The following is a 114,260-nucleotide window of genomic DNA, read 5'->3' on the forward strand; positions in this document are numbered from 1 at the left end:
CCATGGGGCGGGTCGGGCGGGTGAAAGGGACACGAGAACTGGTCCTCGCTGATGTCCCCTACATAATTCCCTACCGTGTTATCGGCGAGGAGATCGAGATACTCACCGTGATGCATGCGGCCCAACGATGGCCGCGCCAGTTGTAGACACCACCGCTGGCCTTGTGCCTCAAGGCTTGAAACGCCGGCGGCAATCGTCTATATCAACTTCAAATTCTTGGTCGGTATGACGAAGAGTGGGTCCACCCGGTCCCGCTCTTTTTTGTTACCTGCCGGCCGGAAGCAAAAAGCGACAGGGATCTGATGACTGCAGCGGCAAGCGAGGCCGACGACCGTATCATCCGCGAAAGCGGTATCGATGCGCGCATTGCGCTGATCGTGCAGCCGGTGCTCAAGGCCATCGGCTTCCGGCTCGTGCGGGTGCAGTTGACTGGCCAGAACGGGCTGACGCTGCAGATCATGGCCGAACGCGAGGACGGCACCATGACCGTCGAGGATTGCGAAGAGGTCAGCCGCGCCGTGTCGCCGGCGCTCGATGTCGATGATCCAATCGAAAAGGCATATCATCTGGAAGTTTCCTCGCCAGGCATCGACCGGCCGCTGGTGCGCAAGTCGGATTTCACCGCCTGGACCGGCCATCTGGTCAAGCTGGAGACATCGGTGCTTGTCGGCGACCGCAAACGCTTCAAGGGCAAGATCGCCGAGGCGGATGCCGATGGCATCCTGATCGAGCGCGACAAGGCGGCCTATGGCGAAGAGCCGACGGTGCGCGTGCCCTATGACGCGATCGCCGAGGCCCGGCTGGTGCTGACCGACGATCTCATCCGCGATGCCCTGTCGAAGGACAACCGGGCGCGCAAGGATGCCAGGAAGCGCCGTGGCGAGGCGGAAGACTCCGCCGACGGCGAGGAAAACGAAACCGAACAGGAAAGTTGATTGAGTAGCCGGGCCGTATGCCCGGCGCGAAATCGGGAGAAAGACAATGGTTGTAAGCGCCAACAGGCTTGAACTGCTGCAGATCGCCGACGCGGTCGCGCGTGAAAAGTCGATCGACAAGCAGATCGTCATCGCCGCCATGGCCGATGCGATCCAAAAGGCAGCGCGCTCTCGTTACGGCCAGGAGACCAACATCCGCGCCGACATCAACCCGAACACCGGCGAGATGAAGCTGCAGCGGCTGATGGAAGTGGTCGAGAAGGTCGAGGACTACGCGACGCAGATCGCGCTTTCCACGGCGCGCGAGCGCAACCCCGACGCCCAGATCGGCGACTTCATCGCCGAGCAGCTGCCGCCCATGGATTTCGGCCGCATCGCCGCGCAGTCGGCCAAGCAGGTCATCGTGCAGAAGGTGCGTGAGGCCGAGCGCGATCGCCAGTATGACGAGTACAAGGATCGCATCGGCGAGATCGTCAACGGCACCGTCAAGCGCGTCGAGTACGGCAATGTCATCGTCGATCTCGGCCGAGGCGAGGCGATCATCCGCCGCGACGAGCTGATCCCGCGCGAGAACTACAAGTATGGCGACCGCGTGCGGGCCTATGTCTATGACGTGCGCCGCGAGCAGCGCGGCCCGCAGATCTTCCTGTCGCGCACCCATCCGCAGTTCATGGCCAAGCTGTTCACCATGGAAGTGCCGGAAATCTACGACGGCATCATCGAGATCAAATCGGTCGCCCGCGATCCGGGCTCGCGCGCCAAGATCGCGGTCATCTCGCGCGATTCCTCGATCGATCCGGTCGGCGCCTGCGTCGGCATGCGCGGCAGCCGCGTCCAGGCCGTGGTCGGCGAATTGCAGGGCGAGAAGATCGATATAATTCCGTGGTCGCCATCGGCCGCGTCCTTCATCGTCAACGCGCTGCAGCCGGCCGAGGTCGCCAAGGTGGTGCTCGACGAGGATGCCGAGCGCATCGAGGTGGTGGTACCGGACGACCAGCTGTCGCTGGCCATCGGCCGCCGCGGCCAGAACGTGCGCCTTGCCTCGCAGCTCACCGGCTGGGATATCGACATCCTGACCGAGCAGGAAGAAAGCGAGCGTCGCCAGAAGGAATTCGTCGAGCGTTCGGCGCTCTTCATGGAAGCGCTCGACGTCGACGAGATGGTCGGCCAGGTGCTTGCCTCCGAAGGCTTCACCAGCGTCGAGGAAGTCGCTTATGTCGACTCTGGCGAAATTTCCTCGATCGATGGCTTCGACGAGGACACCGCTTCGGAAATCCAGACCCGCGCCCGCGAATATCTGGAGAAGATCGAGGCCGAGCACGACGAAAAGCGCAAGGCCCTGGGCGTGAAGGACGAGCTGCGCGACATTCCCGGCATCACCACCGCCATGATGGTGACGCTCGGCGAGGACGGCGTGAAGACGGTCGAGGACTTCGCCGGCTATGCCGCCGACGATCTGATCGGCTGGAAGGAGCGCAAGGACGGCGAGACCAAGGTCTATCCGGGCGTGCTCGCCAGCCACGGCGTCTCGCGCGCGGAGGCGGAGCAGATGGTGCTCGCCGCCCGCAAGCAGGCCGGCTGGATCACCGAGGAAGAACTCGCTGCCGAAGAGGCAGCGGCCGACGAAACCGTCGGTGCGTGAGGTGACCACCAATAGCAAAGCCCGTGAACGAGATGAACGATCGCACTTGCATCGTTACGCGCAGGCAGGCCGAAGCGGATGAACTGATCCGCTTCGTCGTCGGCCCGGATTCGGTCGTCGTTCCGGACATCAAGAGAAATCTGCCCGGCCGCGGTTGCTGGGTTACTGCCGATCGCCTACATATCGAGAAGGCAGCGGCCAAGAACCTGTTTGCCCGTGCCTTCAAGGCGCAGGTGACCGTTCCGGCCGATCTCGGCGGCATGGTCGACGGGCTGCTCTCCAGATCCGCTCTGGGCATGCTTGGCCTTGCTCGCAAGGCTGGCGCCGTCGTCCTTGGCGCCGCCAAGGTCGAAGGCGCCGTGCGCGACGGGCTGGCGCTTCTGGTGCTACATGCGACCGAGGCTTCGGACGACGGTGTCCGCAAGATCAGTCAGGCGCGGCGGGCAACCGTCCATCTCGGCGGACCGGCCATCCTTGCCTACAAACTTTTCCCCGAAGCCGAGTTGAGCTTGGCATTGGGGGGTACAAATGTGATACATGCTGCCGTTCTCGCGCAGGACGCGGGACAGGCGGTTGAGAAGCGCGTAGTTGCGCTCGACCGATATCGGGGCGGTACCCCGAACGATCTGGCAATGCTTGCGGCCGTTGCTGACGAAGATGATGCCGCAGAGGATATGGAATGAGCGATACGAAATCGGGCGACGACAAGACGTTGAGCGTGACGCCGAAGAAGACCTTGACGCTGAAGCGCCCCGGCCTCGAGCAGGGCACCGTGCGCCAGAATTTCTCGCATGGCCGCACCAAGTCGGTCGTGGTCGAGACCAAGAAGCGCAAGTTCTCGCTGCCCGGCGACAAGCCGGAACCGGTGGCTGCGTCCGTCTTCACGCCGAAGCCCGCCGTTGCCGCCGCGCCTGTCGTGCAGGAAGCGCCGAAGGCGCCGCCTCCGCCGCCGGAGCGTTCCGGCATGGTCCTGAACGAGCTCTCGCGCGGCGAGATGGAAGCGCGCCGCAAGGCGCTGGAAGGCTCCAAGGCCCGCGAGGCCGAGGATCGCTTGCGCGCTCAGGAAGATGCCAAGCGCCGCGCCGAGGAAGAGGAACGCCGCAAGCGCGAGCGCGACGAATCCGCGCGCCGTCAGGCCGAGGAGGAGGCACGCCTGCAGACTGAGGCCGAGGCCCGCCGGCGCGCCGAGGAAGAGGCTCGCCGCCGCGCGCCGCTGGCTGCGGATGTCGCCACCGCTGACGACGAGGAGGAGGCCAAGCCGAGGCGTACCGGTGCCGGTGCCGCGAGTGCGCCGCCGCGCCGTCTTGCGACGCCGGAAGTGGCAAGGCCTGCCAAGCCGACAAAGGGCGAGGAAGATCGCCGCCGCGGCAAGCTGACGCTGAACTCGGCGCTGTCGGATGACGACGCACGCGCCCGTTCGCTATCGTCGATGCGTCGCCGCCAGGAAAAATTCAAACGCGCGCTTCACAATGAGCCGCGCGAGAAAGTCATGCGCGAAGTGATCCTGCCCGAAACCATCACCATCCAGGAACTGGCGCAACGCATGTCCGAGCGCGCCGTGGACGTGGTCAAGTTCTTCATGAAGCAGGGCCAGATCCTGAAGCCGGGCGACGTCATCGACGCCGACACGGCCGAACTGGTCGCCTCCGAATTCGGTCACACGGTCCGCCGCGTCGCCGAGTCCGACATCGAGGAAGGCCTGTTCAACATTGCCGACCGCCCGGAAGACCTTGTCTCGCGTCCGCCGGTCGTGACGATCATGGGCCATGTCGACCACGGCAAGACCTCGCTGCTCGATGCCATCCGCAACGCCAATGTCGTTTCCGGCGAGGCCGGCGGCATCACCCAGCATATCGGTGCCTACCAGATCGAGAAGAATGGTCAGAAGATCACCTTCATCGACACGCCCGGCCACGCGGCCTTCACGGCCATGCGCGCCCGTGGCGCGCAGGTTACCGACATCGCGGTGCTGGTGGTGGCGGCCGACGACAGCGTGATGCCGCAGACGATCGAATCGATCAATCACGCCAAGGCGGCCGGCGTGCCGATCATCGTGGCCATCAACAAGATCGACAAGCGCGATGCCGACCCGCAGAAGGTGCGGACCGAACTGCTGCGCCACGAAGTGTTCGTGGAATCGATGGGCGGTGAGGTGTTGGACGTCGAGGTTTCGGCGACCAAGGGCATCAATCTCGACAAGCTCTTGGAAGCGATCCTGCTGCAGTCCGAAGTCCTCGACCTCAAGGCCAATCCCGACCGCACCGCCGAAGGCGCGGTCATCGAGGCGCAGCTGGACAAGGGACGCGGTCCCGTCGCCACGGTGCTGGTGCAGACCGGCACGCTGATGCCGGGCGACATCATCGTCGCCGGCAACGAGTGGGGCCGTGTGCGCGCGCTCGTCAACGATCGCGGCGAGCATGTGCCGGAAGCGCCGCCGGCAATGCCGGTCGAGGTGCTTGGCCTCCAGGGCACGCCGCAGGCGGGCGACCGCTTCGCCGTCGTCAACAACGAGGCGCGCGCCCGTGAGATCACCGAATACCGCCAGCGCCTGGCGCGCGACAAGGCAGTGGCCAAGCATGCCGGCCAGCGCGGCTCGCTCGAGCAGATGATGTCGCAGCTGCAGACGAGCGGATTGAAGGAATTCCCGCTGGTCATCAAGGGCGACGTGCAGGGTTCGATCGAGGCGATCAATGCCGCGCTTGAAAAGCTCGGCAATGACGAGGTGCGCGCGCGCATCGTCCATGCCGGCGCCGGCGGCATCACCGAAAGCGATGTCTCGCTCGCCGAGACGTCCGGAGCGGCGATCATCGGCTTCAACGTCCGCGCCAACGCGCAGGCGCGTGCTGCCGCGGCCGCGGCCGGCATCGAGATCCGCTACTACTCGATCATCTACAACCTCGTCGATGACGTGAAGGCAGCGCTTTCCGGCATGCTTTCGCCGGAGCGGCGCGAGACCTTCATCGGCAATGCCGAGATCCTCGAGATCTTCGACATCTCCAAGGTCGGCAAGATCGCCGGCTGCCGTGTCACCGAAGGCAAGGTCGAGCGTGGCGCGGGTGTTCGCCTGATCCGCGACAACGTCGTGATCCACGAAGGCACGCTGAAGACGCTGAAGCGCTTCAAGGACGAGGTTGCGGAAGTGCCGGGCGGCCAGGAATGCGGCATGGCCTTCCAGAACTACGAGGACATGCGTGTCGGCGACGTCATCGAGTGCTTCCGCGTCGAGATGGTAACCAGAACGCTCTAATTCGGGTATACTTGCCGAATAATAACGGGCGGCGGCCGAAAGGCTGCCGCCCAGTTCCCTCATGCATGTTGAAACATGTGGCGCGGTCCCATCCCGCGCTTCACGATTTCAGGACCAGAGAAAATGCCCCGTTCGACACCGTCAGGCCCCTCCCAGCGCATGCTGCGCGTCGGCGAGCAGGTACGTCACGCCCTGTCCGAAACCTTGCAGCGCGGCGAGATCATCGATCCGGTGATCGAGAACAGCGTCGTCTCGGTGTCCGAGGTGCGCATGTCGCCCGATCTCAAGATCGCCACCGCCTTCGTCTCGCCGCTTGGCGCAGGCGACGACGGCGCCGTGATCGAGGCGCTCAACAGGCACGCGAAATTCATCCGCGGCCGCGTCTCCGGCGCGCTCAGGCAGATGAAGTACATGCCGGAGTTTCGCTTTAGGCTCGACACTTCCTTCGACAATTTCGCGAAGATCAATGAACTGCTGAAATCGCCCGAAGTCGCGCGCGATCTCGGTGACGACAAGAACAACGACAAGGACGAGGAATAGGTGGCGCGTCGCGGCAAGAAGAAGGGGCGGCCGGTCTCCGGTTGGGTGGTGCTGGACAAGCCGGTCGGCATGGGCTCGACCGAGGCGGTTTCCAAGATCAAATGGCTGTTTCAGGCCGAGAAGGCCGGCCATGCCGGCACGCTCGATCCGCTGGCTTCCGGCATGCTACCGATCGCGCTCGGCGAGGCGACCAAGACCGTTCCCTATGTGCAGGACGGCGCCAAAGTCTACCGCTTTACCGTCGCGTGGGGCGAAGAGCGCTCGACCGACGACCTCGAAGGCCCGGTGACCAGCAATTCCGACCGTCGGCCGGACGAGGCGGAGGTGAGGGCGCTGCTGCCGAAATACACCGGCGTCATCATGCAGACGCCGCCGCAATTCTCGGCCATCAAGATCGCCGGCGAACGCGCCTATGACCTTGCCCGTGAAGGCGAGACGGTCGAGATACCCGCGCGGGAAATTGAAATCGGCCGTTTGGATATTGTCGAGCACGGCACCGACAAAACCGTTTTCGAGGTCGAATGCGGCAAGGGCACCTATGTGCGCTCGCTGGCCCGCGACATGGGCCGCGATCTCGGCTGCTTCGGCCACGTCGCCGAATTGCGCCGCGTCGAGGTCGAGCCGTTCACGCCGGATGATTTCGTCACTATCGCCGAGCTGGAAGCGGCCCGCTTTGGCGAAAAGGATGACGACAAATCCGATGAAATGGACGCCCCGGTCGATTTCAGCGCCATCGATGCGCTGCTTGTCGAAACAGCGGCGGCGCTCGACTGCCTGCCGCAGGTTGCGGTCAGCGACGACGCAGCGACGAAGATCCGCCTCGGCAATCCCGTCATCATTCGCGGCCGCGATGCCCCGGTCGAGGCCGAGGAGGCTTGCGCAACCGCGCGCGGCAAGCTCGTCGCCATCGGCGCCATCGAGCAGGGCATGTTCAAGCCCAAGCGGGTCTTTGTCGGGTAATCCGGTCTAAGTATTTGTATTTACGCAATTCCGGACGGGAAACCGCTGCGCACTTTGCTGGAATTGCTCTAATCTAGGCCGAATGCTGAGTCCCGAGGATATCTCATGGCCAAGGCTGATGCAGGCAAGAAGCGGGAACCGCTGAAAACCCGCCGGCCGCCGGTCGGGGCGTCGCCAGGCACGCTTATCGCCGATCCGGCGGCGCGGCGCAGCGAGCTGCGGCTGACGCTGATCTCGCCCGAGAAATACAAAACAATCGACAATGCCTCGATCGACGATCTCAACGCGCATTGCGAGAAATGGCCTGTCGTCTGGCTGGATTGCACCGGGCTTGCCAATATCCCGCTGATCGAGGAGATCGGCCGCATCTTCAGCCTGCATCCGCTGGCGCTGGAGGACGTCGTCAACACCGGACAGCGGCCCAAGGTGGATTTCTTCGAGGATCATGCTTTCGTCGTCATGCGCATGATCGACGATGTCACCTCGCATCGCTACGAGCAGATCGCGTTGTTCTTCGGCGGCAATTTCGTCGTTACGTTCCAGGAGCGCGAAGGCGATCCGTTCGATCCGGTGCGCAAGCGCATTGCGGCCGCGATGCCCAACCGCCTGCGCTCGCGCGGTGCCGACTATCTTGCCTATGCGCTGATCGATGCCATTGTCGACAGCTATTTCCCACCGATCGAGGCGGCGAGCGAATTGGTCGACGGCATCGAGGACGAGATGCTGAATAAGCCGCACAAGCACCAGATGCGGCAGCTGCATGAATTGCGGCGTGACGCCAACGTGCTCAAAGGCGTGCTGTGGCCGATGCGCGACACGCTGGCGACGCTGATCCGCAATGAAGTGGCCTTCGTGAAGGCGGAGACCAAGATCTTCTTCAACGATACGCTCGACCATTCGCTGCGTCTGATCGAGCTGGTCGAGAACCAGCGCGACATGCTCACCGGCCTGATCGAGATGCACGTCTCGTTGACCCAGGCCCGCACCAACGACGTCATCTCCTATCTGACGATCGTCTCGGTGATCTTCATGCCGCTGACCTTCCTGGTCGGCGTCTGGGGGATGAATTTCGATCCGCAAAGCTCGCCCTGGAACATGCCGGAGCTGAAAGCCTATTACGGTTATCCGGTGGCAATTCTGTTCATGGCGCTTGTCGCCGCCGGACTGATCTTCTTCTTCAAATGGAAGAAGTGGCTATAGCCGCTGAACCCTTTGTTTTCGTGGCAAGACCTGCGACAAGCCGGCTTGACATTTGGGCTGGTGTTTATTCCGGAATTGGACTATATGCGCCGCAGCTTCGCGCCCTGACGCGTCGCTTGCACTGGCCCCTGCTGGACGACATCCCGGCTGTGGGCGTCCCGTTTCCTCCAACAGATAAGGAAAAGCACGATGTCGATTACTGCCGACCGCAAGAAGGAATTGATGACCGAATTCGCAACCGCCAAGGGCGACACCGGATCTCCGGAAGTCCAGGTTGCCATTCTTTCCGAGCGCATCAAGAACCTGACCGAGCACTTCAAGGACCACAAGAAGGATAACCATTCCCGCCGTGGCCTGCTTGCTCTGGTCTCCCAGCGCCGCAGCCTGCTTGACTACCTCAAGCGCAAGGATGACGGGCGCTATCAGACGCTGATCGACAAGCTCGGTCTGCGTCGCTGACGAATTGACCGGCGGGTCTTCCTCGGAGGGCCCGCCGGTCGCGCATTGGCGCATCGGTCGATCCGGTGCGATAATGCCGGAGCGCGACGCGCTCTAGAAATTCGCATTCGCGCAGGGCGCGTTCCGGAAACAGCGGTTTCCGGCGTCATGCGCAAAAGCCGGCCGATCGGTCGGCCAAAACGGTTCCGGACGCGCAGAGGGCCATTCGGAACCGCCCCATGGACGGTCATGGGGCAGGATTGCAGGATGCTCGCTCGGCTTATGAGCCGGACCTACGAGCCTCCCGTTGTCTTGCCCGTGGCTGCCCGAAGGAAGCCAGGAAAGGGAGAACCCGTGACCGTTAGGACGGCGCGGCCCTTTCCGCATATGAAGGACAAGACATGTTCAATCAACACAAAGTGGAAATCGAATGGGGCGGCCGTCCGCTCATCCTGGAAACAGGCAAGATCGCGCGCCAGGCTGACGGCGCGGTGCTCGCCACCTATGGCGAGACCGTCGTTCTCGCCACCGTCGTTTCGATGAAGGAGCCGAAGCCCGGCCTCGATTTCTTCCCGCTTACCGTCAACTACCAGGAAAAGACCTACGCCGCCGGCAAGATCCCGGGCGGCTACTTCAAGCGTGAGGGCCGCCCGAGCGAAAAGGAAACGCTGGTTTCCCGCCTGATCGACCGCCCGATCCGCCCGCTTTTCGCCGACGGCTATAAGAACGACACCCAGATCGTCGTCACCGTCGTCCAGCATGACCTCGAGAACGATCCCGATATTCTGTCGATCGTCGCCACCTCCGCTGCTCTCACGCTTTCCGGTGTGCCGTTCATGGGCCCGATCGGCGGCGCCCGCGTCGGCTACATCAACGGCGAATATGTGCTCAACCCGCATATCGACGAAATGCAGGAATCCAAGCTCGACCTCGTCGTCGCCGGCACCGGCGACGCCGTGCTCATGGTCGAATCCGAGGCCAAGGAACTCTCCGAGGAACTGATGCTCGGTGCCGTCGTGTTCGGCCACAAGAGCTTCCAGCCTGTGATCGACGCGATCATCAAGCTGGCCGAGGTCGCCGCCAAGGAGCCGCGCGACTTCACCGCGCCGGATTACTCCGCGCTTGAAGCCGAGATGCTGAAGATCGTCGGCGACGAACTTCGCGAGGCCTATAAGATCACCGACAAGCAGAAGCGCTATGCCGCCGTCGACGCCGTCAAGTCGAAGGTCAAGGCCGCGTTTGCGCCGGCCGAAGGCGAAGAGGCGAAATACACCTCCGAGCAGATCGGCTCGGTGTTCAAGGAACTCCAGGCCAAGGTCGTGCGCTGGAACATTCTCGACACCGGCTCGCGCATTGACGGCCGCGACCTGAAGACGGTCCGCAAGATCGTCTCCGAAGTCGGCGTCCTGGCGCGCACCCATGGTTCGGCGCTGTTCACGCGCGGCGAAACCCAGGCGCTGGTCGTCGCCACGCTCGGCACCGGCGAGGACGAGCAGTATGTCGATTCGCTGACCGGCATGTACAAGGAGAAGTTCCTCCTTCACTACAACTTCCCGCCCTATTCCGTCGGCGAGACGGGCCGCATGGGTTCGCCGGGCCGCCGCGAGATCGGCCACGGCAAGCTCGCCTGGCGCGCCATCCGGCCGATGCTGCCGAGCGCGGACCAGTTCCCCTACACGCTGCGCGTCGTTTCGGAGATCACCGAGTCCAACGGCTCGTCCTCGATGGCGACCGTCTGCGGCACCTCGCTGGCGCTGATGGATGCCGGCGTGCCGCTGGCAAAGCCGGTCGCCGGCATTGCCATGGGCCTGATCAAGGAAGGCGAGCGCTTTGCGGTGCTCTCCGACATCCTCGGTGACGAGGACCACCTCGGCGACATGGACTTCAAGGTCGCCGGCACCGCCAACGGCGTCACCTCGCTGCAGATGGACATCAAGATCGATGGCATCACCGAGGAGATCATGGGCATCGCGCTTGCCCAGGCCAAGGACGGCCGCCTGCATATCCTCGGCGAGATGGCGCATGCGCTGTCCGGCGCCCGCGCCGAGCTCGGCGAATTCGCGCCGCGCATCGAGGTCATGCATATCCCGACCGACAAGATCCGCGACGTCATCGGTTCCGGCGGCAAGGTGATTCGCGAGATCGTCGAGAAGACCGGCGCCAAGATCAACATCGAGGACGACGGCACGGTCAAGATCGCTTCGGCGAACGCCAAGGAGATCGAGGCGGCGAAGAAGTGGATCCACACCATCGTCGCCGAGCCGGAAGTCGGCGAGATCTATGAAGGCACCGTCGTCAAGACGGCCGACTTCGGCGCGTTCGTCAATTTCTTCGGCCCGCGCGACGGTCTCGTCCATATCTCGCAGCTCGCCAATGAGCGCGTCGCCAAGACCTCGGACGTCGTCAAGGAAGGCGACAAGGTTTGGGTCAAGTTGATGGGCTTCGACGAGCGCGGCAAGGTCCGCCTGTCGATGAAGGTCGTCGACCAGGCGACCGGCAAGGAAATCGTCCAGGACAAGAAGAAGTCGGACGGCGAGGAAGACGCCGCCTGATCGGTTTGACCGGATAATTTAGACGGGCGCGCCGCGAGGTCGCGCCCGTTTTGTTTCAGGGCAGTTCCAGGAAAGCGGCAACCGTTTCCGTCCGGAATTGCGTCGGCCAAAGGTCCTACGGAGCAGGTGAATGGCCGCGGAGCCGCTGAAGACGCTGTTCTACCCGTTCGAGGCCGAGGCGCTGCCTCTGCCGCGAAAGGATGCCCGTGTCCTGTTTCTCGGCGCCGAGCCCGGCTTCCGCTTGCCTGCCGGCTTCGAGGCGGCGCTGCACCTCGTGCAAGGCTTTCGGCCACATTTTCGAACGCTGCAGGCGTCCGGCTACGCGGTCACGCCGCGCGCCGAGGATACCGGCTTCGACCTGGCGTTGGTGCTTGCTGGCCGTCATCGCGGCCAGAACGAGCAGCGCGTTGCCGAGGCGATAGAACGCGTCCAGCCGGGCGGGCTGGTTGTCGTTGCCGGCGGCAAGGAGGACGGCATCGACAGCCTGCGCAAACGGATCAACGCCCTGGTGCCACTCGAAGGCCATTTGCCGAAACATCACGGCGTTGCCTTCTGGTTCAAGCGAGCCGGCGCGGAGACGGCCGCGACGCTGCGCGCCGGCAACCCCGATTTGATCATCGAAGGCGGTTTCAAGACCAGGCCTGGCATGTTCTCCTTCGATCGGATCGATGCCGGTTCGAAACTGCTGGCCGCGAACCTGCCTGACGATCTCAAAGGCAATGTCGCTGATTTCTGCGCCGGCTGGGGTTATCTGGCGGTGGAAGTCCTGCAGCGCCCGCAAGGCCTCACCGCAGTCGATCTCTACGAAGCGGATTTTGAGGCCCTGGAAGCAGCCAGGTTGAACGTCCAGGGCGGCGCCATCGAGCCGCGTTTCTTCTGGACCGATCTGCTCACCGAGGCGGTCGAACGGCGCTACGACGCGATCGTCATGAACCCACCCTTTCACCGCGGCCGCGCGTCCGAGCCGGAGATCGGTTCCGGCATGATCCGCGCCGCGTCGAAGGCGTTGAAACCGGGCGGCCGCCTGTTCATGGTCGCCAACCGCCAGCTTCCTTACGAACAGGCGCTCTCGGCGGCCTTCGCCAGCCATGCCGAGATCGCCCGCGACGGCATGTTCAAGGTGTTTTCGGCGCGCCGCTGAAGCAATCAAGGAAAAGCGTGCAGCGGGGTGGATTCGGCGCCTTCGCCGTACCTTGGATCCACAATTGCGGCGGGAAGAATACTTGTTCTATTGCAGGCTGACGATGCGGGCCGGCTCGTGCGTGCCGAAGGCGGACCGCGCTTCGCCAAGCTCGACCTTGAGCGGCGCCGGCCGGCCGAACAGATAGCCCTGCACAACCTCGCAGCCGGCCGCTCGGAGCAGGGTGGCCTGGTTTTCGGTCTCTACGCCTTCGGCGATGATGCCCACGCCCAGCGCCCGTGACAGGCCGACAATGGTCGACACGATCGCGCCGGAGCTGGAATCGGTGTCGATGCGGCTGACGAAGGAACGGTCGATCTTCAGCTTGCCGAAGGAGAAATCGATCAGGTAGCTCAAATTGGAATAGCCCGTGCCGAAATCGTCGACGGCCACAGAGATACCCATCTCGGCAAGCTGTTCCAGGATGGCTGCGGCGCGGTCGCGGTCCTGCATCATCGCCGTCTCGGTGACCTCGAGTTCCAGCCGCGAGGGCTTGATGCCGGTCGATTCCATCACCTCCCGCACGATGCCGACGAAATCCCTGGTCATGAACTGGACAGGCGAGATGTTGACGGCGACGAAGCATTCCTCCGGCAGGTACCGGGCGTCGCTGCAAGCCTTGCGCAGCACCCACTCGCCGATCGGATTGATCATGCCGGTTTCCTCGGCGATCGGAATGAATTCCATCGGCGGGATCATGCCGCGCTCCGGGTGCTTCCAGCGGATCAGCGCCTCATAACCGACGATGCGGCCGCTCGGCAGGTCGAGCTGCGGCTGGTAGTGAAGACTGAAGTCGCCTCGATCGAAAGCGGTCTTCAGCTCCGACTCGATCCATTGCCGATAGTCCGCAACGCGGCCCATGTCGGCGTTGAAGACAGACCAGTTGCCGATGCCGCTGGCGCGCGCGTTCTGCAGCGCCAGGTTCGAGCGGCGCAGGACCAGGACCGGGTCGACGCCGTCCTTTGGCATCGCCACGATGCCGACCGACAGGCTGACCGACTGCAGATGCGTCTGCAGCTGATAGGGCTCCATCATCTCGTTGATGAGCTTCTCGATCAGCCGCTCGATCGAGCCCCTGATCTGGCGGTCCGGCAAAAGCACCGCAAATTCGCCGGCGCCGATACGGCCGATCACCGCATCCTCCGGCATATTCTCCGTCAGCCTGCTGGTGAAGGCGCAGATCAGTTCGTCGCCCTGGCTGTAGCCGATGGCGTCGTTGATGTGCTTGAAGCGGTCGATATCGATGTCGATCAAGAATACCGGCTCGCCGGTTCGGATCGTCCCAGAGGCGGCCTCGGCTATCTTGCCGACCATGGCCTGGCGCGACAAAAGGCCGGTCAGCTTGTCGAAATGGGTTTCCTTGAAGACATAGGCTGCCGATTCGTCGACCCCGGCAAAGAACGAGAGTGCTGCTCCGCCGGCGGCAAGGGCGCAGAGAGCGGCAATGACGCCCGCCATCGTTTCGGCCGGCATGCCGGCCATGCCGTCGCCGAAGCCGAACCTCAGCCCCCACAGTCCAAGGATGAAACTGCCCATGCCCGAGCTGGCGATTGTGATCAGCCGGAACAGCGGAGTCCGTTTGGGATTGCTGACTGCAGGCATGCATTGTCCCCAGATTGCGGGGCCTTATAGCGGATATCTCCTTAAAATGAGTTTCCGCCGATGCATCCAATTTTACTGGAGCGCAACTGTCGCCGCCGCGAACTATTCCCGCGTGCCGTCGTTCTGCTTCAATTCCTCCAGTGCCGGCATCGAAACGATATGATAGCCGGAATCGACATAGTGGATTTCACCGGTGACGCCCGACGACAGATCGGAAAGCAGGTAAAGCGCCGAGCCGCCGACTTCGTCGATGGTCACGGTGCGCCGCAAAGGCGAATTGCGCTGCTGGTAGGAGAACATGTGGCGGGCATCGGACACGCCGGAGCCGGCCAGCGTCCGCACCGGCCCGGCCGAGATGCCGTTCACCCTGATGCCGCGCGGGCCGTAGTCGTTGGCCAGGTAGCGCACGCTGGCTTCCAGCCCGGCTTTGGCGACGCCCATGACGTTGTAGTTCGGCATCACCCTGACCGAGCCGGCATAGGTGAGCGTGATCATCGAGCCGCCATTGCCCATCAAGGCGGCGGCGTTGCGGGCGATCTCGGTGAAGGAATAGCAGGAGATCACCATGGTGCGCACGAAGTTGTCGCGGCTGGTGTCGGCATAAAGGCCCTTCAGCTCGTTCTTGTCGGAAAAGCCGATGGCGTGCACCACGAAATCCAGCCCGCCCCAGGCCTTGCCGAGGGTCTCGAAGGTCGCGCTGACCGAGGCGCTGTCCTCGACATCGCAAGGCACGATCAGCGAGGCTCCCACTTTCTCGGCCAGCGGCTTGACCCGCCGCCCGAAGGCGTCGCCCTGATAGGTGAAAGCGAGCTCGGCCCCATGTTCCGACAGCTTCTTGGCGATGCCCCAGGCAATCGAATGGTCGTTGGCAACCCCCATGACAAGCCCGCGCTTGCCCTTCATCAACCCTTCCATGTCTGGCAATCCTTATGAAAAACGCTGGTCTTATGCGGAATAGCGCTGGAAAATCAGCGTTGCGTTGGTGCCGCCGAAACCGAAGGAGTTGGACAGGACGGTGTCGATCCTGGCGTCGTCGATACGCTTGCGCACGATCGGCATGCCCTCGAATTCCGGATCGAGCTCCTCGATATGGGCGCTCTCGCCGATGAAACCGCCCTGCATCATCAGGATCGAATAGATCGATTCCTGCACGCCGGCTGCGCCCAGCGAATGGCCGGTGAGCGATTTGGTCGAGGTGATGTAAGGCATCTTGTCGCCGAACACCTCGCGGATGGCGCCCATTTCCTTGGAATCGCCGACCGGCGTCGAGGTGCCGTGGGTGTTGATGTAGTCAACCGGCGAAGACACCGTGGCAAGCGCCTGGCGCATGCAGCGGATCGCGCCTTCCCCCGAAGGTGCGACCATGTCGTAGCCGTCGGAAGTCGCGCCGTAGCCGACGACCTCGGCGTAGATCTTGGCGCCGCGCGCCTTGGCGTGCTCCAGTTCCTCCAGCACCAGCACGCCGGCGCCGCCGGCGATGACGAAACCGTCGCGGTTGACGTCATAGGCGCGCGAAGCGGCCGACGCATTGTCGTTGAACTTCGATGACATGGCGCCCATGGCGTCGAACAGGTCAGACATGGTCCAGTCGAGATCCTCGTGGCCGCCGGCAAACATCACGTCCTGCTTGCCCCACTGGATGAGCTCATAGGCATTGCCTATGCAATGCGCGGAGGTCGAGCAGGCCGACGAGATCGAATAATTGACGCCGTGGATCTTGAACCATGTGGCCAAGGTGGCCGACGCCGTCGACGACATGGCTTTCGGCACGGCGAACGGGCCGATACGCTTGGGGCTGTTGTTCTTGATCGTGGTTTCGGCCGCTTCGACGATGGTGCGGGTCGAGGGCCCACCGGAACCCATCACGATGCCGGTCCGCTCATTGGTGATGTCGCCTTCGCTTAAGCCGGCATCGGCGATCGCCTGGTCCATGGCGACGTGATTCCAGGCGGCGCCCTGGCTCAGGAAGCGCATGGCGCGGCGGTCGATCATCGGGGTGGGATCGAGCGTCGGCGCGCCCCAGACCTGGCAGCGGAAGCCGTGTTCGGCAAAGGAATTGGAAAAGCTGATGCCTGATTTGGCATCGTAAAGCGAGCTCTGCACCTCATTGGCATTGTTGCCGATCGACGACACAATGCCGAGCCCTGTCACTACGACCCGTCTCATTCGCAACTCCTTCCCGCGTATTCGGGCGAAAGACCTAACCGGCTTCGCCCTTGATCATACGCAAACAAACTGACGCGGCATCCGTTGGCTACGCGGGCGCCGTGGCGGAAAACGGTCAGGCGGCCGGCTGCTTGGACAGGCCGACCTTCAGATCCGTAGCCGCATATATGGGTTCGCCATCCGCCTTGAGCCACCCATCGGCGATGCCGAGGACCAGGCGACCGCGCATCACGCGCTTGAAGTCGATGCCGTATTCGACCTTCTTCACCGACGGCGTCACCATGCCCTTGAACTTCACCTCGCCCGTCGAAAGCGCCATGCCTTTGCCCGGTTCGCCCAGCCAGCCGAGATAGAAGCCGGTCAACTGCCACATGGCGTCGAGGCCGAGGCAGCCCGGCATGATCGGGTTGCCGATGAAGTGGCAGGCGAAGAACCACAGGTCCGGCTTGATGTCGAACTCGGCGCGGATGAAGCCCTTGTCGAAAGCGCCGCCGGTCTCGCTGATCTCGGTGATGCGGTCGAACATCAGCATCGGCGGGTAGGGCAACTGGGCATTGCCCGGGCCGAACAGCTCGCCGCGGGCGCAGGCAAGCAGTTCCTCGTAATCGTAGCTGGACTTTTGATCCGCCATCAAATTTCTGTCCCCGTGTTCTTTAGCGGGCGGCAGGGCGCCCTTCTCGTTGGTTTCCTAACACACTCTGTTTGCGGCCGGAAACCGGCGTTTGCGCTTAACCCGTGCGCCTGCCCGGGTCAATGCGCGCTATTGATCGCATTCGGACTACAGAATATATGTCGGCTGATGTCCGGTTTTGGCTTTTGACGTCTTTTGCCATTCTGGACCTGTTGATGGGCTGGGCAGCAAGCTTCGACGCGAAGAGATGGATTCGGGCTACCGGAAGGAAAATGTCGCTGTGGACAAGCGGGTTCGCGAAGCCGGCCTGAGGCCGACGCGCCAGCGCATTGCGCTGGCCGACCTGCTTTTCGCCAAGGGTGACCGACACCTTTCGGCCGAGGAACTGCACGAAGAGGCGATCGCCGCCGGCGTGCCGGTTTCGCTGGCGACGGTCTATAACGCGCTCCACCAGTTCACCCAGGCCGGACTGCTGCGCATCCTGGCGGTCGAAGGTTCGAAAACCTATTTCGACACCAACACCTCCGACCACCATCACTTCTACGTCGAGGGCGAGAACCGGATTTTCGATATCGAAAGCGGACCGGTGACCGTCTCCAACCTGCCGGCGCCTCCGGAAGGCATGGAGATCGCCAATGTCGACATCGTCGTGAGGCTTCGCCCGAAGCGCGGCAACTGATCCGTGGTGACGCGGCCCGTCGATTTGATTGTCCGGTTTGAATGGATCACCGTCGCCGCGTTGGCTATCGTTTGCTATGCAATCTCCGGCTTTTCCTGGTGGCTGTTTGCGCTGCTCATCCTTGCGCCGGACCTGTCGATGCTGGGCTATCTCGCCGGGCCAAGCGCCGGCGCCGTCACCTACAACGCCTTGCATATCCTGATTGCCCCGCTCGTGCTTCTGCTTGCGGGCGCGTTGCTCGCCGGCCCGATCACGACCGCCGTGGCGCTGATATGGATCGCGCACATCGCCATCGACCGTGCCCTCGGCTACGGCCTCAAGCTGCCCACCGGTTTTCAGGATACGCATCTCGGCCGCATCGGCCGCCAGCAGGACGGTGTGTCCAGTTAGGCTGTGTTGAGATTCAGGTCAGGCCAAGTCGAGAATGGCGGTTTTCGAGAACCGGAGCGGAGCGTACTTAAAGTACGTGAGCACCGGAAGCGCAGAAAGCCGGCATTCGCAGACCGGCCTCACCTGAATATCGACACAGCCTAGTTCTTGACCTTCTCGCCGGGATAGGCGCCCCACACCTGCGACTGCGCCATCCAGCCGGTATGGCCGTCGAAGGTCATCTCGCACCATTGACCGTCGCATTTCTTGATCGAGCCGATCACGCCCGGCTCGATGATGGCGATGACACCCGCATCCTTGTCGGGCTCGTCGAGAAGGTTGATTCGCCCGCCCTTGCCGCGCTGCCAAGGCGCAACGATCGCGGTGCGGCGGCCGGAAAGCAGCGACTGGTTGATCCAGCCTTCCGATCCGTCGGCATCGCGCACGCGGCGCCAGGTGTCGAATTCCTGGATGACCTCCATCGGCAGGCCGGCCTTCAGATACATCCAATTGACGGAATAATTGGCGCCGGGGCCGACACGTGAATTGACCCGGGCCGGCTTCAGGCTGACGAAGCGCGGCAGCGGCAGGCCGCTCGGCCCAAGCGTTATGGTTTGGGCCGGCGCGGCCGCGCCTTGCGCCAAAGCCTGCGGCGCGCAAAGCAGGGCGCCAAGAATGGCTGCACTGAAGGCCAGGCGAAGCGACGCGAAACCAGACACTTTCGTTCCTTTCGGCGCCGGTCCATGCGGATGAGCGCCCCTTTTTCTTTGTCTTCGGCGGCACCGCTTGTTACAGGAGTGGACTGATGCCGCGACTGGCTGCAAGTTTCGCCGGTCTTGGTTAAAGAGGTCTCAACGAGATCGGTTTCGAGGGCATGATCCCGAAAAGTGGGAACCGGTTTTCGGAAAAGATCATGCTCCAACAAAGAGTAGGATCAGGATGACGATTCGACGAACGTCATCCTGATCGAAGAAGCTTCGGGGATAAAATGGCAGGCAAAAAACGGCCCCTCGTCGTCATCACGCGCAAGCTGCCCGATCCAGTCGAAACGCGTATGCGCGAGCTGTTCGACGCAAGGCTGAATGTCGAGGACCGGCCGATGACGCAGCCGGAGCTGGTCGCGGCGGTCAAGGAAGCCGATGTGCTGGTCCCCACCATCACCGATCATATCGACGCCGCGCTGATCGCCCAGGCCGGCGAAAACCTCAAGCTGATCGCGAATTTCGGCAACGGCGTCGACAAGATCGATGTCGCGGCCGCCGCCAAGAAAGGCATCACTGTCACCAACACGCCCAATGTGCTCACCGAAGACACCGCCGACATGACTATGGCGCTGATGCTCGCGGTGCCGCGCAGGCTCGCCGAAGGCGCCAATGTGCTGACGGGCGAGAAGAAATGGGCCGGCTGGTCGCCGACCTGGATGCTCGGCCGGCGCATCTGGGGCAAACGTCTCGGCATCCTCGGCATGGGCCGCATCGGCACGGCGGTCGCCAGGCGGGCCAAGGCCTTCGGCCTGTCGATCCACTATCACAACCGGCACCGCGTGCTGCCGGCGGTCGAGGAGGAACTGGAGGCGACCTACTGGGAAAGCCTCGACCAGATGCTGGCCCGCATGGACATCATCTCGGTCAACTGCCCGTCGACGCCGGCGACGTTCCACCTTTTGTCCGGCCGTCGGCTCTCGCTGATGCAGCCTTCGGCCTACCTCGTCAACACCGCGCGCGGCGATATCATCGACGAGGAATCGCTGATCAAGCTCATCCATGACGGCAAGATCGCCGGCGCCGGCCTCGACGTCTACGAGCATGAGCCGGCGCTGAACAGCAAGCTGTTGAAGCTCGCCGCCAAGGGCAAGGTGGTGCTGTTGCCGCATATGGGCTCGGCCACGCTCGAGGGCCGCATCGACATGGGCGAGAAGGTGATCATCAACATCCGCGCCTTCTTCGATGGCCACCGTCCGCCGGATCGTGTCCTGCCGCTCAGGACCTGAAAAAGCTTTAGACGGCGGCGGTCACTGCGCCGTCCGAAGCGACCGTGACGGCGGCTCCGCGGTAGCTGTCGAACGCGCCGCGTTCGAGCCTCACCGCCATCGGCGTTTCCCAGCCCATTTCCCGGGCTACGATCAGGCCGAGCAGCAGGATGGCGTCCGGCTCGTGCAGCACCAGGGCGGCCGGTGCGCGGCCGTTGTGGACGAGCTCCATCAGCACCGCCGAAGCGGATGACGAGCCGATCGTGCCCGGCAGGAACAGAACCCGGCCGGCGATGACTTCGCCATGTTGCGGGTGGCGAACGTCGGCGATACGCCCGGTCCTGAGGTCGACGCCGCCCCAGAAGCTGATCGGCGCCGTCAGCACCAGCGCGTCGCCTTCGCCCGCCTTGCCTGGCACCAGGATTTCGGCCCTCGCGCTCATGCCGCGATATCCGTGAAGACCGGCTTGCCGAGGACCGCGCTTTCGACGCAGTCGGCGAGCGAGGCGTAGAGCACCGCATAGCCGGTGTTGCCCGGCGCGTAATGCGCGAACTTGCCCGAATTGGTCATCAAAACGCCGCCGGCAAGGTCCGGCATGATCGGCGTCACCACCACGCAGGTGTCGGCGACGATAATGACGCCGCTGGCTTCAAGCCGCTTCCGCCGGCCGTTCTGCTCCAGCAGGGCAAGCGCATGGCGGCCGGTGCAGGCGTAGATCGGCACCGCGAGCCGCCGTCCGGCGATCAGCCGCTCCAGGTAGTCGAACTCCGCGTGCGACAGATGCGGGCTGCCGATCGCCACCGCATCGATGGTCTTGGTCGCGGCCGCGGTCGACAGGCCGGCACGGGCCGTCGCCACCATGGCGGGCGTCACGCGGCTCACCGCTTCCGGCTCTGGCCCGGCCAGAATGGCTTCGGCGTCTGGAGCCTCGGGCGTCACGCCGGCAATGTGGAACAGGCCGACCGCGCCGGACGATGCGGCCGCCGCGCCGAAGGCTTTCAGCGCGTCTTCGCCGGGATTATCCGTCACGCCGGTAACGACGGCGATGGCGTTGCCTACCTCGCGGCCATAGAGGCTGCCCAGCACCGGCCAGGCGATCTCCGAGGCAAGGAAGGACGGCGACAGGCCCGAGACATCGAAAATGAGCCGCGCTCGGCGGTTCTCCGTCCGATGCAGGCCGTAGTCAGGCGCTCTGGCAGTGATGGCGCAGGCAATGTCCAGGAAATCGCCATAGCGGTTGGTGCGCGCGCCCAGCACCGAATTGCAAAAGACGACCGCGTTGGACTCCCCCCAGGCAACGTCGCTGCCGAGCGCGGGCCTGTGTCCGGCCTGGTAGGGGGCGCAGGTCCAGCTCTGCTCGCAGCCCAGCTTGCGATAGGCCTCCATCATCCGCCGTGCCATGCCGCGCTGCGGCTCCTCGAGGCGGATGCGCGAGCAACCCATCAGGTCGAGCGCCCCGACATTGAGCGTCGAGCGCACCGCGACCTTCGCACCGCCTTCGACCAGCCGCTCGGCAAATAACGTGCCGGAATCGCCGTGGTAAAGCGCGCCGTCGATATGGGTGGAGGCGATCGGGATGAGCCGAGGCGCGCCGAGCAGCCGGGCGCTTTCGGCAACGATGCGCATCGCCATGCCCGCGCCGTCCCGGCCGGCGGCGATCGCCTGTTCTTCCGGGCTGAGGACCAGGCTCAAGACAGCACCTTGCGCATGGTGATGGAGGTCGGCCTGTCATAGCCCGCATGCGCCGTGCGCTCGGTCTCGCGGAAGCCGAGCTGGGTGAAGGCTGCATGGTTTGCGGTCAGTTCGATACGGGTCTGAAGCTCGATGGCGTCCATGCCGCGCTTGCGGGCAAGATCCTCCACCGCCCGGATCAGCCGGGTTCCGATGCCTTGGCCCTGCAGCCGTGGCTCGACCGCGAGCTTGCCGACATAGAAATCCCGCGCCCGTTCCTGAGCGAAGACGCAGCCGACGATGCGGCCGTTCTCGACGGCCAGAAACCCCGTCTCCCGCTTCGCCTTCGCGGCAAGCGCCTCGGGGGTTAAAAGATGCGCCGATGACGGCGGATCGATCACCCCGTCCATATAGGCGAAGGCGCGCCGGATCAGCGCGAGCAGGTCGTCCCACCGATCGAAATCCGCTGGAAGGCCGGTTATGGAGACGCCGACGTTCTGGTCCATGCGCTCAGACGGCCTTGTAGCGGATGGTGTCGAAGCGGGCCGTGAGCCCGTCATAGAGCAGCAGCCGGCCTATCAGCGGCTCGCCTATGCCGGTAATCAGCTTGATCGCTTCCATCGCCTCCAGCGTGCCGATGACGCCCGTCAGCGCGCCGAGGATGCCGGCAACGGCGCAGGACGGCACCAGCCCTTCGGGCGGCGCTTCCGGAAACAGGTCGCGATAGCTGGGATTGCGCTTGCCGTCGGCGCCAGCCTCGAACGGCTTCAGTACCGTCACCGAGCCGTCGAAGCGCCCGACGGCCGCCGTGACGAGGGGTTTCTTCTCGTCCGCGCAGGCATCGGCGACCGCGTAGCGCGTTTCGAAATTATCGGAGCCGTCGACGACGATATCGTAGCGGGCGACGAGGGCAGGGGCATTCTCCTCCGTCAACCTCAGGCGATGCGATTCCACCGTGACGTTGGAGTTGATGCGCATGATCGCTTCCCGCGCGCTGTCGGTCTTGGCCATGCCGACCCTGTCGCTGCCATGGATCACCTGCCGTTGCAGGTTGGACAAGGAGACGGTGTCGTCATCGACGATGCCGAGTGTGCCGACGCCGGCGGCGGCAAGATATTCGAGCACCGGCGCGCCGAGCCCGCCGGCACCGATCACCAGCACCCGTGCCCGTTTCAGCTTCTGCTGGCCCGGCCCGCCGATCTCCGGCAGCACGATGTGGCGGGCATAGCGTTCGAGCTCTTCGTCGGTGAGGGCGGCGTCGGTCATGGCTGGACCATATCGCCGTGGCGAGGCCTTGTCAGTAAGCGCAAGGCGCGGCCTTGTCGCATATACGCAGGTGCAGAACTCGCTTCAAAGGTCAGCCGGTCGGCTCGACGTTGCCGTGATCGACGGTCAGGAACAGCGCCCGGCCGGCGAGGCTGGAGAATAAGGCGGCATCGGTGCCGGTCATGAAGGCCTGGCAGTTCAGCTCTTCCAGGATGGAGAACAGCGCCGCGCGCCGGCCAGCGTCGAGATGCGCGGCGATCTCGTCCAGCAGAAGGATCGGCGTCAGTCCCGACATCTCGCCGGTCAGCCTGGCATGCGACAGCACGATGCCGACCAGCAGCGCCTTCTGCTCGCCGGTCGAGCAAAGCTCGGCCGGCATCGACTTCGGCCGGTGCCGCACCACGAGATCGGAACGATGCGGGCCGTCCAGCGTGCGGCCGGCGGCGCGATCGCGCTCGCGGCCATTGGCAAGCGTGCGGCGGAAGCGCTCCTCGACATCGACGGCCGGCGCGACGGCGACCTCGCTCTCCAGGTCGCCGGCAAGACTGATGTCGGCCTGCGGAAACGGCCCGCTGCCGGGCAATCTGTCGATCATGGCGGAAAGCAGCCGCACCAGCTCGGCCCGCGCAGCGGCGATCGCCACCCCGGTCTCGGCCATCTGCGTCTCGATCGCGTCGAACCAGGCGCCGTCCCGGGAGCCTTCGGTAAGCAATCGGTTACGGCCACGCATGGCTTTCTCATAGTCGAGCGCGCGCTGGCCATGGCCAGGATCAATCGCCAGCACCAGCCGGTCGAGGAAGCGGCGGCGGTCCGCCGCCGGCCCTGGAAACAGCCCGTCCATCGCCGGCGTCAGCCACACGACCCGCAGCCATTCCAGCATATCCTCGGCCGATCGCGCCGGCGCGCCGTTGATCCGCACCTTCCTGCCGCCTTCGCCGGCGGCGTCTCCGCCGGAAATTCCGGTTCCGATCTCGACCTGGCCTTCCGGCCCCTCGATGCGCGCATGCAAGGCGAAGCCGCCATCGCCGCCTTCGCGCGCCACATCGCCATAGGGCGCGCGGCGCAGGCCGCGGCCCGGCGTCAGCAACGAGATCGCTTCCAGGAGATTGGTCTTGCCGGCGCCATTGTCGCCTGACAGCACCACCGCGCCGGGCGCGAGCTCGAGCGACAGCGTCGCGTAATTGCGGAAATTCGTAAGTGTAAGCTTACTTACGTGGCTTTGCTGCCGAAGCTGTTTCGCATCCGCGGTCACGGCGACATATAGGCCTGTCCCGCACCTAGACCCGCATCGGCATCAGCACGTAGAGCGCGGTCTCGTCGGCCATGTCGTGGATCAGCGTCGGCGAGCCGGCATCGGCCAGCATGAATTTCGCCTCCGTGCCGGTGAGCTGGGCCGCGACGTCGAGCAGATATTTGGCGTTGAAGCCGATCTCGATCGGGTCCGAAGAATAGTCGGCCGCCAGTTCCTCGGTGGCGCTGCCCGAATCCGGATTGTTGACCGCGAGCGTCACCTGGCCGTCATTGATCGAAAGCTTCACCGCCCGGCCGCGTTCGGAGGAAATGGTCGAAACGCGGTCTACTGCCGCAGCGAAGCTCTGCCGGTCGATGATCAGCTTCTTGTCGTTGCCGGTCGGAATGACGCGCTGATAGTCGGGGAAGGTGCCGTCGATCAGCTTCGAGGTCAAAACGACGCTGCCGATGGTGAAGCGGATCTTGGTGTCCGACAGCTCCGTGGTCACCGCCACGTCGGGATCGTCGACCAGCTTCTGCAGCTCGCTCACCGTCTTGCGCGGAATGATGATGCCGGGCATGCCTTCGGAGCCTGCCGGCGCGTCGATCTCGGCCCGCGCCAGGCGATGCCCGTCGGTCGCCACCGAGCGCAGCTTCAATTTGCCGCCGACCTCATGCGTGTGCAGGAAGATGCCATTGAGATAATAGCGCGTCTCTTCGGTGGAGATGGCGAACTGCGTCTTGTCGATCAGCCCTTTGAGCGCCGCCGATTCCAGCCGGAAGATATGCGAGAACGAGCCGGCAGAAAGCTCCGGGAAGTCGGATTGCGGCAGGCACTGCAGGCGGAAGCTCGAACGGCCGGAGGTGACGGTCATCGCATTGCCGTCCTCGTCCGTCTTCAGCATCACCTCCGCGCCGTCGGAAAGCTTGCGCACGATGTCGTAGAGCAGATGCGCCGGCACCGTCGTCGCGCCGCCGCGCTCGACTTTGGCGGGCGTTGCCTCCGTCACTTCGAGGTCGAGGTCGGTCGCCTTCATCTCGAGGCTGGCGCCCTCGGCGCTGAGCAGCACGTTGGACAGGATCGGTATGGTGTTGCGCCGCTCGACCACGCGGTGGACGTGGTTGAGGGACTTCAAGAGATTTGACCGTTCCAGGATAACACGCATGACGAAACAGGCTCGCTTCAAGAATGAACAGGTCACCGGCAGGCGGCATCCCGTGAAAGCTCTGAAAGGCTTCCAGAATCTCCGTAAGCTGACAGTAAAAAGCCTGCAAACGCAAGCCCGCGGCGCCGGTTCCGACCGGCGGCGCGGGCTTTCTGGGGATAAAGCCGGCGAAGCGTGCCGCCGGCTATTTCTGCGCTCCTTCAGGCCTGGTCGTTGATCAGCCTTCTGAGCAGTTCCAGTTCCTGCGCCAGCGTGTTGTCCCCGCCCGAAAGGTCCTCGATCTTGCGCACGGCATGCAGCACGGTCGTGTGGTCGCGGCCGCCGAACCGCCGCCCGATCTCCGGCAATGAGCGCGGTGTCATCACTTTCGACAGATACATCGCCACTTGCCGCGGCTTGACGATCGTGCGCGTGCGCCGATTGGACAGAAGCTCGGTCTTCGACACGTTGTAGTGGCGCGCCACGATGCGCTGGATGTCCTCGATGCGCACCCGCTTCGGCTCGCCGGAGCGGTAGATGTGACCGAGGATCTCGTCGATGCGGTCGATGGTGATCTGCGGCTCGAAGGACTGGCGGAACAGAAGCTGGTTGAAGGCGCCTTCGAGCTCGCGCCCGCTGCCGGTCACCGTGCGCGCGACATGCTCCAGGATCTCGTCCGAGATGTCGAGCGAGGTGTCATCGGTCTTGGTGCTGGCGCGGCGCAGTTTCAGCATGCCGAGCCGCATGGCGAAATCCGGCGCCGACATTTCCAGCGCCACGCCGCCATTGAGGCGCGAACGCACGCGCGGCTCCAGCGATTCCAGTTCCGAGGGCGGCCGGTCGGCCGCGACCACCACCTGCTTGGCGCTGTCGAGCAGCATATTGATGAGGTGGCAGAATTCGTGCTGGATCGACTTGCCCTGCAAGAACTGCATGTCGTCGATGATCAAGAGATCGATATCGCGCAGCTGCTCCTTCAGCGTCAGCGCGTTGTTGTCGCGGATCGCGGTGGCGAAGCGCCACATGAAATATTCCGCCGTCAGGTAGACGACGCGCGACTTCGGGTTTTGCCGCAGCGATTCCGCGGCGATCGCTTGCAGGAGGTGCGTCTTGCCGAGCCCGACGGTCGCGTGCAGGAAAAGCGGGTTGAAACGCACCGCGCTCGACTGCGATTCCGCCACCGCCCTGGCCGCTGCGAAGGCCACCCTGTTCGACGGCCCTTCGATGAAGGAGGAGAATGTGTAACGCGGGTCAAGCGGCGACCCCAGCACATTGTGGCGGAACTCCGGTTCCGCTGACACGCCCTGGCGGGGCGCCGGCGCCCGTTGCTCCACACGCCCGGCGCTCGCGGTGCCGTTGGCAAGCGCGGTATGCGTCTGCTTGGTCATCTTGCGCGCCGGCGCGATCTCGGGCTCGACAGGATTGCGCCCCTGGCGCGTTGCAGTGCGCACGACGATCTCGATCTTGAGGACGTCCGCATCCTCATGCCGCCATAGCTCGGCGATAAGCTCGAGATAGTGGCCATTGATCCAGGACCGCAGGAAGGCTGTAGGCACGGAGATGCGAACGACGCCGCGGGAAGCCTCGGCGACCTTCATGCGACCGAACCAGCTCGAATAGACCTCGGCTCCAAGACGCGCCTTCAACTGGGCCTTTACCCGTTCGAACTTCTGTTCCGCGTCGCTGGATACCGCCACGTCGCCCCCTCCGACAAAAGTTGCTGGAAATGGGAGCTCGCCCGCTATCTCCCTTTCAATGCCGCTCTGCATGATCAAAGTCCCTTTGTCTTCTCGTACCCTTTTTCCGCCGGGGATGCGCCTCCTGCATCCTTGGTCCGGCGACCCTCATTCAGCCGCGATGCCATTGCCGCCGCCGGCAATGATCGTCGCAACTCGCGCAAGGGACCAGCTGCCGGCTCCGCACGCCGGCCACCGACAAAGACAAGTCAATACCTCACCCTCCGGCGAAAACGCCGGCGAGACATCGACTGCCATGTACAATTACGCCAGTCCCCTACCCGCACCGAAGAGACAAACCAAGCCGTACGCGGAATTGCTCCACGTCATGAATTCCGCCATTTTGTGCTGGCCGATTCAGGCTGGGTCAGGGGCTAGAGCCCGTCCCTTCGATGGATGGACATTACCGAAATCGCTGTGGATAGGGCAAGGCCACATCTAACGGTTTTTTAACGAATCTGGTTACCGGACGGGGCTCAAAATCGGGAGCTGCGCCGGCACGTTTTGACAAAGCCATTGTGATTCAAACCCTTTTCCGGCGAATATGAAAAAGGCCGCCCGAAACGAAATATTCTGAAATAATTGTCTTGACAGCTACTTCTCCCCCGCCGCTCGACCTTGAGCTGAACAAGCTGTGGACGACCGGCTGTAAGCCTATGAAAAGACTGCGGATTTTTTGCCAGGCAAATTTAGGCAGTTGCCGCGGAGAGGGCGTTCCGCTGTCAGCGGCGTTGAATATGCCGGCAAAACATTACTGGCGTTGGAATCACGTCCCGAGCGTTGCTCACGAGCAATTTTTTTAAGTACTTGCCGGCAAACGAAAAAAACCCGGTCTATGCGACCGGGTTCAACATCGATGGAGTAAGGAATAGTCGGTCAGGCCGACAGCGTCTTGACCCGCTGGGCCAGCCGCGAAACCTTGCGGGAAGCCGTGTTCTTGTGAACGACACCCTTGGTGGCGGCGCGCATCAATTCCGGCTCCGCCGCCTTGAAGGCTGCCACCGCCGCGGCCTTGTCGCCGGCGGCCAGCGCCTCTTCGACCTGGCGCACATAGGTGCGGACACGCGAGCGACGGTTCTTGTTGATCGCCGCGCGGCGGGCGATCTTGCGCGTTGCCTTTTTGGCCGAAGACGTGTTGGCCATGATGCCTCTCTTCCGATCTGGTGGGCGCCAGCGGGTGCCGCAGGGCGCAAAAAACAAACGGGCAGCCACAGGCCGCCTCGGTTGGTGCGGCTTATAGTTCAGCTTTTCCGGCGCGTCAACGCCACTTGGCGGTCTTTTTGGAGACTGAAAGCGCATCACGTCGTGACCCGCCTTCAGTCATTGGGCAAGGTGCCCTAGAGCCGGATGATTTCAGGTCGAGTCGACCTGAAATCATCCGGCTCTAAATCAAAGAGAGAGCATGATGTCGTCCGAAAACCGCTCCACACTTTTCGGCATCATGCTCTAGCGGTTGGTGAAATTCGGCTTCCGCTTCTCCACAAACGCGGCCATGCCTTCCTTCTGATCGTCGAGCGCGAACAGCGAATGGAACAGGCGGCGCTCGAAGCGCAGCCCTTCGGCGAGCGTCGTCTCGTAGGCGCGGTTGACCGCCTCCTTGGTCATCATGACCGACGGCAGCGAGAACTCGGCGATCTTGGCCGCCGCCTTCAGCGCCTCCTCGGCGAGCTCGGCGACCGGCACCACCCGCGAGACCAGTCCGCTGCGCTCGGCTTCGGCAGCGTCCATCATCCGCCCGGTCAGGCACATGTCCATTGCCTTCGACTTGCCGACGAATCGGGTCAGCCGCTGCGAGCCGCCCATGCCCGGCATGACGCCGAGCGTGATTTCGGGCTGGCCGAACTTGGCGTTGTCGCCGGCGATGATGAAATCGCACATCATGGCCAATTCGCAGCCGCCGCCGAGCGCATAGCCCGCGACCGCCGCGATGATGGGCTTGCGCGTGCGCGTGAATTCCTCCCAGCCGACGAAGAAGTCCTGCGTGTAGGCGTCGGCGAAGGACATCGCCTGCATTTCCTTGATGTCGGCGCCGGCGGCAAACGCCTTTTCCGAGCCTGTAAGCACCATCGCGCCGATCTCGGGATCGGCATCGAACGCGCGCGCGGCCGCCACGACCTCCGCAAGGACCTGCGAATTCAGCGCATTGAGTGCCTTGGGCCGGTTCAGCGTGATCAGCCCGACCTTGCCGCGTGCTTCCACGATAATGGTTTCATAGGCCATGGTTCGCTTCCTTCCGCGGCAGTGGGATGATCGATACGTTCCTAGCTTACCGCTGACAGGCCCGGCAATAGAAGGTCGAGCGGCCGCTTTGCACGATGCGCTCGATGTGGCCGCGGCAGTCCGGCTTCGGGCATGGCTCTCCCTCGCGATCGTAGACCGCGAAGGAATGCTGGAAATAGCCGAGCGACCCGTCGGCCTGGACATAGTCGCGCAGCGAGGAGCCGCCGGCGGCGATCGCATCGGCGATGACCGAGCGGATCGCTTCGGCAAGGCGCGCGCTTTGCTCTTTCGCCTTCTTGGCCGACCCGGCGATGGTGCCGGCTTCGCGCAGCGGCGAGAGGCCGGCGCGCCACAAGGCCTCAGCCACGTATATATTGCCGAGTCCGGCGATCAGCCGCTGGTCGAGCAGGGCTGCCTTGAGCGGCGATCTGCGACCCTTCAACAGCGAGGCGAGCAGGGGACCGTCGAGCGCGTTGCCAGTTGGCTCGATGCCGAGCCCCGCCAGCATCGGATGCGTGTCCGGCGCTCCTTCGGCAAACAGCATGAAGCCGAAGCGGCGCGGGTCGTTGAAGATGACGCGGGAGCGCTCGTCCCTCGGAGAGATGACGTCGAACACGACATGGTCGTGCTCCACGCTTTTCGAGCGCTCGTGGTGGAAGGCGCCGGGGACGTCGCTGCTTTCCGCGGCTTCGATCCGGAACGACCCCGACATGCCGAGATGGCAGATGAGAACCGGACCGTTTTCGATATGCATCGTTAGGTATTTGGCGCGCCGGCCAAGCGCCGTCACGGTCTTGCCGGCAAGCCGTTCCGAAAAGCGTTCGGGGAAAGGAAAGCGAAGGTCGGCCCTGCGCGCCTTGACCTCGACGAGCCGCGCCCCTTCCAGGACCGGCTGCAGACCGCGCCGGACGGTCTCGACTTCGGGCAGCTCAGGCATGGCCGCCTATCATCGCAAGGAACGATGTTCCGTGGCGACCGGCAGCCAGGCCGAGGTGGTCCGCGACGGTCTCGCCGATATCGGCGAAGGTCGGCCTGAGCCCGATGTCGCCGCCCCTCAGTCCCGGCCCGATACCGATCACCGGAATGCGTTCGCGCGTATGGTCGGTGCCGCGCCAGGTCGGATCGTTGCCATGATCGGCCGTGAGGATGAGCAGGTCGCCAGGCCTTATCCGCGACAGCGCCTCCGGCAGTCGGCGGTCGAACGCTTCGAGCGCTCCGGCATAGCCGGCGACGTCGCGCCGGTGACCGAACTCGGTATCGAAATCGACAAAATTGGCAAAAACCAGGTCGCCGTCGCCGGCATCGTCCATCGCGCTGAGCGCCTTGTCGAACATTGCCATGTTGCCGCCGGCCTTGCGCACTTCCGAAATGCCGCGATGAGCGAAGATATCGCCGATCTTGCCGACGGCGATGACCTTGTTGCCGCGCCCGGTCAGCCGGTCGAGCAGGGTCGGCTCCGGCGGCGGCACCGCATAGTCGCGGCGATTGTGGGTGCGCTGGAACGTGGCCGGCGTCTCACCCACGAATGGCCGAGCGATCACCCGACCGATCTTGAGCGGCTCGACCAGCCGACGTACCGTGAGGCAAAGCTCATAAAGCCGCTCCAGGCCGAAATGCGTCTCATGCGCGGCGATCTGCAGCACGGAATCGATCGACGTGTAGCAGATCGGCTTGCCGGTGCGGATATGCTCTTCGCCGAGCCGCTCGATGATCTCGGTTCCGGGTGCATGGCAGTTGCCGAGGATACCCGGCAGCTTGCCCTCGCGGATGATGGCGTCGGTCAGTTCGGCCGGAAAGGCGGGCACCGTATCGGGGAAATAGCCCCAGTCGAAACGCACCGGCAGGCCGGCGATCTCCCAGTGGCCGGAGGGCGTGTCCTTGCCGCTCGACACTTCCTGTGCGGCTCCATGAAAGGCCGAGGCGACCGGCGGCGCGTCGATACCGGTTTTCAGTCCCGTCGCGGTTTGCGCCGCCCGGCCAAGTCCGAGCGACATCATGTTGGGCACGGCGAGCGGCCCTTTGCGCAAACCTTGCCGATCTGCACGACCATCGGCGCAAGCCTGAAAAATATGCCTGAACGTGTCGGCGCCGTTATCGCCATAGCGTTCGGCGTCGGCCGCGCCGCCGATGCCGAAAGAATCGAGAACGAACAGGAACGCGCGCGCCATGGGTATCTTTATTGTGAGCCTTGATCGCCAGACATAAGGTTCCCCGGCGGCGTTGGCAAATCGGAAACCAAACCGCAACGGCTTGGCGCTATAGTTGCGGCGAGGCGCGGATGCGGGGCGGGAGCGTGGCAGGTATGGCAAGGCGCGGCAAAACCGCGACAAGGCAAGCCGTGAAGATGTGCGCGGCCGCTCTCGCGGCCTTAGGTGCCGCCTCCTCGCCGGCACGCGCCGACTGGCGTGGCGACATCGGCACGTTCCGCATCGGCATCGTTGCCGAACCAGGCGGCGGCAACACCGTCCCGGGGCTCGCGCGCCTGACCGACGCCTATGCCAATGCGCTCGGCATGACGGTCGAGTTCGTCGTTGCGCGCGACTACGCGGCGCTGATCGAGGCGCAGGCGAGCGGGCGCGTGCAATATGCGATCTATTCCGCTCTCGCCTATGCCACGGCCTCGGAGCGCTGCGGCTGCGTCGAGCCGCTGGTGGCGCCGGTCGATACCGACGGCGCCGTCGGCATCCGTTCCGTCCTGGTGACGCGCGACGGCCGGCTTGCGGACCTTGCCGCCATGGCTTCGCACCGGATCGCGATAGCGCCGGCCGAAAATGTCGGCGGCGCGCTGCTGCCGCTGACAGCGCTGCCGGCCGAAGGCGTCAACATCACCCGGGGTTCGCCCTTTCTGGCGCGCGCCGCTTCAGCCACTGCGGCCGAGACGATGCTCGCCGGCGGCGAAGCGGACGCCCTGTTCGGCTGGGAACCGGCCGATGCCGACGGACGATCCACCCGTTCCGGGGGCACCGTCGCGCGGCTGGAGGCTGCCGGCGTCCCAGAGGCGTCGCTTCGGGTGTTGTGGACCTCGGGCCTCTTGCGCTACGGGCCGCACGCCGTCCGCAACGATATCGATCCCGAGGCAAAGCGCCGGCTGACGGTCTTCCTGACCAATCTCAAGTCCCAGACGCCCGACATATACGATCTGCTGGAGGCCGCGCATACCGGTGGCTTTGTGCCGGCGGCGTCCAAGGACTACGCTATGGCCACGGCCATTGTGCGGCAGGCGTCCGACGGCCGGGACTGACCGTCAGCAGTCGCTGCAGGGGATCGTTGGGCTCCGGCGAGGCCGGAGATAATAAGTCTCGCTCATATTTATGTGGCTGAAGGTCGACAACAGTCCAAGCGCCTTCTGCTGGTTGTTGTTCTCGCTCCAGGCGATGACGGGCACATAGCCGAGGTCGCTTTCCACGCGGACCAGGAAAGTGTTGCGGATTTTCAGCGTCGAAGGGACGGTCGTGGTGTCGCCGGGACTGGCATCGACGCTGTAGGTGTTGCCCACCAGCTTGCGCGACCACGCCACCTTCACTGTCGGCGACGCCTCGTCGGATATCTGTATGCCGGTGATGATGATCGTTGGACTTGAGCGATTGTAGGGCCGAAGCGTCGATATGCCGATCTTCATCATTGCATCGAGGTTAGCCTTCACGACGGCCTGCTGCTGCGTGACGAGGTCCGCAACCATGCTGCCGATGCGGCTGACCTTCTTGCCGGTCTCGATGGCCTGCGAGGCCTCCATCGTGATGAAATACATGATCAGGAGCACCGGCACGATGAACGCGAACTCGATCGCCGCGATGCCGCGGCGATCGCGGCAAAACTGCTTCACCTTCGCCGAAATGCCCCGGAGTGCCCCCGCACTATGCATATCGTCCTCCACGCCGCGGCTTAGCCGTCGAGCAGTCTCAATTGTCGTCGAACGGTTCGTTCTGCCAGGTCACCGATGCGAAATGCAGCGTTTTCTTGTCCTTCAGATTTGCCATCGACTGGGCCAGGAAATCGGTCATCACCGGCCATTTGTAGAACACCCGCAGCATGTTGATGGACTCTGCCAATCCGGGCGAGACGGTTGGGGTCGTCGAGTTCGTCCCCTGTGTAAGCACGATGTCTCCATCCACGATCTTGAAGCCTGCCGTGGCGGCGTCGGCGAAACTCGGATATTCGCGCAGATCGACCAGCAATCCCGGGCAGTCCTTGGCCACCATGATCTCAAGCCTGCTGCAGATCAGCTGCTTGATGGAGGCTTCGGTGACGTTCGACTTCTGCAACTGCCCGGTCCGCAGCTGGCGGGCCACGTCGTCGGTGACGTTGGCCATCACCTCCTGGCCGGCGAAAGAAATGCAGCTCTCGAGGATGGCGAAGACGAGAAGCGCGAACGGGATGGCCAGCATCGCGAATTCCATCGCCGTGCTGCCGCGCCTGTCGCTGAAGAAGCCGGGGCGCGATCTGGCGCGCGCCCTGTTGTCCATGCCGTTTCCGGGTGTGGCATCCTTGCTCATATTGCGTTCCTGCCGATCCCCTTTGCGGTACCGGCGGCAAGGTTAGCGATAACCCATTGAGTTCCGGTTTTGATGATCGTTAAATTCGTCGGGCAATCTTTAAGCCGTCTTTAATGCCCGTAGGTTCGCCCTCTCAGAGCTCAGTGCCCGGCGCTCATTTCGGCTTCGGAAGTTTTCTCGGCCTCGCTCTTGAATGCGCTCTCGCAATAGGGCGTGCAGGACATGGTCTGGACTTCGGCGCGTCGGTAGATGCGCACCGAGGAGGCGGCTTGTCGCACGACGGTCACCTGTTCGTCGATGATCGGGCTGCCTTCCGAATCGAGCACGACCAGATTGGTGACGCCGAAGCCTTTGCCGGTGAGAACGATGGTCGAGGCGTCCTGCACGGAGGCGTCGGCGATTGCCGGATTGCCGATGACGACCGTATCGGCCCCGCGTGACAATTTGACGATCTTGGCCTGGTTCATGGTGACTTCTATACCCGCGCCGGCGCTGGCCGGCATGACCAAGGCAGCAGTTGCCAGCAGCGCGGCGACTGGAAACAGCGATCTCGACAAGGTCATTGAAGCGCTCCCGGCAGGCAGATTCTTCAACGGAACATGAACGAGATTGGTGAAGTAACGGTTAAACCGGGCCCGCCATGATTAAGGATCGCCTGCATGGTGCGCCATGCGTCCATGGCGCTTACTGTTTTAGGAATATTGCACAAGCGCCGGTTTCTCGGGAACTCGGACCTCTGGCGATGTTTAGGCCACGGTTAACCACGCAGTGCGTTCGCCACCGGAAAGGAATCGGTAAGGCTGTTTATTAAGCCGATCGAAACGGCTTCTCCCTAGATTTGCGCCATCCGATCAACCCGGAAGAGAAGTTGACGGTAGTGCTGTAACACGTGGAGTAGGAGCTCTCGAATGTCTAATCTCATCGCACGTTTCGTGAAGGACGAATCCGGCGCGACCGCCATCGAATACGGTCTGATCGCCGCTCTCATCGCGCTTGCCATCATGGTTGGCGCTACCCAGCTCGGCGGCGCGCTGAACGCCAAGTTCGCCAACATCGCCGCCACCCTCAACGGCGCCACTGCTCCGTAATAAGGCTGCGTATCGCGCCTTTTCGACAGAAAGAAAAAGGGCCGCCGGCTGGCGGCCCTTTTTTATGGAGTCGGCCGATTTGATCGTCCGGCCTCATCGATCGTTAATCCAGCGCGCCTAGGATGACGCTGAAACATGCCACAGGCAGGCCGCATCCATGCTTGAAGCCGTGATCTTCGTCGTTTTTCCTTTCTGCATGCTGTTTGCTGCGATCTCGGACACGCTGTCGATGACGATCGCCAACCGCGTTCCCGTGCTGTTGGTGGCGACATTCGCGCTTGTTGCGCCGCTCGCCGGTATGGACTGGGCAACCTATGGCTGGCATTTCGCCGCCGGCGCCCTCGTGCTTGCCACGACCTTCGGCCTTTTTGCGCTCGGCGGCATGGGCGGCGGCGACGCCAAGCTTCTGGCCGCGACCGCTCTGTGGATGGGCCTCAACATCAACCTGGTCGGCTATCTGGTGACGTCGGCTTTCATCGGCGGCCTGCTTACCCTCGCAATCCTTGCCTACCGGAAATCGCCGCTCGTCACGTACACCGGCCACAGCCGATTTCTGCACCATTTCGCGGACGAGAATGTTGGCATCCCATATGGCATCGCGCTTGGCGCCGGCGGACTGATCACTTTCCCGGATTCGCCGCTGATGGTCTGGGCGCTGGAGAGGCTCACAACATAGGCCCGGCGATCTCGATGTCGGCGATCCCAGGCCGCCTTTTATCAGATCGGAAGGCGGCCCCGGCCGCTTTTTTCTGTTAACGGCACACTGTTCAATCCAATTTGAGTAAACCTTAAATTAATCACGATCGTAAGCATTACATTAACCTTGTTTTGACGATTGCAGCTGCAAAGTCCGGCCTGGCGAGGTGGTTGCCATGAGGCGAAGGGTTTCGGACGAATGCCAGCATCCCGATTGATTATTCTGGGCGTGGCTGCGGTCGCGGCGGGTGGCGCGGGCTACGTGGCGAAGAACATGGTCGTAGCGCCGCCGCCTCAGGTCATTGTCGATGCGCCCAAGCAGCCGGCGATCGCATTGCAGGACGTGCTGGTGCTTTCCGGTGACGTGTCAATGGGCAGCCAGCTCGGCAACAACATCAGCTGGGAAGAATGGCCGGCCGATGGCGTCAACGCCAATTTCATCACGCGCGCCGCCGAGCCTGACGCGATCGAAAAGCTCAAGGGCTCGGTCGCCCGCGTAGCCATGTATACCGGCGAGCCGTTGCGGCGCTCCAAGCTGGTCGGCGAGGGGCAGAGCTTCATGTCGTCGATCCTGCCTTCCGGCATGCGCGCCGTCGCCACCGCGATATCGGCCGACACGTCCGCCGGCGGCTTCATCCTGCCCAACGACTTCGTCGACGTCATCATGACCCGCCGCGCCGACACCGGCAACGGCGGCAGCGGCTTCAACACCGAGACGATTCTCAAGAACATCCGCGTGCTGGCCATCGACCAGACCATCCAGGAAGACGAGGAAGGTAAGAAGACCAGGGTCGGCCAGACCGCGACGCTGGAGCTGACGCCGCAGCAGGCGGAGATCATCACGGTGGCGCAGCAGATGGCCGACCGCCTGACGCTGGCGCTGCGCCCGATCACCGACATCCATGAAAAGAATACGGGCGAGGCCGACTATCTGGTCAACGGCAACGGCCGACGCGGAACCGTGCGGCTGATCAAGTCCGGCGAGGTTTCCGAGGTGGGAGCAAGGAAATGAGGCTGAACGGTAAACTGCTGCCCTTCCTGGCCGCCGCGGCGATCGGTTTTTTCGTGCTCGGCACCGGCGCCCCGGGGCTGGTCGAAGCCAAAGCCGCGGGAGCCGGCGTGTCGGCTTCCGTTGCCACGCAGCGCGTCAAGCTCGGCCTCAACAAATCCGTGGTCATCGACTTGCCGAGCGACGCCTATGATATCCTCGTCGCCAATCCGGCGGTTGCCGATGCCGTGACGCGCACCGCGCGGCGCATCTACCTGTTCGGCAAGACGGTCGGCGAGACCAACATCTTCGTCTTCGGCCCCAATGGCGAGCAGATCGTCAGCCTGGATCTGGCCGTCGAGCGCGACGTCGCAGGGCTGGAAGACTATCTCAAGCGCTTCATCCCCTCCTCGCAGATCAAGGTCGAGCTTCTCAATGACAACGTCGTGCTGACGGGCACGGTCGACACGCCGCTCGATTCCAAGCGTGCCGTCGACCTGGCCACCATCTTCGTGTCCGGCGGTGAAGCGACGACGGGCCAATATTCGCAGACCGCCGCCGGCGGCTCGGTCAATGGCGGCGTCGACATCAACAATCCCGACCAGGAGCGCCGGACCTCCAAGATCGTCAACCTCTTGCAGATCATCGGCGACGACCAGGTGACGCTCAAGGTGACCGTCGCCGAAGTCAGCCGCTCGGTGATGAAGCAGCTCGGCGTCAACATGTTCGGCAGCGGCGAGAGCAACGGCATCAGCTGGATGTCGACAGGCGACAACCCGATGGGGCTTGGCAAGCCCCTCAGCAATTCGGGATTTAACATCGGCTCGTCCTCGCTGCAGGCCTATGTCAACGCCATGGAACAGTCGGGGGTGATGAAGACGCTAGCCGAGCCGACTTTGACGGCAGTTTCAGGCGAGAAAGCCACGTTCAGGGTTGGCGGCGAGTATAATATTGTCTCCAGCCAGGCCATTACCGATCCTGACATCACCAAAGGCATTCCTGCGAAGCTGACGTACCAGCTCGACAAGGTCGATTACGGCATCGGACTGGAATTTCAACCGGTCGTCCTGTCCGCCGGTCGCATCAGCCTGAAAGTCCGGACGGCGGTTTCCGAGCCGACGACAGAAGGCTCCGCCGCATTTTCGACCGGCTCAAAGAACGTTCCCGCCGCAAACATTCTCTCTATTCGCAAGCGTCTCGCCGACACCACCGTCGAGCTCCCTTCGGGCGGCTCGATGATGATCGCAGGCCTTGTCCGCGACGATGTTCGCCAGGCTATCAGCCAGTTCCCTGGCTTGGGCAAGATCCCCGTCCTCGGCACGCTGTTCCGCAGCCGGGATTTTGTGCGCAACGAGAGCGAGCTCATCATCATCATCACGCCCTATCTGACGCGGCCGGTGGCGCGCAACGATCTCGCCAAGCCGGACGACAACTTCAACGCAGCAAGCGACGGCGCCGGCATGTTCCTCGGCCGCGTCAACCGGGTCTACGGCACCATGCAGACCGACAGGCCAGCCGGCCGCTACCACGGCGTCGTGGGCTTCATCTACAAATGAGTGGGAATGCGGATATGTCCAAGTCAGCATCGAAGGTCATGACGGTCCGGACAGCATCCGGTATCGCAAGGATCCGTCGGCAGGTGGTCCCGGCATTGGCGGTCATGCTTGCCGCGTCGCTCGCAGGTTGCGCCAACCGTGACAGCGTAACCGTCGGATCGATCCCGGACGACTACCGCACGACCCATCCGATCGTCATTGCCGAGAAGAACCAGAAGATCGACCTGCCGGTCGGCGCCGGTGATCGCGGCATGACCGGTGCGCAGCGCGATACGCTGCTCGGTTTTCTCGACCGCTACGACAAGAGCGCCGCGCCGGCGCTGACGATCGCGATGCCGGCCGGGTCCGCCAATGAGCTTGCCGCCCGTGCCGCCGGTCGCGATTTTGCCAGGCTCGCCATGGCAGCAGGCGTCAAGCGCAACCGTATCGTCATGACATCCTATCAGTCGGCGGTGCCGGAGGCGTCAGCGCCGGTGCGCGTCGCCTTCGTCGCAGTGAGGGCCCAGACCGACAAATGCGGGCGTTGGCCCGAGGACATGCTGGAGACGTCGCAGAACAAGCACTACGCCGACTTCGGCTGCTCCTATCAGAACAACCTCGCGGCTCAAATCGCCAATCCCAACGATCTGATCGGGCCGCGCAAACAGTCCGACATCGACGCCGAAAATCGCGGCGCGGTGATCGACAGGTACCGCGAGAGGGGCATCTCGGACGAGTTCCTCGGCAATTCGGAAGTAACCTACTAAGCTGCGCCGGACGACGAAGAAAGCAGTCACGGAAAGAGCATGACGATGAGCAATCTTGCCTACGACACGCCCGCGGAAACCGGCGACCTTTCGCAGCAGGACATCGCCGCCATGCAGGCGCTGCGCCCCGTGCCGCGCATTTCGATCCAGGCCTTTTGCGAGACCGAGGGGGTCGCCAACCCCGTCGAGCGCGCCGGCGAGGATCGCCGGATGGCCAAGGCCCATCTCAAGGTTCATATGGGCGGCATCCCGACCGCGATCGAATTCTACCAGTCCGCGCCGACACCGAACCTGATCCTGCTGGAATCACGCAGCGAACCGCAGCAGCTGCTTGAACAGCTCGGCCACCTCTCGGAATATTGTGATCCGTCCTCCAAGGTCGTGGTTATCGGCCACTACAACGATGTCGGGCTCTACCGCGAGCTGATCCGTTCGGGCATTTCCGAATATGTCATCGCGCCGGTCTCGATGACAGACATCGTCAGTGTCGTGTCGTCGATCTTCGTCGATCCGGATTCGGAGCCGATCGGCCGCTCGATCGCGTTCATCGGCGCCAAGGGCGGCGTCGGCTCCTCGACCATCGCTCACAATGTCGCTTGGGCGATGTCTTCCCTGTTCAAGTCCGAGGTCGTCATCGCCGATCTCGATCTCGCCTTCGGCACCGCCAACATCAATTTCGATCAGGATCCGGCGCAAGGCATCGCCGAGGCGGTGTTTTCACCGGAGCGGGTCGACGAGGTCTATCTGGACCGTCTGCTTGCGCAATGCGCCGAGCATCTGTCGTTGCTCGCGGCTCCCTCCACGCTCGAGCGCGTCTACGATTTCGAGTCCGAGGCCTTCGCGCAGATCATAGAGACAGCGCAGCGCAGCGCGCCTCTGCTTGTCCTCGATGTCCCGCACGTCTGGAGCGGGTGGACCAAGAGCACGCTGATCAAGGCGGACGAGATCGTCATCACAGCTACGCCAGAGCTCGCAAATCTTCGCAACACCAAGAACATGGTGGACATGCTGAAACGGCTGCGTCCGAACGATCCGCCGCCGAAGCTCATCATCAACCAGGCGGGCGTGCCGAAACGGCCCGAGATCGCGGCGTCCGATTTCGCCGAACCGCTCGGCATCACGCCGATGGCGGTGATCAACTTCGAACCGCTGCTGTTCGGCAATGCCGCCAACAACGGCCGCATGCTCTCCGAGATGGACGCCAAGAGCCCGGTCGTGACCACCATCAATGAAATAGCGCATGTGCTGACCGGACGCAGCGAAATCAAGACAAGGAAGAAAGCAGGCCTGGGCTCGATCCTCGGCAAGCTCTCGCGCAACAAGAAGTGACGCTGATTGAGCGGCATCGGGTAGTCGATCATGTTTGGTAAAAGAGGCAAAGACGACGGCAGCCGGGCAACGCCCGAATTCCGTCCGCCGGCATCCGCTCCCGCCGCCGCTCCAACCGGGACGATGACGGCCGAACGACCGGTCGCGCCGCCGTCCGCCACGCCGGCCACGCCGCCGGCGCGCCGGCCCGTTGAGGCGCCGCCTATGGCGCCGGAGCCGCCAAGAAGGGTCCAGCGCGAGCGCTCCGAGACCTATTACGACACCAAAAGCCAAGTGTTTTCGGCGCTCATCGACACGATCGACCTGTCGCAACTCGCCAAGCTCGATCCCGAAAGCGCGCGCGAAGAAATCCGCGACATCGTAAACGACATCATCGCGATCAAGAACTTCGCGATGTCAATCTCCGAGCAGGAAGAACTGCTCGAGGACATCTGCAACGACGTTCTGGGCTATGGACCGCTGGAGCCGTTGCTTGCCCGCGACGACATAGCCGACATCATGGTCAACGGCTCCAAGAACGTCTACATCGAAGTCAATGGCAGGGTCGAACAGACCGGCGTGCGTTTCCGCGACAACCAGCAGCTGCTCAACATCTGCCAGCGCATCGTCAGCCAGGTCGGCCGCCGCGTCGACGAATCGAGCCCGATCTGCGACGCACGCCTGCCCGACGGCTCGCGCGTCAACGTCATCGCGCCGCCGCTGTCGATCGACGGGACCGCGCTCACCATCCGCAAGTTCAAGAAGGACAAGCTGACGCTGGACCAGCTGGTCAAGTTCGGCGCCATCTCGCCGCAAGGCGCGGAAATCCTCAAGATCATAGGTCGCGTCCGCTGCAACGTCGTCATCTCGGGCGGCACGGGCTCCGGCAAGACGACGCTGCTCAACTGTCTGACCAACTATATCGATCGCGAGGAGCGCGTCATCACCTGCGAGGATTCGGCGGAACTACAGCTGCAGCAGCCGCATGTGGTCCGTCTCGAAACCCGGCCGCCCAATCTGGAGGGCGAAGGTGAGGTGACCATGCGCGACCTGGTCAAGAACTGCCTGCGCATGCGGCCGGAGCGGATCATCGTCGGCGAAGTGCGCGGACCGGAGGTGTTCGACCTGCTGCAGGCGATGAATACCGGTCACGATGGCTCGATGGGGACGATCCACTCGAACAGCCCGCGCGAATGCCTCAATCGTATCGAATCGATGATCGCCATGGGCGGCTATTCCCTGCCGCAGCGGACGGTGCGCGAGATCGTCGTCGGCTCGATCGACGTGATCATCCAGGCGGCTCGCCTGCGCGATGGCTCACGCCGCATCACCCACATCACCGAGGTGGTCGGCATGGAAGGCGACGTCATCATCACCCAGGATCTTGTGCTCTACAACATCAAGGGTGAAGACGCCGGCGGCCGGCTGGTCGGCGAGCATGTGTCGACAGGCATCGGCCGTCCGCATTTCTGGGACCGCGCCCGCTATTATGGCGAGGAGCAGCGCCTCGCCAATGCGCTCGAGGCGATGGAGAAACGCGCTGACTGATGCATCTGGAGGTTGGAAGCAATTCCAGGAAAGGCGTGATGCGGTCGAGTTCGGTGACTTCGCCGTAACTTTCCGTCCGCAATTGCGTCAAGGCAAAGAGACAGGACGGTTCGCCGTTTCCTTGGAACGGCGAAATGCCCTAGGGACCCCGGTCGATGTTCGGAATTGACACCACCGTACTGGCTTTCATCGTGCTTGCCGGCTTCAGCGCCGGCGCGGTGGCCTATGCTTTGCTGTTCACGCGCATCGACAACGAGAAGCAGGCCGGCAAACGGCTTCAGACCATCAAGACAGCCGAGACGGACCGGTCGGTGGTGAAAGCGACGCGCGACCGCGCCGCGGAGGCGGTCAAGCGGCGAAAAAATGTTCAGGACACGCTGAAGCAGCTCGACGAGAAGCAGAAGGCCAATGATCGCAACGTCAAGAAACCGCCGTTGAAGGTTCAGATCCGCCAAGCCGGCATGCAGGTTCCGATCGAGCGTTTCTATATCTATTCCGCTGTCTGCGGGATCATCCTGACGGCCGTTCTCTTTTTCCTCGGCGCGCCTCTATGGGCGCTGCCCGGTGCCCTGCTGGTGGGCGGCCTCGGCCTGCCGCGCTGGTTCGTGTCGTTTCGCCGCACACGTCGCACCAAGGCCTTCCTGGAAGAATTTCCGAACGCGCTCGACATCATCGTGCGCGCGGTCAAGTCCGGCCTGCCGCTCAACGATGCGATCCGCCTGATCGCCAACGAATCGCCCGAACCGGTCCGGTCCGAGTTCCGCCGCATCGTCGATTCCCAGCAGATGGGCATGTCGGTGCCCGACGCCGCCATGCGCATGCCCGAGACGATGCCGTGCAGCGAAGCCGGCTTCTTCGGCATCGTCATCCAGATTCAGTCGCAGGCCGGCGGCAACCTGTCCGAGGCGCTGGGCAACCTTTCGCGCGTCCTGCGCGACCGCAAGAAGATGAAGGCCAAGGTCCAGGCGCTGTCGATGGAAGCCAAGGCATCGGCCGTCATCATCGGCGCCTTGCCCTTCGTCGTCGCCTTCCTCGTCTATCTGTCGAGCCCGAACTACATCATGCCGCTGTTCACCACCAACGTCGGCAACCTGATCCTCGGCTGCTCGGGTGTGTGGATGTCGATCGGCATCCTGGTGATGCGCAAGATGATGAACTTCGAAGTGTAGGGGCGCGGATCCGGTGACAGAGCAGGTCGTCAAAACACTCACCGACCCTTCTTTCCTGATCGCGATGCTGGTCGGCATCGCCGTGTTCGCGACCGTCTTCACGCTCATGCCGGCGTTCGGCGGCACGTCGCTCAAGTCGCGTATGAAAAGCGTGGCGCTCGAACGCGACAAAATGCGCGCCGAGCAGCGTGCGCGGCTGGCCAACGAGGCCGACCGCCGCCGCAAGGGCCTGCGGGAGGAACAGTCCATCGGCATGCGCAACATCGTCGACCGCCTGGATCTCAGGCGCGCGCTTGCCGATGAAAGCACGATCCAGAAGCTCAAGGTCGCGGGCTTCCGCGGCCAGAACCCGCTGACGCGCTTCCTCTTTTTCCGCCTGGTCCTGCCATTCGTCGGTTTTGCCTTGGCGGCCATCTATCTGTTCATGCTCGGCGGCCTGCCGCAGCAGCCGGCCTTCATCAAGCTGTTCGTCTGTGTCGTTGTCGCCTATGGCGGCTTCTATGCGCCGATCCTCTACGTCAACAACCGCGCGACCAAGCGCAAGCAGTCGATCCAGCTGGCGTGGCCGGATGCGCTCGACCTGATGCTGATCTGCGTGGAATCCGGCATGTCGGTGGAAGCGGCCCTGCGCAGGGTTGCCGACGAGATCGGCGCGCAGTCGGTGGCGCTTGCCGAGGAATTCGTGCTCACCAATGCGGAGCTGTCCTATCTGCAGGACCGCAAGAACGCCTATGAGAACCTGGCAAGCCGCACCGGCCTGGAATCGGTAAAGTCGGTGTCCCAAGCCCTGGTCCAGGCCGAACGCTACGGCACGCCGGTGGCGCACGCGCTACGCGTGCTCGCCTCGGAAAGCCGCGACATGCGCATGAACGCCGCCGAGAAGAAGGCCGCGGCACTTCCGCCGAAGCTTACCGTGCCGATGATCCTGTTCTTCCTGCCGGTTCTGTTCGCCATCATTCTGGGACCGGCCGGCATCCAGGTCAGCCAGCGCGGCATCTTCGGCGACCAGCACAGTTCCTCGAGCCAGTAAAGCAATTCCAGGAAAAGTGTCGAGCGGTTTTCCGCCCGGAATTGCGTAAGAACAAAGAGATAGGGCCGTTCGCTTCAAATCAAAAAGCCGCGCGGGATCCGGGCGACTTTTTTTTGATTTAACGGTGGTCGATTTGGCAATGCCGTCCGGTCAGTTCGTGGCGACCTTCGCCTTGTCCTTGTCCTGATCCTTCAATTGGCTCCAGGCGTTCTGCTGGGCAAGCATCTGGCGCAGGTAGGCGACGTTGGCCTGCGCCTGTTCGGGCGACAGTTCCTGCGAGGCGATCTTCTCGGCTTCGTCGAAGCGGCCCTGCAGGCCGACGACCAGCGCGAGGTTCTGCCGCACCCTGCTGTCGGCGCCGGGCTGCTGCGCGGCGGAGCGCATATAGGTTTCTGCCGTGCGCAGGTCGCCTTCGAGCACATAGGACATGCCGAGATTGGACAGCACCGAAGGCTCGTTCGGCTTCAGTTCCAGCGCCTTGCGATAGTCTTGCCGCGCTTCGTCTTTCTGTCCCATCTGGTCGAGAATGGCGGCTTCCGCCGACACCAGCTTCCAGTCCGGATATTCGGGCGTCTGCGCGCGCCGCACGGCATCGAGGGCCGGTTCGAACTGGCCGTTGGCGGCGAGCGCCTTGCCATAGGCCGCAAGCACCTCGCGATCCTTGGGATAGGCGATCGCCAGCTTGCGCATCACCGCCAGAGACTGGTCGGCATCGCCATCCATCTGCAGTGCCGCCGCGAAATTCATCGCGATGCGCTTGTCGCCCGGATTGCGGGCATAGGACTGGCCGAGCCTGGACGTGGCGGTACGCAATTCGCCGGACGACATCGTTTCCAGCGGCCTGTTGTCGGAGCGGGAGATGGAGCCCGTGGTGAACTTGCTGGTGCTGCCGCAACCCGCCACGCTGGCCGCCAGCGCCGCCATGAAAGCCGTGGTGATCAGACGCTTGGCTGTAAGGTTCAACGCTTCGGTCGGCATCGCCCGGTCTCCATTCCTGTGCGGCCATTGGCTGGCCGTCTTCCCTCCTGCAGAAATATTCTGTTAACCCTAACGGACCGTTAAGAAGCGCCGACTCGAACGGTTCGGCCGGAGATCATCGCATGCCTGTCGAACTCGTTGAGCAGAAGCCGGAAGTCGCCTTGCCTGTCTATCTGGTGGCGAAGGACGCCCTTGAAGCCGCGGCACTGCCGCCCTCCGCCATCGCCTGGGCAAGGGCCAACGGTTTTTCTGGCGAAGCAGGGCGCACGCTGGTCTTGCCGGGCGAGGGTGGCGGCCTTGCCGGCGCGTTGTTCGGCACAGGCGATGGCGAGAGCGTTCTTGCCCTCGGCGCGCTCGCAAGGGCGTTGCCGGAGGGCGACTGGCATTTCGCGTCGCGCCCGGCGCAACCCGATCTCGCGGCGCTCGCGCTTGTCCTCGGCGGCTATGTCTTTACTCGCTACGGCAAGAAGCCCGGCAAGGCTGTGCGCTTCGCGCTGCCGGAGGGCGGCGACGCGGCGCATGTCCGCCGTATCGCCGACAGCGTGTTCCTGACACGCGACCTCGTCAACACGCCAACCAGCGACCTCGGTCCGGTCGAACTGGAAGAAGCCGCCCGAAAACTGGCGACCGCCCACGGCGCCGATATCTCGGTGATCCATGGCGACGATCTCCTGATGCGGAATTTCCCGATGATCCACGCCGTGGGTCGGGCCTCCACCGGCGCGCCGCGGCTGATCGACCTGAGCTGGGGACCGGGCGACGCGCCGAAGGTGACGCTGGTCGGCAAGGGCGTCTGCTTCGACACCGGCGGCCTCGACATCAAGCCGTCGTCGGGCATGCTTTTGATGAAGAAGGATATGGGCGGCGCCGCCAACGTGCTGGGTCTCGCCGCCATGATCATGGCGGCGAGACTGAATGTCCGGCTGCGCGTGCTGATCCCCGCCGTCGAGAATTCGATCGCCGGCAATGCCTTCCGGCCCGGCGACGTGCTCAGGAGCCGCAAGGGCATCACGGTCGAGATCGGCAACACGGACGCCGAAGGCAGGCTGATCCTGGCCGACGCGCTGGCGCTGGCCGACGAGGAGCAGCCCGCTTTGCTGGTCGACATGGCGACGCTGACCGGAGCCGCCCGCGTCGCGCTGGGGCCCGATCTGCCGCCTTTCTACACCAACGACGAGACGCTTGCCTCCGACCTGGCCGCGGCGTCGGTCGCGGTCGAGGATCCACTGTGGCGCATGCCTTTGTGGCGCCCCTATGATGCAAAGCTTTCCTCGAAGATCGCTGACATCAACAATGTGACGACGGATGGCTTTGCCGGATCGATCACCGCCGCGCTTTTCCTCAAGCGCTTTGTCGAGAAGACCGACAGCTGGGCGCATTTCGACATCTTCGCCTGGAACCCGGCCGACCGACCCTACGGCCTGACCGGCGGCGAAGCGCAAGGCATTCGCGCGCTGGAGCGGATAATTACGCAGCGATTTGCCTAGGCCGGAAGACCAAGGTGGCAGATCGTCACTGAAACGGAACCGAAACAATTTGCCGGCATGCTTGGGCGATGTCGATCTCGATGCGCCCGAGCCAGGCCTTGCGACTGTGGCAGCAGGTGATGCTGGCCCAGGTGCGCGACGGCGAGCCCGATCTCACCATGCGCCAGACGGCTATCCTGTTCACCATCTATCTCGATCCGCCGCCCCATACGGTGCGCGGGCTGGCCGCCAAGCTCAACGTCACCAAGCCGGTCATCACCCGGGCGCTGGACACGATGGGCGCGCTGAAGCTGGTCTCGCGCCACCGCGACGAGCTCGACAAGCGCAACGTGCTGATCCGGCGCACGGTGGAAGGCGCGCTCTTTGTCGAGCGCTTCGGCGATGGTATCGTCGCCAGGGCGCACGAACTGCCCATCTGACCTCATTGCCCCTATCTGATATGACTGGATTATCGATTTGACCGCCAGGGATGCCCGCCTTCATGCCTTCCGCTCCGACCTTGCCGATGCGAGGCTGAAGGGCGAGGTCGCCGCCGACCGCTTCGTCACCGGCCGCCCGGCGCGGATCACGGCCGCTGTCGCCGACCTGCGCAAGGCGCCGCGCCCCGACGCGGGCGTCAACACGCAGGCGCTGTTCGGCGACGACGTGCTCGTCTTCGAGGATGCGGAAGGCTGGGCCTGGGTGCAGGCCGAGCGCGACGGCTATGTCGGCTATGTGGCCGACAATCTGATTGGGGCACGCGAACATGCGCCCACGCATGTCGTCTTCGTGCCGCGCACCTTCCTCTATCCAGGCCCCGATTTGCGCTTCCCGATCAGCGGGCAGCTGTCGATGGGATCGACTGTGACGGTGACCGGTTCGGCCGAAACGCGCGGCACGCATTATGCGTTGCTGCCCTCCGGCCAGGCGATCATCGCCGGCCATCTGCGGCCGATCGCGGAACTGGCGGAGGACTACGTCACGATCGCCGAGAGCTTCCTCGGCACGCCTTATCTCTGGGGCGGGGTCTCGGGCTTCGGCATCGACTGCTCCGGCCTCGTGCAGTTGGCAATGCGCATGGCGGGCAAGGATGTCCTGCGCGACTCCGATATGCAGGCGGCGTCGATCGGCACGCCGTTCGAGCCGGGTCCGGACTATTCAGGTCTCCGACGCGGTGATCTCGTCTTCTGGAAAGGCCACGTCGCGATCATGACCGACGAAAGAGACATGATTCACGCCAACGGCCACACCATGCTGGTCTCGCGCGAGGGCCTTAAAGAGGCTGTCGACCGCATCGGCTATCTTTATGGCGGTCCGACTGGGTTTCGGAGGCCGTAGCGCCAGCCTCCCCTTCTCCCCTTGTGGGAGAAGGTGGATCGGCGCGCAGCGCCGAGACGGATGAGGGGTGCTGGACGGATCGCTACGTTGAAGAGCTAAGCGTCTTTAGCACCTTTATCTAGTCAGGTCTCGTTTCTTCCAGCACCCCTCATCCGTCTCGGCGCTAGCGCGGCAATCCACCTTCCCCCACAAGGGGGAAGGAAGAATCGCGCTGATCCCCTTTTGTTCCGATTTTCCTTGGCGATTGCTTGCCGCCGCGCTACCTCTTGCGCGTGACCGAGCAGCCGCGCCTTGCCGAGCAGAGTGCCGCCGTCCTGCTGCCTGAGCCATTCGTCAAATGGTTCGGCGAAAAGGGCTGGTCGCCGCGCGTCCATCAGCTCGAGCTGTTGGCGAAGGCTCAAAGCGGCCAGTCGGTGCTGCTGATCGCGCCGACCGGCGCCGGCAAGACGCTGGCCGGCTTCCTGCCGTCGCTGACCGAGCTGGCCAGCCGTCCCAAGCGAAAGCCGGGCGAAGCCCGCCGCGGCATCCACACACTCTACATTTCGCCGCTGAAAGCGCTGGCCGTCGACATCGAGCGCAATCTCGGCAAGCCGGTCGAGGAGATCGGCCTGCCTGTCACCATCGAGACGCGCACCGGCGACACGCCTTCGCATAAGCGCCAGCGGCAGAAACTGGCGCCGCCCGACATCCTGCTCACCACGCCCGAGCAACTCGCCTTGCTGATCGCTTCGAACGACGCAAAGCGCTTCTTCCAGGACCTGCGCTATGTCGTGCTCGACGAATTGCATTCGCTTGTCACCTCGAAGCGCGGCCATCTGCTGGCGCTCGGCCTTGCGCGCTTGCGCGCCTTCGTCCCCGGGTTGCAAACCATAGGCCTGTCGGCCACGGTGGCCGAGCCCGACGAGCTGCGGCGCTGGCTGGTCAGTCAGGCTTCTCCAGGCGCCATGTCCGAGCTCATCGTCGTCACGGGCGGCGCGAAGCCCGAGATATCGATCCTCGACTCGGAAGAGCGGGTGCCCTGGGCCGGTCACTCCGCCCGCTACGCCACGCCTGAGATCTACCGCGAGATCAAGCGGCACAAGACCACGCTGCTGTTCGTCAACACGCGCAGCCAGGCCGAGCTGCTGTTCCAGGAGCTATGGCGCGTCAATGAAGACACGCTGCCGATCGCGCTTCATCACGGATCGCTTGATGTCGCCCAGCGTCGCCGCGTCGAGAAGGCCATGGGCGAAAACGCGTTGCGCGCCATCGTCGCCACCTCGACATTGGATCTTGGCATCGACTGGGGCGATGTCGATCTGGTCGTGCATGTCGGCGCACCGAAAGGCGCCAGCCGGCTCGCGCAGCGCATCGGCCGTGCCAACCATCGTATGGACGAGCCCTCAAAGGCGATTCTCATCCCGGCCAACCGTTTCGAGGTGCTGGAATGCCGGGCGGCGCTCGATGCCAATTATCTCGGCGCCCAGGACACGCCGCCGCTGGTCAATGGCGGGCTCGACGTGCTGGCCCAGCATGTGCTGGGCTGCGCCTGCGGCGCGCCGTTCCATGCCGATGTGCTCTTCGAGGAGATACGGACGGCCGCGCCTTACGTCAGCCTGGACAGGCCGACATTCGATCGGGTCATCGACTTCGTCGCCACCGGCGGCTACGCGCTGAGAAATTACGAGCGCTATGCCCGCATCCGTCAGACCAAGGAAGGCTTATGGCGGGTTTCAAATCCGGCCGTCGCCCAGCAATACAGGCTGAATGTCGGCACCATCATCGAAGTGCCGGCGCTCAATGTGCGCTACGTCCAGGCCGGCAGCAGAGGGGCAGCCTCGCGCGGCGGCAGGGTGTTGGGAAAGATCGAGGAAGCATTCCTGGAGACCTTGACCCACGGCGACACCTTTATGTTCGGTGGCAAGATCCTGCGCTTCGAAGGCATTCGCGAGAACGAGTGCTTCGTCTCGAACGCGCCCGGCAGCGACGCGAAAGTGCCCTATTATGGCGGCGGCAAATTCCCGCTTTCGACCTATCTCGCCGAGCAGGTGCGGGCCATGCTCGATGACCCGCAACGTTGGAAGAAACTACCTGAGCAGGTCGCTGACTGGTTAAGATTTCAGGCGGACAAGTCCGTTTTGCCGAAACGCGACCACCTGTTGATCGAGACTTTTCCACGCGGCAACCGCTACTACCTCGTAGCCTATCCGTTCGAGGGCAGGCTCGCGCATCAGACACTCGGCATGCTGCTCACGCGTCGCCTTGACCGGGCGGGCGCCAAGCCGGTCGGTTTCGTGGCCACCGATTACGCGCTGGCCATCTGGTCGCTGGCCGACATGGGCTGGATGTTCAAGAACAGAAAACCGTCGCTGGCCACGCTGTTCGATCAAGACATGCTGGGCGATGATCTCGAAGCCTGGTTCGCCGACAGCTGGCTGCTGAAGCGCACGTTCCGCAACTGCGCGCTGATTTCCGGACTGATCGAAAAGCGCCACCCAGGCAAGGAAAAAAGCGGCCGCCAGGTCACCGTGTCGACAGACCTGATCTATGACGTGTTGCGCAGCCATGAACCCGACCATATTCTGCTGCAGGCCACCCGTACGGATGCCGCGACCGGGTTGCTCGATGTCAGCAGACTTGCCGAGATGCTCTCGCGCATCCGCGGTCGAATCATGCATAAGAACCTTGAGCAGATATCGCCGTTGGCCGTGCCGATCATGCTTGAAATCGGCAAGATGCCGGTGAATGGCGAGGCAGACGAGACGCTGCTGATGGATGCCGCCACGCTCGTCGAAGAGGCCATGGGGCCGGAGATGGCGGACTGAAAGAAGGCCTAAGAGGGGATGAATTTTTCGCTGTCGCGCGCAACGCTGATCGCCGAGGCCGACCCCGTCGGCATCGCCGGCGAGCGCGCGGTCTGCGACCGGCGCGGCGTGCTCTATTTCCCCGATCTGCGGCTGCTCGCGGTCTCCGATCTGCATCTCGAAAAAGGCTCTTCTTTCGCCAGGCGCGGCGCGCTGATCCCGCCTTACGACACCGGGGCCACCCTGCTGCGGCTTCAGGCGGTGATCGCCGACTATCAGCCGCGCATCGTCGTCAGCCTGGGCGATTCCTTCCATGACGGCGGCGGTGCCGAGCGCATGCATCTGAGTTTCCGCGAAAGGCTGGAGGCGATGATGGCCGGCCGCGACTGGTTCTGGGTCGCCGGCAACCACGACCCGGATGCGCCAGCCGACCTGCCGGGCAAGACCGTGCGGGAACTCGCCATCGGCTCGCTGCTCTTCCGTCACGAGCCGTCGAAGGTCCGGGTGGAGGGCGAGATATCAGGCCACCTCCATCCGTGCGCGCGCATCGTTCAGCGCGGGCGCTCGGTCAGGCGGCGCTGCTTTGCCGGCGATGGCGGCCGCATGATCATGCCGGCCTTCGGCGCCTATACCGGCTCGCTCAACGTTCTCGACCGCGCCTATGCCGGCCTGTTCCGGCTGGAGACGCTAATGGCCTATATGCTGGGCGCCGAACGCATTTTTGCTATCTCCGGCTCGATGCTCAGGCCGGGCTGAAACTTACTCCCTGCCGTAATAGAGGGTGACCGTGTGCTTCGCCTCGGCGAAGAACAGCCAGCGCTCGACCAGCATGCCGGCGAGTTGCGCGACGGCTGCAAGCATGGACGCAATTGCGCTTAAGGGCCTTGGCAGGAAGTACGCGATCGCCAGCAGAATGGCTGGCACTGCGAATGCCAGCGCCTGCGTGATCAGCCGCAACTTGGCGCTATGCTTGCGCGCGATGCGGAATCCCATTTCCTTCAGCAGATAGTTCTCTTCCGTGTGCGGCCACTCGATGGAACGCACCGTGCCGCCGGCAAGGCCGGTCGCTGTGTTGGCGGTGGTCGGGATTTCCAGCCGGTCATTGTAGCGCCAAGTCGCAAGCTTCCAGCCCCAGCCGGCGAGCGTGGCAAGCAGAGCCCAGATCGGCATCGCCGTTGAACCCAGCTTGAACCCCTGGAGCAAGGCGTTGGCGAGAACGCTTCCGGTCATTACCGCGAAGATGAGATAGGCCGGCAAAGTATAGCGACTGTGCCACTGCGCGATCGGCTTCAACGAAGCATAGATCATGGCGGTCGTGCAGATTGTCACGACCGCGCCTGCCGCCGCCAGCAGGCCGGCGATCGCTACCCAGCCGCCGCTCCTGCCGACCAACACCCAGCCGATGCCGAACAGGCCGGCCGGAATGAAGGTGGCGACCGAGGCCACGCCTTCGCGCGACAGCCACGAGCTGCGCCATTGCGAGAAAGCGCGCCAGGCTCGCTCAGGGCGGCCAAGATGGCCGGTCGAGGACAACAGGCCGGCCGCGATCAGGCCGAGCGCCAGCCCCATCCCGACAAGGCCAAACCAGAAATCGGCCGGGATCACGCCAGATCCGCCAAGCAGGCCGAGCAGCGCGAGCAGGCCGTAGCCTGCCCCGGTGGCGGTGGTGAAGAAGACGACCGAGAAGGCGGGATGCATGATCAGTTCGAAAGCATGCGGTCGATCCAGCCGAGGAACCCGCCCTCGGCCTTGATCGGCTCCAGCGCCGGCGCGTCGACCTTCGCAGCGCGTTCGCTACGGGCGCGCGGCGGCAGATACCGGTTGGTCGGCTTGTAGCCGAGCTCCGGCATCAGCGCGACGCCGCCACGCTCCTCGACAAGCCGCGAGATCGCGGAGGCCGGATCGCCGAGATCGCCGAAATGCCGGGCGCTGGTCGGGCAGGCGGCGACGCAAGCAGGCACGCGGTCTTCCTCGGCCAGATTGTCGTTGTAGATGCGGTCGACGCAGAGCGTGCATTTCTTCATCACGCCGACATCCGTATCGAATTCGCGGGCGCCATACGGACAGGCCCAGCTGCAGAGCTTGCAGCCGATGCATTTGTCCTCGTCGACCAGCACGATGCCGTCCGAGGCGCGCTTATAGGAGGCGCCGGTCGGGCAGACGGTGACGCAGGCCGGCTGCTCGCAATGCAGGCAGGAGCGCGGGAAGTTCATCGTGCGGCTGCCCAATTCCGTCATGTGCTCGTAGCTGTGCACCCGGTTGAACCAGACGCCGTCGACATGCCCGCCATAGGGATCGATGTCGGTCAGCGGCGCCATGTGGCCGCCAGTGTTCCACTCCTTGCAGGCGGTGACGCAGGCTTGGCAGCCGACGCAGGTGTCGAGGTCGATGACGAGGCCGAGTTTTTTCTCGGTTCGAGCGGGAAGACAGGTCATTCGGCGGCTTCCCTCTTCATGCGGAATTCCGTGCCGAAGCGAAGCACGCCAGGCGATGGCTCGAAATGCGGTGGCTGTGCAAAACGCTCGAAATGCGGCTCGGTGAAGCCGGCTTCCTCCGCCGCGCATTTGACGATCCGCACGCGCACGTCAAACCACGCGGCCTGTCCGGTGACCGGATCGGAATTCGAATAGCGCTTGCCGTTGGCATCGGCCGCCGTCTGGTCGCCGATGATATGGTTGAGCAGGAAACCGCGATTGCTCTCCGCCGCATCGTCCTTCAGGCCCCAGCTGCCGCGCCGCTTGCCGATCGCGTTCCAGGTCCACACCGTGTCCGGGTTCACGCCGTCGATCAGCTTAATCTGGCCTTTCACCCTTCCGTTGACGCTTTCGATCCACACCCAGTCGCCGTCGGAAAGGCCAAGCTCGGTGGCGGTCTGCCTATGCACGAACAGCCGGTTTTGGCTGGTGATCTGCCGCAGCCACGCATTCTGCGATCCCCAGGAATGGTACATGTGCATCGGCCGCTGCGTCAGCGCATGCAGCGGATATTTTTGCAGGTCGACGGTGCTGTCCTCGAAGGGCGCGTACCAGAAGGGCAGCGGGTCCATATAGGCCTCGATGCGGCCGCGCTCGGCGTCCGGCGGCTGCACCTCGCCATGGCCGCGCCCGGCAAGCCTGAACCGCTGCATCGGCTCCGAGTAGAGCTGGAAGACGATAGGCTCGGCCTTGGAAATGAAACCCATCTCTACGGCGAAGTCGAGATAGGCACGGTTGCCCATCTTGTAATAGCGCTGCTCGTCGGAAAAATCGTGGTGCCAGAAGCCGCCATTGTCGATGTAGCGCTGCAGCTGGTTGGGGTTGACGTCGCCCCTGCCGATCGAGCCGCCATTCTCGCCGCGCCAGCCGGCTAAAGGGCCGATGCCGGGCGTGCGCTCGTGGTTGACGATGTAGTCGGCATAGTCGCGGTATTTGGCTGAGCCGTCCTCGTCGACAAAGCCCGGCAGACCAAGCCGCGCGCCGAGCTCGATCAGCACCGACTGGAACGGCCGCACGTCGCGGTCCGGTTGCACCACGGGATGGCGGATGGCGTCGCCCGGGCCGTCGGCATGGCTGATCGGCCGGTCGAGCAGGCTGATGCAGTCGTGCCGCTCGAGATAGGTGGTGTCGGGCAGCACCAGGTCGGCGAAAGCCACCGTTTCGGAATAATAGGCGTCGGAATAGATGATGAAGGGGATCTTGTAGGCGCCCGCCTCGTCCTTGTCGGTCAGCATACGAACGGTCTCGACCGTATTCATCGACGAGTTCCACGCCATGTTCGACATGTACATCATCAGTGTGTCGATCGGATAAGGATCGCCGGCCCAGGCATTGCGGATAACCGAGTGCATCAGCCCGTGCGCGGCCAGGGGTGCTTCCCAGGAATAGGCCTTGTCTATGCGGGTGGGCCGGCCGGCCTCGTCGACGAGAAGATCGTCCGGACCGCAGACGAAGCCGAGCGGCATGCCGTCCAGCGGCGTCATCGGCCGAACGTTTTTTCCGCATGGCTTCGGCTCCGGCGGCGCCGGGCGCGGGTAGGGCGGCTTGAAGCGGAAACCGCCTGGAACATCGACGGTGCCCAGCAGAACCTGCAGCAGATGGATGGCGCGGCAGGTGTGAAAGCCGTTGGAATGGGCCGAGATGCCGCGCATGGCATGCATCGAGACGGGTCGTCCCTTGATCGTCTCGTGTCGCCGGCCGGCCCAATCGGTCCAGGCGATCGGCAGCTCGATCGGCTGCTCGAAGGCGACATGCGCCAGCTCCGCCGCGATCCGCCGGATCGTGTCGGCGGTGACGCCGCAGCGCGCCGCCACGGCGTCCGGCGAATAGGTCTCGTCGAGATAGCGTTCGGCGATGAGCTGGAAGACAGGCACGCAACGCCGCCCGCCTGCCTCATAGCTGCCGGTCAGCGCCGGCTTGGGTTTGGGGTCGGCTGCATTGACCGGGCGCTTCGCCACTCTGTCCCAAGCCAGCGGATTGCCGTCGCCGTCTCGCACGAACAGGCCGTCGTCGGCGGTCCCCGGTTCCTGCACGACCAGCACGGGCGCGTTGGTGTAGCGCAGCAGATAGTCGAGATCGACGCGTCCGGCCTTGAGCAGTTCGTGGACGAGCGCCAGCACGAACAGGCCGTCGGTGCCGGGGCGAATGCCGATCCAGTCGTCGGCGATGGCATTGTAGCCGGTGCGGCAGGGATTGATCGAAACCACCTTGGCCCCGCGTGCCTTGAGCTTGCCTAGGCCGATCTTGATCGGGTTGGAATCGTGGTCTTCGGCGACGCCGAACAGCATGAAGTATCTGGTGTTGTCCCAGTCGGGCTCGCCGAATTCCCAGAACGAGCCGCCGATCGTATAGAGGCCGCCGGCCGCCATGTTGACCGAACAGAAGCCGCCATGGGCGGCGAAGTTGGGTGTGCCGAATTTTGACGCCCACCAGCCGGTCAGCGATTGCGACTGGTCGCGCCCGGTGAAGAAGGCAAGCTTCCTCGGGTCGGTGCGCCGGATCGCCGACAGCCTCTCGGTGGCGATGGTCAGCGCCTCCTCCCATTCGATCTCGCGGAATTCGCCCGAGCCGCGCGGACCGGTCCTCAGCAGCGGCTTCTTCAGCCGCGCCGGGCTGTAATGCTGCATGATGCCGGCGCTGCCCTTACCGCAGATCACGCCGCGGTTCACTGGATGGTCCTTGTTGCCGTTGATGTAGCGCACCTTGCCGTCCTTGATATGGACGTCGATGCCGCAGCGGCAGGCACACATGTAGCAGGTGGTCTTGGCGATGCGGTCGGAGACGCTTGGCGAGGTCTCCACACCATCGCCTTCGTCCGGCGCCTGGCTGTCGACCAGCGGCCGCTGCGAGGGAGCGGAGTTGGCGCCGCGTGGCGCTGATTTGCTCATGATCCGCGAACGCTCTTGCCGTTCGCCATCTTGGCCTTCGTCTTGGGTCCCGGCCCGCGCATATAGTAGAGCTCGGGATGATAGCGCTCACCGGCGAGCTGCCGCTTCAACCGGCGGATCCAATGCGCGAATAGGGTTTTGAAGCGCCCTGTCATTTCCCGCTCTTGGCCTCTGACGACCAGTTTTTTCCAATTTCCTGCAAAAACTTAGAACAAAGCAATTGATGCGTCTAACAAGCAGCTCTTGTAATTCCGATCGATTTTGCTTCTTAGTTAGCCATGACTCTCGATCAGTTGCGCATCTTCGTTGCCGTCGCCGAGCACGGCCATATGACCAAGGCCGCCGAGCGGCTCGGCATCTCGCAGTCGGCGGCGTCGGCTGCCATTCGCGCGCTCGAAAGCCAGCACGGCGTGCGCCTGTTCAACCGGGTCGGCCGCAACATCGAGCTGGCTCAGACCGGCCACCGCTTCCTGCCGGAGGCGAAGGCGGTTCTGGATCGCGCCGCGGCGGCCCGCGGCGTGCTGGAGGATGTCTCGCAGACCGTCGCCGGCAGCCTGTCGATCGCGGCCAGCCAGACCATCGCCAGCTACTGGCTGCCGCGCCGCCTGGCGTCCTTCCACGAGGCCTATCCTGCCGTGAAGCTCAGCGTAACGATCGGCAACACCCGGCAGGTCGAGACCAATGTGCTGGACGGCCGCGCCGATTTCGGCCTGGTCGAGGGCCGCACCGAATCCGACATCCTGCGCCGCGCCACGGTCGACGAGGATCGCCCGATGCTAGTGGTGGCGCGCTCGCATCCCGAAATTCCGACGACGCGGGCGGGAAATCTCGACATCAGGGCATTGCGCTGGATCATCCGGGAAGGCGGGTCGGGCACGCGCGAGGCGCTGGAGGATTTCGCGCTCAGCCAAGGGGTCCCGCCGGCGGAGCTCCAGATTTTCCTCGTCCTGCCCAGCAACGAGGCGGTGCGCCAGGCCGTCGAGGCTGGCGCGGGGGCGACGATCATCTCGGAACTGGTGGTCGCGCGCTCCCTGGCGGAAGGCAGCCTCAGGGCCGTGCCGGTCGAATTGCCGAAGCGCGACTTCGCCATGATCACCCACCGCGACCGCCAGGCGAGCCTCGCGCAGATGGCGCTGAAGGCGCATCTCACCGGCAAGGCGGATGCCTCGGCGCGCGCGGAATAATCAGGCATATTTGCGCTGTGCGTCGAGCGCGAGTCCCAGGCCGACCGAGCCGAACATGTCGCCTTCGATGACCGATGCCTGCGGCACCAGCGCCAGGATCTGCCGTTTCGCCAGCGGGATGGCGGTCGAACCGCCGGTGAGGAACACGGCGGTGATGGCCGAAGCAGGGATGCCGGCGTCGGCGATCGTGTGTTTGACCGTCGCGGCCACGCGTTCGATATCGCTCGCGATGGTCTCCTCGAGGCCGGCGCGCGTGATCTCGGCCGCGAAGCGCGCGCCGGGTAGCGACACCTTCACTTCGGCCGAGGGCTGGTCCGTGAGCGCGATCTTGGCCCTCTCGACTAGGCCCGCCATCGCATGGCCGTAGCGATGCTCGACGACGTGGATGAAGCGGTCGACGAGGTCGGCCCGCTCGGCCTCGTAGCGGATCTGTCGCAGGTCGTTCATCGCCTTGGCGGTGTAGACGAGGTTGATGCGCTGCCAGGTCGCCAGATCGATAAAATAGGCCGCGGGCAGGTTCCGCTTGTGGTCCTTGGTCCGCGTCAGATAGCCGAGCTCGGGCATGACATGGACGATGCTGAGCAGCCGGTCGAAATCGGTGCCGCCGATATGGATGCCCCGGTTGGCTAATATGTCGGCCTTGCGGTCGGTCGAGCGGGCGCGCTCCGGTGAGACTCGTACGATCGAGAAATCGGAGGTGCCGCCGCCCATGTCGACGATCAGCGCCAGCTCCTCGCGGGAAACCTTCTGCTCGTAATCGAGCGCCGCCGCGATCGGCTCGAACTGGAAGGCGATGTGCTTGAAGCCCTGCGCGCGGGCGGCCTTTTCAAGTTCGCCTTGCGCCTTCGCATCGGCAGCCGCGTCGTCGTCGACGAATTGCACGGGCCTGCCCAGCACGACGTTGTCGACCGGACCGCCGGCATCTTCTTCCAGCCGCTTCTTGAGGTGGTCGATGAACAGGCCGACGATGTCGATGAAGCCGATCTGGCGTGCCTTGATGCGCGTCTTCTCGTTGGCAAGCGAGCTGCCAAGCACGCTCTTCAGCGAGCGCATCAGCCGGCCTTCGATGCTGTCGGTATAGTCGCTGATCGCGCGGCGGCCGAAATAGGTGTAGCCGTCCTCAAAGTTGAAGAACACGGCGCTCGGCAGAGTGGGCTGCTCGCCCTCCAGCGCCACCAGTCGCGCCCGGCCGTCGCGGATCACGCCCACGGTGGAATTGGACGTGCCGAAATCGATGCCGCCGAATGCCGATCGCATCGCAGCCTCCTGTCTTTGCTTCATGGCGGCAGATCGTCGGCGACGCGTTGCGCGCCGTCATCCGAGTGCCGGACCGCTCTGCCGAAGTCGAAATGTGTGTGCTTATCCCTAGGGCTGGGAGGCGGCGATGTATCGCAAAACCGGGAAAAGGGAAACCCTGTTTTGAACGGAAAACGGGTCTTCCGATTCTTCCCGAAGCATCAGTCCTTGCGGAAGATGAGCCGGCCCAGCCAGCCGGTCAGCATGGCCAGCGATATCGCAAACACGCCGTAGAGGAACGAATCGTCATGCGCGACGCGGAAGACCGATTGCTCGAACCCGGATTTGCGGATTTCGAGCTGGGCCGAGCTTTCCTTGACGAACATGCCGCTCTTGAACAGGAACGCGCGGGCTTTATGGGTTCCGACCGGCACGTTGGGCGCGAGCCGCACGGTGGCGCGAAACAGGTTCTGCGACAGAAATTGCACGCCGCCGACATTCTCGCTGTAGAGGCCCGTCGCCGCCTTGCGGTCGCGGAGCGCGGCGGTGAATTCCTCGATCGTCGCCGGACTGTCGGTCTCGTCGGCGGGCTTCATGTAGAGATTCTGCGCGCCGAGCGAGAGCTGCTTGTATTTGGCAGGCTCGGCGATGTCCTGCAGCGGCCGCGTCGTCGCGACAGAATAGGAAACCGGCACGTTCTCGAACGTCTCCGAATCCAGATTGATCCAGACGCCGAGCACGCGATCCTTGCGCCGGACGACGACCGGCCTTGGCGGCCCTTCCAGCACCACGATCACGTCGTAGCGCCCCTGACGGGCGATCAGCGGGTCGGGATTTTCCAGCGATCCGAAGATCGTGAGGTCGGCGCCTGAGAAACCCGCTGTGATCGAGATGGCGTCGGTCGACAGGCCGATCTGGATGCTTTCGGTGGGCGGCGTCTGCGCTGTTGCCGGGGAAAGGGCAAAGAGCATCGAGAACGAGACGGCGGCTGCAAATGCTCGTCTTGCCGCCATCAGTTGAGCCCCGCGGCGGACAGAGAATAGAGATTGGGCGGCGTCACGAAGAGATCGGCGGCAAGGCGGATGGCGACGGCCAGCACCAGCATCGCCAAAAGGGCGCGCAGCTGTTCGCCGCGCAGCCTCTGGCCCGCCTTGGCGCCATATTGCGCGCCGGCGACGCCGCCGGCCATCAACAGGAAGGCCAGGATCACGTCGACCGTCTGGTTGGTCGTGGCATGCACCAGGGTGGTGTAGGCCGAGGTGAAGATGATCTGGAACAGCGAGGTGCCGATAACGACATTGGTCGGCACCTTGAGCAGGTAGATCAGCGCCGGCACCATGATGAAGCCGCCGCCGACACCCATGATCGACGACAGGAAGCCGATCCCGGCCCCGAGCCCAAGCACCGGGATGACGCTGACGAACAGCTTCGAGGCGCGGAAGCGCATCTTGAACGGCAGCCGGTGGATCCAGTTGTGCTGGCCGGATTTCTTGAGGACGGGCGCGGCGCCGCTGCGGCTGGCTCGCAGCGCGTTGACGCTTTCGAACAGCATCAGCCCGCCGACCGTGCCGAGCAGCACGACATAGAGCAGCGAGATGAACAGGTCCAGCTGGCCGAGCCGGCGCAAGAGCGCAAAGACGAAGATACCGGCCGTCGAGCCGACGATGCCGCCGGCCAAAAGCACGCCGCCCAGCTTGAAGTCGAGCGTGCCGCGCTTGAAATGCGAAAGCGCGCCGGAGAAGGAGGAGGCGATGACCTGGTTTGCGCCGGTGGCGACGGCGATTGCCGGCGGGATGTTGTAGAAAATCAGAAGCGGCGTGATCAGGAAGCCGCCGCCGACCCCGAACATGCCCGACAGGAAACCCACCGCGGCGCCCATCGCGAGCAGCACGAAGATGTTGACGGAAATTTCCGCGATCGGGAGATAGATGCCCACCCGTCTGTCTCGATCAGTTTGTCTGCCGGCGCACAGTGCCGTCCCCGGACAGTAAAGCACCGAAAAGCCAATTTTTTCTTGCGCCGGGGGGGGGGGGGGATCAAGCCCGCTCCCGCGCCGAAACAAAAACCATCTCAATCAGTTAACAGGCAAATGTGTGGCAGGGCGTCGCATATGCGACGCGTCCGCCGTTATTTGTGCGCCAAGAGCGCCTTGACGAGCGGCGCGTCGATCTCGCCCGTCGGCTTCATCTTGTTGTCGGTCTGGAAGGCCATGATGGCGGTCTTGGTCTTGCCGCCCATCACGCCGTCGGCGCCGCCGGCATCATAGCCGTTCTTGTTGAGGATCAGCTGGATGTTCTTCACCGCCTTCTTCATATCGATGCCGGCGGTCGTCTGCGGAGTGCTGTCCTGCCAGGACTCCGGAACGTCGGCCGAGTTGGCGGCCGCGTTGAGCGGCTTGGCCTTCCACAATTCCGTGGCGGCGCGCGCCCGCTCGAGCTGTTCGGGCCTGAGCGCATTGGCGATCTCGTCGCGCTTGGCCGCAGCGTCCTTGTCGCCGGTCTTGGCGACGAGCGCGAACCACTTGTAGGATTCCTCCAGGTTCTGTTTCATGCCGACGCCCTTGGCGGCCAGGATGCCGAGGTTGAACTGGCTGTCTTTGACGCCGAGGTCGGCGGCTTCCTGGAACCAGTGCGTCGCCGATTCATTGTCGGTCACGCCGTCCGCCGCCATGGCGAACAGCACCGCCAGATTGTGCATGGCGCTGGCATTGCCCTGTTCGGCGGCGAGCTGGTAGTAGGTCTTGGCCTTCTTGATGTCGCGCGCGACGCCGATGCCTTTTTCGTAGAAATTGCCGATGCGGTATTCGGCCGGCGCGAAGCCGAGCTCGGCCGACTGCTCGTACCATTTGGCGGCCGCCTTCATGTCTTCCTTCACGCCGCGCGATTCCGCATAGCGCGAGCCGATCTCGAACAGCGCCTTGGCGTCGCCGCCGGCGGCCGCGTCGTGCAGCGCCACCGGACCGATTTCGGAAGGGATATCGAATTTGGCCGCGGCTGCCTGGCTCCCGGCCGGCGGCACGGCGCCTGTCGTGTCGACGGAAGTGGCCGTCGGTGTGCTGGCGGCGGCGCCCTCGGCTGCCGGACTGGCCGTCATGGGGTCCTTGGCCATCGGCTGCGTGTCGCCATCCGTATCCGCCGCGGAGACGGCTGCGGCGGCGGGTTCGGGCGGCGTTGCCGAAGCCATGGGAGCCGGCACCGGCGCGGCAGGCGCAGCAAGCGCCACTGGCGCGGGCGCCGGTTCGGCGGGCATGGCTGCGGCATTTTCGGGACTGGAAGACGTAGAAGCGGCGAGTGCCGCGTCCTTGACGGGCTCGGCCTGCCTGACGGGCCGGGCCGGGCCGCTTTCGTCCTGTGCTGTTTCCGTGTCGACCGTCTGCGGAGAGACGACCGGTGCGGACTGGTTGTTGGCCGTCTCGACCGGATCTGACAAAAAAGCCTTGCCCAACTGCAGGCCGGCCAGCGCCATCATGATCGCGGCCGCCGCCATCAGGATCGGCTTGCGCCGCGCCTTGAGCAGGTCGCCTATCCTCAGCGCCTTCACCGGGCCGGTCAGGGTCGATTGCCGCTTCAGCGTGTCGGCTTCCGCGGCTGCGGCCTGGGCCGCGCGGCGGGCCGCGGCGATGAAATCGGACTTGGCGGCATCGCTCTCGTTGCGCTTGACCGGCTGGCCGCCGCGCTCGTCGCGCACGCGTTTCATGATAGCGTTGAGGTCCGGCGCGCCGGAACCGGGCTCCAACGGCCGGTTGGCGGCCTTGGGGTCGAGCGGCTCGTCGATGTCGACGCTTGGCACGTCACCGACCGGCGCAGAGCCGGCAAGCGGCTGCGTGTCCGCATCTTTCTTGCCCTTGAAAGCGCGCGCCAGGCCGCTGAACATCGATCTCCTGCGGCCGGCCGTCTCGCTCTTGTCGCCGATCGCATCCGGCCCGAGGGCCGCCATGGCTGCTGCCGCCGCGGCCTCGGCAGGCGTGCGCGGCGCGTCTGGCTCATCGCGCATGATCGCAGCCGCACGGCCTTCGAGACCGGCCATGTCCCCCGTGAGCGGCAGCGGCTGGTCGATATCCATCGAAGGCGCGTCCTGCACCGCGATCTTACCGCCGCGGCCGCCGCGCTTACCGGCCGGCTGCGGATCCACCAGTTCGCTGACCGCTTCGCTGGTCTCGTCCGATTCGAGCGAACCGAGCCTGTCGACGATCTTGAGCAGCGTATCGTGGATCGCCTCGAATGTGCGCGAGTTGCGTTCGTCGGAGCGGCGGGTGAGCGCTTCGAGCGTCTTCAGGTCCTGGGCGAGGCCGGCAACGGCGGTCGCGTTGCTCTGGGCCGTGCTGGACGTCGACTCGGCAAGCGATCTGACGGCGCTCTCGGCCGCCTCGCGCGCCACGGTCAGGATGGAATCGCGCGTGCCCGCCAGCGACTTCTCGATCTCGTTGAGGCGCGGGCTGATGTCCTCGAATTCGGGCAGCGGCGTGCCGGGCTTGGAAAGATGCGCCGACAGGCCGGCGACCTGCGCCTCCAGGCTGCGGATCAGCGCCGGATCGATGCCCGCGACCTGCTGCGCGGACATTTCCAGCCGGCTGGAAATATCCTCGAGCCGGCTTTCCAGCCCGCGGATCGCCGCGTCGTTGGCGGGATCCGGCGTGCGTGTCTCGATGCGCTTGGCCAAAGCGGTGAAGCGGGCGTCGATCGCTTCCATGATGCCGGCGCTCTCATCCTGGCGCATGCGCTGGTCGAGCCGGTCCGCGACCTCGTCCAGCCGACGCTCTAGATCGCGAAACAGCATATTGCCCTGTTCCATCGCATCGCCCTGGCGGCGCTCGATTAACATGGACAGTGCCTCGAAGCGCTGTTCCAGGCCTTGGAAGATATGATCGGCGTCGGGCATGGCCTGCGCGCGGTCCATCTTGTCGGTGATCAAGGCAATCTGCTTGCCGAGCCGCTCCATGGCCTGCTCGGGCAGGTCCGCCCTGCCGGCCAACTGGTCCACACGGCTGGTAAGGAGGTTGAGGTGATCGATGACTTCCGCACCGGGCCGGGACTGCGCGACCTCTTCGATCTGCGCCGCCAGGGAGGCCATGCGCTTCTCGATCCGGCCGAAGGTCTCGGGGTCGAAGGCATTGGCCTGCGCGGCTACCGTCGAGGCGACGATGGCGCGGGAAATCTCGTCCAGCCGCTCGTCTATCATGGCCAGCGTCTCGCCGCCGCGCATGGTCTGCTGGCCCGCGAAACGGTCGACCGCGCCGGCAAGCGTGCGCACCTTTTCCTCCAGCGAGCGCAGCGAAAGCGATTCCGGCAGGTTGTTGACGGCGCTGCTGATCTGTTCGAGCCGGTCGGTCAGCACCGAAAGGCTCGGGCCTTCCGCGCGCTTGCGCTGATCGGCGTCGACGCGGTCTTCGAAGGCGCTCCAGCGGCGGTCGAAATCGTCCCAGCGGCGGTCGACCTTCTGCACGCTTTCCTCGCGTGCCAGCGTGTCCAGCGCGCCCTTCACCTGTTCCAGTTCCAGCCGCAGCAGGTTGACGCTGCGGTCGTCGCTCTTTTCGGCCAGTGTCTGGATGGCGCCCGAAAGCCGCTCGAATTCGAGACCGAGCTCGGCGCTGCTCTTATCCGGCAGGCCGTTGGCGCCGCGCTGCATAGCGCGGTCGATGTCCTGGCGAAACGCCTCGAATTCGCGCTGCAGGCCGGCGGTCATCTGGTGGCGCAATTCCTCGCGCAGCCCGCGCAATTCGACGGCGATCTTGCCGACCATGGCGACGCTGTCTTCCTGGCCGCGCACCCGGTCGATGTCACGCGCGATCGCCTGATAGCCTTGGTCGAAGGCGGGCGCGGCGGGCGCTGGATTTTGCGGCGCGTGCGGTTGCGGCCGCTGATACTGTGAGCCAGGATTCTGCGCCGCCGGGTTCTGCGGCGGCCGGTCCAGGGGTCTTTGCGCGGCATAGGTGTCTTCGTACCAGCGCGGCTGACCGTAAGGCTGCGTGCTTGGATAACGCGGCTCGACCGCCGGCCGCCGCAGGTCGGGGCGATCGGGCATGTCGGCGCGCGTGCGGTCCAGCCGCTGCTCCAGCGTTTCGAGCGAGCGGTTCAGTTCTTCGAGCGAGGCGTGCGGCCGGCGTTGCCTGCCGGCATTGAGTGTATCGAGATAGGACCGCTTGCTGTTCATCGATGCGCCCGTGTTCAGAATGGCCGGCCGGAGGCCGGTCTCCCATTAGCCTGCCGGAAACGAAGCGAGCCGAGCGGTTTTGCTGCGGAGGAAGACGGGCTTCCCGGGTTTTCACCCACGCTTCGAAAACCGTGAAAAATTCTCTACAGGATAAACACGGGTGACCGACATGCGCACATTTCGCCCAACGTGGTAAACAAGGCGTTAACCAAGCTTAAGAAGTCGCGCATAATCGTGAGCCGCCTGGCGGGTGCGGCATAAAGCTCCGTTTTGACAACGCCCTTGCGTCACCCTGCGGCTGTCGTTATAGAATTGACGTAAACGTAAAAGGTGCGAAGCCGTGCCTCTTGCGATTGACTTGTTGCAACCACGATTGGAAGCACGCCCCCGCTTCCATTCAGGCGACGCTTGGTCCGCGACCGCGACGCCGCCAGGGGAAAGCCAGTGACCATGAAACTTATTTCGCCCGGCGAAGCCGCGGCCAATACTAATGACATCCCGGTCGAAGCCGGCGAGGAATTCGTCCGCATCGGCGAGATGGCCAAGAAATACGGTGTGACGTTGCGCACGCTGCGTTTCTATGAAGACAAGGGCCTGCTCAATCCGCATCGCGACGGCTCGACCCGTCTCTATACGCGCCGCGACAAGGCTCGCCTGAAGCTGATCCTGCTCGGCCGCAAGGTCGGGTTCTCGCTGCGCGACGTCAAGCAGATGATGGATCTCTACGATCCGACCGGCACCAACACCAGGCAGTTGCGGCTGGCCCTCGACAAGTCGGAGAAGCAACTCGCCCGCCTGCAGAAGCAGCGTGCGCTGATCGACGACGCCATCGGCGAGTTGAGCAACTCGATGTCCATCGTGCGCCAGATGCTCGTCGAGCGCAGCGCGGCGCCGCAGGCCAGCGCCGCTGGGTGAACGCACGCGTTCAACCGCGACAATCCGAAAACTGAAAGCCGCGTGGCCATAGCCGCGCGGCTTTTTTGTCGCCACAATGCCTGACCGCTCACAAAAATTTCCGGCTGCGACGAAGTTGACGTTTACGCAAACGTCAATATTTGCTATCGGGGCATCGACATTGGCCCCGGCCTCCTGTCCAGGACGTGGACAGCAACTTGCCGGCCGGCCGGGACTGCAAGGGTGGAGGAAGGCATGACGAACTACAGGGCGCCGATCCAGGACACGCTGTTCGTGCTCAATGATGTGCTGGGCTATCAGCGCTATTCCAATCTTCCGGGCTTCTCGGATGCGACGCCCGACGTGCTCGAGGCGATCCTCGCCGAGGGCGCCAAGCTGGCCGAAAACGTCATGCATCCGCTGAACCGTGTCGGCGACATGGAAGGCTGCGTGCGCCATGATGACGGCTCGGTAACGACGCCGAAGGGTTTCAAGGACGCCTACGACCAGTATCGCGAAGGCGGCTGGATGGGGCTTGCGGCACCCGTCGAGTTCGGCGGCCAAGGCCTGCCCTACACGGTGCACCAGGCTGTTTCCGAATATATGGTTTCCGCCAACATGGCGCTGATGATGTATCCCGGCCTGACGCAAGGCGCCATCGCGGCGATCGTCACCCACGGCACGGAGGAGCAAAAGGCGACATGGCTGCCCAGGCTGATCGAGGGCACCTGGACCGGCACCATGAACCTGACCGAGCCGCATTGCGGCACCGACCTTGGCCTGCTGCGCACCAAGGCCGTTCCCAACGGCGACGGCAGCTACAGAATCTCCGGCCAGAAGATCTTCATCTCCGCCGGCGAGCACGACATGGCGGACAACATCGTCCACCTGGTGCTTGCCCGCGCCGAAGGCGCGCCGGAAGGCGTCAAGGGCATCTCGCTGTTCATTGTGCCGAAATTCAAGCTCGATGCCTCGGGCAATCCCGGTGAGAGGAACACCGTCTCCTGCGGCTCGATCGAGGAGAAGATGGGCATCCACGGCAACTCGACCTGCGTCATGAATTATGACGAGGCGGAGGGCACGCTGCTCGGCGAATTGAACGGCGGCCTGAAGGCCATGTTCACGATGATGAACGAGGCCCGCCTCGGCGTCGGCCTGCAGGGGCTTTCGGTCTCCGAGATCGCCTACCAGAACGCCGTCTCCTACGCCAAGGACCGCCTGCAGGGCCGCTCGCTGTCGGGCGCCAAGGCGCCGGACAAAAAGGCCGACCCGATCATCGTCCATCCCGACATCCGCCGCTCGCTGATGACCATGAAGGCCTTCAACGAGGCCGGCCGCGCGCTGGCGCTGTGGACGGCGATCAAGTCCGACGTCGCGCATCGCTCCGGTGACGACAAGGACCGCCAGGCGGCCGACGACTACACCGGCCTGATGACCCCGGTGGTCAAGGGCGTGCTCACCGACAAGGGTTTCGACCACGCGGTCATGGCGCAGCAGGTGTTCGGCGGCCACGGCTACATCGAAGAACACGGCATGAGCCAGTTCGTGCGCGACGCCCGCATCGCCATGATCTATGAAGGCGCCAACGGCATCCAGGCGCTCGACCTCGTCGGCCGCAAGCTGGCGCAGAATGGCGGTCGCGCCGTGCAGGCCTTCTTCAAGGAAGTCGGCGAGTTCTGCGAGGAAAACCGCACTGATGAGAAGATGGCGCCCTTCACCAAGGCGCTGAAGAAGGGCCTCAACGACCTGCAGGCGGCCACCATGTGGCTGGTGCAGAACGCCATGGCCAAGCCCGACAATGCCGGTGCGGCCTCGAGCGACTACATGCATCTCTTCGGCCTGGTGGCGCTGGGCTACATGTGGGCGCAGATGGCGAAATCCGCTGAGGCGAAGCTCGCGGACGGCGCCAACGGCGCTGGCGCGTTCTACGACGCCAAGCTCACGACCGCGCGCTTCTTCATGGAGCGCGTCATGCCGGAAACGGCGGCGCGTCTCGCCCGCATAACGAGTGGCGCGGACACGCTAATGGCGCTGCCGGCGGAAGCGTTCTAGGTTTGGCGGGCCGGCACCGCCGGCCCACAAGTGTCGGAACGCGGAGGAAATCGTGGCGTCAAATCCAGCCGAAATTCTTGGTCTTCCGAAGCCTGCCTGGGCGGCGGACGAGGTCGGCATGCTCTACGACATGGCGTCCCGCTTCATGGCAGAGGAGATCGCGCCACGTTACGACGAGTTCGAGAAGAACGAGATGTTCGACCGCGAGAGCTGGCTGAAGGCGGGTGCTGCCGGACTGCTCTGCGCCTCGATGCCGGAGAAATACGGCGGCTCGGGCGGCACCTTCGCGCATGAGAGCGCCATCATCGAGGCAATCGGCCATGTCGGCGTCGACGGCTTCGGCATCGGCCTGCACAATTCGATCGTAGCACCATACATCCTGCATTACGGTTCCGAAGAGCAGAAGCAGAAATGGTTGCCCAAGCTCGCGACCGGCGAGCTGATCGGCGCCATCGCCATGACGGAGCCCGGCGCCGGTTCCGATCTGCAGGGCGTCAAGACCCGCGCCGAGAAGGACGGCAACCATTACAAGATCAGCGGCTCGAAGACCTTCATCACCAATGGCCAACTCGCCAACCTGATCATCGTCGTCACCAAGACAGATCCGGACAAGGGCGCCAAGGGCACGTCGCTGATCGTCGTCGAGACCGATGAGGTGGAGGGCTTCGAGCGCGGCCGCAACCTCGACAAGATAGGTCTGAAGTCGAACGACACGTCCGAGCTGTTCTTCAACGACGTGCGCGTGCCGACCTCCAACCTGCTCGGCCACGAGGAAGGCAAGGGCTTCGTCCAGCTGATGCAGCAATTGCCGCAGGAGCGGCTGCAGATCGGCACCGGGGCGATCGCCATGATCGAGCGGGCGCTGGCGCTGACCATCGACTACGTCAAGGAACGCAAGGCCTTCGGCAAGGCGGTCATCGAGTTCCAGAACACCCAGTTCAAGCTGGCCGAATTGAAGACCGAGGCCACGATCGGACGTGTCTTCTACAATGACTGCGTCGCCCGCCATATCGACGGCGGTCTCGACCCGGTGACCGCCTCGATGGCCAAATACTGGCTCAGCGATCTGCAGGGTAAGGTCGTCGACGAGTGCCTTCAGCTGCACGGCGGCTATGGCTACATGAATGAATATCCGATCGCCCGCATGTACCGCGACGCCCGCGTCCAGCGCATCTATGGCGGCACCAACGAAATCATGAAATTGCTGATCGGGCGCTCTCTGTGAGCGCGGCGGCCGGCAAAGCCAAGGAGCACGAAAATGACTGAGGCTTACGTCTATGACGCCGTGCGCACGCCGCGTGGCAAGGGCAAGAAAGATGGCTCGCTGCACGAGGTGCCGGCGGTGCGGCTCGCCGCAAGGACGCTTGAGGCGCTGCGCGACCGCAACGGGCTCGACACCGGCAATGTCGACGACATCATCTTCGGCTGTGTCGATCCGGTCGGCGAGGCGGGCTCCGTCATTCCGCGTGCAGCCGCCTTCGAGGCCGGCTACGCGACCTCGGCGCCCGGCATGCAGATATCGCGCTTCTGCGCCTCGGGTCTCGACGCCATCAATTTCGGCGCCGCCAAGATCGCGCAAGGGGCGGATGAGATCGTCATTGCCGGCGGCGTCGAATCCATGTCGCGCGTCGGCATGGGCATGTCCGGCGGCGCCTGGTTCATGGACCCTTCCGTCGGCCTGCCCGGCTGGTTCGTGCCGCAGGGCATCTCGGCCGACCTGATCGCCACCAAATACGGGTTTTCCCGCGACGACGTCGACGCCTACGCCGTCGAGAGCCAGAAGCGCGCCGCCAAGGCCTGGGGCGAGGGCCGTTTCAAGAATTCGGTGATCCCGATCAAGGACCAGAATGGTCTCACCATCCTCGATCATGACGAGCACATGCGGCCCACGACCGACATGCAGTCGCTAGCCTCGCTCAACCCGTCCTTCGTCATGCCCGGTGAAATGGGCGGCTTCGACGCGGTCGCCGTGCAGAAGCATCCCGAGGTCGAGGAGGTCAACCACGTCCACCATGCCGGCAATTCCTCGGGCATCGTCGACGGCGCCGCCGCCGTGCTGCTCGGTTCCAAGAAGGCCGGCAAGGCGATGGGACTGAAGCCACGCGCGCGCATCCGCGCCTTCGCCAATATCGGCTCGGAACCGGTGCTGATGCTGACCGGTCCGGTCGACGTCACCGAGAAGCTCCTGAAGCGCGCCAAGATGAAGCAGACGGACATCGACCTGTTCGAGCTCAACGAGGCCTTCGCCTCGGTCGTGCTGCGCTACATGCAGGCCTTCGACATCCCGCACGACCAGATCAACGTCAATGGCGGGGCGATCGCCATGGGCCACCCGCTCGGCGCCACCGGCGCCATGATCCTGGGCACGGTGCTGGACGAGCTGGAGCGCCGCGATCTCAACACCGCGCTGGTCACGCTCTGCATCGGCGCCGGCATGGGCACCGCAACCATTATCGAACGCGTCTGACGGGGAGAGAAGAGATGAGCTACACCAATTTCACCCTCGACGTGGACGCCGACGGCATAGCGCTGATCACCTGGGACATGCCGGACCGCTCGATGAACGTCTTCACCGAGGAGGTGATGCGCGAGCTGAACGCCATCGTCGATCATGTGGCCGGCGATGCCGCCATCAAAGGCGCGGTCATCACCTCGGGCAAGGACAGCTTTTCCGGCGGCGCCGACATCACCATGCTGCAGAAGATGCTGGCGACCTTTGCCGTCGACAAGGAGAATGACCTCGAGAAGGCGACCAAGGCGCTGTTCGACAATGCCGGCTATATGACCGGCCTGTTCCGCAAGATCGAGACCTGCGGCAAGCCGTTTGTGTCAGCGATCAACGGCACCTGCATGGGTGGCGCCTTCGAAATGTCGCTCGCCTGCCATGGCCGCGTTGCCGCCGATTCCGATAAGGTGAAGATGGCGCTGCCCGAAGTGAAGATCGGCATCTTCCCCGGTGCCGGCGGCACCCAGCGCGTGCCGCGGCTGACCGACCAGCAGCAGGCGCTGCAGATGCTGACCACCGGGCAGAACTTGACGCCGCAAAAGGCGAAGGCGATGGGCCTGATCCACGAGATCGCCGAGCCTTCGAAACTGGTCGAGACCGCCAAGGCGATGATCCGGAACGGCCTGAAGCCGGTCGCGCCCTGGGACGAGAAGGGTTTCAAGCTGCCGGGCGGCCCGATCTATTCGGCGGCCGGCGCCAATCTCTGGCCGCCGGCGATCGCCATCCTGCGTCGCGAGACCTACGGCAACTATCCGGCCGCGGCCGCGATCCTGAAATGTGTCTACGAAGGCCTGCTGGTGCCCTTCGACACGGCGCTCAGGATCGAGCAGCGCTATTTCACCGAGATTATGCAGTCGAAGGAAGCGGCGGCGATGATCCGGTCGCTTTTCGTCTCGCTGCAGGAACTGAACAAGGGCGCGCGCCGCCCTGCCGGCGTGCCGGACACCAAGTTCAAGAAGATCGGCATTCTCGGCGCCGGCTTCATGGGCGCCGGCATCGCCTATGTCACGGCCAGGGCCGGCATTCCGGTGGTGCTGCTCGACCGCGATCTGCCGTCGGCCGAGAAGGGCAAGGCGCATTCCGACAGCCTGATGGCCGATCAGGTCAAGAAGGGCCGCGCCAAACCCGAGGACAAGGACAAGCTCCTGTCGCTGATCACGCCGACCGCAGACTATGCCGACCTTGCCGGCTGCGATCTCGTAGTCGAGGCGGTCTTCGAAGATTCGAGCGTCAAGAAGGAAGCCACCGAGAAGGCCGAAGCGGTGCTGAAATCGTCGGCGATCTTCGCTTCCAACACGTCCACCATCCCGATCACGGCGCTGGCGAAGAATTCGGCGCGGCCGAAGAACTTCATCGGCATCCACTTCTTCTCGCCGGTCGACAAGATGATGCTGGTCGAGATCATCCTCGGCAAGAAGACGGGCGACAAGACCTTGGCCGTCGCCTTCGACTTCGTGCGCGCCATCAAGAAGACGCCGATCGTCGTCAACGACACGCGCGGCTTCTACGTCAACCGCTGCGTGCTGCGCTACATGTCGGAAGCTTATAAGATGCTGATCGAAGGTGTGCCTGCCCCGATGATCGAGAACGCCGCCAAGGCTGCCGGCATGCCGGTCGGCCCGCTGGCGCTGACCGACGAGACGGCCGTCGACCTTGCTCAGAAGATCATGAAGCAGACCATTAGGGATCTGGGCGACAAGGCCGTCGATCCCAAGCAGATGGCGCTGATCAACACCATGGTCGACACGCATGGCCGCTTCGGTCGCAAGAACGGCAAGGGTTTCTACGATTATCCGGCGAAGCCGGCGAAGAAGAAGCTGTGGCCAGGCCTGAAGGATCTCTATCCGCAGCTGAAGCCCGAGAAGGTCGACTATGAGGAGCTGAAGCAGCGCCTCTTGGTGGCCATCGCGCTGGAAGCGGCCCGGGTGATGGAAGAAGGCATTGTCACCGATCCGCGCGAGGCGGACGTCGGCTCGATCCTCGCTTTCGGCTTCGCGCCTTTCACCGGCGGCGCTGTGTCCTACATCGACGGCATCGGCGCCAAGCGTTTCGTCAAGATCGCCAAGGGGCTGCAGAAGAAGTATGGCGCCGAGTTCAAGGCGCCGAAGCTTCTCCTCGACATGGCCGAGAAGGGCGAGACCTTCTACGAGCGCTTCGACCCTTACCGGAAGGGCGAGGTCCGAGAGGCGGCCTGATCAACCCAAGATGTATGTCTGGGGGCGAATGGCCCGCACCATGGCCACGGCGTCGAGCCGTGGCCCTTACAGGGTCGGCGACGAAAGCCGGCTCGATTAGTGTGCCGAACCAGGCCCATCTGTGCCTGCGTTCACTTTCCATCCCGGTCCGCCGCTACCGGTGGACAATGGTGTGGTCGCGCGCTAGACAGGCTTGAGGCATTTTTTCCTGTTTGAAGGAGTGCGCGCGTGCTCTCACACGACCGCGTATGGGCCGCCATTGACGCTCTCGCCGAGCGCTATTCGCTATCGGCTTCCGGTCTTGCCCGGCGCGCGGGCCTCGATTCGACGGCCTTCAACAAGTCGAAGCGCCTGTCTTCCGATGGCCGGCCGCGCTGGCCCTCGACCGAATCGCTGGCCAAGATCATCGAGGCCACCGGCGCGTCGCTCGAGGAATTCACCGGACTGGTCGAAGGGCGCGGCGGCGCCTCCATAGCCCAACAGCGCAGCGCCGTCCCGTTGCTTGGTTTCGCCCTGGCCGGCGCGGGAGGCTTCTTCGACGATGCCGGCTATCCGGCAGGGCAGGGCTGGGATCTGGTCGAGCTTCCGGCGCGGGCGACCGAGACGTCCTACGCGCTGCAGGTGCAGGGCGATTCCATGCTGCCGCTCTACCGCAATGGCGATGTGCTGATCGTCGAACCGGGCGCGCCGACGCGCAAGGGCGACCGTGTCGTCGTCAAGACCACCGCCGGCGAGGTGATGGCCAAGGTGCTCGACCGGCAAACGGTGAAATCGATCGTGCTGGTTTCGCTCAACCCTGCCCATCCGGACCGTGACATTCCGACGCGCGACATCGAATGGATGGCGCGCATCGTCTGGGCGAGCCAGTAGGGCAGGGGCCGGTGCGGCTTCTTCAAACAGCTCTGACGATTCTGGCACTTCCCGTGATGGCGGCTCTCGTTGTTGCCGGCGGACGCACGGTCAATGGCCACGAAAGCGGCATCACGGTCGATCAGATCGATCCCATCGCCGATGCGCTTCCCACCGGCGGCGACACCCCTTCCGCTTCTGATGCCGCGCAAGAGCCCGCGACCTCGGCCATCCCGGCGCCGGCCGCTCCGCGCCCACTGAAGCCTGCCGCTCATTCGAGGGCCATCGATCCCGACGTCGTGGCGCCGCCGGACCTGTCGGACCAGGAACTCGAACGGGTGGAACCGCGCGCGCCGCTCAGTGATCTGGCGCTGGCCGGGCCGCCCAAGCCGCCCAAAACGAAGATGCCAGGCGATTGGAACGGCACAAAATTGTTCCAGCCGGTCGCCACCGCCGCCGGGCTCATCGAGTCGAAGGGCTACGCGGTCGCCGTGTCCGGCGTGGACGTCGTCAAGGCCGACGAAACCTGTAGCGACGCGGGCAAGAGCTGGGCCTGCGGCACGCGCGCCAGAACAGCCTTCCGCGCCTTCCTGCGTGGCCGTGCGGTCGCCTGCACGGTGCCGCCGGACGGCGGTCGCGACATCATTACCGCCGAATGCCATATCGGCAACCAGGACATCGGCCAGTGGTTGGTCGAGAATGGCTGGGCGCGCGCGGCGCAAGGCGGTCCCTATGTCGAGGCCGGGGACAAGGCCCGCGCCGCAAGGAAAGGTATTTTCGGCCCGGCGCCGAAGCTTGATGGCTACCGGCGCTGCCGGCCGCGTCAGGGCCGGCGCCGGTCGCGCCGGATTCGATCCTGCCGGCCGATGGCGGCGCGGTTACGCCGCCAGTTGACCAGCCAGCGCCCGCTCAATGAGCGCGCGTGTTTCGGCGATGCCGTAAAGCGCCGCGAAGGAACCAAAGCGCGGCCCGCGTTCCTGGCCGATCAGCACCTGGTAGATCATCTGGAAGAAGGCGACCGACACGCCGGGTCCGCCTTCCGGGCTCTGCTTGGAATGATCCTGGTAGCGCTCGATTTTGCGCGCGACATTGAGCGCGGCGTTCTGGATCGCTTCGCCGTCGGCGCCCTGCGGCAGCGCGCCGAGCGCGTCGGAGAGCTTGGCCAGCGCCTCGCGCTCCACCTCGTCGGCGGCGCGGTAGACCTTGGTCGGCTTCACGAAGTCGTCGAAATAGCGGATCGCGTAGCCGGTCAGCCGGTCGAGCTCCGGATGCGTCTTCGGCGTCACGCCCGGCGCATGCCGCGAGATGAAGCCCCACAGCACCGCTTTGTCATGCGCGTTGGAGGCGCTGACTAGGTTGAGCAGCAGCGCGAAGGGCACCGGCAGGTCGATGGCCGGCGGATTGCCGTCATGCATGTGCCAGACCGGATTGCCGAGCCGCTCCTTCCAGTCCTGGCGCGGATAGGCGCCAAGGAATGCGTAATACTCGTCCACCGCCTTCGGGATGACGTCGAAATAGAGCTTCTTCGCCTGCCGCGGCCGCTGGTACATGTAGAGGCCGAGGCTCTCCGTCGGCGCGTAGGTCAGCCATTCGTCGATGGTCAGGCCGTTCCCCTTCGACTTCGAAATCTTCTGGCCTTCCTCGTCGAGGAACAGCTCGTAGACGAAATGCTCCGGCGCGCGTCCGCCGAGGATGTTGCAGATGCGGTCGTAGATCGCCGCGTTGGTCTGGTGGTCCTTGCCGAACATCTCGAAATCGACGCCGAGCGCCGCCCAGCGCATGCCGAAATCCGGCTTCCATTGCAGCTTCACACGGCCGCCGGTGACAGGCAACGTCGTCTCGGTGCCTTCGTCGTCGAAGGTGATGGTGCCGGCCTTGGCGTCGACATTTATCATCGGCACGTAGAGCACGCGGCCGCTCTTCGGCGAGATCGGCAGGAACGGGCTGTAGGTCGCCTGGCGCTCCGGCCCGAGCGTCGGCAGCATCACGCCCATGATCTCGTCATAGCGTTCGGCGGCGCGCCACAGCACCTCGTCGAAACGGCCGGCCTTGTAGTACTGCGTTGCGCTGGCGAATTCGTAGTCGAAGCCGAACGTGTCGAGGAAGCGGCACAGCATCGCATTATTGTGGTCGGCGAAGCTCGCATAGTCGCCGCCGAACGGATTGGGCACCGAGGTAAGCGGCATATGCAGATAGGGCTCAAGCGCGGCGCGGTCCGGCACGCTCTCCGGGATCTTGCGCATGCCGTCCATGTCGTCGGAGAAGCACAGAAGCTTGGTCTTGACCTTATCTTGCGTCAGCACCCGGAAGGCATGCCGCACCATGGTCGTGCGCGCCACCTCGCCGAAGGTGCCGATATGCGGCAGGCCGGACGGGCCATAGCCGGTCTCGAACAGGACGGTCTCGGGAAAGTCCTTGCCCTTGTAGCGGGCGATGACTTTCTTCGCTTCCTCGAACGGCCAGGCCTTGCTCTCGGCCGCCGCGGCAAGCATCTCGGGAGTGAGATCGATGATGTTTGATCCCGTCATGTCAAAGTTCCAGTCATGGCCGTCTTCGCGGCGGATAAGGTTTTGTCGACCGGTCTCTAGGCGTGACAGGCTGGAGCGTCAACGATTTGCGGCGCTTTTCCTTGCGACGCCGCGATAGCGCTCCTACGTTCGGGCCCATCATCCAGTGCATGTCATCCAAAAGTGTGTCACGGTTTTGGAAAGATGACATGCGCGCCGCCTTCAGGAGTTTTGAATGCCTTCATTGACGCCGCACGAAGCCCTGATCCACCTGATGGTCATCACATCGGCCTCCGATCGCGACATGACCGATGTCGAGCTGCAGCGGATCGGCGACGTCGTCCGCTCCTGGCCGGTGTTCGTCGACTTCAACCAGGACAGGCTGGTTGCAGTGGCGCAGGCGTGTCAGAAGGCGCTGCATGAGAAGGACGGGCTGGAAGGCGTGCTGGCGCGCGTCGCCGAGGCGCTGCCGGAGCGGCTGCGCGACACCGCTTATGCGGCTGCTTTCGAGGTTGCCGCCGTCGATCTCGAAATGCGCATGGAGGAAGTGCGCGTCCTCCAGCTCATCCGCCTCAAGCTCGACCTCGACACGCTGACCGTCGCCGCGATCGCCCGCGCGGCCAAGGCGCGCTTGCGCTCGCTGACATGAAGCAATCCAGGAAAAGTCTGAGCGGTTAGGCTCGGCGACTTCGCCGCGCCTTCTGTTCGGAATTGCTGAATAACCGGTTAGAAAAAACTCACCGGGAAATAGCGCAGGTAAAACTCGGCGAAGGTGCCCTTGATCGAGATTTCCTGCAGCGCGTAGTCGAAGGCGGCGGCAAGCGCTGTGTCGTTCTTGCGGGTGGCGATCGCCATGCCCGAGCCCAGATATTCCGGCGCCAGATACGGACCGCCGGCGAAGCGGCAGCAGCCGGCGGCGTCCGAGCCGCCCAGCCAGAAAGCAAAGCGCATGCCATCGCCGAAGGCGGCGTCGACCTTGCCGGCCTTGAGGTCGGCATAGAGGTCTTCCGGTGTGTCGAAGGTCACCACCTGCACGGTGTTAAAGTAGTCCCGCAGCATTTTCTCATGCGCCGAGCCGGCGACGACGCCGACCCGCTTGCTGCGCAGCTTGTCGAGGATCGGCTCGGCGAAGGCCTTCGCCTTGGGCATGATGAAGCGCGCCGGGAATTGCATGTAGGAGCGCGAGAAGGCGTATTTCTCGCGGCTGTCCGGCGTCGCGGCGATGCCGGCGATGATCGCCTCGCCTTCGCCTTTCTGCAGAGCATCGTCCAGTTCGTTCCACGGCAAAGCCTGGACCTGGCATTTTTCGGCGACGCCCAGTTCCGCGCAGATCGCCCGCGCCAGATCGATGTGGAAACCCGACAGGCGGCCGGCGCCGTCGAGGAAGCTGAACGGCGGAAAATCGGTGGTGGTGAGGAATCTGAGCCGCGGCAGCGCGGAAAGATCGGGCTTCGGCAGCCGTTCCTTGGCGTCCCACAGCACCGGCACCTGCGGCTCCGCTGCCTGAGTCGGTCCGGCAAGGGGCAGCGCGCCGGTCAGTGCCGATATCAGGGCCAGAAATATCCACCGCAATTTCACGATAAGGCTCCGCCCAGACAGCTTTCTTGGCTTTTCGTATGAAAAGGGGGGCAGGCACAACGGTTTTTGATTTCAAGCCGCCAAATTCAGCGTATGCTTTAGCACGTGTGCAAGTGACCTTGCGTGCCTGAAGGGGGAAGCTGCCGGTTTTGCTGAGGAGATTGCGACGCGGGGGTTGATGACGAAGGGGGGTTCGGGCATCTACCGTCGGTAATGAAAAAGCAGAAGCAACATGGGGTAGATGTTGCGATGGGCCTGTTCGACAGAACGCTGGAATACATAGACCAGTTGCAGCATGCTGGCACCGCGGCCGCGGTCTGCGAGAGGCTGCTCGGCATCACCTCGAGCTTCGGCCTGACCGCACTGATGGCGGGAACCGTGCCGCAGCCGGGCACGCCGCGCGGCCGGCAGAAACAGCATGTGATGCTTTGCGATTGGCCCGGCGAATGGCTGGAGCGCTATGTGGCGCGCAACTATGTCGACCACGACCCGGTCGTCAGCCACATGAAGCAGCTTCAGGCGCCGTTCCAATGGCGGGACGCTTCCAAGAACGCCCTGATCGACAAGAACAGCGACGAAGTCATGGGCGACGCGCGCGAGTTCAAGCTGCGCGACGGCCTGGCGTTCCCGCTGGTCACGCTCGACGGCCAGATCGTCATGGTCTCGCTGGGCGGCGAATCCGTTGAATTGTCGGATGCGGAATTCGGAATGGTATCGCTCGCGTCGACGTATGCGATCGGCCGTGCCATGCAACTGCACACCAAGGCCGACAGCGTCATCGATCACATAGAATTGACGGCGCGTGAGCGGGAGTGCCTGCAATGGGCCGCCGTCGGCAAGTCCGAATGGGAGATCTCGCAAATCCTCGGCATCTCGGAACACACTTCCGAGAAACACCTTCTTAACGCCAAGAGCAAACTTGGGGCAGCCAACCGGGTACAGGCGGTCGCGGAGGCGATTAGGCGCGGTTATATTAGCTAGGTCGGCCGTGCCGACCTGGAAATTCTTGCCTGCGCCTTCGCGCAATATTTTAAGGGACATCACGGCCGTATCTTCCTCTTAAGCCCAGGAGACGGCTAATGCTCTTTGCCCTTACCACTCAGGAACTGATGGAACGCCCCGACCTTTGGGAGGCGGTCCATCGCTTGCGCTACAAGATCTTCGTCGAGGAGATGGGTTGGACCGATCTCGACCGTCCGGACCAGCTCGAGATCGACCAGTTCGATCATGACGAGGCCGAACACCACCTCGTCATCCGCAACGGCGAACTGGCTGGTTACCAGCGCATGCTGCCGACCACACGGCCGCATCTTCTGACGGATGTTCTGTCGGATCTCTGCGAAGGACCGTCCCCTTCGGGGCCGAATGTCTGGGAACTGACCCGCTACGCGGTGGCTCCGGGTTTTCGCGACGGCAAACGCGGCGTCTCGACAGTCGGCACCGAGCTGATCGCCGGCTTCGTCGAATGGGGCCTGAAGCGCAACGTCAACCAGGTCATCATCGAGTTCGAGCCGATGTGGGTGCTGCGCGCCCTGCAACTGCACTTCCTGGCGACGCCGCTCGGTTACCAGCGCACCTATGGCAACCAGCAGGTCGTGGCGACGCTGCTCACCTTCACCGAGCATACGCTCGAGGTCGTGCGGGCCCGCCGCAACCACCACCTGCCGGTGCTGAACCGGGGCTATCCCGGTCTGCTCGGCCTCAAGCAGGCTTCGTGATGGAGGCGGTCATGAGTTTCCATCCCGAACCGGAACTGCGCGGCCATATGCTGGTCGTCACCGTGTCCTCGCATGACGGCCGGCCGGTGCTCGACAGGCACGCCTATGCGAGCCTTGCCAGGACCTTGCGCGATGCGGCGGTCAACGACGAGGTCCGCGTCGTCATGCTGCGCGGCCTTGCCGGATGCTTCTGCCTTGGCGGCGACTTCTCGGAGTTCCTCGACGCCACCAAGCACCGAGAACTGATCGCCGCCGTCACCGACATGTTCCGCATGTTGGCGACCTTCCCCAAGCCGGTCCTTGCCTGCGTCGACGGCGATGCCGTCGGCGTCGGCTGCACCATCCTGTTCCATTGCGACATGGTGATCGCTTCCAGGGGCAGCACCTTCAGGGTGCCGTTCGTCGATTTTGGCCTGGTGCCGGACGCGGCGACCAGCATTCTGGCGCCCCAGAAGCTCGGCTATGCCGGCGCCTTCCGTTTCTTCTGCTTGGGCGATACGCTGGGCGTCGAAGACGCCAAGGCGCTTGGCCTGGTCGGCGAGATCGTGACGCAAGGCAGCGCCGAGGAAGCAACGCTGGCGAGGGCGAAACAGCTGGCCAAGAAGCCTGTTGCGGCATTGCTGCAGACGCGCAGCCTCCTCAAGGGAGATACGGACGTGTTGTGCGACCGCATCGACCACGAGATCACGCTGTTCCAGCAGGCGCTTCAGGATGACACCACGCTGAAGCGGCTGCAGCGGATTGCTCGCCTGGCCGCTTGAGCGCCCGGCATGAAACCTCAGCGCCGCGCGAGCCGAAAGGCGCGCGGCGCTGTAACTCGTCCGGAACCGCGTTACCCCGCGGGTAGGGCAGGCCAGCGGTTCCAGACGAAGAACAACAACTAGTCTTTAAGGAATTCCGGCCCCTCGCCGATGATCTTCTTGTCGGGCTTGCCGACGGCGTCGAGGTCCCTTCCGTCATAGGGCAGGGAAAGCAGGATACGCTGGATCACCGCAAGCCGGGCGCGTCGCTTGTCATTGGCCCGCACGACGACCCAGGGCGAGAACTCCTTATGTGTGCGCTCGATCATCTGGTCGCGCGCTCTGGTGTAGTCGTCCCACTTGCCGACGCCGGCGATGTCGATCGGCGAGAACTTCCAGTTCTTCAGCGGCGACCAGCGGCGGTCATGGAACCGTTCGAGCTGCGTTTCGCGGCCGATATTCAGCCAGAATTTGAAGAAATGGATGCCTTCGTTGCAGATCATCCGCTCGAAATGCGGCGTCTCGTCCAGGAATTTCTCGTGCTGCTCCGGCGTGCAGAACCCCATGACCGGCTCGACGCCGGCGCGGTTGTACCAGGAGCGGTCGAAGGTGACGAACTCGCCCGAGGCCGGGAAATGGTCGACATAGCGCTGGTAATACCATTGCCCCGCCTCGGTCGGCGTCGGCTTGGGCAGCGCGACGTTGCGGGCCGTGCGCGGGTTCATATATTGCCGCAGCACGAAGATCGTACCGCCCTTGCCGGCCGCGTCCCTACCCTCGAAAAGCGCCATCACCCGCTTGCCGGTGGCCTGTAGCCAGGCCTGCGCCTTGACCAGTTCGATCTGCAGCTCCTCGAGCTCCTTTTCGTAGTCGTCGCTTTTCATCTTCTTGTCGTAAGGATAGCCGCCGGCGGTAAGCTTGTTGTCCTCGATCCAGTCAGGCAGCACCGGATTGTCGATGTCGAACTCGCGCTCCTTGCCGCCGATCTTGATCTTGATCGGTGCCGTGGCCGGCACCGCTTCAGCCGTTTCCTTGGCTTTTTTCATCCGGACGAACCTTTCCAGTTTGCGGACTCATGCTATGGAGCCTGTGCAGCGCAAAGACGCTGCAGCATTTTGATCTTGCGCATGAACCTTCGCGAAAATCGATCCTGATTTCCAGGGGCCCATGCGTCAGGCCGGTCCAGCGAGCCGGCTGACCGGTCGAACGGGATGCGGGGTGGCGCGGGCCTATGGCAGAGACGGGCGCGGGACAAGACAACAAGGGGCAAGCCTTGGCCGGGCGGCTGGCGCGCAACCGCTGGCTGCTTGGCGCAGGCGTTCTCGCGGTCCTTGCCGTTTATTTTTTCGCCGGCTCATCCGCCTATGTGCTGCTGCTGGCCCTGGCCGCGCTGGCGGCCGCGGCGATGCTGCCCGCAGATGCCGAACGCCAGCCGGCCGATGCGGGGGCAGCGATCGAGGCCAGCGGGCTGCAGAGGCTCTCCGGCGAATATCTGGCCGCCGCGGTCGCCGACCCGCTGATCATCTTCGACCATTCCGCCACCATCGTTCACGCCAACGCTGCCGCCTTCGCCGCCTTTGGAGGACTGGCGCCCGGTATGTCGCTGTCGCTCAAGTTCCGCGCCCCGGAAATGCAGGCGCTGCTCGACGGCATCCTTGCCGGGGAAGTCGCTTCCGATGCGGTCGACTACACCGAAAAGCTGCCGGTGGAACGCACATATCGGGTCAGCGCGTCCACGGTCGGCCATGCCACAGGCCTTTACGTGCTGGTGTTCAAGGATCAAAGCGAGACGCGCCGCATCGACCGCATGCGGGCCGATTTCATCGCCAATGCCAGCCATGAGCTGCGCACGCCGCTTGCCTCGATCGCCGGCTTCATCGAGACGCTGCGCGGGCCGGCCCGCAACGATCCGGCGGCGCGCGACCAGTTCCTGCAGATCATGCAGAACCAGACCGGCCGGATGGCCCGCCTGATCGACGATCTGCTCTCGTTGTCGCGGTTGGAGATGAAACCCTATCTGGGACCGGGCACGGAAGTCGATCTTCGCCAGACGATCGACAGCGTGATCGATTCGCTGGGGCCGCTAGCCAGTGAGAACGGCGTCGTCATCGAGCGGGAGTTCGCCAACGCGCCGCTTGTCGTCCCCGGCGATCGCGACGAGTTGTTCCAGGTCTTCGAGAATCTCCTCGAGAATGCCTGCAAATACGGCCAGTCAGGCGGGCGCGTCACCGTATCGGTCGCCGGCGGCGAGGATGGCCAGCAGCCGGGCTTCGACGTCACGATAAGGGATTATGGTCCGGGCATTGCCGAAGAGCACATCCCGCGCATCACCGAGCGCTTCTACCGCGTCGATGTCGAAAACAGCCGCGCCCAGAAAGGCACCGGGCTTGGCCTTTCGATCGTCAAGCATATATTGACCCGTCATAACGCAAGATTGTCCATCAAGTCGGAAGTCGGCAAGGGCGCGGCGTTCACGGTTCATTTGCCGGCTCGCTGATCGTATATCGGTTACCAACCGGGATTTTCTTCTTTCTGTCATGCGGTTCACGTATCAGCGACGGATTGAGGGAACGCACCAGCCGGCACAAGCCGGGAAGGCATATCCATGCAGTCCGTTCATATCGCCAGTGCCTATGATGAAGAGCTGAAATTCCTGTCGAAGCGCATCGCCGCGATGGGCGGCCATGCCGAGCGCATGGTCGAACAGGCGGTCGCGGCCCTGGTGAATGTCGACCATGGTCTCGCGCAGAAGGTCATCCAGGACGATCTCGTCCTCGACGAAGGACAGCGCGAGATCGACGACAAGGCCATCATCATCATCGCCAGGCGCCAGCCGATGGCGACGGATCTTCGCGAGATCGTCGGCGCGATCCGTATCTCGGCTGATATCGAGCGTGTCGGCGACTTGGGCAAGAACGTCGCCAAGCGGGTGGCCTCGGTGGACGGCCGCCAGCCGAATAGCCTTTTCCGCGGTATCGAGGCGCTTGCCAATCTGGCGCTGACGCAGCTCAAGGAAGTGCTCGACGTCTACGCCTCGCGTTCGGTCGAGAGGATTGGCCTCGTGCGCGACCGGGACGACCAGATCGACGCCATGTACACCTCGCTGTTCCGCGAGCTCTTGACCTACATGATGGAAGATCCGCGCAACATCACACCGTGCACGCATCTTCTGTTCTGCGCCAAGAACATCGAGCGCATCGGCGACCACGCGACCAATATCGCCGAGACGATCTATTACATCGTCACGGGCGACCAGATGCCAGCCGACCGGCCGAAAGGCGACAAGACCGACAAGGTCGTGCTTCCCGGCCCGGTGCCGGCCAAGTGAACCGCCGCCTCTCGAATGGCTTCCTGATTTAGGATAAGCTCCTCCAGGGACAGCGATTTTGTCAGTCGCAGTCTCGGGAGGTTTGCGATGGAACAAGTTCGAAACCTGACCCCGGCCCCAACGTCGGGCATCATTGCATCCAGCGTCTATTCGGGCGGCAAGCGCATCGCCGACATCGCCATCGAGCAGGCCGGCGAATGGACGGCAAAACCCGGCCATGTCGTCTGGATCGGCCTGCTCGAGCCCGATCGCAACCTGCTGCTCCGGGTGCAGGCGCAATTCCACTTGCATGATTTGGCGATCGAGGATGCCGAGCATCCGCATGCGCGCCCGAAGATCGAGCAATATGGCGACGCCCTCTTCATCGTTGCCCGCACCGCGCAATTGATCGACGGCCGTGTCACTTTCGGCGAGACGCATCTATTCGTCGGCGCCGGCTATATTGTCAGCGTCCGGCACGGCCCGTCGACCTCTTACGCCGCCGTGCGCCAGCACTGGGAGAGCTGCCCGCATTCGCTCGCCAAAGGCGAGGATTTCGTCCTCTACGCTATCCTCGACTTCATCGTCGACAACTACATGCCGGTGCTGGAGCAGATCGAGGACGAGGTCGAGGCGATCGAGGACAAGGTGCTTCTGAAGCCGATGACCGGTTCCGATATCGAGCGGCTTTACATGCTGCGCCGCGATCTGCTGCGGCTGCGCAATGCGGCGCTGCCGCTGGTCGAGGTCTGCCGTCGGCTGACCAGCGCCGACCTGCCGCAGATACATGCCGCCATGCATCCGCTGTTTCGCGACGTGACCGACCACATCCGCACCGTGCAGGAAAAGATCGACTCCCTGCGCGAGGTTCTGGCCTTCGCCTTCGAAGCCAGTCTGCTGGTCGGGCAGAGCCAGGAAACCGCAATATCCAAGAAGCTCGCCTCATGGGCCGCCATCCTGGCGGTGCCCACGGCCTTCGCCGGCATCTACGGCATGAACTTCTCCGACATGCCGGAACTGAAGATGGAATACGGCTATCCGGCCGTCCTGGTGGCGATCGCGCTCATCTGCGCGTTCCTGTACTGGCGGTTCAAGAAGAATGGATGGCTGTGAAATGGGGAGTAAGGCAGTAAGGGAGTAGGGGGCGAGTAGCGAATAGGGAGTAGCGAGTAGGGGAAATAAGTTGCCCTTTCGCGAAACTCTATCTAGTTCTATTCGCTATTCGCTATTCGCTATTCGCTCAGCGCGCCCTGCGCCGCTCGCCCGCCGGCTGGAACGCCACCCGGGAATGATACTTGCAATAGGGCCCCGTTTCGGCGGCGTCGTTGCCGCAGAAGTTGAAGTCTTCCGACAGCGGATCGCCGTTCGGCCATTTGCAGGTGCGTTCGGTCAGCTCGACGAGCTGCAGATGCCGCGAGATCGGCACGACCACGTTCTCGACCGGCCGGATATAGTGGCGCGCGACCGGCTCGGCGTCGAACTGCACCTGCAGCGCGGTGGCGCCGATGGTGGTGGTCACGTGACGCGTGGCACTCGCGGCGCGGGTCACCGATTTCTGCATCGAGGCGCCTTGCGTCGCCTTCTTCTGGCGCGCCGGAGCAGCCGTTGCGCGGCCCCGGCCCGACAGCTTCAGGCGATGCACCTTGCCGATGACGGCGTTGCGGCTCACCCCGCCGAGCTGTGCGGCGATCTGGCTGGCGCTCAGACCCTCCGACCACAATTTCCTGAGAAGTTCGACCCGCTCGTCAGTCCAGTTCATGAGACCGCGCTCCTGCTGAGGCGTACGGCAGTCAGAATCCTTTCCCGCCCCCGGCTCTCGCCGGGCAAACAACACCACATATACCGGGTGATTAGGTCCGCCGCACGAAATCTAGTTATTTCTCGACTACAAATACCTTATGCGCTGACTCGGTGACAAGAGTCCCCAGGGCAACACGATTCGGTTTTTTCGGTTTTCCCCAACTTGCCGGCCTACTTATGAGCCGGCGTGGCGTCAGGGGCTTGCCACGCGCTTCTGCGTGACGTTTTCGTTGACTTCATGGCCGAAAAACATGATAAGCCGCAAAGGCCGCCGCATTGGCGGCTTTTTTGATTTCCGGTTCCGGAGACGCATATAATGAGCGGTTCGGCGCTTTACGAGACCTTTGCCCGCGCACCCCTGGCGTTCGACCGTGGGGAGGGGACCTGGCTGGTCACCGACAAGGGCGAGCGATATCTCGACTTCGCCGGCGGCATCGCGGTGAATTCGCTGGGCCACGGCCATCCGCATCTGGTCGCGGCGCTCACCGAGCAGGCCGCCAAGCTGTGGCACGTCTCCAACCTCTATGAGATCCCGGAACAGCGCCGGCTGGGCGAGCGGCTGGCTGAGGCGACCTTTGCAGACAAGGTGTTCTTCACCAATTCCGGTGCCGAGGCACTGGAATGCGCCATCAAGACGGCCAGGCGCTATCAATTCGTCAAGGGCCATCCCGAGCGTTTTCGCATCATCACCTTCGAGGGTGCCTTTCACGGCCGCACGCTGGCGACGATCGCCGCCGGCGGCCAGTACAAATACCTCGAAGGCTTCGGCCCGAAGGTCGAGGGATTCGACCAGGTGGCTTTCGACGACATCGACGCCGCTGAGAAGGCGATCACGCCGGAGACCGCGGCGATCCTGATCGAGCCGGTGCAAGGCGAGGGCGGCATACGCCCGGTGCCGACGCAATCGCTGAAGCGGCTGCGGCAACTCTGCGACAAGCACCGCCTGCTTTTGATCTTCGACGAGGTCCAGTGCGGCATCGGTCGCACCGGCAAGCTGTTCGCGCATGAATGGTCAGGCGTCACGCCCGATCTGATGGCGATCGCCAAGGGCATCGGCGGCGGCTTTCCGATGGGTGCCTGCCTTGCCACCGACGAGGCGGCGACCGGCATGACGGCCGGCGTGCACGGCACCACCTTCGGCGGCAATCCGCTGGCGATGGCCGTCGGCAACGCCGTGCTCGACGTGGTGCTGGCCGACGGCTTCCTCGAGGACGTGCAGCGCAAGGCGCTGCTTCTGAAGCAGGGCCTTGCGGCGGTGGCCGATGAATTCCCCGACGTCATCGAGGGCATCAGGGGAACCGGCCTTATGCTCGGCCTGAAATGCGCCATGCCCAACGCCAAGGTGAACATGGCGCTGCGCGACCAGCACCTGCTTGCCGTGCCGGCGGGCGACAACGTCATCCGCCTCCTGCCGCCGCTCACCGTCACCGACGAGGAGATCGGCGAGGCGCTGGAGCGTATTCGCGGCGGCGCCAGGCGCCTGACCGACGCGATTACCGCCGAAGCCGCCAAATAATTTCTGGAACCTGCCGATGAGTGTTCGCCACTTCACCGATCTGTCCGCCGTTTCCGCGGGCGACCTGCGCATCATGCTGGATGACGCGGTGGCGCGAAAGACCAGGCTCAAGGCGGGCGAGCGTTCAAAACCGCTCGATGGCAAGGTGCTGGCCATGATCTTCGACAAGCCGTCGACGCGCACGCGCGTGTCCTTCGATGTCGGCATGCGCCAGCTCGGCGGCGAGACCATCATGTTGACCGGCACCGAGATGCAGCTCGGCCGTTCGGAGACGATCGCCGACACGGCGAAGGTGCTGTCGCGCTATGTCGACGCCATCATGATCCGCACCACCTCGCACGACCGGCTGCTGGAGCTCACCGAGAACGCCACCGTTCCGGTCATCAACGGGCTGACCGACGACACGCATCCCTGCCAGCTCATGGCCGACATCATGACCTTTGAGGAGCATCGCGGTCCGGTGTCCGGCAAGACCTTCGCCTGGACCGGCGACGGCAACAATGTGCTGCATTCGCTCCTGGAGGCCTCGGCGCGGTTTAGCTTCAACCTCAATGTTGCGGTGCCGGAAGGCAGCGAGCCTTTCGAGAAATATGTCGACTGGTCGAAAGCCAATGGCGGCAAGGTTCGGTTTTCCAGGTCCGCCGAGGAAGCCGTCGACCAGGCCGACTGCGTCGTCACCGACAGCTGGGTCTCCATGGGCCAGGAGCATCGCGCCCGCGGCCACAACGTCTTCCTGCCCTATCAGGTCAATGCGGCGCTGATGGCGAAAGCCAAGCCCGATGCATTGTTCATGCACTGCCTGCCGGCGCATCGCGGTGAGGAGGTCACTGACGAGGTGATCGACGGCCCGCATTCGGTGGTCTTCGACGAGGCCGAGAACCGGCTGCACGCCCAGAAGGCGGTGCTGGCCTGGTGTCTGGGCGCGTGAGAAGGGCTGGACCTGACCGCTTCCGGCCCGATCGGGCTCAACTTGATCTGGGGACATGTGATGCCTATTTGCGGGCCATCACGTAAATCGAACGCGCTTCGACGCATGCGGCTCATCGGGCGGCATGGCTGCGCCCCGGAGTATTGTCATGTTGGAAACCCAGACCTTGGCTGAGCATAAACCCCAACTCGGTGAATTCGGCTTCGCCGGCGACGATCATGTCGTGCCTTACGAGGTCGCGCCGCTCGATGTGCGCGGCCGCACCGTGCAGCTCGGGCCGATGCTCGACGCTATTCTGAGCCGCCACGATTACCCCGAGCCGGTCGCCCGCCTGCTGGCGGAAGCCTGCGTGCTCACCGTGCTGCTCGGCACTTCGCTGAAGTTCGAAGGGAAGTTCATTCTGCAGACCCGCACCGACGGTCCGGTCGACATGCTGGTGGCTGATTTCACCACGCCGCATGCGCTGCGCGCCTATGCGCGCTTCGATGCCGACCGGCTGCAGGCGCTGACCGCCGCCGGCGAGACCTCGCAGCAGACGCTGCTCGGCGACGGCGTCCTGGCCTTGACCATCGACCAGGGCGCGCATACGCAGCGCTACCAGGGCATCGTCCAGCTCGACGGCACCTCGCTCGAGGATGCCGCGCGCACCTATTTCCGGCAGTCGGAGCAGATCCCGACCGATATCAAGATGTCGGTCGCCAAGCTGGTCACGCCCGGCCCGGCCGGCGCGCGCGAGCAGTGGCGCGCCGGCGGCATCCTGGCGCAATTCCTGCCGCGATCGCCGGAGCGCATGCGCGTTCCCGATATTTCCGGCGGCGACGGCGATCCGCGTGACGTTGCGGACCAGCCGGCCGACAATTCCTGGCAGGAGTTGCTGGCGCTGCTCGGCACGATCGAGCCGACCGAGTTGATCGACCCGACGGTGGGCGCCGAGCGGTTGCTCTACCGGTTGTTCCACGAACACGGCGTGCGCGTTTTCCGCGGCGTCCCTGTCGCCGACCAGTGCTCCTGCTCGCGCGACAAGATCCGCGGCATTCTCGAAGGCTTTTCGGCTGAGGAGATCAAGGAATCGACCGAGGAGGGCGGCATCCATGTCGCCTGCGAGTTCTGCTCGACCCAATACGACTTCGACCCAGCTGAATTCGCGAAGTGAGCCCTCTTCCTTCTCCCCGTTCCACGGGGAGAAGGTGCCCGAAGGGCGGATGAGAGGCGGCGCCAACGTTGGCGATCATAGCGACACGCTGGCGACGCGGTCGTCCGCCTCAAGGAAAATCTCAGAAGCCCGGCGTCGCCCCTCATTGTCCTGCCGGGCATTTCTCCCCGTGAAGCGGGGAGAAAGAGGCTGTCGCCGACGGCTAATTCACCGTGCGCCTTGTCCCTGGCATGTCGAGCGAGAAAGCCGGAATGGCGATATCGAACGTCTCGCCGCGGCCGTTGCGCATCGTGTAGTGGCCGACCATGATGCCTGACGGCGTCGAGAGCGGGCAGCCCGAGGTGTACTGGTAACTGTCGCCGGGATTGAGTTCCGGCTGGTCGCCGACGACGCCGGCGCCGCGCACCTCCTCGACCCGGCCCTGACCGTCGGTGATGTGCCAGTAGCGCGACACAAGCTGCACGAACTCGTCGGAGCGGTTGTCGATCGTCACCTGATAGCCCCAGACATAGCGGTTCTCGGACGGATCGGAGCGGTCCTCCAGATAGAAGGGCCTGACCAGCACTTCGATGTTGCGCGTCACTGCGCGATACATGGGCCACTCCGGTTGCCGCCGCGGAAAATATGTCACGCTCCGCTCTTGATAGACGCAGCGCCGACCATCCTGCCAGCCTTGTAAGCGCAGGTGCCGAAAAACAATGTCATTTAAGTGACACATGACAATGTTGGTGTGCACAAATCTGCCGGGCGACTCGGACGCTCTGTAAACAGTTGAAACGGCCGCGTGCGGCCTAAAACAATTCTAGGAAAAGCGCGAGCGGTTAGGCTCGGCGCCTTCGCCGTAGCCTTCCGTCCGGAATCGCGTGAAAACAAGGAGATGGAGTGGGTCGCCGTTTGCGTGAAACGGTGAAACTCTCTGTCGGGAGTGACCAGATCTCGATGGAACTGACTATCGCAGCCGGCCTGGCTTCGTCAGCGCTTCTTTCCTTCAATCTCGCCAGCATCCTGCTCGCCTCGTCGCAGCTGAAGCAGCGGCATGTCATCGCGCCGCCCCCCGGCGCGCGGCCGCCGGTCTCCATCATCGTGCCGTCGCGTGGCGTCGAGCCGTTCACGCAGGAAACCTTGCTGCGCGCCTTCTCGCTCGATTGGCCGCGCTACGAGCTGATCTTCTGCGTCGCGCATGCCGAAGACCCGGTGGTCAAGCTGATCGATGCGGCGATCGCGCGCCACCCCAAAATTCCTGCGCGGCTGCTGATCGGCGATGATCGCGTCAGCGCCAATCCCAAGCTCAACAACTGCGTCAAGGGCTGGCAGGCGGCGCGACACGATTGGGTGATCCTCGCCGATTCCAACGTGCTGATGCCGAGAGACTATGTCCAGCACCTGATGGCGGCATGGCGGCCGGATACCGGCCTCGTCTGCTCGACGCCGATCGGCTCGCGGCCGGACGGGTTTTGGGCCGAAGTCGAATGCGCCTTCCTCAACACGCTGCAGGCGCGTTGGCAGTATGCCGGCGAGGCGCTTGGCCTTGGCTTCGCCCAGGGCAAGAGTATGCTGTGGAACAAGCCGATGCTCGATGCCAATGGCGGCATCCAGGCCTTGGCCGCCGAGATCGCCGAGGACGCGGCGGCCACCAAGCTGGTCAACGGCCTGGGGCTCAACGTCAACCTCGTCGCCTCGCCATTCGAGCAGCCGCTTGGACTGCGCAGCTTCGCCGAGATCTGGTCGCGCCAGACGCGCTGGGCGCGGCTGCGCCGGGTGACCTTTCCGCTGTTCTTCGCGCCGGAGATCCTGACTGGCGCTGCGGTGCCGCTGCTGCTGGCGCTGATTGCGGCGGCAAGCGCCGGCGTCAGCCTGCCCACGACGACCTTGGGCGTGCTGGCGATCGCCTACCTGCCGGAATGGCTGCTGGCCTTTGCAAAGGGCTGGTACCTGTCGCCACGCAGCGTCACCGCGATGATTGTGCGCGATGCCCTGCTGCCGGCCATCTGGGCGCGCGCCTGGTTCGGCGGCGCCGTCGAATGGCGCGGCAACGCCATGACCATCCGCACCAAGGCGATGACCGAGCTGGAGGAGCTCGCCTAGAGCAATTCCAGGAAAGTGTGAAAACGGTTTTCCGTCCGGAATTGCGGCTCTGGAAGGCTCGGGCCGCGGCGTTCTCAGCCTTCTATTTTGCTGCCTTCAGCGCCTGTTCCACGTCTTCCAGCAGATCGTCGCTGTCCTCCAGGCCAACGGAGAGCCTCAGCGTGCCTGGCCCGATGCCGAGCTCGGCGCGGGCCTCGTCGCTCAGGTTCTTGTGCGTCGTCGTCGCCGGATGGGTGATCAGGCTCTTGGCGTCACCGAGATTGTTCGAGATCAGCACGATGTCGAGCGCGTTCTGGAAGGCAAAGGCCGCCTGCTTGCCGCCTTTGACGTCGAGGCAGATCAGCGTCGAGCCTCCCGACATCTGCTTCTTGACGATATCCGCTTGCGGATGATCGGCGCGGCCCGGATAGATGACGCGGGCGATCTCCGGCCGCTCGGCCAGGAAATCGGCGATCTTGCCGGCGCTCTCCGTCTGCTGGCGCACGCGCAGCGGCAGCGTCTCCAGGCCTTTGAGCAGCGTCCAGGCGTTGAAGGGCGACAGGCTCGGGCCGGTGTGGCGGAAATAGTCGTGAAGGTTCTCGTCGATCCACTTCTTGTCAGACAGGATGACGCCGCCCAGGCAGCGGCCCTGGCCGTCTATGTGCTTGGTCGCCGAATAGACGACGATATGGGCGCCGAGCAGCAGAGGCTTCTGCTGCAGCGGCGTGGCGAAGACATTGTCGACGATCAGCCTGGCGCCGATCGAATTGGCGAGCCTGGCGACGGCCGCGATATCGACCACCTCCAGCGTCGGGTTGGTCGGGCTTTCCAGGAAGAACAGCTTGGTGTTCGGCCTTGTCGCCTTTTCCCAATTGGCGATGTCGGTGCCGTCGACCAGCGTCGCCTCGATGCCGTAGCGCGGCGCCAGCGTCTCGACCACCCAGCGGCAGGAGCCGAACAGGGCGCGTGCCGCCACGATATGATCTCCGGCCTTGGCGCTGCAGAGCAGCGCGGCGGTTACTGCAGCCATGCCGGAAGCGGTGGCGCGGGCATCCTCGGCGCCTTCGAGCGCGCACATGCGCTTTTCGAACATGTCGACGGTCGGGTTAGCGTAGCGCGAATAGATGAAGCCCGGCTCTTCGCCCTTGAAGCGGGCTTCCGCCGCTTGCGCCGTCTCGTAGACATAGCCTTGGGTGAGATACATCGCCTCGGATGTCTCGCCGAAACCGGAACGCAGCGTTCCGCCATGCACGAGTGCCGTCTGAGGTTTCAAGTTGCGCTTCTTGGTGCTCATAGCCCTGCTTTCAGACACAAAAAAACCGGCCGCGAAGTCGCAACCGGTCCATATAGCCTTGCGGCTCGACGGTCCTTTAGCGACTTGTTTAACGTGGCTGCAAGCCGACCGGCCAAATCACCACGGGATAACGACCCTTTAGACCCGCGCCGCGCTTGCGTCAATTGCCGGCTTCATTAAGAGGTTTGTACCAGCCGGGCGGCAAGAGCCTGCTTAGATCCTCGCCCGGCCTTGTGAACGGAGCCAGCCTTTGCGGCAAACAGGCATTCTTCCGGATCAGGACATCGCAGCGCTGTTCGAGGCGAAGGCGCTGAAGTCGCCGCGCGCGCTGGACGCCGACCAGATCCAGCCGGCCAGCCTCGATCTAAGGCTCGGCGACAAGGCGTTTCGCGTGCGTGCCTCGTTCCTGCCGGGTCCGGATCATCGGGTCGTCGACAAGCTCGAGCGGCTGAAGCTGCACGAGATCAGCCTTGCCGAGGGCGCGGTGCTGGAAACCGGCTGCGTCTATATCGTGCCGCTGCTCGAGAGCCTGGCGCTGCCGGCGAATGTATCCGCCTCGGCCAATCCGAAGAGCTCGACCGGCCGTCTCGACATATTCACGCGCGTCATGACCGATCGCGGCCATGAGTTCGACAAGATTGCCGCCGGCTACCGCGGGCCGCTCTATCTCGAGGTCAGCCCGCGCACCTTCCCGATCGTCGTGCGCGCCGGCTCGCGGCTGTCGCAGATCCGCTTCCGCACCGGCAACGCGGTGCTCTCGGAGAATGAGCTGCGCGAACTTCACCGCGCCGAGATGCTGGTCGCCACCGAGCCGCCCAATATTTCAGGCGGCGGCATCGCGCTCTCCATCGATCTCGACGGCGACAAAGACGGCCTTGTCGGCTACCGCGGCAAGCACCACACCGGACTGGTCGACGTCGACAAGCGCGCCGCCCAGGATGTCGTCGATTTCTGGGAGCCGATCTACAAGAGCGGCGCCGGCGAACTGGTGCTCGATCCGGACGAATTCTATATCTTGGTCAGCCGAGAAGCCGTGCACGTGCCGCCGCTCTATGCCGCCGAGATGACACCCTTCGATCCGCTGGTCGGCGAGTTCCGCGTCCACTATGCCGGCTTCTTCGATCCGGGCTTCGGCCACTCCGCCGCCGGCGGCAGCGGCAGCCGCGCGGTGCTTGAAGTGCGCAGCCACGAGGTGCCTTTTATCCTCGACCACGGCCAGATCGTCGGCCGTCTCGTCTACGAGCATATGCTGAAACGCCCGCAGGCGCTTTACGGCACCGAACTCGGCTCGAACTATCAGGCGCAGGGCCTGAAGCTCTCCAAGCATTTTCGGGCAGCGCGGTGAGGTCCAAGTGGGGAGATGTCCGGAAGGACAGAGGGCACAAACGGATGCCGCCCTATCCTTCGTCATTCTAGGGCGGAGCAAGGAGCGAAGCGACGCGCGCAGACCCTAGAATCCATGCCATGACATTGGCCGTGGAATGCGGCAGTCCAGAATAGCCGCCGAAGGCTGCCCCATCAAAGCCTGGGATCAAACACCTAGAATGACGAAGGAAGACGGCTGCGAAACACCCCTCTGGCCATTCCTACAGCGCCTTCACCGCCACCTTGACCGGCTTCTCGATCTCCAGCGGATTGCGCAGCGGCAGGCCGAAATCCGGCGCCTCGATCTCGAACATATCGCCGGCCTCGGTCCTGATGCCATCGGCGAAGGAGAGCGTCGCGGTGCCGAACATATGCACATGCACGTCGCCCGGCTGGCGGAAGGCCGAATATTTGAAATGGTGGTGCTCGAGATTGGCGATGGTGTGCGACATGTTCGCTTCGCCCGACAGGAACGGCTTTTCCCAGAGCAGCTTGCCGTCGCGCCAGATGCGCGATGCGCCACGGATGTCGGCCGGCAGCTCGCCGATCAGGATTTCGGGGCCAAACGAAGCGTTGCGCAGCTTGGAATGGGCGAGGAACAGATAGTTCACCCGTTCGGTGACGTGGTCGGAGAACTCGTTCGACAGCGTGAAGCCGACGCGGAACGGCGCGCCGTCATCGCCGATGACATAGATGCCGGCGATCTCCGGCTCCTCGCCGCCATCCTGCGCGAAGGCCGGCGACATCAGCGGCGCGCCGGGGGCCACCGCCATCGTGCCGTTGCCCTTGTAGAACCATTCCGGCTGCACGCCGACCTGTCCATTGGCCGGCTTGCCGCCTTCGAGGCCCATGCGGAACATCTTCATGGAATCGGTGAGTTCCGCCTCGCCGCCCTCGCTGAGCTTCTTGTGCATGGAATCGCGCGTCGCCGCGGAACCGAGATGCGTCAGCCCCGTGCCGGTGAGGTGCAGATGCGCCGGGTCCGGATGGTTGATCGGCGAGACCAGCCTGCCCCTCTTATAGGCGGCATCGAGATCGACCGTCTCGCCATAGCCCTTGCGCTCGATCAATGCCTCGAGGCCCGTGCCTGTCCGCGCGGCCTCCATCGCCAGCGAATAGACGCTGCGCGCGCCGTTGATGACCCTGGTCTTGCCGCCGCCATTGCGGGCGACGACGCGGATCGTCTCGGCGTCGTCGAGGATCTGGGAGATCAGCATGTTTGAACCCTCTCTCATCTTGCCTGGCTGCCCGCGGGCAAACCTTGACCGGCGCGGCGCGGAGAAATCCGTGCCACGGTTGAAATTCTTCGTCCGGATTGCGCTCGCGAGCCCGGTCCTTGCCTGGACTTCTTGACGCCGACGGGTTGCCGGCAGCTTCGCGATCTGAAACCCGTATGCCTCCTTAAGTCCGCTTCAGGTCTTCAGGCCTTGTTCTTGTTGTAGACGTCGAAGATGACGGCGCCGAGCAGCACCAGGCCTTTCACCACCTGCTGCCAGTCGACATTGACGCCCATGATCGACATGCCGTTGTTCATCACGCCCATGATGAAGCCGCCGACGACGGCGCCGATCACCTGTCCGACGCCGCCCATTGCCGAGGCGCCGCCGATGAAGACGGCCGCGATGACGTCGAGCTCGCTGCCGAGACCGGCAGCCGGCACGGCCTGGCCGAGGCGCGCCGCGATGATCAGGCCGCCCAGTGCCGAGAGCACGCCCATGTTGATGAAGACCAGCAGGGTCAGCCTTTCGGTGTTGATGCCCGAAAGCTGCGCGGCCTTGGCGTTGCCGCCCATGGCGTAGATGCGGCGGCCGATGGTCATGCGCTTGGTGACGAAGACGAACAGCGAGATCAGCACGCCCATCACCAGCAGCACGACCGGCAGGCCCCTATAGCTGGCGAACTGGAAGACCAGGAACAGCGCCAGCGCGCTGCCGACCAGCGTCTTGACGACGAACAGCGGGAAGGGCTCCGCCTCATAGCCGTGACGCTCGCGCTTGCGCCGCGTCCTGAAGCCGAAATAGGCGTAGGCGAGCACCGCGATGAGACCGAGCACGACCGTCGTCATGTGCAGCGTCAGTCCGCTGCCGACGATCGTCTTGCCGGCGGCATTGACCGTCGGCGGGATCAGCGTCAGCGGGCCGATCACGTCCGGAATGAAGCCGGAACTCAGCGCCTTGAAGCTGTCCGGCAGCGGACCGACCGAGGAGCCACCGCCGAGCAGCGCCTGGCAGATGCCGCGGAAGATCAGCATGCCCGCCAACGTCACGATGAAGCTCGGTATCTTGTGATAGGCGATCCAGTAGCCTTGCGCAGCGCCGATGAGCGCCCCGACGATCAGGCACACGATCGAGACCACCAGCGGATTCGAGAACATCCCAAGCGGCCAGATCACCATCATCATCGCCGCCAGCGCGCCGATGAAGCCGGCGACCGATCCGACGCTGAGGTCGATATAGCCAGCGACGATCACCAACAGCATGCCAAGCGCCATCACGATGATGAACGAGTTCTGCTGCACCAGATTGCTGAGGTTCACCGGTTTGAACAGCGTTCCCGACGTCGTGTACTGGAAGAACAGCATGATGACGATCAGCGCGATGATCAGGCCGTATTCGCGCAGGTTCGTCGTCAGCGCCGAGACGGCGACGCGCGGACCCTGCTGCTTGACGTCCTCGGCGAGCCCGCTTTGCGGCGCGGGAGCGCTTTCTGTGCTCATGATGCTTTTCCTTCTCCGCGAACGATGGCGCGCATGATTTTTTCCTGGCTTGCGTCGCTTGCAGCCATTTCGCCGACTATACGCCCTTCGTTCATCACATAGATACGGTCGGAGATACCGAGCAGTTCGGGCATTTCCGACGAGATGACGATGATCGCTTTGCCCTCGGCGGCAAGGCGCGCGATGATCGTATAGATTTCGTACTTCGCGCCGACGTCAATGCCGCGGGTCGGCTCGTCGAGGATCAAAACCTCCGGATCGGCGAACAGCCATTTCGACAGCACGACTTTCTGCTGGTTGCCGCCCGAGAGGTTGCCGGTCAGCTGGTAGACGCTGGAGGCGCGGATGTTGGTCTTCTTGCGGTAGTCATTGGCGACGCTCATCTCGCGCATGTCGTCGATGACGCCGCGGCTGGAAACGCCGGAGAGGTTGGCCAAAGTCACGTTGTGCTTGATGTGGTCGATGAGGTTGAGGCCGTAGGTCTTGCGGTCTTCGGTGACATAGGCGATGCCGCTCGCCACCGCCTTGCTCACCGATGAGAGGTCGATAGGCTTGCCGTGCAGCGACACCTCTCCGGTGATGTGCCGGCCGTAGGAGCGTCCGAAAAGGCTCATCGCGAATTCGGTCCGGCCGGCGCCCATCAGCCCGGCGATACCGACAACCTCGCCCTTGCGCACATTGAGGTTGATGTTCTTGATCACCTGCCGCTCGGCATGGATCGGGTGGTAAACCGACCAGTCCTTTACCTCGAAGATGACGTCGCCGATCTTCGGCTCGCGCGGCGGGTAGCGGTCGTCGAGCGAGCGGCCGACCATCGAGGTGATGATGCGGTCTTCCGAGATGTCCTTCCTCGGCAAGGTCTCGATGGTGCGCCCGTCGCGGATCACCGTCACCTTGTCGGCGACGCGGTTCACCTCGTTGAGCTTGTGCGAGATCAGGATCGAGGTCATGCCCTGGCGCTTGAACTCGAGCAGAAGGTCGAGCAGCGCCTGGCTGTCCTTCTCGCTGAGCGAGGCCGTCGGCTCGTCGAGGATAAGGAGCTTCACTTCCTTGCTCAGCGCCTTGGCGATCTCGACCAGCTGCTGCTTGCCGACGCCGATATTGGTGATGAGCGTCTTGGGGTCTTCCTTGAGCCCGACCTTCTTGAGAAGGGCGCCGGTACGCGTCTCGTTGGCGTCCCAGTCGATGACGCCGTAGGTGGCGTGCTCGTTGCCAAGGAAGATGTTTTCCGTGATCGACAGCATCGGCACCAGGGCAAGCTCCTGGTGGATGATGACGATGCCGATATGCTCGCTGTCGTGAATGCCTTTGAAATTGCATTCCTGGCCGCGGAAGATGATCTGGCCCTCATAGGTGCCGGATGGATAGACGCCCGACAGCACCTTCATCAGTGTCGACTTGCCGGCGCCGTTCTCGCCGACGACGGCGTGGATCTCACCTTCCTCGACGCTGAGATTGACGTTCGACAACGCCTTCACGCCGGGGAACGTCTTGGTGATGTCGCGCATCTCCAAAATCGTCGAGGCCATCAGGATCTGCTCCCTGGCGCAGGCCTTCCACTCGCGGAAAGCGTCTTGCGCGAAATCAACATGCCACAGTTTCGCTCATGCCTTGGCGGCATATGGCGCTGCGGTAGCCGGCAAAAACAATACCGGGGTCGCTTGCGAACGAAAAGGGGCCCTGCAGTCGCGCAGGACCCCTTCCTTTGAGACCGGATTACTTCAGCTCTTCAGCCTTGATGTAGCCGGAGTCGACGACCAGTTCCTTGTAGTTCGACTTGTCGACCTCATGCGGCGTCAACAGGATCGAGGGAACGACCTTGACGTCGTTGTTGTAGGTCTTGGTGTCGAGGCCGTCCGGCTTGCCGCCGGAGAGCACCTTGTCGACCAGCTGCACGGTGGCCTTGGCCAGCTCGCGGGTGTCCTTGAACACGGTCGAGTACTGCTCGCCCGAGATGATCAGCTTGACCGAGGCGGTCTCGGCGTCCTGGCCGGTCACGATCGGCCAAGGCTGGGCTTCCGTGCCGTAGCCGACGGCGCGCAGCGAGGCGGTGATGCCGCGCGACAGGCCGTCATAGGGAGACAGAACGCCGTCGACGCGGCTGCCGTCCGAGTAGTTGGCCGAGAGCAGGTTGTCCATGCGCGCCTGGGCGGTGGCGGCAAGCCAACGCAGGGTGCCGACCTTGTCCATGCCCATCTGGCCGGACTTGATCTTGATCGAGCCGTCGTCGATCAGCGGCTGCAGGACCGACATGGCGCCGTTGTAGAAGAAGAAGGCGTTGTTGTCGTCCGGCGAGCCACCGAACAGCTCCACGTTCCACGGCTTGGTGTTCGGGAAGCGCTCCTTGAGGCCCTTGACCAGCGAGTTCGCCTGGATCACGCCGACGCCGAAATTGTCGAAGGTGGTGTAGTAGTCGACATTCGGGGTCTTCTTGATCAGGCGGTCATAGGCGATGGTGACGACGCCGGCATCATTGGCCTTCTGCAGCGCGTCGGCCATGGTGGTGCCGTCGATCGAAGCGATGATCAGCGCCTTCGGGCCTTTGGTGATTTCGTTTTCCAGCTGGCTGAGCTGGTTCGGGATGTCGTCCTGCGCATATTGCAGGTCGACGGTGTAGCCGAGCGCTTCGAGCTGGGACTTGACGGCGTCGCCGTCGTTGATCCAGCGCTGCGAGGTCTTGGTCGGCATCAGCACGCCGACGAGACCCTTGTCGGCGGCGTGCGCCGAATAGGTCGTGGCGGCAATGCCAAGGGCCGCGATGGCGGCCAGCGTCTTGATGATCTTCACGATTACTCTCCCTGGTTGATGGACGCGACACCTCGGGGCTTCGCGGGCCGCGCAGTCGAGCAGGTGCGCTGGCGCGCCACTGTCGGCTTTATCGATCTCCGGTATCCTCCCAATCGGCCCCGCGGCGCAGTTTTCAATCGATACGATTTCACTCGTCGCCGACCCCTGCGCATCGGAACGCGCGGAGGGTGGGTCGCTTTGACATAACTGTCAAATGCGATCTTTGCTGGTTGCTATATCGATACTGATATGGCTTAAACGATCGATAGAAACCCGCACAGGAGACGGAAAACCATGGCGGCGTTGCGCGATCCCAATGCGATTTCAGGTGGTTACGAGAAATTGCCGGGAGATGGCGAGACGCTGCTGCGCAGCGGCCTCAGTCTTCGCCACATGCGCATGATTGCCGCCTTGGACGATCACGGGCGGGTGAGCGCCGCCGCCCAGGTCATGAACATCTCCCAGCCGGCCGCCTCGCGCATGATCGCCGAGATGGAAGCGGTGCTCGACGTGAAGTTGTGCGAGCGGCTGCCGCGCGGCGTGACGTTGACTCCTTACGGCCAGGCGCTCGCCCGGCGCGCCCGCTCCATCCTGCTCGAGATGCGGGAGGCCGATCGTGAGATTTCCGAGCTCAAGGCCGGCAAGGGCGGCTCCGTATTCCTCGGCGCGGTCACGGCGCCGGCGATCGAGCTGGCCGTGCCGGCGATCCGTGAGATCCGCCGCATCTATCCGCGCATCGAGATCACAATGCAGGTCGAGACCTCGAACGTGCTGGCCCGCGAGCTGATCGCCTCGCGCCACGACTTCATCATCGCCCGCATCCCGGACGATCTCAATCCGCGGCTCTTCGAATCGCGCGTCATCGGCGTCGAGAAGGCCTGCCTCATCGTGCGCCGCGGCCACCCGCTTGCGAGCGGCAAGATGGTGCGGCTGGAAGATACCGCGGCCTATGACTGGGTGTTCCAGTCCGGGGGCTCGCCATTGCGCCAGGCGATGGAAAGCAACTTTTTGAATCGCGACATTCCGCTGCCCGACCGCATCCTCAACACCTCTTCGCTGCTGCTCACCTTGGTGATGGTGGCGCAGTCGGACGCCATCGCGCCGGTCTCGATCCAGGTCGCCAAGTTCATCCAGGGCGGCGATGGGCTGGCCGGCGCCATCGATGTCGTGCAGACCGAGTTCGACATCGAGGTCCGGCCCTACAGTCTGATCACGGTCAGGAACCGCGCGCTCTCGCCCGCCGCCAAGATGCTGCACGACTTCATTTTGCGCGAGGTGGGCTGATGGAACGAGAATGCTACTTGCACGTTCAAACCGATCGGTCGCTCCCTGGAGCCCGTTGCGGGTGAGGAAGGGCTGCCGTGCCCAACAGCTCGGGAGGTTTTTATGGAACGTCGGTTGTTTCTCACCGGAATGCTTGGCGTTGTGGGGGCGGCAGCGCTTGCAAGCCTGGCCGGACCCAGCAAGGCCGTTGCCGGTATTCCCGCCGGCAACGGAATTCTGGATGAATTGGACAAGCCGGATCCGGCCATCTACGAGGAGGATGACCAGGCCGATCTGCTGCAGCCAGCCCAGTACTACCGCCGTCGGTATTACCGTGATCGGTACTACCGCCGCCGCCGGCGCCACGTTTGGAGAAGGGTCTGCCGGCGCTACTGGCGCCATGGCCGGCGTCATGTCCGCTGCTGGCGCCGCCGCGTCTGGATCGGCTTCAGGCTCTAGCGCATGATCATCTAGGTCGATAGCGACCATGTATCCGGGCTGCCGGGTGAATCGCTGACTGGGGTCTTGCATGGATGTGCAAGACCCCAACGCTCGCTTTACAAACAGCCGAATTAGCCCTCGCGCAAGCTGCCCGGCCTAAGGTCGACCCGATGCAATTCCCCCGCAATGCCCGGCAGCCGGCATGAATCGGACGCGCAATTTGGCCCCTTGGTGAGGTCTCACTCAAATCCCTGCGGTGCAAGCTGGAGCGGGTAGCGGGAATCGAACCCGCGCGTTCAGCTTGGGAAGCTGACAAGCTACCATTACATCATACCCGCGTCGGCCACCTCGTTATCATGATGGCAGGGCGTCAAGCAATCGGCAAAGCGGAACCGCGGCTCCATTGCTTGATGCCTTTCCGCGGAATGCGTATCTCTGATATCGCCCCGCCCGAATCGGGCGGCTCGAACCGGAGAATGGCCTTGTCCGCACTGACGCGCTTTCTCGGCGACACGCCGCTCAGGGTATTCCTGAAGCTGCTCGTGGTTTCCTTCCTCGTCGGCCTCGTCATGCATGCCTTCGGCTGGTCGCCGATGGACGTCTTTTACGGCATCCGCCAGTTCTTCGTCGATCTGTGGAATCTCGGCTTCCACGCCATCGACCGCTTCCTGGGCTACATCCTGCTCGGCGCCGCGATCGTCGTGCCGGTGTTCATCCTGCTCAGGATCGCCAGCTACAGGAAATAGCTCGGCGCGGCCTCACGCATATCGCGACGCCACCTCGAACAGGACGGCGTGGCGCGCGGCCAGCGCCGGCACGTCGGTCGAGTAGCCGCCGCCGATGACGCCGCACAGCGGCACGCCCTGCTTGCGGAAATGGCCGATGACCATGTCCTCGCGGGCGGCGATACCGTCGTCGGTGAGCGCCAGCCGGCCGAGCCTGTCCTCGGCATGGATATCCACGCCGGCATTGTAGAAAACGATGTCCCAGCGCCTTTGCCCGGAGAGTTCCGGCAGGATGGCGGCGAGCCGTTCGAGATAGGCGTCGTCGCCTGTCCCGTCCGGCAAGGCGACGTCGACGTCGGAGGCGATCTTGCGCACCGGGTAGTTGCGCTCGCCATGCATGGAAAAGGTGAAGGCGCGAGGCTCGTCCTTGAGAATGTCGGCCGTGCCGTCGCCCTGATGCACGTCGAGATCGACGACCAGCACGTTTTCGACGGCGCCTTCGGCCAGCAGCGCCAGCGCGGCGACGGCGACATCGTTGAAGGTGCAAAAGCCCGCGCCTTGCGCGCGCCTGGCATGATGGCTGCCGCCTGCCGCATTGCAGGCAATGCCATGTTTAAGCGCCAGCCTGGCGGCCAGCACCGTGCCCGCGGTGGCGAGCTGTGCCCTCAATGACACGCGCGGACCGATCGGAAAGCCGATCTCGCGCTCTATTTTCGCCGGTACCTGACAGGCGATCACCTGATCGACATAGTCGGCCGCGTGCGCCAGCTTCAGGCGTGCGGCCGGCGCCGGTTCCGGCATCGAAAGCGCGCCGTGCACGGCTAGACCGCGTAAGCGCAAAGCCTCCATCAACAGCGGATATTTGCTCATCGGAAAGCGATGGTTGACGGCGAAGCCTGCGTCATAGTCGGGGTGATGGACGATCTGCAGTGGCATGAATTGGTGGCTGCGCCAGGTTTGCAATTCGGTTGGCAGCCCGGCGGATATGGTTGCGTGATGCCGGCAAACTGGGGCACATCGGGTCCTCGATCAAGCCGCAAATCGGACAGGCAGCAATCCTTGGACGCGACTCAAGCCAACGCCAGGTCTTTCGTCGTCACCAACCGCTCGGTGCTGGCGATCGCCGTGCCGATGACGCTTGCCTATCTGACGACGCCGCTGCTCGGCATTGTCGACACGGCGGTGGTCGGCCAGTTCGGCGACGCGGCCCTGCTCGGCGGCCTGGCGGCGGGATCGCTGGTCTTCGACGTCGTCTTCACCAGCTTCAACTTCCTGCGCTCCGGCACCACCGGCCTCGTCGCCCAGGCCTTCGGGCGCGGCGATGCGCTGGAGGAGCAGGCGGTGCTATGGCGCGCCGTGCTGATCGCGGTCATCGCCGGCGTCATACTTGCCGCCCTTGCGCCGCTCTTTGCCGTCGCCGGCCAATGGTTCATGGGCGCCGAGCCGCGCGTTAGCGAAGCGATGTCGGTCTACATCCGCATCAGGCTGCTCGCCGCGCCCTTCTCGCTGATCAACTACGCCATACTGGGCTACGTGCTGGGGCGAGGCGAGGGCGGGCTCGGGCTGATGCTGCAGGCGGTGCTCAACGGCATCAACATCGCGCTCTGCTTCCTGCTCGGTCTCGAGCTCGGCTGGGGCGTTGCCGGCGTCGCCTGGGCGACCGTCACCGGCGAGTTCCTGGCCATGCTGCTTGGCCTTGCCATCGTGCTCAACCGTTTCCGCAAGCTGGAGCGGCCGTCGCGCCGGCGTATCCTCGATTTGCCGGCGTACCGGCGCATGCTGTCGCTCAACCGCGACATCATGATCCGCTCCTTCTCGCTGCTTGCCGCCTTCGCGCTGTTCACCAGGCAGGGCGCGCAGTTCGGCACGGTGACGCTCGCCGCCAACGCCGTGCTGATGAATTTCTTCCTCATCGCCGGCTATTTCCTCGACGGCTTCGCCACCGCCGCCGAGCAGCTTGCCGGCCGAGCCATCGGCGCGCATGCGCCCGCCCCGTTCCGGCAGGCAGTCCGGCTGACGCTGATCTGGGGCTTTGGCCTCGCCGGTATCGCCACACTCATCCTGCTGACCGCCGGCGCCAGTCTGGTGGCGCTGGTGACGACCTCGATGGATGTTCGCGCGGTCGCCGACACCTATCTTCCCTGGGCCGCCTTCACGGCGCTGAGTGGTGTGCTCGCCTTCCAAATGGACGGCGTCTTCATCGGCGCCACCTGGTCGCGCGACATGCGCAACATGATGCTGTTGTCGTTCCTCATCTTCAGCGCTGCGCTCATCACCCTGGCGCCGGCATTCGGCAACAGCGGCCTGTGGGCATCGCTGCATGTTTTCCTGCTGGTGCGCGGCTTGAGCCTGCTGACGGTGCTCAGGCTCAGAGTGAGGACAGCTTTCAGCTGATTGGTTTCGAAGCCCAGCGCTCGCAAGCCGAGTCGCGCAGATCCCGGATCGAGCCAAGCCGCTCACGCTCCACGTATCGCGCCATGCCGGCAATGATGCGCCCGGGCAGCGCCGGCCCGGCATAGATCATGCCGGTGTAGAGCTGGACCAGATCCGCCCCGGCGCGGATCTTCTCCAGCGCCGTTTCGGTGGAGTCCACCCCGCCCACGCCGATGAGGGCAATGCTTGGGCCGAGCAGCTTGCGCATACGGGCGAGAACCGCGGTCGAACGCTCGAACAATGGTTTCCCTGAAAGACCGCCGGTTTCATTCGCCACGCCGCCGCTTCGCAATCCTGTCCTTGCAAGCGTCGTGTTGGAGACGATGACGCCGTCGATCTTCTTCTCGGCGACTTCGGCGGCGATGTCTTCGAGCTCCGCCTCGACGAGGTCCGGCGCGATCTTGAGGAAAATCGGCGGCTGCGCGGGGGCCGCGGCACGGGCGGCCATCACCCGTGACAAGAGCTCGCCGAGCTGCTCGCGCGCCTGCATGTTGCGCAGGCCCGGCGTGTTGGGCGAGGAGATATTGACCGTCAGATAACTTGTATGGGGCGCGAAGCGGGCGACGCCGCGCTTATAATCGGCGATGCGATCGGCGCTGTCCTTGTTGGCGCCGATGTTGACGCCGACGATGCCCGGCCGCCCCTTGCGCGCGGCAAGACGCTTTTCGGCGGCCGCATGGCCCTCATTGTTGAAGCCCAGCCGGTTGATCACCGCCTCGTCCGCCGTCAGCCGGAAGATGCGCGGCTTCGGATTGCCGGCTTGCGGCAGCGGCGTGATGGTGCCGACCTCGGCGAAGCCGAAGCCAAGCCCAAGCAGCGCGTCCGGCACTTCGGCGTTCTTGTCGTAGCCGGCGGCCATGCCGAGCGGGTTGGGGAAATCGAGGCCGCAAAGGCTGACCTTCAGCCGCGCGTCATGCTTCAGGCGCCGCGGCGCCGTCGCGCCGACCGGCAGCCCGCAGCGCAGCGCCGCGATCGACAGGCCGTGCGCGGTTTCCGGATCGAAGGAGAAAAGCAGCTTTTGGCCGATCCGGTCGAGCACGCTCATTCGCCCTCCAGCGTCGGGAATTCGTGGCCTCCCGCGCCGAGCGGCAACGGCTTTACCCAGAGAACCGCATCAAGGTCGAGCTCGGCGTAGAGATGCGGGAACAGGGCGCCGCCGCGCGAGACCTCGTATTTCAGCGCATCAGCCAGCCTTGCCGCGTCGATCGCGATCAGCAGCAGGTCCGTCTGCCCCGCGAAATGCTTGGCCGCCGTCTCGCGAACCTGGCCGGCGGTGGAGAAATGGATGAAGCCATCGGCGATGTCGATCGGCGCGCCGGCGAAGCGCCCGTTCCTCTCGGCTTCGCGCCAAAGCGCCTCGGGCGCGATCTTGTAGATAATCTGAGACATTGTCGCGCTATAATCCGAACCGAAGGTGCGGGGAAGGCTCGAAGCTCGACTCTTCCCCATTTCCGGCGCAAACCTGTGATAGCCCGCCTTCACTGGCTCATGGAGGAACAACATGCGTCTGCAGCACATCGTGATCCCCGCGGCGCTTTGCTCGCTGGTTGCCGCGTCCGCCTATTCCGAGGAAACCGATCACTACCGTTTGGAGAAGTCGGCCAACGGCTATGTCCGCATGGACACAAGGACCGGCGCCATGTCTGTCTGCGAGGAGCGCTCGGGCCAGCTCGTCTGCAAGATGGCCGCCGACGAGCGGGCCGCCTACCAGGACGAGATCGACCGGCTGGACAATTCGCTCAAGGCGCTCGACGCGCGCGTCGCCAAGCTCGAGAATTCGCTCTCGGCCCGGCTGGAATCGCAACTGCCGAGCGAAGAGGATTTCAACAAGACGATGGGCTACATGGAGCGCTTCTTCCGGACCTTCAAGGACATCGTCAAGGACCTGGACAAGGAAGACGGCGACGGCAAGCTGAACCAGCAGAAGACCTGATTGCAAAGCCGCCTTGGGGAAAACCCCGCGCGCGGCCTTTGTCGCTTGAAAACGCGCCGCGTCGCCGCATAATCATTCCGGTCCCCGCAAGAAGCACACAATGATGATGGGATCGGGGGAGGAATATTTGCCGTCGGGCCACACTTTCGTCATTGCCGACGACCATCCGCTTTTTCGCGGCGCGCTGAAGGAGGCGCTTGCCGGCATCGGCGACGTTGCCGCCATCCACGAGGCTGGCGATTTCGAAAGCGCCAAGGCGCTGGTGCTTGCCAATGAAGATATCGATATGGTGCTGCTCGACCTGTCGATGCCGGGCGCCAGCGGCCTCTCCGGCCTGATCTCGCTGCGCGGCATCCATCCGGCGGTGCCGCTGGTGGTGGTATCGGCGCATGACGATCCCGTCACCATCCGCCGCGCGCTCGATCTCGGCGCTTCCGGCTTCATCTCCAAATCGGCCAGCATGGACGAGATCCGCGGCGCCGTGCAGGCGGTGCTTGCCGGCGACATTGCCGCGCCGGCCGGCATTGAGCTCGGCGTCGAGCGCGACCCGGAAATCTCCGACCTGATCAAGCGCCTGCAGGCGCTGACGCCGCAGCAGACGCGGGTGCTCGGCATGCTGGCGGAGGGCCTGCTCAACAAGCAGATCGCCTATGAGCTCGGCGTCTCCGAGGCCACCATCAAGGCGCATGTCTCGGCCATCCTGCAGAAGCTCGGCGTCGACAGCCGCACCCAGGCGGTCATCCAGCTGTCGAAGATCGGCGGCGACCCGCTGCAGCCGGTCGGCTGATCGCAGGCACCTCAGGCGAAGCTTTCACCCTAACTGAACCCGACCAGCGCGGATCGATCATGCGGTCGCTTCGCGTCGGGTCGATGGCTGCGCCCCTCAGCGATAGTTTTCGACGGCCGAGCCCAACTGCGACGCGGCATCATCCTCGGTCGGGCCTGAAGGATTTCGCGCCCGCCCGATCGCGGCGCCGAGGCCCAGCGAAGCGATCGCCACCAGTGGAATGCCGGCGATCCAGGGCAGGCGCGGCGCGAGCGCATAGAGCGCCGTGCCGATCGACGGTCCGAGCGAGTCCTTGAGGTCGACCGCCACAGACGAGGCGGCCATATAGGAAGCGCGTCGCGGCGATGGTGCGAGCGCGTTGACGGCGGTCGGCACGAGCGGCCCGACCAGCATCTGTCCCACCGAGCAGAAGCTGACTGCGACGACCAGCGAAAGTATCGCCGGCGAGGTCGCCAGCAGGGCAAAGGCGGCGATGGTCGAGATGCCGGCGCCTGCTGCCAGCCAAAGCGCCGATCGCGTCTCGGCAAAGCGGCTGACCAGCATCTGCAAACCGACCGTCAGGGCGGCCGCATGGGCAAACAGCGCGCCGACACCGGACGGGGTGAGCGTGTCGGCATCCTGCGCATAGAGCGGGATGACCGCTTCGATCCAGTTGCCGGAAATCTCGAACAGCACGACCCAGGCGAGCAGCTTTGCCAGGCGGCCGTCGTGGAAGGCCGGCAGCAGCGCCGACAGGCCTTCCTCTTCCTCCGTTTCCCCATGGTCGGCTGCGGCATGGCCGCGCGTCTCGGCGAATGCGGCAAGCATGACGATGCCGCCGAAGAGCAGCATACCGCCGCCGGCCAGGAACACGCTGCCAAGCGAAACGAGCGCCAGCAGGGCGCCGCAGGCCGGGCCGAGGATCTGTCCGGCGCTCGAGCTGACGCGCGCCATGCCGAACCAGCGCGGATGCGCCGACGGTTCCGTCACATCGGCGATAGCTGTGAGGATGGTCGGGTGTAGCACCGACTCGCATATGCCGGTCAAAAGCAGCACGGCCGCGGTGGCGGCGACGCCGTGGACGAAGAACAGCGCGACGAAGCCGCAACCGACGCCGAGCGAGGACAGGATCAGCACCGGGCGCCGGCCGATCCGGTCGGCGATGCCGCCGATCAGCGGCGCGGCGATCAATTCGCCGCCGGCATAGCAGGCAAACAAAAGCCCGATCGCGCCGATCGGAATGTTCGCCTCGCCGCTCGCCCAGAGCGGAAAGAAGGGCACCAGCGCGCCGTCGGCGAAACCGGCGCAGAAGAACAGGAACAGGCCGAGCAGAGCCGGGCGCGGCAGCCCGCGCCAGGACGATGGGAGGAAGGTCATGGATGTCACCTACGCGTCAAAGGCCCGAAGGCCGGGATTGCGCGTTGGTTGACGTAAACGCCTACGGCTGCCTCAGAAGCAGCATGGGGTAGTTTCGAGCAGGCCTTAGCCGAGCCGCATCGACAGCTCCACGTCGTCGCCGAACGGCGTCGACATATAGCCGCCGGCCGGCGCGCGCACCCGCTCCAGATAGTCGGGCGAGAAGTCGGCGTTGTCGGCGATGACCAGTGCGCCGGGCCTGAGCCGGCTCTCGACCAGGCTCAGTATCTCCGGATAGAGCGCCTTGGCGCCGTCGAGCAGCAGGAGGTCTATCCGGTCAGGCAGGTCGGTGCTGAGCGTTTCCAGCGCATCGCCCTCGCGGATCTCCACCAGGTCGATGAGGCCGCCTTCGGTCAGATTGGCCTTGGCCCGCGTTACCTTCGACGGCTCGAATTCCGTCGTGATCAGCCGACCGCCGTCATTGTCGCGCAGCGCCGCGGCAAGATAGAGCGTCGAGATGCCGAACGATGTGCCGAATTCGACGATGATGCGCGCGCCGGTGCTGCGCGCCAGCATGTAGAGCAGCGTGCCGGTCTCCGGCGAGACCGCAAGCCACAGGTTCTTCAGGCTGCCGTAGAACTGGCGATACTCGGTCTTGCTGTGGAGCAGGCGCGTCCGTTCCTCGCGCGAGTACCGTGCGATCGCCGGGCTGGTCGCCGCGTCGGCTTCCTTGAACAGGCGGGCGAGCAGCGGTGCCAAAGGGGTTGCGGTCAGGGTGGTCATGGCTGTCTCCGGCGGGGTTCTTGTGTTGCTTCGAAAAATACGAATAATCCTTCAGGTTTCCAATTCGCATTTCGGCGCGCGACCATGATCCAACGCTCAAGCCCTTCAATTTCCACCCGAAAACAGCCCAAACAGGCGCGCGCCACGGAGCTGGTCGCGGCGATTTTAGAGGCGGCTGCTCAGGTTTTGGCTGCTGAAGGCGCGCAGCGTTTCACCACCACGCGCGTTGCCGAAAGGGCGGGCGTCAGCGTCGGTTCGCTCTACCAGTATTTCCCGAACAAGGCGGCCCTGCTGTTCAGGTTGCAGAGTGACGAATGGCGCCAGACGACAGAGCTTTTGTGCAGCATTCTCGAAAATACCGGGCTATCACCGCTCGAGCGGACAAGAACGCTGGTCCACGCCTTCATCCGCTCCGAATGCGAGGAGGCGGCGATGCGCGGCGCGCTGAACGACGCCGCGCCGCTCTATCGGGATGCGCCGGAGGCTGAGGAGGCGAGGGCGGCGGCGAGCCGGACCGTCGAGACCTTCATGCGCGAGACGCTTCCTGACGCGCCGGACCGCGGCCGCGCCCTGGCCGGCGACCTGATCATCAAGACGCTGAGCGCCGTGGGGGCGGATTTCTCGGAAAAGGAGCGAACGGCCGATGAGATCGAAGCCTATTCTGATGCGCTGGCCGACATGTTCTGCGCCTATCTCCGAAGCCTCGGGCATCGCGGCTGATAGCAGTGCTTTGTCTCTATTCGGCGGCCGGCGCCAGCGGCCTGACGCGCGCCATCATCGAGCGCAGCACGGCCGGCTTCAGCGGCTTGTTGATCACCGGAATGTCGAGCCGGCCGGCAGCCGCGCGCACCTCGCTGGAGCGGTCGGCGGTGACCAGCACGCAGGGCAGGTCCTGCCCGTAGGCGGCGCGCAGCGTGGCGACCGCATCGAGCCCGGTGCCGCCGTCGAGATGATAGTCTGCCAGCACGAGGTCCGGCTTCGGCGCGCCGGGCTTCAGGAGATCGCCTGATCCCGAAGCCGTCTCGACACGGCATCCCCAGCCTTCGAGCAGCAGCCGCATGCCGTCGAGGATGCGCGCGTCATTGTCGATGCACAGCACATTGAGCCCGGCAAGCGTCGAGGCGGAGCGGGCCGGCGCCTTGCCGGCCTCGCGCGGCGGCGCGGCGACCGCCGCGACCGGCAGAATCACGGAAAAGCGCGTGCCCTTGCCGGGGTTGGAGTAGATGCGGATTTCGAGCCTCAGCACCCTGGCAATGCGGTCGACGATGGAGAGCCCCAGGCCAAGGCCTTCGGCCTCGCGCGCGCCCTCGTCGAGGCGCGTGAACTCGTGGAAGACTGTGCTGAGCTTGTCGCCGGCAATGCCGATGCCGGTGTCGATCACCTGGATCTCGGCCAGCTCGCCGCGTCGCCGCACCCCAACCAGAATGCGCCCCTGGCGCGTGTATTTGATGGCGTTGGAAACGAGATTCTGGATTAGCCGGCGCAACAGGTTCCGGTCGGTCATGACGCCGAGCGAGGATGGGATGATCTTCAGATCGAGCTTCTTTTCGGCGGCAAGCGGGCGAAAATCGTTGCCGATCTGACCGAGCAGTCCGCCGAGGTTGAAAGCGGTATTGTCCGGCTTCATCGCGCCGGCATCGAGCCGCGAGATGTCGAGCACCGCGCCGAGGATGGTCTCGACCGATTCCAGCGAGGATTCGATGTTCATCGCGGCCTTGCCGGCCGGTCCCTTGCCCGCCTTCTCGATCAGCGACGAGCAATAGAGGCGGGCGGCGTTGAGCGGCTGCAGGATGTCATGGCCGGCGGCGGCGAGGAAGCGCGTCTTGCCGAGGTTTGCCTCCTCGGCCAGCATCTGCGCCTGCGCCAGTTCCTCGTTGACGCGGGTGAGCTCGACGGTGCGGGTCTTGACCCGTTGCTCCAGCGATTCATTGGCCCGCTTCAGCGCCAGGTCCTGCTCGACGCGGCCGGAGATGTCGGCATAGGTGGCGACGATGCCGCCGTCGGGCATCGGGTTGGAGCGCAGCTCCAGGATGCGGCCGCTGGTCTTGAGCTCCATCTGCCACGGGCCAGCGAAACTGGTCAGCCGGTTGAGCATCGTCACGCGCTGGTCGGCGGGAATATCGCCGCGCTCGGCGAGATGATGGAGGATCCGGTCGAGCGAGACGCCGACCTGGCCCATCTCGTCCGGCAGGTCGAACAGCAGCCGGTATTGCCGGTTCCAGCAGATCAGTCGGAAATCGCGATCGAAGACAGTGATGCCTTGCTCCATCTGGTCGAGCGCGATCTGCAAAAGGTCGCGATTGTGCTGCAGCGCCTCGGTGGCGTCGTCGAGCAGCTTGAAGGCATCCTTGGAGTCGCGATCGTTGCGGCGAAAGAGCAGCGACAGGATCAGCCGCGCCGAGGACGAGCCGACGGCGCTCGCCAGCAATTGCTCAGAGAAGCGGATGACATCCATGCTGGCCTGTTCGGTGCCGTGCAGGGAGACTTTCGCGTCCCTCTCGAAGGATTGGAACGAGCGCTCCGTGCGCTCGACGCCGAGATAGCGTGAAATCGTATCCTTCAGGTCGTTGACGGTGACGGCGGTGCGGAAGCGGCGCAGGCTGGGCATCGGGCCTGCCTCGCGCGGCACGAAGATCGCCGCCTGGATGCGCTCCAGCGGCACGGATGCGCGGGAGAGGGAGCCGAGGACGAAAAACAGCGCATTGACCGAGAGGCTCCACAGCACGCCATGATTCAGCGGCTCGCCGACGGTGCCGAACAGCGCCTGCGGCCTCAGCGCCTCGAAGCCGAACAGCCCGTGGACGACGATATCGGTAGAGGGGGCGACGAGTGAAGGCAGGAGCAGCGTGTAACCCCAGACGGCGATGCCGGCGACCATGCCGAGGGCTGCGCCCCGGCCGTTGGCGCGGCGCCAGATCAGCCCGCCGATCAGGGCCGGAGCGAATTGGGCAATCGCGGCAAACGACATTAGGCCGATCGAGGACAGCCGCGCGCTATTGGTGCTCTCGCGATAATAGAGGAAGGCGATGAACAGCATGATGAAGATCGAGGCGCGGCGCACGTTGAGGATCAGCGTCGACCAGTCCTCGTTCTCCGAAGAACTCGTCTTGAGCACGCGGCGCACGAACAGCGGAATGACGAGATCATTGGAGATCATGATCGAAAGCGCGACGCTCTCGACGATCACCATCGCGGTCGCCGCCGACAGTCCACCGACGAAGGCGGCCATGGCCAGCACGTCATGGCCGCTGAACAGCGGCAGCGACAGCACATAAAGGTCGCTGCTGGTCTTGCCGCCGACCAGCGACAGGCCGGCAAAGGCGATCGGCAGCACGAAGAGGTTGATGGCCACGAGGTAGAGCGGGAACACCCAGGTCGCCGTGCGCAGCTCCGCCTCGCTGCGGTTCTCGACGATGGTGACGTAGAACTGCCGCGGCAGCATCAGCACGGCAAACCCGCTCAAGCCGGTCAGCACCAGCCAGGTTGCCAGGGAGGTGCTGTAGCTCATCGCCTGGCGCACCTGGCTGTTTCCGGCAAGCCTGGCGAACATGTCGCCGGGCCCGCCGAAGATCAGGAACATCACCATCAGGCCGATGGCGAGAAAGGCGGCGAGCTTGACCACGGTCTCGACCGCCACCGCCAGAACCAGTCCGTCCTGATGTTCCGTGGCATCGGCATGGCGGGTGCCGAACAGCACCGCGAACAGCGCCAAAAGCATCGCCACCACCAGCGAGATATCGCTGACGAACGGATCGAAAGAGGGGGGCGAGCCCGTATAGTGCTCGACCATCAGGCTGACGGAACCCGAGATCGCCTTGAGCTGCAGCGCAATGTAGGGCACCGCGCCGATGGTCGCGATCAGCGTCGCGATCGCCGCGACGGTGAAGCTCTTGCCGTAGCGGGCTCCGAGGAAGTCCGCGATCGAGGTGATCTTCTCGCTTTTTGCCAGCCGGATCATGCGGTTGAGCAGCGGGAAGCCGAATACGAAGACCAGCACTGGACCGGTATAGATGCCGAGGAATTCGAGGCCGCGCTCGGAGGAAAGGCCGACCGAGCCGAAGAAAGTCCAGGAAGTGCAGTAGATGGCGAGGCTGAGCGCGTAGATGAAAGGCCGCGCCCGGCCGAGCCCGGCTGCCACCGAGCGCCGGTCGCCGACGCTGGCGATGGCGAAAAGCAGCGTCACATAGGCGATCGCGATGATGACGACGAACCAGCCTTGCACGGTCCGCACTTCCTCCCTGGCCGGTTTCCTCATCCGGTCGTTAAGACGCAACCACAGCTTGGAGCCCAAGTCCATCGCGGCTTTTGGCGCATATGCGGCTGACGAGGCAGGTAAGCACAAACCGGTGTCTTCGCCCTTTTTTCCGGTTTTTCAACCGGGGGTTTTTGTTATTGTGGCTTCGGATCGGTGCCGGAGAGCCGGGGCGGCTGCACGGCCGGTCATGGCAAGGAGGGCCGAATGCTGAAAGAATTCCAGGAATTCATTTCCAAGGGCAATGTGATGGACTTAGCCGTCGGCGTCATCATCGGCGCCGCCTTCGGCAAGATCGTCGACTCGCTCGTCAACGACATCATCATGCCGATCATCGGCGCGATTTTCGGCGGGCTGGACTTCAACAACTACTTCTTCGGGTTGTCATCGAACGTCCATTCGGCCACGCTGGCCGATGCCAAGAAAGAAGGCGCCGTCTTCGCCTATGGCAGCTTCATCACGGTCGTGCTGAATTTCCTGATTCTTGCCTTCATCATCTTCCTGATGGTCAAGGCGGTGAACAATCTGCGCAGGCGGCTGGAGCGCGAGAAGCCGGCTGCTGCCGCGGCACCGCCGCCCGCCGACGTACAGCTTCTGACTGAGATCCGCGACCTGCTGGCGAAAAGGTAACTCCTCAACGGGCGCCCTGGACCAAAACCCCGGCCGCTTGCGGCCGGGGTTTTCTGTTTGCGGCTGTCGTAAAAGAGGCTAGCAGTCGCGAAAAAACGGACGGATTCTTGCATGACCCTGATCGAGACCTTGCGCGCCGAAGCCCGCGCGGCGCCCGAAAGCGGCATCGTCGCTGTCGTCAATCATGGCCGCCTGCGCGAAGGGCTGATCCCGCTCTGGGCCGGTGAGGGCGATCTGCCGACGCCTTCCTTCATCAGCGATGCCGCCGCCAAAGGGCTGGCCGATGGCGAGACGTTCTACACTTGGCAGAAGGGCATTCCCGCGCTCAGGCAGGCGCTCGCCCGCTACTACGCCAGGCACTTCGGCAAGGCCTTCGCAGAGGAGGAGTTCATCGTCACCGGATCCGGCATGCACGCCATCCAACTGGCCATCGACGCGATCGCCGGCAGCGGCGACGAGGTGATCTACCTCTCGCCGGCTTGGCCGAATTTCGCAGCGGCCGCCGGCGTGGCGGGCGCCGTTCCGGTGCCGGTCACCCTCGACCAGTCCGACAATGGCTGGTCCTGCGATGTCGAAAAGATCGCCTCCGCGATCACGCCGCGCACGAAGCTGTTGTTCATCAACACGCCGTCCAACCCGACCGGCTGGACCGCCGACAGGCAGACGCTGCAGGCAATCCTCGATCTCGCGCGCCAAAAGGGCCTGTGGATCATTGCCGACGAGATCTATTCGCTGTTCCACTACGGCCATGGCCGCGCGCCGTCCTTCCTCGACGTCGCCACGGCCGACGACCGTATCCTGTTCGTTAACAGTTTCTCCAAGAACTGGGCGATGACGGGTTGGCGTGTCGGCTGGATCAAGACCCATCCAGCCTTGCAGCAGGTGTTCGAAAACCTGATCCAGTACTCGACCTCGGGCGTCGCCCAGTTCATGCAGCGCGGCGCGGTCGCTGCCCTCGACGAGGGCGACGGCTTCATCACCGAACAAGTGGAGCGTGCACGCGCCGCTCGCGATCTCGTCTGCGACATACTCGGCGCGACCGGCAAGGCGCGTTTCACCGTGCCGCAGGGAGCGTTCTATCTGTTCTTCAGGGTCGACGGCATCACCGATTCCCGAACCGCCGCCTTCGACATCGTCGACAACGCCAATGTCGGCCTGGCGCCTGGCACCGCCTTCGGCCCCGGCGGCGAAGCCTTCCTCAGACTATGCTTC

102 protein-coding genes, 1 tRNA gene, 1 pseudogene and 1 riboswitch (1 of these 105 running past the window's edge) are annotated in these 114,260 nt (G+C 64.0%); of the genes and pseudogenes, 59 read left to right on the top strand and 45 right to left on the bottom strand.

Annotation, left to right across the window (positions count from 1 at the left end):
* The 11 genes from LB529_RS18650 to LB529_RS18700 form a co-directional block, all read left to right on the top strand.
* Window positions 1–146: type II toxin-antitoxin system RelE/ParE family toxin (locus LB529_RS18650; RefSeq protein ID WP_224712011.1), on the top strand; the 146-nt coding region annotated here is incomplete at its 5' end.
* A gap of 156 nt (window positions 147–302) precedes the next feature.
* Window positions 303–935 (top strand): ribosome maturation factor RimP, encoded by a 633-nt coding sequence (rimP, locus tag LB529_RS18655; protein ID WP_224711930.1) that lies wholly within the window; start codon window positions 303–305, stop codon window positions 933–935.
* A gap of 46 nt (window positions 936–981) precedes the next feature.
* Entirely contained in the window at window positions 982–2,577 is a 1,596-nt protein-coding gene (gene nusA, locus LB529_RS18660) for a transcription termination factor NusA (protein ID WP_095765964.1), read from the top strand.
* Between the two features lie 32 nt (window positions 2,578–2,609).
* A complete protein-coding gene (locus LB529_RS18665; protein ID WP_224523891.1) occupies window positions 2,610–3,260 on the top strand; it encodes an RNA-binding protein in 651 nt (216 codons plus the stop codon).
* Entirely contained in the window at window positions 3,257–5,824 is a 2,568-nt protein-coding gene (gene infB / locus LB529_RS18670; RefSeq protein WP_224548690.1) for a translation initiation factor IF-2, read from the top strand. Before LB529_RS18665 ends, infB begins: the two co-directional genes overlap by 4 nt.
* Window positions 5,825–5,947: 123 nt before the next feature.
* Window positions 5,948–6,364 carry a 30S ribosome-binding factor RbfA gene (rbfA, locus tag LB529_RS18675; RefSeq protein ID WP_140629428.1) on the top strand — a complete coding sequence of 139 codons (417 nt, stop codon included), beginning with the start codon at window positions 5,948–5,950 and terminating at the stop codon, window positions 6,362–6,364.
* Window positions 6,365–7,324 (top strand): tRNA pseudouridine(55) synthase TruB, encoded by a 960-nt coding sequence (gene truB / locus LB529_RS18680; RefSeq protein WP_224711931.1) that lies wholly within the window; start codon window positions 6,365–6,367, stop codon window positions 7,322–7,324.
* 105 nt (window positions 7,325–7,429) lie between these two features.
* Entirely contained in the window at window positions 7,430–8,524 is a 1,095-nt protein-coding gene (corA, locus tag LB529_RS18685; protein ID WP_224711932.1) for a magnesium/cobalt transporter CorA, read from the top strand.
* A 189-nt stretch (window positions 8,525–8,713) separates the two neighbouring features.
* Entirely contained in the window at window positions 8,714–8,983 is a 270-nt protein-coding gene (gene rpsO / locus LB529_RS18690) for a 30S ribosomal protein S15 (RefSeq protein ID WP_095765958.1), read from the top strand.
* A gap of 380 nt (window positions 8,984–9,363) precedes the next feature.
* Window positions 9,364–11,514, top strand: a complete 2,151-nt coding sequence (gene pnp / locus LB529_RS18695; protein WP_095765957.1) for a polyribonucleotide nucleotidyltransferase — start codon at window positions 9,364–9,366, stop codon at window positions 11,512–11,514.
* Window positions 11,515–11,644: 130 nt separating this feature from the next.
* Complete coding sequence (locus LB529_RS18700) at window positions 11,645–12,655, top strand: class I SAM-dependent methyltransferase (RefSeq protein WP_224711933.1); 1,011 nt, start codon at window positions 11,645–11,647, stop codon at window positions 12,653–12,655.
* Window positions 12,656–12,742: 87 nt separating this feature from the next.
* Here the strand turns inward: LB529_RS18700 and LB529_RS18705 are convergent, their stop codons facing one another.
* The 4 genes from LB529_RS18705 to fabA all read right to left on the bottom strand — a co-directional run bounded on the left by LB529_RS18705 (window position 12,743) and on the right by fabA (window position 17,093).
* Window positions 12,743–14,296, bottom strand: a complete 1,554-nt coding sequence (locus tag LB529_RS18705) for a putative bifunctional diguanylate cyclase/phosphodiesterase (RefSeq protein ID WP_224711934.1) — start codon at window positions 14,294–14,296, stop codon at window positions 12,743–12,745.
* 102 nt (window positions 14,297–14,398) lie between these two features.
* Window positions 14,399–15,211: an enoyl-ACP reductase FabI gene (gene fabI, locus LB529_RS18710; protein ID WP_224631224.1), complete on the bottom strand. Its 813-nt coding sequence runs from the start codon at window positions 15,209–15,211 to the stop codon at window positions 14,399–14,401.
* Between the two features lie 30 nt (window positions 15,212–15,241).
* Window positions 15,242–16,462 (bottom strand): beta-ketoacyl-ACP synthase I, encoded by a 1,221-nt coding sequence (gene fabB, locus LB529_RS18715; RefSeq protein WP_095765953.1) that lies wholly within the window; start codon window positions 16,460–16,462, stop codon window positions 15,242–15,244.
* Between the two features lie 115 nt (window positions 16,463–16,577).
* Window positions 16,578–17,093 (bottom strand): 3-hydroxyacyl-[acyl-carrier-protein] dehydratase FabA, encoded by a 516-nt coding sequence (fabA, locus tag LB529_RS18720; RefSeq protein ID WP_140845655.1) that lies wholly within the window; start codon window positions 17,091–17,093, stop codon window positions 16,578–16,580.
* 247 nt (window positions 17,094–17,340) lie between these two features.
* Between fabA and irrA the strand changes: the two genes are divergently transcribed.
* Together irrA and LB529_RS18730 are read left to right on the top strand one after the other, a co-directional pair.
* The gene (gene irrA / locus LB529_RS18725; protein WP_095766194.1) at window positions 17,341–17,772 is read left to right on the top strand and encodes an iron response transcriptional regulator IrrA; all 432 of its coding nucleotides are present in this window, start codon (window positions 17,341–17,343) and stop codon (window positions 17,770–17,772) included.
* Window positions 17,773–17,778: 6 nt separating this feature from the next.
* Entirely contained in the window at window positions 17,779–18,162 is a 384-nt protein-coding gene (locus LB529_RS18730) for a DUF4260 domain-containing protein (RefSeq protein ID WP_224711935.1), read from the top strand.
* Window positions 18,163–18,302: 140 nt separating this feature from the next.
* On the opposite strand, the gene LB529_RS18735 is transcribed toward LB529_RS18730, so the two are convergent.
* Window positions 18,303–18,860, bottom strand: coding sequence for an SH3 domain-containing protein (locus tag LB529_RS18735; protein ID WP_224711936.1), 558 nt, complete (start codon window positions 18,858–18,860; stop codon window positions 18,303–18,305).
* Window positions 18,861–19,129: 269 nt separating this feature from the next.
* On the opposite strand from LB529_RS18735, the gene LB529_RS18740 reads away from it, so the two are divergent.
* Window positions 19,130–20,131 carry a 2-hydroxyacid dehydrogenase gene (locus LB529_RS18740; protein WP_224711937.1) on the top strand — a complete coding sequence of 334 codons (1,002 nt, stop codon included), beginning with the start codon at window positions 19,130–19,132 and terminating at the stop codon, window positions 20,129–20,131.
* 7 nt (window positions 20,132–20,138) lie between these two features.
* On the opposite strand, the gene LB529_RS18745 is transcribed toward LB529_RS18740, so the two are convergent.
* The 6 genes from LB529_RS18745 to dnaN form a co-directional block, all read right to left on the bottom strand.
* On the bottom strand, window positions 20,139–20,552 hold the full coding sequence (locus LB529_RS18745) for an aconitase X swivel domain-containing protein (protein WP_224637945.1): 414 nt from the start codon (window positions 20,550–20,552) through the stop codon (window positions 20,139–20,141).
* Window positions 20,549–21,802, bottom strand: a complete 1,254-nt coding sequence (locus tag LB529_RS18750) for an aconitase X (protein ID WP_224711938.1) — start codon at window positions 21,800–21,802, stop codon at window positions 20,549–20,551. Before LB529_RS18750 ends, LB529_RS18745 begins: the two co-directional genes overlap by 4 nt.
* Window positions 21,799–22,287 carry a GNAT family N-acetyltransferase gene (locus LB529_RS18755; protein ID WP_224711939.1) on the bottom strand — a complete coding sequence of 163 codons (489 nt, stop codon included), beginning with the start codon at window positions 22,285–22,287 and terminating at the stop codon, window positions 21,799–21,801. The genes LB529_RS18750 and LB529_RS18755 overlap by 4 nt, the downstream gene beginning before the upstream one ends.
* Window positions 22,288–22,291: 4 nt before the next feature.
* Window positions 22,292–23,047, bottom strand: a complete 756-nt coding sequence (locus tag LB529_RS18760; protein WP_224711940.1) for a molybdopterin-synthase adenylyltransferase MoeB — start codon at window positions 23,045–23,047, stop codon at window positions 22,292–22,294.
* 91 nt (window positions 23,048–23,138) lie between these two features.
* The gene (recF, locus tag LB529_RS18765; protein WP_224711941.1) at window positions 23,139–24,299 is read right to left on the bottom strand and encodes a DNA replication/repair protein RecF; all 1,161 of its coding nucleotides are present in this window, start codon (window positions 24,297–24,299) and stop codon (window positions 23,139–23,141) included.
* A gap of 25 nt (window positions 24,300–24,324) precedes the next feature.
* Window positions 24,325–25,443 carry a DNA polymerase III subunit beta gene (gene dnaN, locus LB529_RS18770; RefSeq protein WP_095765942.1) on the bottom strand — a complete coding sequence of 373 codons (1,119 nt, stop codon included), beginning with the start codon at window positions 25,441–25,443 and terminating at the stop codon, window positions 24,325–24,327.
* On the opposite strand from dnaN, the gene LB529_RS18775 reads away from it, so the two are divergent.
* Window positions 25,442–25,660, top strand: a complete 219-nt coding sequence (locus LB529_RS18775; RefSeq protein WP_224711942.1) for a hypothetical protein — start codon at window positions 25,442–25,444, stop codon at window positions 25,658–25,660. The genes dnaN and LB529_RS18775 overlap by 2 nt on opposite strands.
* Here LB529_RS18775 and dnaA read toward each other — a convergent pair.
* From dnaA to LB529_RS18800, 5 genes are all read right to left on the bottom strand, one after another.
* Window positions 25,644–27,191: a chromosomal replication initiator protein DnaA gene (gene dnaA, locus LB529_RS18780; RefSeq protein WP_095765941.1), complete on the bottom strand. Its 1,548-nt coding sequence runs from the start codon at window positions 27,189–27,191 to the stop codon at window positions 25,644–25,646. The two genes, LB529_RS18775 and dnaA, sit on opposite strands and share 17 nt — an antisense overlap.
* Before the next feature lie 843 nt (window positions 27,192–28,034).
* Window positions 28,035–28,301 (bottom strand): 30S ribosomal protein S20, encoded by a 267-nt coding sequence (rpsT, locus tag LB529_RS18785; RefSeq protein ID WP_095765940.1) that lies wholly within the window; start codon window positions 28,299–28,301, stop codon window positions 28,035–28,037.
* A 303-nt stretch (window positions 28,302–28,604) separates the two neighbouring features.
* Window positions 28,605–29,378 carry an enoyl-CoA hydratase gene (locus LB529_RS18790; protein ID WP_224523387.1) on the bottom strand — a complete coding sequence of 258 codons (774 nt, stop codon included), beginning with the start codon at window positions 29,376–29,378 and terminating at the stop codon, window positions 28,605–28,607.
* A 46-nt stretch (window positions 29,379–29,424) separates the two neighbouring features.
* A complete protein-coding gene (mutM, locus tag LB529_RS18795) occupies window positions 29,425–30,315 on the bottom strand; it encodes a bifunctional DNA-formamidopyrimidine glycosylase/DNA-(apurinic or apyrimidinic site) lyase (protein ID WP_224711943.1) in 891 nt (296 codons plus the stop codon).
* Window positions 30,308–31,546 carry a phosphopentomutase gene (locus LB529_RS18800; protein WP_224711944.1) on the bottom strand — a complete coding sequence of 413 codons (1,239 nt, stop codon included), beginning with the start codon at window positions 31,544–31,546 and terminating at the stop codon, window positions 30,308–30,310. Before LB529_RS18800 ends, mutM begins: the two co-directional genes overlap by 8 nt.
* A 134-nt stretch (window positions 31,547–31,680) precedes the next feature.
* On the opposite strand from LB529_RS18800, the gene LB529_RS18805 reads away from it, so the two are divergent.
* Entirely contained in the window at window positions 31,681–32,619 is a 939-nt protein-coding gene (locus tag LB529_RS18805; RefSeq protein ID WP_224630431.1) for a phosphate/phosphite/phosphonate ABC transporter substrate-binding protein, read from the top strand.
* 3 nt (window positions 32,620–32,622) lie between these two features.
* Here LB529_RS18805 and LB529_RS18810 read toward each other — a convergent pair whose 3' ends face one another.
* The 3 genes from LB529_RS18810 to LB529_RS18820 all read right to left on the bottom strand — a co-directional run bounded on the left by LB529_RS18810 (window position 32,623) and on the right by LB529_RS18820 (window position 34,434).
* Complete coding sequence (locus LB529_RS18810; RefSeq protein WP_224709407.1) at window positions 32,623–33,240, bottom strand: TadE/TadG family type IV pilus assembly protein; 618 nt, start codon at window positions 33,238–33,240, stop codon at window positions 32,623–32,625.
* A 37-nt stretch (window positions 33,241–33,277) separates the two neighbouring features.
* A complete protein-coding gene (locus tag LB529_RS18815; RefSeq protein WP_224548784.1) occupies window positions 33,278–33,841 on the bottom strand; it encodes a TadE/TadG family type IV pilus assembly protein in 564 nt (187 codons plus the stop codon).
* Window positions 33,842–34,011: 170 nt separating this feature from the next.
* Window positions 34,012–34,434 (bottom strand): pilus assembly protein N-terminal domain-containing protein, encoded by a 423-nt coding sequence (locus LB529_RS18820; protein WP_095765934.1) that lies wholly within the window; start codon window positions 34,432–34,434, stop codon window positions 34,012–34,014.
* 345 nt (window positions 34,435–34,779) lie between these two features.
* On the opposite strand from LB529_RS18820, the gene LB529_RS18825 reads away from it, so the two are divergent.
* The 9 genes from LB529_RS18825 (at window position 34,780) to LB529_RS18865 (ending at window position 44,000) form a co-directional block, all read left to right on the top strand.
* Complete coding sequence (locus LB529_RS18825; RefSeq protein ID WP_095765933.1) at window positions 34,780–34,959, top strand: Flp family type IVb pilin; 180 nt, start codon at window positions 34,780–34,782, stop codon at window positions 34,957–34,959.
* 157 nt (window positions 34,960–35,116) lie between these two features.
* Window positions 35,117–35,635, top strand: coding sequence for a prepilin peptidase (locus tag LB529_RS18830; protein ID WP_224711945.1), 519 nt, complete (start codon window positions 35,117–35,119; stop codon window positions 35,633–35,635).
* A 219-nt stretch (window positions 35,636–35,854) separates the two neighbouring features.
* Window positions 35,855–36,667 carry a Flp pilus assembly protein CpaB gene (gene cpaB / locus LB529_RS18835; protein ID WP_224523395.1) on the top strand — a complete coding sequence of 271 codons (813 nt, stop codon included), beginning with the start codon at window positions 35,855–35,857 and terminating at the stop codon, window positions 36,665–36,667.
* Window positions 36,664–38,199 carry a type II and III secretion system protein family protein gene (locus LB529_RS18840; RefSeq protein WP_224711946.1) on the top strand — a complete coding sequence of 512 codons (1,536 nt, stop codon included), beginning with the start codon at window positions 36,664–36,666 and terminating at the stop codon, window positions 38,197–38,199. Before cpaB ends, LB529_RS18840 begins: the two co-directional genes overlap by 4 nt.
* 14 nt (window positions 38,200–38,213) lie before the next feature.
* A complete protein-coding gene (locus LB529_RS18845) occupies window positions 38,214–38,945 on the top strand; it encodes a CpaD family pilus assembly protein (RefSeq protein WP_224711947.1) in 732 nt (243 codons plus the stop codon).
* Between the two features lie 45 nt (window positions 38,946–38,990).
* A complete protein-coding gene (locus LB529_RS18850; protein ID WP_176476963.1) occupies window positions 38,991–40,274 on the top strand; it encodes a CpaE family protein in 1,284 nt (427 codons plus the stop codon).
* A gap of 30 nt (window positions 40,275–40,304) precedes the next feature.
* Window positions 40,305–41,801: a CpaF family protein gene (locus tag LB529_RS18855; RefSeq protein ID WP_095765927.1), complete on the top strand. Its 1,497-nt coding sequence runs from the start codon at window positions 40,305–40,307 to the stop codon at window positions 41,799–41,801.
* A gap of 155 nt (window positions 41,802–41,956) precedes the next feature.
* Window positions 41,957–42,970 carry a type II secretion system F family protein gene (locus tag LB529_RS18860; protein ID WP_224711948.1) on the top strand — a complete coding sequence of 338 codons (1,014 nt, stop codon included), beginning with the start codon at window positions 41,957–41,959 and terminating at the stop codon, window positions 42,968–42,970.
* 13 nt (window positions 42,971–42,983) lie between these two features.
* Entirely contained in the window at window positions 42,984–44,000 is a 1,017-nt protein-coding gene (locus LB529_RS18865) for a type II secretion system F family protein (RefSeq protein WP_224630432.1), read from the top strand.
* A 150-nt stretch (window positions 44,001–44,150) separates the two neighbouring features.
* On the opposite strand, the gene LB529_RS18870 is transcribed toward LB529_RS18865, so the two are convergent.
* Entirely contained in the window at window positions 44,151–44,978 is an 828-nt protein-coding gene (locus tag LB529_RS18870; RefSeq protein ID WP_224711949.1) for a tetratricopeptide repeat protein, read from the bottom strand.
* Window positions 44,979–45,100: 122 nt separating this feature from the next.
* Between LB529_RS18870 and LB529_RS18875 the strand changes: the two genes are divergently transcribed.
* The 5 genes from LB529_RS18875 (at window position 45,101) to pdeM (ending at window position 51,321) form a co-directional block, all read left to right on the top strand.
* On the top strand, window positions 45,101–46,465 hold the full coding sequence (locus LB529_RS18875) for a leucyl aminopeptidase family protein (protein WP_224711950.1): 1,365 nt from the start codon (window positions 45,101–45,103) through the stop codon (window positions 46,463–46,465).
* A 68-nt stretch (window positions 46,466–46,533) separates the two neighbouring features.
* Window positions 46,534–46,884, top strand: coding sequence for a MarR family winged helix-turn-helix transcriptional regulator (locus LB529_RS18880; protein ID WP_040985896.1), 351 nt, complete (start codon window positions 46,534–46,536; stop codon window positions 46,882–46,884).
* A 37-nt stretch (window positions 46,885–46,921) separates the two neighbouring features.
* Window positions 46,922–47,782, top strand: a complete 861-nt coding sequence (locus LB529_RS18885; RefSeq protein ID WP_224711951.1) for an NlpC/P60 family protein — start codon at window positions 46,922–46,924, stop codon at window positions 47,780–47,782.
* Between the two features lie 272 nt (window positions 47,783–48,054).
* Window positions 48,055–50,586 (top strand): ligase-associated DNA damage response DEXH box helicase, encoded by a 2,532-nt coding sequence (locus LB529_RS18890; RefSeq protein WP_224712012.1) that lies wholly within the window; start codon window positions 48,055–48,057, stop codon window positions 50,584–50,586.
* Window positions 50,587–50,604: 18 nt separating this feature from the next.
* Window positions 50,605–51,321: a ligase-associated DNA damage response endonuclease PdeM gene (gene pdeM / locus LB529_RS18895; protein ID WP_224603018.1), complete on the top strand. Its 717-nt coding sequence runs from the start codon at window positions 50,605–50,607 to the stop codon at window positions 51,319–51,321.
* Between the two features lie 3 nt (window positions 51,322–51,324).
* Here pdeM and LB529_RS18900 read toward each other — a convergent pair whose 3' ends face one another.
* The 4 genes from LB529_RS18900 to LB529_RS18915 are packed head-to-tail and all read right to left on the bottom strand — an operon-like array spanning window position 51,325 to window position 56,082.
* A complete protein-coding gene (locus LB529_RS18900) occupies window positions 51,325–52,263 on the bottom strand; it encodes a dimethyl sulfoxide reductase anchor subunit family protein (RefSeq protein ID WP_224603016.1) in 939 nt (312 codons plus the stop codon).
* Between the two features lie 2 nt (window positions 52,264–52,265).
* The gene (locus LB529_RS18905) at window positions 52,266–53,000 is read right to left on the bottom strand and encodes a 4Fe-4S dicluster domain-containing protein (RefSeq protein ID WP_224711952.1); all 735 of its coding nucleotides are present in this window, start codon (window positions 52,998–53,000) and stop codon (window positions 52,266–52,268) included.
* Window positions 52,997–55,927, bottom strand: a complete 2,931-nt coding sequence (locus LB529_RS18910) for a molybdopterin oxidoreductase family protein (protein ID WP_224711953.1) — start codon at window positions 55,925–55,927, stop codon at window positions 52,997–52,999. The genes LB529_RS18905 and LB529_RS18910 overlap by 4 nt, the downstream gene beginning before the upstream one ends.
* Window positions 55,924–56,082 (bottom strand): hypothetical protein, encoded by a 159-nt coding sequence (locus LB529_RS18915; protein WP_224711954.1) that lies wholly within the window; start codon window positions 56,080–56,082, stop codon window positions 55,924–55,926. Before LB529_RS18915 ends, LB529_RS18910 begins: the two co-directional genes overlap by 4 nt.
* A gap of 123 nt (window positions 56,083–56,205) precedes the next feature.
* Between LB529_RS18915 and LB529_RS18920 the strand changes: the two genes are divergently transcribed.
* Window positions 56,206–57,111 carry a LysR family transcriptional regulator gene (locus tag LB529_RS18920; protein ID WP_224711955.1) on the top strand — a complete coding sequence of 302 codons (906 nt, stop codon included), beginning with the start codon at window positions 56,206–56,208 and terminating at the stop codon, window positions 57,109–57,111.
* On the opposite strand, the gene LB529_RS18925 is transcribed toward LB529_RS18920, so the two are convergent.
* From LB529_RS18925 to LB529_RS18940, 4 genes are all read right to left on the bottom strand, one after another.
* Complete coding sequence (locus LB529_RS18925; RefSeq protein ID WP_224711956.1) at window positions 57,112–58,368, bottom strand: Hsp70 family protein; 1,257 nt, start codon at window positions 58,366–58,368, stop codon at window positions 57,112–57,114.
* Window positions 58,369–58,568: 200 nt separating this feature from the next.
* The gene (locus LB529_RS18930; protein ID WP_224711957.1) at window positions 58,569–59,360 is read right to left on the bottom strand and encodes a TIGR02186 family protein; all 792 of its coding nucleotides are present in this window, start codon (window positions 59,358–59,360) and stop codon (window positions 58,569–58,571) included.
* Window positions 59,360–60,283 (bottom strand): sulfite exporter TauE/SafE family protein, encoded by a 924-nt coding sequence (locus LB529_RS18935; protein ID WP_095765915.1) that lies wholly within the window; start codon window positions 60,281–60,283, stop codon window positions 59,360–59,362. Before LB529_RS18935 ends, LB529_RS18930 begins: the two co-directional genes overlap by 1 nt.
* Before the next feature lie 191 nt (window positions 60,284–60,474).
* Window positions 60,475–64,497: an SEL1-like repeat protein gene (locus LB529_RS18940; RefSeq protein WP_224711958.1), complete on the bottom strand. Its 4,023-nt coding sequence runs from the start codon at window positions 64,495–64,497 to the stop codon at window positions 60,475–60,477.
* 450 nt (window positions 64,498–64,947) lie between these two features.
* Between LB529_RS18940 and LB529_RS18945 the strand changes: the two genes are divergently transcribed.
* The 7 genes and pseudogenes from LB529_RS18945 (at window position 64,948) to LB529_RS18975 (ending at window position 73,909) form a co-directional block, all read left to right on the top strand.
* Window positions 64,948–65,412, top strand: coding sequence for a MerR family transcriptional regulator (locus LB529_RS18945; protein ID WP_224712013.1), 465 nt, complete (start codon window positions 64,948–64,950; stop codon window positions 65,410–65,412).
* Window positions 65,413–65,646: 234 nt separating this feature from the next.
* Entirely contained in the window at window positions 65,647–67,443 is a 1,797-nt protein-coding gene (locus LB529_RS18950; RefSeq protein WP_224711959.1) for an acyl-CoA dehydrogenase, read from the top strand.
* 52 nt (window positions 67,444–67,495) lie between these two features.
* Entirely contained in the window at window positions 67,496–68,668 is a 1,173-nt protein-coding gene (locus LB529_RS18955) for an acyl-CoA dehydrogenase family protein (RefSeq protein ID WP_224711960.1), read from the top strand.
* A 33-nt stretch (window positions 68,669–68,701) separates the two neighbouring features.
* On the top strand, window positions 68,702–69,910 hold the full coding sequence (locus tag LB529_RS18960) for an acetyl-CoA C-acetyltransferase (protein ID WP_224711961.1): 1,209 nt from the start codon (window positions 68,702–68,704) through the stop codon (window positions 69,908–69,910).
* A 14-nt stretch (window positions 69,911–69,924) separates the two neighbouring features.
* Window positions 69,925–72,144: a 3-hydroxyacyl-CoA dehydrogenase NAD-binding domain-containing protein gene (locus LB529_RS18965; protein ID WP_224711962.1), complete on the top strand. Its 2,220-nt coding sequence runs from the start codon at window positions 69,925–69,927 to the stop codon at window positions 72,142–72,144.
* Window positions 72,145–72,372: 228 nt separating this feature from the next.
* Window positions 72,373–73,014 (top strand): helix-turn-helix transcriptional regulator, encoded by a 642-nt coding sequence (locus tag LB529_RS18970; RefSeq protein ID WP_224711963.1) that lies wholly within the window; start codon window positions 72,373–72,375, stop codon window positions 73,012–73,014.
* An 11-nt stretch (window positions 73,015–73,025) separates the two neighbouring features.
* Window positions 73,026–73,909, top strand: a pseudogene (locus LB529_RS18975) (thermonuclease family protein).
* On the opposite strand, the gene LB529_RS18980 reads toward LB529_RS18975, so the two are convergent.
* The gene (locus tag LB529_RS18980) at window positions 73,872–75,521 is read right to left on the bottom strand and encodes a lysine--tRNA ligase (RefSeq protein WP_224711964.1); all 1,650 of its coding nucleotides are present in this window, start codon (window positions 75,519–75,521) and stop codon (window positions 73,872–73,874) included. The pseudogene LB529_RS18975 and the gene LB529_RS18980 sit on opposite strands and share 38 nt — an antisense overlap.
* Before the next feature lie 214 nt (window positions 75,522–75,735).
* Between LB529_RS18980 and LB529_RS18985 the strand changes: the two genes are divergently transcribed.
* Entirely contained in the window at window positions 75,736–76,149 is a 414-nt protein-coding gene (locus LB529_RS18985; protein ID WP_140845694.1) for a tellurite resistance TerB family protein, read from the top strand.
* 77 nt (window positions 76,150–76,226) lie between these two features.
* On the opposite strand, the gene LB529_RS18990 is transcribed toward LB529_RS18985, so the two are convergent.
* The gene (locus LB529_RS18990; protein ID WP_411962542.1) at window positions 76,227–77,078 is read right to left on the bottom strand and encodes a transporter substrate-binding domain-containing protein; all 852 of its coding nucleotides are present in this window, start codon (window positions 77,076–77,078) and stop codon (window positions 76,227–76,229) included.
* A 249-nt stretch (window positions 77,079–77,327) separates the two neighbouring features.
* Between LB529_RS18990 and LB529_RS18995 the strand changes: the two genes are divergently transcribed.
* The 3 genes from LB529_RS18995 (at window position 77,328) to LB529_RS19005 (ending at window position 79,557) form a co-directional block, all read left to right on the top strand.
* Complete coding sequence (locus LB529_RS18995; protein WP_095765903.1) at window positions 77,328–78,059, top strand: LuxR family transcriptional regulator; 732 nt, start codon at window positions 77,328–77,330, stop codon at window positions 78,057–78,059.
* Between the two features lie 98 nt (window positions 78,060–78,157).
* Window positions 78,158–78,796: an acyl-homoserine-lactone synthase gene (locus tag LB529_RS19000; protein WP_224602839.1), complete on the top strand. Its 639-nt coding sequence runs from the start codon at window positions 78,158–78,160 to the stop codon at window positions 78,794–78,796.
* Between the two features lie 11 nt (window positions 78,797–78,807).
* Window positions 78,808–79,557 (top strand): enoyl-CoA hydratase-related protein, encoded by a 750-nt coding sequence (locus tag LB529_RS19005; RefSeq protein WP_224711965.1) that lies wholly within the window; start codon window positions 78,808–78,810, stop codon window positions 79,555–79,557.
* 119 nt (window positions 79,558–79,676) lie between these two features.
* Here LB529_RS19005 and ppk2 read toward each other — a convergent pair whose 3' ends face one another.
* Entirely contained in the window at window positions 79,677–80,582 is a 906-nt protein-coding gene (gene ppk2, locus LB529_RS19010) for a polyphosphate kinase 2 (protein ID WP_224711966.1), read from the bottom strand.
* Between the two features lie 185 nt (window positions 80,583–80,767).
* Here ppk2 and LB529_RS19015 point away from each other — a divergent pair, with 185 nt between their 5' ends.
* The 3 genes from LB529_RS19015 (at window position 80,768) to LB529_RS19025 (ending at window position 83,956) form a co-directional block, all read left to right on the top strand.
* Window positions 80,768–82,033, top strand: a complete 1,266-nt coding sequence (locus LB529_RS19015; protein WP_224512975.1) for an ATP-binding protein — start codon at window positions 80,768–80,770, stop codon at window positions 82,031–82,033.
* 108 nt (window positions 82,034–82,141) lie between these two features.
* Window positions 82,142–82,864: a phosphate signaling complex protein PhoU gene (gene phoU, locus LB529_RS19020; protein WP_095765899.1), complete on the top strand. Its 723-nt coding sequence runs from the start codon at window positions 82,142–82,144 to the stop codon at window positions 82,862–82,864.
* A gap of 87 nt (window positions 82,865–82,951) precedes the next feature.
* Window positions 82,952–83,956, top strand: coding sequence for a magnesium and cobalt transport protein CorA (locus tag LB529_RS19025; protein ID WP_224639660.1), 1,005 nt, complete (start codon window positions 82,952–82,954; stop codon window positions 83,954–83,956).
* 127 nt (window positions 83,957–84,083) lie between these two features.
* Here the strand turns inward: LB529_RS19025 and LB529_RS19030 are convergent, their stop codons facing one another.
* The gene (locus LB529_RS19030; protein WP_095765897.1) at window positions 84,084–84,602 is read right to left on the bottom strand and encodes a GcrA family cell cycle regulator; all 519 of its coding nucleotides are present in this window, start codon (window positions 84,600–84,602) and stop codon (window positions 84,084–84,086) included.
* A gap of 357 nt (window positions 84,603–84,959) precedes the next feature.
* Between LB529_RS19030 and LB529_RS19035 the strand changes: the two genes are divergently transcribed.
* The 3 genes from LB529_RS19035 (at window position 84,960) to LB529_RS19045 (ending at window position 88,240) form a co-directional block, all read left to right on the top strand.
* On the top strand, window positions 84,960–86,159 hold the full coding sequence (locus tag LB529_RS19035) for an aspartate aminotransferase family protein (RefSeq protein WP_224711967.1): 1,200 nt from the start codon (window positions 84,960–84,962) through the stop codon (window positions 86,157–86,159).
* A gap of 16 nt (window positions 86,160–86,175) precedes the next feature.
* Entirely contained in the window at window positions 86,176–87,087 is a 912-nt protein-coding gene (gene argF, locus LB529_RS19040) for an ornithine carbamoyltransferase (protein ID WP_140845699.1), read from the top strand.
* A 124-nt stretch (window positions 87,088–87,211) separates the two neighbouring features.
* Entirely contained in the window at window positions 87,212–88,240 is a 1,029-nt protein-coding gene (locus tag LB529_RS19045) for an Hsp33 family molecular chaperone (RefSeq protein ID WP_095765894.1), read from the top strand.
* Window positions 88,241–88,442: 202 nt separating this feature from the next.
* Here the strand turns inward: LB529_RS19045 and apaG are convergent, their stop codons facing one another.
* Window positions 88,443–88,835, bottom strand: coding sequence for a Co2+/Mg2+ efflux protein ApaG (gene apaG / locus LB529_RS19050; RefSeq protein ID WP_095765893.1), 393 nt, complete (start codon window positions 88,833–88,835; stop codon window positions 88,443–88,445).
* 344 nt (window positions 88,836–89,179) lie between these two features.
* Here apaG and LB529_RS19055 point away from each other — a divergent pair, with 344 nt between their 5' ends.
* Window positions 89,180–90,325 carry a ceramide glucosyltransferase gene (locus LB529_RS19055; protein ID WP_224711968.1) on the top strand — a complete coding sequence of 382 codons (1,146 nt, stop codon included), beginning with the start codon at window positions 89,180–89,182 and terminating at the stop codon, window positions 90,323–90,325.
* A gap of 82 nt (window positions 90,326–90,407) precedes the next feature.
* Here LB529_RS19055 and LB529_RS19060 read toward each other — a convergent pair whose 3' ends face one another.
* Complete coding sequence (locus tag LB529_RS19060) at window positions 90,408–91,598, bottom strand: O-succinylhomoserine sulfhydrylase (RefSeq protein ID WP_224711969.1); 1,191 nt, start codon at window positions 91,596–91,598, stop codon at window positions 90,408–90,410.
* A 56-nt stretch (window positions 91,599–91,654) separates the two neighbouring features.
* A riboswitch (SAM riboswitch) is annotated at window positions 91,655–91,732 on the bottom strand.
* A 116-nt stretch (window positions 91,733–91,848) separates the two neighbouring features.
* Here LB529_RS19060 and LB529_RS19065 point away from each other — a divergent pair.
* A complete protein-coding gene (locus LB529_RS19065) occupies window positions 91,849–92,943 on the top strand; it encodes a 2'-deoxycytidine 5'-triphosphate deaminase (protein WP_224603052.1) in 1,095 nt (364 codons plus the stop codon).
* A gap of 241 nt (window positions 92,944–93,184) precedes the next feature.
* On the opposite strand, the gene araD1 is transcribed toward LB529_RS19065, so the two are convergent.
* From araD1 to chvE, 4 genes are all read right to left on the bottom strand, one after another.
* Window positions 93,185–94,180, bottom strand: coding sequence for an AraD1 family protein (gene araD1, locus LB529_RS19070; protein WP_224711970.1), 996 nt, complete (start codon window positions 94,178–94,180; stop codon window positions 93,185–93,187).
* A gap of 203 nt (window positions 94,181–94,383) precedes the next feature.
* Window positions 94,384–95,679, bottom strand: coding sequence for a multiple monosaccharide ABC transporter permease (gene mmsB / locus LB529_RS19075; RefSeq protein WP_224627329.1), 1,296 nt, complete (start codon window positions 95,677–95,679; stop codon window positions 94,384–94,386).
* The gene (mmsA, locus tag LB529_RS19080; protein ID WP_095765888.1) at window positions 95,676–97,208 is read right to left on the bottom strand and encodes a multiple monosaccharide ABC transporter ATP-binding protein; all 1,533 of its coding nucleotides are present in this window, start codon (window positions 97,206–97,208) and stop codon (window positions 95,676–95,678) included. Before mmsA ends, mmsB begins: the two co-directional genes overlap by 4 nt.
* A gap of 187 nt (window positions 97,209–97,395) precedes the next feature.
* Window positions 97,396–98,466, bottom strand: coding sequence for a multiple monosaccharide ABC transporter substrate-binding protein (chvE, locus tag LB529_RS19085; RefSeq protein ID WP_095765887.1), 1,071 nt, complete (start codon window positions 98,464–98,466; stop codon window positions 97,396–97,398).
* Window positions 98,467–98,760: 294 nt separating this feature from the next.
* On the opposite strand from chvE, the gene LB529_RS19090 reads away from it, so the two are divergent.
* Both LB529_RS19090 and LB529_RS19095 read left to right on the top strand, forming a co-directional pair.
* On the top strand, window positions 98,761–99,750 hold the full coding sequence (locus tag LB529_RS19090) for a LysR family transcriptional regulator (protein ID WP_224711971.1): 990 nt from the start codon (window positions 98,761–98,763) through the stop codon (window positions 99,748–99,750).
* 102 nt (window positions 99,751–99,852) lie between these two features.
* Window positions 99,853–100,188 (top strand): protamine-2 (modular protein), encoded by a 336-nt coding sequence (locus LB529_RS19095; RefSeq protein WP_224711972.1) that lies wholly within the window; start codon window positions 99,853–99,855, stop codon window positions 100,186–100,188.
* 246 nt (window positions 100,189–100,434) lie between these two features.
* On the opposite strand, the gene LB529_RS19100 is transcribed toward LB529_RS19095, so the two are convergent.
* Window positions 100,435–100,508: transfer RNA gene (locus LB529_RS19100), tRNA-Gly, on the bottom strand.
* A gap of 138 nt (window positions 100,509–100,646) precedes the next feature.
* Between LB529_RS19100 and LB529_RS19105 the strand changes: the two genes are divergently transcribed.
* Complete coding sequence (locus LB529_RS19105) at window positions 100,647–100,916, top strand: DUF6460 domain-containing protein (RefSeq protein ID WP_181166832.1); 270 nt, start codon at window positions 100,647–100,649, stop codon at window positions 100,914–100,916.
* Window positions 100,917–100,928: 12 nt separating this feature from the next.
* Here the strand turns inward: LB529_RS19105 and LB529_RS19110 are convergent, their stop codons facing one another.
* Window positions 100,929–101,831: a histone deacetylase gene (locus LB529_RS19110; protein WP_224711973.1), complete on the bottom strand. Its 903-nt coding sequence runs from the start codon at window positions 101,829–101,831 to the stop codon at window positions 100,929–100,931.
* 123 nt (window positions 101,832–101,954) lie between these two features.
* Between LB529_RS19110 and LB529_RS19115 the strand changes: the two genes are divergently transcribed.
* Window positions 101,955–103,289: an MATE family efflux transporter gene (locus tag LB529_RS19115; protein WP_224711974.1), complete on the top strand. Its 1,335-nt coding sequence runs from the start codon at window positions 101,955–101,957 to the stop codon at window positions 103,287–103,289.
* Here LB529_RS19115 and LB529_RS19120 read toward each other — a convergent pair.
* Both LB529_RS19120 and LB529_RS19125 read right to left on the bottom strand, forming a co-directional pair.
* A complete protein-coding gene (locus tag LB529_RS19120; protein ID WP_224711975.1) occupies window positions 103,282–104,373 on the bottom strand; it encodes a quinone-dependent dihydroorotate dehydrogenase in 1,092 nt (363 codons plus the stop codon). The genes LB529_RS19115 and LB529_RS19120 overlap by 8 nt on opposite strands.
* Window positions 104,370–104,717 (bottom strand): DUF952 domain-containing protein, encoded by a 348-nt coding sequence (locus LB529_RS19125; RefSeq protein ID WP_224711976.1) that lies wholly within the window; start codon window positions 104,715–104,717, stop codon window positions 104,370–104,372. Before LB529_RS19125 ends, LB529_RS19120 begins: the two co-directional genes overlap by 4 nt.
* 112 nt (window positions 104,718–104,829) lie before the next feature.
* On the opposite strand from LB529_RS19125, the gene LB529_RS19130 reads away from it, so the two are divergent.
* The gene (locus LB529_RS19130; RefSeq protein ID WP_224711977.1) at window positions 104,830–105,261 is read left to right on the top strand and encodes a hypothetical protein; all 432 of its coding nucleotides are present in this window, start codon (window positions 104,830–104,832) and stop codon (window positions 105,259–105,261) included.
* A gap of 127 nt (window positions 105,262–105,388) precedes the next feature.
* The gene (locus LB529_RS19135; RefSeq protein ID WP_095766186.1) at window positions 105,389–106,048 is read left to right on the top strand and encodes a response regulator transcription factor; all 660 of its coding nucleotides are present in this window, start codon (window positions 105,389–105,391) and stop codon (window positions 106,046–106,048) included.
* 96 nt (window positions 106,049–106,144) lie between these two features.
* On the opposite strand, the gene LB529_RS19140 is transcribed toward LB529_RS19135, so the two are convergent.
* Entirely contained in the window at window positions 106,145–107,404 is a 1,260-nt protein-coding gene (locus LB529_RS19140; protein ID WP_224711978.1) for an MDR family MFS transporter, read from the bottom strand.
* Between the two features lie 105 nt (window positions 107,405–107,509).
* Complete coding sequence (locus LB529_RS19145; protein ID WP_224711979.1) at window positions 107,510–108,166, bottom strand: O-methyltransferase; 657 nt, start codon at window positions 108,164–108,166, stop codon at window positions 107,510–107,512.
* 84 nt (window positions 108,167–108,250) lie between these two features.
* On the opposite strand from LB529_RS19145, the gene LB529_RS19150 reads away from it, so the two are divergent.
* On the top strand, window positions 108,251–108,886 hold the full coding sequence (locus tag LB529_RS19150) for a TetR family transcriptional regulator (RefSeq protein ID WP_224711980.1): 636 nt from the start codon (window positions 108,251–108,253) through the stop codon (window positions 108,884–108,886).
* Between the two features lie 16 nt (window positions 108,887–108,902).
* Here LB529_RS19150 and LB529_RS19155 read toward each other — a convergent pair whose 3' ends face one another.
* Window positions 108,903–112,388, bottom strand: a complete 3,486-nt coding sequence (locus tag LB529_RS19155) for a PAS-domain containing protein (RefSeq protein ID WP_224711981.1) — start codon at window positions 112,386–112,388, stop codon at window positions 108,903–108,905.
* 237 nt (window positions 112,389–112,625) lie between these two features.
* Between LB529_RS19155 and mscL the strand changes: the two genes are divergently transcribed.
* Together mscL and LB529_RS19165 are read left to right on the top strand one after the other, a co-directional pair.
* Window positions 112,626–113,048 carry a large conductance mechanosensitive channel protein MscL gene (mscL, locus tag LB529_RS19160; protein ID WP_095766185.1) on the top strand — a complete coding sequence of 141 codons (423 nt, stop codon included), beginning with the start codon at window positions 112,626–112,628 and terminating at the stop codon, window positions 113,046–113,048.
* Between the two features lie 111 nt (window positions 113,049–113,159).
* Window positions 113,160–114,260 carry the 5' portion of a pyridoxal phosphate-dependent aminotransferase gene (locus tag LB529_RS19165; RefSeq protein ID WP_224711982.1) on the top strand. It continues 66 nt past the right edge of the window, so only the first 1,101 of its 1,167 coding nucleotides appear in the window; its start codon is at window positions 113,160–113,162; its stop codon lies beyond the right edge, outside the window.

This window comes from Mesorhizobium sp. CA5, assembly GCF_020165105.1.
GTDB lineage: Bacteria > Pseudomonadota > Alphaproteobacteria > Rhizobiales > Rhizobiaceae > Mesorhizobium.

Excerpts from the sequence above, each read along its gene's own strand:
- LB529_RS18845 (WP_224711947.1), top strand. The coding sequence starts at position 38,214 with ATGTCCAAGTCAGCATCGAAGGTCATGACGGTCCGGACAGCATCCGGT.
- nusA (WP_095765964.1), top strand. The coding sequence starts at position 982 with ATGGTTGTAAGCGCCAACAGGCTTGAACTGCTGCAGATCGCCGACGCG.
- LB529_RS19105 (WP_181166832.1), top strand. The coding sequence starts at position 100,647 with ATGGCCTTGTCCGCACTGACGCGCTTTCTCGGCGACACGCCGCTCAGG.
- LB529_RS18985 (WP_140845694.1), top strand. The coding sequence starts at position 75,736 with ATGCCTTCATTGACGCCGCACGAAGCCCTGATCCACCTGATGGTCATC.
- LB529_RS18860 (WP_224711948.1), top strand. The coding sequence starts at position 41,957 with ATGTTCGGAATTGACACCACCGTACTGGCTTTCATCGTGCTTGCCGGC.
- LB529_RS18790 (WP_224523387.1), bottom strand. The coding sequence starts at position 29,378 with ATGGCCTATGAAACCATTATCGTGGAAGCACGCGGCAAGGTCGGGCTG.
- LB529_RS18775 (WP_224711942.1), top strand. The coding sequence starts at position 25,442 with ATGACGAAACAGGCTCGCTTCAAGAATGAACAGGTCACCGGCAGGCGG.
- LB529_RS18930 (WP_224711957.1), bottom strand. The coding sequence starts at position 59,360 with ATGGCGGCAAGACGAGCATTTGCAGCCGCCGTCTCGTTCTCGATGCTC.
- LB529_RS19150 (WP_224711980.1), top strand. The coding sequence starts at position 108,251 with ATGATCCAACGCTCAAGCCCTTCAATTTCCACCCGAAAACAGCCCAAA.
- argF (WP_140845699.1), top strand. The coding sequence starts at position 86,176 with ATGAGTGTTCGCCACTTCACCGATCTGTCCGCCGTTTCCGCGGGCGAC.
- LB529_RS18705 (WP_224711934.1), bottom strand. The coding sequence starts at position 14,296 with ATGCCTGCAGTCAGCAATCCCAAACGGACTCCGCTGTTCCGGCTGATC.
- LB529_RS18870 (WP_224711949.1), bottom strand. The coding sequence starts at position 44,978 with ATGCCGACCGAAGCGTTGAACCTTACAGCCAAGCGTCTGATCACCACG.
- fabB (WP_095765953.1), bottom strand. The coding sequence starts at position 16,462 with ATGAGACGGGTCGTAGTGACAGGGCTCGGCATTGTGTCGTCGATCGGC.
- cpaB (WP_224523395.1), top strand. The coding sequence starts at position 35,855 with ATGCCAGCATCCCGATTGATTATTCTGGGCGTGGCTGCGGTCGCGGCG.
- LB529_RS19110 (WP_224711973.1), bottom strand. The coding sequence starts at position 101,831 with ATGCCACTGCAGATCGTCCATCACCCCGACTATGACGCAGGCTTCGCC.
- LB529_RS18945 (WP_224712013.1), top strand. The coding sequence starts at position 64,948 with ATGAAACTTATTTCGCCCGGCGAAGCCGCGGCCAATACTAATGACATC.
- LB529_RS18825 (WP_095765933.1), top strand. The coding sequence starts at position 34,780 with ATGTCTAATCTCATCGCACGTTTCGTGAAGGACGAATCCGGCGCGACC.
- LB529_RS19145 (WP_224711979.1), bottom strand. The coding sequence starts at position 108,166 with ATGACCACCCTGACCGCAACCCCTTTGGCACCGCTGCTCGCCCGCCTG.
- LB529_RS19130 (WP_224711977.1), top strand. The coding sequence starts at position 104,830 with ATGCGTCTGCAGCACATCGTGATCCCCGCGGCGCTTTGCTCGCTGGTT.
- apaG (WP_095765893.1), bottom strand. The coding sequence starts at position 88,835 with ATGTATCGCGCAGTGACGCGCAACATCGAAGTGCTGGTCAGGCCCTTC.
- LB529_RS19030 (WP_095765897.1), bottom strand. The coding sequence starts at position 84,602 with ATGAACTGGACTGACGAGCGGGTCGAACTTCTCAGGAAATTGTGGTCG.
- LB529_RS18850 (WP_176476963.1), top strand. The coding sequence starts at position 38,991 with ATGAGCAATCTTGCCTACGACACGCCCGCGGAAACCGGCGACCTTTCG.
- rpsO (WP_095765958.1), top strand. The coding sequence starts at position 8,714 with ATGTCGATTACTGCCGACCGCAAGAAGGAATTGATGACCGAATTCGCA.
- LB529_RS19015 (WP_224512975.1), top strand. The coding sequence starts at position 80,768 with ATGGCAGAGACGGGCGCGGGACAAGACAACAAGGGGCAAGCCTTGGCC.
- LB529_RS18995 (WP_095765903.1), top strand. The coding sequence starts at position 77,328 with ATGGGCCTGTTCGACAGAACGCTGGAATACATAGACCAGTTGCAGCAT.
- LB529_RS18855 (WP_095765927.1), top strand. The coding sequence starts at position 40,305 with ATGTTTGGTAAAAGAGGCAAAGACGACGGCAGCCGGGCAACGCCCGAA.
- LB529_RS18810 (WP_224709407.1), bottom strand. The coding sequence starts at position 33,240 with ATGCATAGTGCGGGGGCACTCCGGGGCATTTCGGCGAAGGTGAAGCAG.
- LB529_RS19045 (WP_095765894.1), top strand. The coding sequence starts at position 87,212 with ATGGCTGCGCCCCGGAGTATTGTCATGTTGGAAACCCAGACCTTGGCT.
- LB529_RS18815 (WP_224548784.1), bottom strand. The coding sequence starts at position 33,841 with ATGGACAACAGGGCGCGCGCCAGATCGCGCCCCGGCTTCTTCAGCGAC.
- dnaN (WP_095765942.1), bottom strand. The coding sequence starts at position 25,443 with ATGCGTGTTATCCTGGAACGGTCAAATCTCTTGAAGTCCCTCAACCAC.
- LB529_RS18820 (WP_095765934.1), bottom strand. The coding sequence starts at position 34,434 with ATGACCTTGTCGAGATCGCTGTTTCCAGTCGCCGCGCTGCTGGCAACT.
- LB529_RS18950 (WP_224711959.1), top strand. The coding sequence starts at position 65,647 with ATGACGAACTACAGGGCGCCGATCCAGGACACGCTGTTCGTGCTCAAT.
- LB529_RS19025 (WP_224639660.1), top strand. The coding sequence starts at position 82,952 with ATGGAACAAGTTCGAAACCTGACCCCGGCCCCAACGTCGGGCATCATT.
- mscL (WP_095766185.1), top strand. The coding sequence starts at position 112,626 with ATGCTGAAAGAATTCCAGGAATTCATTTCCAAGGGCAATGTGATGGAC.
- LB529_RS18980 (WP_224711964.1), bottom strand. The coding sequence starts at position 75,521 with ATGACGGGATCAAACATCATCGATCTCACTCCCGAGATGCTTGCCGCG.
- pnp (WP_095765957.1), top strand. The coding sequence starts at position 9,364 with ATGTTCAATCAACACAAAGTGGAAATCGAATGGGGCGGCCGTCCGCTC.
- LB529_RS18880 (WP_040985896.1), top strand. The coding sequence starts at position 46,534 with ATGTCGATCTCGATGCGCCCGAGCCAGGCCTTGCGACTGTGGCAGCAG.
- LB529_RS18665 (WP_224523891.1), top strand. The coding sequence starts at position 2,610 with ATGAACGATCGCACTTGCATCGTTACGCGCAGGCAGGCCGAAGCGGAT.
- phoU (WP_095765899.1), top strand. The coding sequence starts at position 82,142 with ATGCAGTCCGTTCATATCGCCAGTGCCTATGATGAAGAGCTGAAATTC.
- LB529_RS18940 (WP_224711958.1), bottom strand. The coding sequence starts at position 64,497 with ATGAACAGCAAGCGGTCCTATCTCGATACACTCAATGCCGGCAGGCAA.
- LB529_RS18800 (WP_224711944.1), bottom strand. The coding sequence starts at position 31,546 with ATGGCGCGCGCGTTCCTGTTCGTTCTCGATTCTTTCGGCATCGGCGGC.
- fabA (WP_140845655.1), bottom strand. The coding sequence starts at position 17,093 with ATGGCGGATCAAAAGTCCAGCTACGATTACGAGGAACTGCTTGCCTGC.
- LB529_RS18905 (WP_224711952.1), bottom strand. The coding sequence starts at position 53,000 with ATGACCTGTCTTCCCGCTCGAACCGAGAAAAAACTCGGCCTCGTCATC.
- infB (WP_224548690.1), top strand. The coding sequence starts at position 3,257 with ATGAGCGATACGAAATCGGGCGACGACAAGACGTTGAGCGTGACGCCG.
- LB529_RS18960 (WP_224711961.1), top strand. The coding sequence starts at position 68,702 with ATGACTGAGGCTTACGTCTATGACGCCGTGCGCACGCCGCGTGGCAAG.
- LB529_RS18900 (WP_224603016.1), bottom strand. The coding sequence starts at position 52,263 with ATGCATCCCGCCTTCTCGGTCGTCTTCTTCACCACCGCCACCGGGGCA.
- rimP (WP_224711930.1), top strand. The coding sequence starts at position 303 with ATGACTGCAGCGGCAAGCGAGGCCGACGACCGTATCATCCGCGAAAGC.
- LB529_RS19035 (WP_224711967.1), top strand. The coding sequence starts at position 84,960 with ATGAGCGGTTCGGCGCTTTACGAGACCTTTGCCCGCGCACCCCTGGCG.
- LB529_RS18700 (WP_224711933.1), top strand. The coding sequence starts at position 11,645 with ATGGCCGCGGAGCCGCTGAAGACGCTGTTCTACCCGTTCGAGGCCGAG.
- corA (WP_224711932.1), top strand. The coding sequence starts at position 7,430 with ATGGCCAAGGCTGATGCAGGCAAGAAGCGGGAACCGCTGAAAACCCGC.
- LB529_RS18840 (WP_224711946.1), top strand. The coding sequence starts at position 36,664 with ATGAGGCTGAACGGTAAACTGCTGCCCTTCCTGGCCGCCGCGGCGATC.
- LB529_RS19000 (WP_224602839.1), top strand. The coding sequence starts at position 78,158 with ATGCTCTTTGCCCTTACCACTCAGGAACTGATGGAACGCCCCGACCTT.
- LB529_RS19140 (WP_224711978.1), bottom strand. The coding sequence starts at position 107,404 with ATGACCTTCCTCCCATCGTCCTGGCGCGGGCTGCCGCGCCCGGCTCTG.
- rpsT (WP_095765940.1), bottom strand. The coding sequence starts at position 28,301 with ATGGCCAACACGTCTTCGGCCAAAAAGGCAACGCGCAAGATCGCCCGC.
- irrA (WP_095766194.1), top strand. The coding sequence starts at position 17,341 with ATGGATTCGGGCTACCGGAAGGAAAATGTCGCTGTGGACAAGCGGGTT.
- LB529_RS19090 (WP_224711971.1), top strand. The coding sequence starts at position 98,761 with ATGGCGGCGTTGCGCGATCCCAATGCGATTTCAGGTGGTTACGAGAAA.
- LB529_RS18920 (WP_224711955.1), top strand. The coding sequence starts at position 56,206 with ATGACTCTCGATCAGTTGCGCATCTTCGTTGCCGTCGCCGAGCACGGC.
- dnaA (WP_095765941.1), bottom strand. The coding sequence starts at position 27,191 with ATGCAGAGCGGCATTGAAAGGGAGATAGCGGGCGAGCTCCCATTTCCA.
- mmsB (WP_224627329.1), bottom strand. The coding sequence starts at position 95,679 with ATGAGCACAGAAAGCGCTCCCGCGCCGCAAAGCGGGCTCGCCGAGGAC.
- rbfA (WP_140629428.1), top strand. The coding sequence starts at position 5,948 with ATGCCCCGTTCGACACCGTCAGGCCCCTCCCAGCGCATGCTGCGCGTC.
- mutM (WP_224711943.1), bottom strand. The coding sequence starts at position 30,315 with ATGCCTGAGCTGCCCGAAGTCGAGACCGTCCGGCGCGGTCTGCAGCCG.
- LB529_RS18755 (WP_224711939.1), bottom strand. The coding sequence starts at position 22,287 with ATGGACCAGAACGTCGGCGTCTCCATAACCGGCCTTCCAGCGGATTTC.
- LB529_RS18740 (WP_224711937.1), top strand. The coding sequence starts at position 19,130 with ATGGCAGGCAAAAAACGGCCCCTCGTCGTCATCACGCGCAAGCTGCCC.
- mmsA (WP_095765888.1), bottom strand. The coding sequence starts at position 97,208 with ATGGCCTCGACGATTTTGGAGATGCGCGACATCACCAAGACGTTCCCC.
- LB529_RS18830 (WP_224711945.1), top strand. The coding sequence starts at position 35,117 with ATGCTTGAAGCCGTGATCTTCGTCGTTTTTCCTTTCTGCATGCTGTTT.
- LB529_RS19095 (WP_224711972.1), top strand. The coding sequence starts at position 99,853 with ATGGAACGTCGGTTGTTTCTCACCGGAATGCTTGGCGTTGTGGGGGCG.
- LB529_RS19060 (WP_224711969.1), bottom strand. The coding sequence starts at position 91,598 with ATGAGCACCAAGAAGCGCAACTTGAAACCTCAGACGGCACTCGTGCAT.
- LB529_RS18910 (WP_224711953.1), bottom strand. The coding sequence starts at position 55,927 with ATGAGCAAATCAGCGCCACGCGGCGCCAACTCCGCTCCCTCGCAGCGG.
- LB529_RS18915 (WP_224711954.1), bottom strand. The coding sequence starts at position 56,082 with ATGACAGGGCGCTTCAAAACCCTATTCGCGCATTGGATCCGCCGGTTG.
- fabI (WP_224631224.1), bottom strand. The coding sequence starts at position 15,211 with ATGGAAGGGTTGATGAAGGGCAAGCGCGGGCTTGTCATGGGGGTTGCC.
- LB529_RS19055 (WP_224711968.1), top strand. The coding sequence starts at position 89,180 with ATGGAACTGACTATCGCAGCCGGCCTGGCTTCGTCAGCGCTTCTTTCC.
- LB529_RS19120 (WP_224711975.1), bottom strand. The coding sequence starts at position 104,373 with ATGAGCGTGCTCGACCGGATCGGCCAAAAGCTGCTTTTCTCCTTCGAT.
- LB529_RS18805 (WP_224630431.1), top strand. The coding sequence starts at position 31,681 with ATGGCAAGGCGCGGCAAAACCGCGACAAGGCAAGCCGTGAAGATGTGC.
- LB529_RS18875 (WP_224711950.1), top strand. The coding sequence starts at position 45,101 with ATGCCTGTCGAACTCGTTGAGCAGAAGCCGGAAGTCGCCTTGCCTGTC.
- LB529_RS19125 (WP_224711976.1), bottom strand. The coding sequence starts at position 104,717 with ATGTCTCAGATTATCTACAAGATCGCGCCCGAGGCGCTTTGGCGCGAA.
- LB529_RS18965 (WP_224711962.1), top strand. The coding sequence starts at position 69,925 with ATGAGCTACACCAATTTCACCCTCGACGTGGACGCCGACGGCATAGCG.
- LB529_RS18925 (WP_224711956.1), bottom strand. The coding sequence starts at position 58,368 with ATGCGATCGGCATTCGGCGGCATCGATTTCGGCACGTCCAATTCCACC.
- LB529_RS19005 (WP_224711965.1), top strand. The coding sequence starts at position 78,808 with ATGAGTTTCCATCCCGAACCGGAACTGCGCGGCCATATGCTGGTCGTC.
- LB529_RS18760 (WP_224711940.1), bottom strand. The coding sequence starts at position 23,047 with ATGACCGACGCCGCCCTCACCGACGAAGAGCTCGAACGCTATGCCCGC.
- ppk2 (WP_224711966.1), bottom strand. The coding sequence starts at position 80,582 with ATGAAAAAAGCCAAGGAAACGGCTGAAGCGGTGCCGGCCACGGCACCG.
- araD1 (WP_224711970.1), bottom strand. The coding sequence starts at position 94,180 with ATGCTGATCTCCCAGATCCTCGACGACGCCGAGACGATCCGCGTCGTC.
- pdeM (WP_224603018.1), top strand. The coding sequence starts at position 50,605 with ATGAATTTTTCGCTGTCGCGCGCAACGCTGATCGCCGAGGCCGACCCC.
- LB529_RS18745 (WP_224637945.1), bottom strand. The coding sequence starts at position 20,552 with ATGAGCGCGAGGGCCGAAATCCTGGTGCCAGGCAAGGCGGGCGAAGGC.